Here is a 111,922-nt window from a genome sequence, read left to right on the forward strand (position 1 = left end):
AATCGTGCCCACGTTCACGTGCGGCTTGGTCCGCTCAAATTTCTCTTTTGCCATTCTTCAGCTCCAAAATCAAAATTGCCGAAAACACCAGAACACAAAAAAAACTGGTGCCCTTGGCGGGAATCGGACCCGCGACCTCTCCCTTACCAAGGGAGTGCTCTACCACTGAGCCACAAGGGCCAAGGCAGCCGCCCACATGGACGCCTCCTCAGAAACTTCTCAAACACCGTCAGGCCAACAACCCAATCGATACGCGCACCACCACAGAACATGGAGCGGGAGACGGGAATCGAACCCGCGTCATCAGCTTGGAAGGCTGGGGTTCTACCATTGAACTACTCCCGCACAGAGGCGCAACGGGAATGGCCCGGCACACCTGAAACGCTCTGATCTCAGTCGATCGCGCATCGCCTGAGCCGCTGGTGGAGGAGGCTGGATTCGAACCAGCGTACGCGTAAGCGGGCAGATTTACAGTCTGCTGCCTTTAACCACTCGGCCACCCCTCCGCAATGCAGCCCAATATTATGCCATGGTTTTGTGGATCTCCGCCAGTGGATTGGACGCTCGGACCCTCACCAACAGGGTGCATCCTGCCCCTGGGAAGCCAGCCAGCGCGCGGCTTTGCCGAAATGGCCACAACCGAGAAACGGCACGGGAGGGCGCATGGCTGACAGGGGCGATGGGTGATTGGCGCACAACACCAGGTGGCGCTCGGCATCGACCAAGGCCCGTTTTTTCTGGGCGTGGGCCCCCCACAGCATAAAGACCTTCGGCGAGGGATCATCACCGCAGCGCTGAACTATGGCGTCAGTGAGCACTTCCCAACCTTGTCCGGCGTGACTGGCGGGTGCACCGTCTTCCACGCTCAGGCAGGTGTTGAGCAGCAGCACGCCCTGCTCGGTCCAAGGCTGCAACGAGCCATTGACTGGGATGGGTCGCCCGAGGTCCCGCTGCAGCTCCTTGAACAGGTTGCGAAGGCTGGGCGGCAGCCTGACCCCAGGCGCAACCGAGAACGCCAGACCCTCGGCCTGCCCCGGCCCGTGGTAGGGATCCTGGCCCAGGATCACGACCCGCACACGATCCAGCGGCGTGAGCGCCAGAGCGCGCAGCGGCTCGGGTGGGTAGATCACCGCGCCCGCGGCCAGGCGCTGGGCCAAAAACGCCTGCAGCCGCGTCCCGGCGGCTCCACGCCAGAACTCACCGACCAGTTGCGCCCAGTCAGGTTGCACCGCCCAGCGGGCCGGGTCGGCATAGCCCCACGCAAGTTCGCGCGTCAAGTCCAAAGCCATGCCGCTCAGACTCGCCTGCACCGGTGCGCGCTCAGCCAAACAGCTCGGCCAGCGCCAGGCCTGGGTCGGGTGCGCGCATGAAGGCCTCGCCCACGAGGAATGCGTGTACGTTGGCCGTCCGCATGCGGGCCACGTCTTCGCGCAGCAGAATGCCGGACTCGGTGATGAGCAGGCGGTCGGCGGGCACCTCGGCCATCAGGTCAAGCGTGGTCTGCAGGCTGACTTCAAAAGTGCGCAGGTTGCGGTTGTTGATACCGACCAGCGGCGTTTTCAGTTGAAGTGCGCGGTGCAGCTCGGCCTTATCGTGCACCTCGACCAGCACCGCCATATCCAGCGCCTGCGCCTGCGCCTCCAGGTCGGCCATCTGCGCGTCGTTCAGACAGGCCGCAATCAGCAGAATGGCGTCCGCTCCCATGGACCGGGCCTCGTAGACCTGATAGGGGTCGACCATGAAGTCTTTGCGCAGCACCGGCAAGTCACAGCTGGCACGGGCCTGCTTGAGAAAGTCCGGGCTGCCCTGGAAAAACTGACGATCGGTGAGCACCGACAGGCAGGCCGCACTGGTGACGCCATCGCCCTCGGCGTAGCTCTGCGCAATATCGGCCGGGATGAACTCCGCGCGCAGCACGCCCTTGCTCGGGCTGGCCTTCTTGATTTCCGCAATCACCGCCGCCTGGCCGCCCGCGATCTTGGCCCGCAGCGCACCTTCGAAATCGCGCGTCAGCAACCGGCTCTCGGCGTCCTGGCGCACCAGCTCCAGCGGCTTCTTCTTGCGGGCCGCGGCGATCTCTTCGTGTTTGACGGCAACGATCTTTTGCAGGATGTCATTCATGGGGTCGGGACTCGTTCGGAGGGGCCAACGGCGAAGGAAGGTCGCCGGGCGGTTGCTTGAGGATGTTCAGGAACACGCTGTGCATCACCACCCCGGCCAGCACAAACAGAACCGAAATGCCGATGGCGATCCAGGCGCCGTCGTTCTGCAGCCAGACCGGCAGGCTCATGGCTCAGGGGCCGGTGCCCGCGGTGACGGACTGGGTGAAATTGGCGAAAGCGCGCAGCGTCTTCGCCGCTGCGCCCGACTCCAGCGCGCGCTGCGCCAGCACAATGCCCTGCGCCATGTCGTCACAGACATTGGCCGCGTAGAGGGCAACGCCGGCGTTGAATGCCACGATGTCGCGCGCCGCTCGAATGGCCGGGTCCTCCGGCTGCTCCAGCACCGCCATCAGCATGGCGCGGGACTCTTCGGGCGTCTCCACGCGCAAAGCGCGGTTGCTCGCCATGGTCAGGCCAAAGTCTTCCGGGTGGATTTCGTACTCGTTGATCTCGCCGCCCTTGAGCTCGCCCACCATGGTCGCTGCCCCCAGCGAAACCTCGTCCATGCCGTCGCGGCCGTAGACCACCACCGCGTGTTCTGCGCCCAGGCGCTGCAAGGCACGCACCTGGATGCCCACCAGGTCGGGGTGGAACACGCCCATCAGGATGTTGGGCGCCGAGGCCGGGTTGGTCAGCGGGCCCAGGATGTTGAAGATGGTCTTCATGCCCAGCTCGCGGCGGATCGGCGCCACGTTTTTCATGGCTGGGTGGTGGTTGGGCGCGAACATGAAGCCCACGCCCACTTCCTCGATGCAGCGCGCGATCGCCTCGGGCGACAGGTTGATGTTGATGCCCAGGCTCTCCAGCACATCCGCGCTGCCGCTCTTGCTGGACACGCTGCGCCCGCCGTGCTTGCTCACCTTGGCGCCGGCCGCGGCGGCGACGAACATCGAACAGGTAGAGATGTTGAAGGTGTGCGACCCGTCTCCGCCCGTGCCCACGATGTCCACCAGGTGGGTCTTGTCGGCCACGTGCACCTTGGTGGAGAACTCGCGCATCACCTGGGCTGCGGCCGTGATCTCGCCGATGGTTTCTTTCTTCACCCGCAAGCCGGTGATGAACGCCGCCATCATCACCGGCGACATTTCGCCGCTCATGATGAGCCGCATCAGGTGCAGCATCTCATCGTGAAAGATCTCGCGGTGCTCGATGGTCCGTTGCAGCGCCTCCTGCGGGGTGATCTGGTGTCGATGGGGCATGAAAGTCTCCTGCTTAAGCTTTGAGATTGTCGGACATGGCCAGGCGCAGGCCAAAGCCGATGAACATCACGCCAGCGGCGCGGTCTAGCCAGCGTCTGGCGCGCGAGGCCGCACTCATGCGGCGCGACGCCCAGCCGGCGAGCCAGGCGTAACCGAAGTTGATCGGGAGCGAGTTGATATTGAAGAGCAGGCCCAGCAGCAAAAACACCGCCACCTTGTCTGGCGCGTCGGGCGCGATGAACTGCGGCACAAACGCCAGGAAAAACAGCGCCACCTTGGGGTTGAGCACATTGGTGAGAAAGCCGCGCCGGTAAATGCGCCACAGGTTCGCGGGCAGCGGCGTGACCCATCCCGTTGAGGGCGAGACCACGCCAGCAACCGGGCGCGCCAAGAGCAGTCTCAACCCCATCCACACCAGATAGGCCGCGCCTGCCCATTTGAGCAGAAGGAACGCAGTGGCCGAGGTGGCGAGCAGTGCGCCAACCCCCAGTGCCGCAGCGAACACATGCACAAAACAGCCGCTCACAATCCCCAGAGCGGCCACGACGCCCGCGCGCACGCCGCTGCGCACAGCCTGGCTCACGATGTACAGCACGTCGGGGCCAGGCGTGAGGTTGAGCAGCCATCCTGCCGCGATGAAGATCAGCAACTGGGCGGCGTCGGGCATGCGAAGGCCAGGCCGTGTTCAGTAAGGGCCGTGGCCATGCGCACGGGTGGCGGCCACCGGTTGGCGCGCAAAGAAGCTGCGCACAGATGCGATGGCGCGGTCGATCCCGGCTGCATTCACGTCGAGATGGGTCACGAACCTCAAACCGATCAGGCCGGTGGCCAGCACGCCGTCCGCCCTCAGGTGGTCCAGGAGCGCGGGGCCTCGGCTGTCGGCCACGTCCACGAACACGATGTTGGTCTGCGCGGAGCGCACTGTCAGGCCCTCGATGCCTTGCAGTCCTTCGGCCAGGCGCTGGGCCAGTGCGTGATCGTCGGCCAGGCGGTCCACATGGTGGTCCAGCGCGTGGTGGGCGGCGGCGGCCAGCAGCCCAGCCTGGCGCAGACCACCTCCGGCCATCTTGCGGATGCGCCGGGCGCGCTCGATCAGCGCCTGCGAGCCGCACAGCGCCGATCCCACAGGCGCGCCAAGCCCCTTGCTGAAACAGACCGATAGGCTGTCGAACAGGTCGGCGATCTCGCGCACACGGTCCAGGCTGCGTTGACCTGGCGCGGCGGTGGCAACAGCGGCGTTGAACACCCGCGCACCATCGAGGTGGGTGGCCAGGCCGCGGTCTCGCGCCAGCTGGGTGGCCGGCTCCAGGTAAGCATCGGTCATCGGATGACCGTTCCAGGTGTTTTCCAGGCAAAGCAGGCGGGTGCGTGCGAAATGCATGTCGTCGGGTTTGATGGCCGCCTCGATATCGGTCAGCGCCATGCAGCCTTGCGCGTCCTGGTTCAGTGGCTGCGGCTGCACGCTGCCGAACACCGCCGCGCCCCCTCCTTCATATCGGTAGGTGTGCGCGTTCTGACCCACGATGTACTCGTCACCCCGCGCGCAATGCGCCAGGATGGCGCACAGGTTGCTCTGCGTGCCACTGGGCATGAACAGCGCCGCCTCCTTGCCGGTGATGGAAGCAATGTGCGCCTGCAAGGCGTTGACCGACGGGTCGTCGCCAAACACGTCATCGCCCACCGGCGCGCTCATCATGGCAGCACGCATGGCGGCGGTCGGCTGCGTGACGGTATCGCTGCGAAGATCAACCAACATCCAAGGGCCTTTCAGAAACGCTGTGCTCCAGGCGGTGCACCGCGGAACTGGCCTGGCCGGGCAGCAGGCACCTCTGCCTTTGGCCGAAGTCGAGCAAACGGGAAACCGCGCATTGGCGTCGAGGCAGTTTCATTTCCGCACCAAAAAGTTTCTCAACATCGCATGACCGTGCTCGGTCAGGATGCTCTCCGGGTGAAACTGCACGCCCTCAATGTCCAGCGACTTGTGCTTCACACCCATGATTTCGCCATCGTCGGTCCAGGCGGTCACTTGCAGACAGTCGGGCAGACCCTCTCGGGCGATGGACAGCGAGTGGTATCGGTTGACCAGGAACTTCGCTGGCAGCCGGGCAAAGACCCCTTCTTGCGTGGTGCTGATGACGCTGGTCTTGCCATGCATGAGCTCCTGCGCCCGCACGATCTGGCCGCCGAAGGCCGCTCCGATGGCCTGGTGCCCCAGGCAGACGCCGAGGATGGGCACATGACCCGCCAGGCGCTCGATCGCCGCCACCGACACGCCCGCCTCTTTGGGCGAGCAAGGACCGGGCGATATCACCAGGCGATCCACCTCGCCGGCCTCTACCCTGCGCTGGATTTCATCGACGGTGATCTCGTCGTTGCGCACAACGGTCACCTCTGCACCCAGTTCGCCGAAGTACTGCACGATGTTGAAAGTGAACGAGTCGTAGTTGTCGACCATCAAAACCTTGATGCCGCCAAGCTCCCCTGCTCCGCTGGGTTCGCTGCCGCCCAGCGGGGCATTGATGACTTGGGGCGAATCAGCGTCGTTCATCTGGTGAATGGCTTTGCTCATGGTGCTCACTCCAGCCCTTCTTCCACCAGCTCCGCCGCCCGCAACAGCGCGCGCGCCTTGTGTTCCGTCTCGCGCCACTCCATTTCCGGCACCGAATCGGCCACCACACCGGCGGCTGCCTGCACGTGCAGGGTCTGGTCCTTGATGATGCCGGTGCGGATGGCGATCGCCACGTCCATGTCGCCCGCGTAGCTGAGGTAGCCGCAAGCGCCTCCATAGATGCCGCGCTTGGTGGGTTCAAACTGATCGATGAGCTCCATCGCGTGCACCTTGGGTGCTCCGGTCAGCGTGCCGGCCGGGAAGGTGGCTTTGAGCACGTCCATGTTGGTCATGCCCTCGTTCAGGATGCCTTCGACGTTGCTCACGATGTGCATCACGTGGCTGTAGCGCTCCACCGCGAAGGCCTCGGTCACCTTGACCGACCCGATCTTCGCAATGCGCCCGATGTCGTTGCGCGCCAGGTCGATCAGCATCACATGTTCGGCGCGCTCTTTGGGGTCATTCACCAATTCCTGCTCGATCACCTTGTCGGCTTCGGGCGATGCGCCACGCGGGCGCGTGCCGGCCAGTGGCCGGATCGTGATCTTGGTGCCCTCAGGGGTTTTTTCCTGTCGCACCAGGATCTCGGGTGATGCCCCGACCACGTGGAAGTCACCAAAGTGGTAGTAGTACATGTAGGGCGACGGGTTCAGAGAACGCAAGGCCCGGTAGAGGGACAACGGGCTTTCGGTGAAGCGCTTGCTGATGCGCTGGCCCACTTGCACCTGCATGAACTCGCCAGCGGCGATCAGCTCCTTGGCGCGCTCCACCGCCGACAGGTAGTCGGCCTTGGCGAAGCTGCGTTCGGCGGGATGACTCTGGCTGGCCTTGACCACCGGCGCGCTCACCGAATACTTCAGCGCGTCCTTGAGTTCACGCAAGCGGCGCTTGGCGTTGGCATAAGCCTCGGGTGCCGCCGGATCGGCGTACACGATCAGGTAGAGCTTGCCCGAAAGGTTGTCGATCACCGCCAGCTCTTCGCACTGAAGCAGCAGGATGTCGGGGCAACCCAGGGTGTCGGGCGGGCAGCTGTCTTCCAGTTTCTTTTCGATGTAGCGCACCGCGTCGTAACCGAAGTAGCCAGCCAGGCCGCCACAGAACCGCGGCAGGCCTGGGCGCAGCGCGACCTGGAAGCGCTGCTGGTAAGCGGCGATGAAATCCAGCGGATTGCCCACCGCGGTTTCCACCACCACACCATCGGTGACCACCTCGGTCTTGGCGTTGGCGCCAAAGCCGCTGGCGCGAAGCAAGGTTCGCGCGGGCAGCCCGATGAAGCTGTAGCGACCGAAGCGCTCGCCGCCCACCACCGATTCCAGCAGGAACGAACGCTGGCCGTCACCCTTGCCATGTGCCAGCTTGAGGTAGAGAGAGAGCGGGGTTTCCAGGTCCGCGAAGGCCTCGGCCATCAGCGGAATGCGGTTGTAGCCCTGGCCGGCCAGGCTTTTGAATTCGAGTTCAGTGATCATGTTCAGACGCTCCGTCGGCTCCGGGCTGCGACGCAGCTCGCGGAACCGTTTGCCAAAGGGGGCCGGGCAGTCGGGCTGCCGGGCCGGGGACGGGGATCGGGCGGATGGTGGGCGCTGAAATCGCCGTTGCCGCCGCGCACCCCAGAGGAAGGCACGTTTACGCAGGCTTGCGCCAGGGCCAGGCTCCCCGGCCTGGGCGGCGCGCAAGAGCGTGTGCGGACTTCGTGCGGAGTGTGAACATGGTCCGAAAGTGTAGCAAAGCCACCCCATGCAGGCCGAAAACTGCCAGCCGGCCGGTCAACAGATTAGGGAGGAACCCCATGGCCGAGCGCCACCAAAAGCTCCACAATGCGTTTTGCGAACGGTCGTGCTTTTATGCGCAACGTGTCGCACCCCTTCTCTCGACCGTCCGTTCCTTCCTGGAGATTCACCATGTCACTCCGCGTCCCGCTGCGCCGTCCCCTTGTCACCGCCTCGCTGCTCCTGGGGCTGGCGCTCACCCCCTTGCTGTCGGCCGGAGCCACCGTGGAACTGGCCGGCGTGAAGCTGGAGGACCGCGCCACCGTGGCCGGCGCGCCGCTGGTGCTCAACGGCGCCGGCGTTCGCTACAAGGCGGTGTTCAAGGTCTACACCGCCGGCCTGTACCTGAGCACCAAGGCGGACACACCGGAAGCGGTGCTGGCCGCGCCAGGCCCCAAGCGGCTGGCCATCACCATGTTGCGTGACATCGATTCGGGCGAACTCGGCAAGCTGTTTTCGCGCGGCATGGAAGACAACATGGACCGAGCCGCCTTCTCCAAGCTGATTCCAGGCGTGATGCGCATGAGCCAGGTCTTCAGCGACCACAAGCAGCTCAAGGAAGGCGAAACGTTTGTGATCGACTGGGTGCCGGGCACCGGTACCGTGCTCACCGTCAAGGGTGCCGTACAGGGAGAGCCTTTCAAGGAGCCCGAGTTTTTCAATGCGCTGATGCGCATCTGGCTGGGCAAAAAGCCCGCCGATTTCCGGCTCAAGGAAGCGCTGCTGGGCAAAGCGCCCTGATCGCGCCGCGTCGGTCAGGTCGGCAAGCCGATCAGCAAATCGGCAAGCGAGTTCACCAGCCTGTCGTGGGGTGAACGCTCGATCGGTTCGCCGTGGTTGTAGCCGTAGGTGACGAGCGCCACCGGGCAGCCAGCCGCGCGCGCAGCCAGTGCGTCGTTCTGGGAGTCGCCCACCATCAGCGTGCGCGCTGGCTCAATGCCCATTGCCTCGCAGGTCTTGAGCAAGGGCAAGGGGTCGGGCTTGCGGCGCTCAAAACTGTCGCCGCCAAAGACCTGGAGAAAGTAGCCGGCCAGGCCTTTGGCTTGCAACAGGTCTTGTGCAAAAGCAAGCGGCTTGTTGGTGAGGCAGGCCAGCCGCAGGCCACGCGCCAACAAACCCTCCAGGCCTTCGATCACACCGGGGAAGACATCCGAGAACTGGCCGTTGATCGCGAGGTAGTGGTGCTGATAGCGTCGCCATGCTGGCTCGAACAACGCGTCGACCGTGCGAGCCGGGCAGACTTCTCCCACGCCGCTCACGGCGGGCAAGGTCAGCTGTTCGGCCAACAGACTGCGGATCAGGTGTTCCGAGCCTTTGCCCACCGTTCGCTCTACCGCTGCCCGGTTCACACCGGGCAGCGTCAGATCGGCAAAGGTGCGGTTGAGCGCAACCTCAAAATCTCCCAGGGTATCGACCATCGTGCCATCGAGATCGATGATCGCGGCACGCAAAGGCCGCAGGTCAAGGCCAGCCGAACTCAGCATGGTGTGTTACTTTCGCGCATCATCCAACCCTGAAGGAGACTTTCATGAAAAAACTCTTGCAATCCTTTTGCCTGCTGATCGCCGGCGTTGTCATCAGCACCGCGGCAATGGCCCAGGACAAGGTGGTGTATCACATCGATGATGCCGCCAGCCAGGCCACCAAGGGCTTGCGCAACATCCGCAATCACCTCGACGTGGCGCCTCAGACGCAGATCACGGTGGTGACGCACGCCAACGGTGTGGATTTTCTTTTCGCCGACGCCAAAGATCCGAAGAACCCCAACATCGACTACAACGCGCTGGTGAGCGCCCTCAAGGCCCGTGGTGTGCGTTTCGAGGTGTGCGAGATCACGCTGAAGAACCGCAACCTGAAGAAAGAGCAGTTCTCGCTCGACGCCGATTTCACCCCATCGGGCGTGGCGCGCATCGGTGCCCTGCAATTCCGCGAGCAGTTCGCCTACATCAAGCCCTGAGCGACTCACGTCAGGCGCTGAGCGCGGCGCGCATGGCGCCGATCGCGCCTTGGTAGTCCGGCTCGCCGAAAATGGCGCTGCCCGCCACAAAGGTGTCGGCGCCAGCATCTGCTGCGCGGCGGATGTTGTCGGCCTTGATGCCGCCATCCACCTCCAGGCGGATGTCGCGGCCCGACACCTCGATGCGCTTCCTCGCCGCCTCGATCTTGCGCAGCGCCGAGTCGATGAAACGCTGGCCGCCAAAGCCGGGGTTGACGCTCATGATCAGAATCAGATCGATGTCGTCGATCAACCAGTCCAGCACATCCAGCGGCTCTGCGGGGTTGAACGTGAGCCCAGCCTTGCAGCCGCGCGCCTTGATGGCCTGCACGCTGCGGTGCACGTGAGCGCTGGCGTCGGGGTGGAAGCTCACCAGGTCGGCGCCGGCATCGATAAAAGCCCCGGCGAGCGCATCCACTGGCTGGATCATGAGGTGCACATCGATCGGTACCGCGGTGCCATCCGGCTTTTTCGCATGCGGCTTGAGCGCCTGGCACACCATGGGGCCGAAGGTGAGGTTGGGCACGTAATGGTTGTCCATGACGTCGAAATGGATCCAGTCAGCACCAGCGGCAATGACATCACGAACTTCCTCACCCAGGCGGGCGAAGTCGGCAGAGAGGATGGAGGGGGCAATGCGGTAGGGGGTGGTCATGTCGAAACCGGTAGAACAGGAGACAGAAGGCCCAGGGGCGATGCCGGCATTGTCTCAGGCCAGCCGCGGGCTCTGCACACCGCTCACCGGGTACAGGTAACATGCCGGCCATGTCGACATACCAGTTCACCTGCGAGGTGGAGCCCCACTACCTGGGCGAACAGTCCGCGCCCGACGAAGATGTGTACGCCTTCGCCTACACGGTCACCATCACCAACACCGGTGAAGTGACGGCGCAGCTGATTTCACGGCACTGGATCATCGAGGAAGCCGAGGGCCACAGCGAAGAAGTCAAGGGCTTGGGCGTGGTGGGCAACCAGCCGCTGCTGCGCCCGGGGGAGTCATTTCAATACACCAGCGGCACGCGCCTGCGCTCGCCCAGCGGCCAGATGCGCGGCAGTTTTTTCTGTGTCTCCGAGGATGGTGAGCGGTTCGAGGCCACGGTGTTGCCGTTCGCACTCGTGGCTGACACGCCAGCACCCGGCCGCGTGCTTCACTGACCACCGACGTTTGCGGTGGCAGCTTTGGCGCCGCACACCAGCACCGGGTCCGAGCCCGATCCTCCATGCGCCCTGACCTGCAGACACTGCTTGATGCCTTGAACCCGAACGCGCCGCTGGCCGAACGCCACCTGTGGCTGATCGAGATGCTGCGCTGGATTCGGGGTGACGGCGTGGACCCCCAGAACAGCGTGGTCCGCGTGCGACAGCTGCTGGAAACGGTGCAAGACGATACGGCCTGGCTGGCACGCTGGCACCGCTGGTGGGCTTGTTTCACGCAGGCGGTGGACGTGACGCCACTGCTGGCTGACCACGGCTTCGCGCCCCGCACGGCCTTCCTGAGCGAGCTGGGCCATCGTCTGCGCCGCAAGCTGTTGCCCGGCACGCCCGAGACCAACGACATGAGCGACCTGTTCGGCCTGCTGCTGCCCAGTCGCTTCGACGTGCGCTGGCTGCAGGCACTGGACACACGAACACTGCAGAAAATCCAACAACTGCTGCTGCCACCAACTGCACCCGAGCCAGCGAACGAAGACGGCGCACCGCTCCAGGCACAGCCTGGCACAGCCTGGCAGAACGCCTTGCTGGACGCACTGGTGTTTTCTGTCGGCCAGGTCAGCGCCACCGGCTTTGCCAGCGAAATCCGGGTTCGAATGAGCCACGAAGAGCAGGCCCGACGCGCCTTTCATGCCTTGCCCGTGCAGGCCGAAGCTCTGCGCCGCAGCGCCCTGCGACACGGTCCCCGCAGCGGGCAGGCGCGCTACGAAGCGGAAAAGCTCAAAAACCAGCTGGGCGTCTGCCAGGTGGCCGCGGAAACCGTCTATGCCCACCTGGAAGAACACGGCGTGTCGGTCGGCATCGTGTTCCGCCTGCGCCAGCTGTCGGAGCGGGTGACGCGCATCCACCAGTTGCTCGACTGCCTGCTGTCCGAGCAACCTGACCGAGCGACCGCCGCCTTGCTGGCCGACATGGTTCAGCTGGGCCTGGACAACCGCAGCATCCGGGCGCTCGTCGCCAACAGCTCCGGTCTGACAGCAGCCAAGGTCGCCGAACGCAGCGCCGAGACCGGCGACCGGTACATCACCCGCAACGCCGCCGAATACCGGCAGATGCTGGGCATGGCGGCGGGCGGCGGCGCCCTGCTGGGCCTGACCACCTGGGCCAAATTCGGCGTGACGGCACTGGCCCTTTCCGCGTTCTGGGGCGGTTTCGCCGCCGGCCTCAACTACGCCATATCGTTCGTCCTGATCCAGCTGCTGCACTTCACCGTGGCCACCAAACAGCCCGCCGTGACGGCGCCGGCCATGGCAGCCAGACTCAAGGAAATCCGCAAACCAGGTGCTGTGCGCGCCTTCGTCGACGAGGTGGCCAACCTCTTTCGTTCCCAGATTGCGTCCATCCTGGGCAACGTGGGACTGGTGATCCCGGTGGTGCTGCTGATCAGTGTGCTGATGGCCACGGTGCAGGGGCACCACATGATCGGTCCCGAGAAGGCCGACTACGTGATCCACAGCCTGAACCTGCTGGGTCCCAGCGTCCTGTTTGCAGCCCTCACCGGCGTGCTGCTGTTTGCCTCCAGCATCATTGCCGGCTGGGTCGAGAACTGGTTTGTCTACTACCGGCTGGATTCGGCGATCCGCCACAACCCGCGCTTCACACGCACACTCGGTCGCGAGCGCGCAGCACGCTGGGCGCGCTTTTTCCGGGACAACATCTCGGGCCTGGCCGCCAACATCTCGCTGGGCCTGATGCTGGGACTGGTGCCGGCTTTTGCCCACTTCTTCGGCCTGGGGCTTGACATCCGGCATGTGACGCTGGCGGCCGGCCAGTTGGCCGCGGCCGCCGCGGCCGTTGGCCCCGAGGTGCTGAGCCGGCCAGATTTCTGGTGGGCGGTGGCCGGTGTGGCAGTGATCGGGCCCGTCAACCTGCTGGTGAGCTTCTACTTGGCTTTCCGGCTTGCCCTCAAGGCCCAGGGGGTCGGCGAGGTGAACCGCGGCCTGATCCAGATGGCCATGCGGCGGCGCCTTCGCAGCCACCCACTGAGCTTCTTCTTGCCGCCTCGCACCGGGGTGGAAGCAGAGACCGAAGACGTCAGCGACATCGAGGCCGCGTGGCAGCACAGCAGCGAGCGCGAGGTTCTGGACGAGGAGAGCCGCCGCTGGGCCGAAGCCTACCTGGAGCGCACAGACCGGGAACGTGACATGGGCCAAGAATCCTGGACCCAGGCCGGACCCCTTGAATCCGACAGTGGCGTCGGCGAGTCCCGGCCATGAGCGACGCGCGGCCGCTCCGAAAGCGCTAAGCCCCGCAATGCGCAGCACGGAAGACAGTCCAGTGAGCCCGGCCATCTCGCCGCCGCACGCCCAAGCCAAGGAGTTCTCCCAGTGAGCAGCGGCGAGTTCGACCTGATTGCCCGCCATTTCAAGCGACCGCAAACGACCGAGCTGCCGCAGCTGCTGCTGGGCATTGGCGATGACTGTGCGCTGCTGCAGCCCACCGCCGGCCGCCAGCTGGCCATCTCCAGCGATATGCTGGTCGAAGGTCGGCACTTTTTCCCCGATGCCGATACCGCCTCGCTGGGCCACAAATCCCTGGCGGTGAACCTGAGCGACCTGGCCGCCATGGGCGCGCGGCCGCTGGGTTTCACCCTCGCGCTGTCGCTTCCAAAGGCCGACGACGCCTGGCTCGCCGCCTTTGCGCGCGGCCTGTTCGCGCTGGCCGATGCGCACGCCTGCCCGCTGGTGGGCGGCGACACCACGCGCGGCCCGCTGAACATTTGCATCACCGTCTTCGGCGAGGTGTCGCCTGGCCGCGCCCTGCGACGAGACGCGGCGCAGGCGGGCGACGACATCTACCTGAGCGGCCGCACCGGCGAGGCCCGGCTGGCGCTCGAATGGCTGCTGGGCACGCCCTGGGCGCGAGATGCCATCGGCCCCGAACTGCCCACCGACCTGCGCGCGCGGCTGGAACGCCCAACGCCCCGGCTGGCACTGGCCCAGGGCCTTGCCGGCGTGGCCCACGCCGCGCTGGACCTGAGCGACGGCCTGACCGGCGACCTCGGCCACATCCTCGCGGCCAGCGGGGTGGGCGCTGATCTGCGGCTCGCAGACCTGCCGCTGGCGCCAGCCCTGGCCGCCCTTCACGAAGCCGAACGCCATACCTGCCTGCTGGCAGGCGGGGATGACTACGAACTGCTGTTCACCGCGCCGGTGTCAGCGCGCGGCGCGATGCAGGCGGCAGCGCTGGCCAGCGACACGGCCGTGACGCGCATCGGCACGGTCAGCGCCACACCGGGACTTCGCTTGCTGGATGCGGCGGGTCAGGCAGCGGCCTTCTGCGCCAAAAGCTTCGACCACTTCGGATGAGGCGATCCTGCCTGGGCAAGATGGCCAACACCGTGCCCGCAGACCAGAATTTCTGATCCGTCCGCTGTCGGCCAGATGCCGACCTTGCTGGGTGGCCGGCCAATGCCTGCTTCAGAAGGTGTTTTCAGTCAGTTCAGCCTCGTCAACTGGCGATCGCGATGCGTGCCTCGAACAGGTAGCTGGCCAGCGCTTGCTTAATCGTCGGCATGGCACTGGCTGCGGTGGCAGGCAAGGTCACGTTGACGATCAATCCCCTGGTCCCGCCGGCGCTCACCTCCACAAGCGCATTCGGCAACTGATGCTCTTCACTCAGTACGGTGCTGACCAGTCTCGCGGCGGCATGGCAGCGCAGCTCAGGTTTGAAAATCTTGCCAACCGATGTCACAGGGATGGCGTCGACAATGTAGAAGTGCTTGGGCCAAGCGGGGCGCTCGCCGATATGTTGCTGTGCGTGGGCGTGCAACTCGGCATCACTCACAAGCGCGCCAGGGCGCAAGGTGAGAAAGCATACTGGCAATTCGCCCGCATATCCGTCAGGCATGCCCACCGCAGCGGCCAGCGCTACGGCGGCGTGCTCCGCCATGGCGTTTTCGATCATCACCGGGTCGATGTTGTGGCCGCTGCGGATGATCAGGTCTTTGGAGCGCCCGGCCATGTAAAGGCGCCCCTGTTCGTCGGTGTAGCCCAGGTCACCGGTGTTGAGAACGCCGTTGTCGAAGATGCCGGCGTCGTGCGACGGGTTGCGGTAGCCCGGCGACACGTGGGGCCCGCTCACACTGACCACGCCGACCTCCCCCCTTTTGCAAACCTCACCCAGTTGCCCGTCGGTGCCGAATCGGCGAACCTCCACGCGCGTGTAGGGCAGCGCCCAGCCCACCGATCCCGCTTGGCTCGCGCCGGCAAACGGGTCGTAAGCGATCAGGCCTGATGCCTCGGTCATGCCGTAGACCTCGTACAGGTTGCAACCCGTCACCTGACGGAAACGGTTGCCGACCGCTGGCGGCAACAGGGCTGCGCCGGTGACGCCGGCACGCACCGCGCTGATGTCGGCGCCATCCAGCGGAACCTCCAGTACGGCGCCCATCGAGGTGGGCACACCCCCCACCAGCGTGGCCTTGTACTGCGCCACCAGGCGCCAGAACCCTTGCACCATCGCGGGCGTACGCAGACCACCCGGTGACATCACCAGCAGCTCCATGCCCGCCAGGAACACGCCCAACCCACAAGCGATCGTGCCGGCCACGTGGAAGAGCGGGAAGGTGCCGGTGAAAACATCATCGGACCGGTAGTTGCCCATGGCCGCACCGCCAAACGCGGCGGTGAGTTGCCCCCGGTGGGTATGGGCAACCAGCTTGGGTGTGCCGGTGGTGCCGCCGGTGTGAAAGTAGGCCGCCACGTCGTCGTCTTTGCCGGGTTCGCCGAAGACCAGATGGTCTTCCGGTTGCGCCGCCAGCGCGGTGTGAAAGTCGATCACGCGCTCAACGGCCGGTGTGCCGGGCGGCGCCACGCGGATCAGCGTGAGACCGGGCAAGCGCTCCCGCAAAGCCAAGGCCTTTTGCCAGATGTCCAACACCGGGTGTGGCCCCAGGGCCACCAGAATGCGCGAGTCAGACGCTTCAAGCAATGCGGCGATGTGCTCGATCTGCAGCAGGAAATTGATCGGTACTGCATAACCAGCCGTCTCGGCGCCCCACAGCGTGGCGTGCGTCTCGATCAGGCTGGGCAGCATGTAGGCCACGCCCGGGCGGGGTCCGCCCAGGCTGTGAAACATGTTGGCCGAGCGCCGCACCATGCCCAACAACTGGGCGTAGTTGACGCGGCGGGGCTGTTCGTCTGGGGCGCCAGTCATGATCATGGTCACGGCGGTGCGCTCGGGCTGACGCGCGACGGAGCCAATGAAAACGTCGAGCACACTGCGCTCGGGCAAACGCTGTTCCAGCGTCATGGCGGCTTCGAACTGCCTTAACTCGTCGAGTGTGCGGATTGGAAATTCGTTGAAGGTCGCCATGGCACGCTCGTGTTGGGTTGGTGTGCCATGGTGACAGGATTGATTCAGGACTCCCGACGGAATACCCTTGGTTCGTGCCCACCAAGGGGCCTCAGATCGGTGCACGGCACCCCTAAACGCCGGGTGATGTCATCACTTGTCTGGCCAGAGGGTGGCCTCCTGATCCATTGTTGTGGATTTCAATGATCACTGGTGGCCACGAGATTGAGTGCGGCGGGGTTTTCTAGTCATCGCCCCCTCCCGCCAGACAGGCATTGCCGTTTCGTGGGCGAACTTCTGCTGCGGGTCGATATGAGACCTTTGCACCAAGGTCGGACTCAATACAAAAGGTGCCCCAGGATCTGCACCGTGTTGCCCACCAGCCACCGTCGCCCGACCAACCGGTCAAACAGCGTCCGCACCGCGACATCTTGCGAGGGCCGGAGTCAACACAAGAGGCAAGGGCAATGAGGTGCGCGCCACCCCACGGAAAGGAATGCCGCCCGCAGAGGCGACTCCATAATGCGAAGCATGGTCACCGACCCCACTCTGCCCGCTGCCAGCGAACCCGCCCTGAATTCCGCCGCGATCGCGCACCCAGGCTGGGCGTTTCTGCTGGCGCACCCGGCGCACTTCATCGCCCTTGGCGCGGGTTCGGGTCTGTCGCGCCTGGCACCCGGCACCGCCGGCACGTTGTGGGCCTGGGCCGCCTTTGTGATCCTGCAGCCGGTGATGAGCGACACCGCCTGGGGGATATTGATCGCCACCGGCACCCTGGTGGGCTGGTGGGCCTGCACGGTGACCGCGCGCCACATGCGCATCGCCGACTCCGGCCACATCGTGTGGGACGAAATCATCGCCTTCTGGCTCGTGCTCTGGCTGGTGTCGCCAACCGGCTTGCTGGGTCAGGCCTTGGCGTTCGGGCTGTTCCGGTTTTTTGACGCGGTGAAGATCGGTCCCATGGCCTGGGCCGACCAGCGTTTCAAAGGCTTTGGTCCGCGCGGCGGCTTCGGCATCCTGCTCGACGACTTTGCCGCGGCGGGCTGCACACTGCTGGTGATCGCCCTCTGGAGGTATTGAACCCGCCCCCATCGCTTGCTCGCTGCGCGCAGTCGCTCCGCCCCTCAAGGGGCAACACCTGCGGCCTGGCCAAGCCAGTTGCGCGGTGTTCTGGGCCACACCCCACACTCACCGACCATCGCTTTTATGAACAAGCCATCCCTCACCGAAATCGTTGACCAGCTTGCGTCCTCACTCAAGGCACGCGGCCAGATGATGGCCTCGGCAGAGAGCTGCACCGGCGGCCTGATCGCGGGAGCGTGCACCGAGATCAGTGGGTCCAGCGACTGGTTCGAGCGCGGCTTCGTCACCTATTCCAATGCGGCCAAAACCGAGTTGCTCGACGTGCCAGCGGCCCTGATCAAGGACCAGGGAGCGGTGAGTGATGCGGTGGCTCGTGCCATGGCCGCAGGGGCGTTGGTCCATTCGCGGGCACAGTGGGCGGTCGCCGTGACGGGCGTGGCCGGCCCCACCGGAGGCAGCGTCGACAAGCCGGTCGGCACGGTGTGGCTGGCCTGGGCAACGCCCCATGGCGTGCAGGCTGAACACCACCGGTTCCCGGGCGACCGCACCGCGGTCCGTCGGGCCACGGTCCAGCGTGCGCTGGCGGGGTTGCTGCAGCGGCTGTGAGGGCTCAGGAGCGCGCGGGCAGGATGTGTGCGTCCACACCCCGGCGTGGCGCCGGGCCAATGGGTGGCGCATAGCCCAGACGGGCCCACATCTGCACTGTGAAGGCCGGTGGCGGCGCCTGCAGCAGCCGGTGGATGGCCGCATAAGGCTCCGCCTGTTCGGGGTACTCCTGCAGCGCCTGCGACAAGGGCTGCATGGCCAGCCCATGCGCCGTGGCGGCGAGCTGCGCGCGCGCGTAGGCACGGCCCGCGTTCACCTGGGTGAACCGGTCGTTGCCTTCGGTGACCATGGCCAAGAACGCCGGCGTGGTGGCCAGCTTGGCGTTGAAGTCGTCGATCTGCCCCGTCACCGCCGAGCTGTCGGGGGCGGACGCCTGCGTGCGGTCGAACAGGCCCACGGCGGTGATCAGGCGCAGCAGCGGATCGTTGACCGAGATGCCGTCGCGGTGCTGCGATATCTCCGATGGGCCGATGCGCAGCACCTTGTAAGACTCCAGCAACGTGCGCGGCGTGGTCAATTCGACGCGCCAGGCCTGCATAGCGATCGCTCGGTGCTGCTGCAGCCGCTCGCCTGCGTCGGGTCCGACGAACTCGACCCGGATCGGGTGAGGCGCCACGCTGTCGGCAATGGCTTTCAGGGCAGCTGCTTCGGGCGCACGCTCTTCGTAGGCCTCGCGGTTGGTACGGCGGCGAAAGATCTGGGCGAACAGAGGATCGGGCTGAACGCCCGCGTCGGCCAACAAGCGCACGCGCGCGGTGGGCCGGCCATCCAGCGCCGTGGGACCAAACGCACCCTCCGGAAACAAAGTGATGTCGGCCCGAAGGCCCTTCTGGCGGGCCGCGAGGTCGAGGAGTTCGAGAAAAGTGCCCTGGCTCATCAGCATCTGGCGCGACAACGGGTCGGTTTCGGGGAGCAGCCGCTCCCGGTCGATGAACAGCGTGATCTCGTCGGGCACGCTGAAATCGACTCGCCACGACTGCAGGTTGTGCGAATGCGGGGCGAGGATGGCGTGCGCCACCAGCCAGCGGCGCACATCACCCCCGTCCGCGGGCGGGCTCCAAGCCTGCAAGGCCTCGGGGGGCAGACTGGCATCGCAAGCGGCCAGGCTGGCAGTGGCGGCGAGCACCACGCCGCCGCCGGTGATGCGAATGAACTGTCTGCGTTGCATGGTGACCTCCTTGACGGTTGGGTTGAGCGCCCGGTGAGGCAATCTGGAGGTCATTGTGGAATCGGTCCGACATGAACACAATGGCATGAAACCACTTACAAGCTATACACGAATGAATACCGAGCGGTTCAACTGGAACCTCATCCCCTCTTTTCTGGCGGCACACGAACACGGCAGCTTGCTGGCCGCTGCGCGGGCCCTGGGCACCAGCCAGCCCACGGTGGGGCGCCACGTGGCCGAGCTCGAAACGCAACTGGGCAGCGTGCTGTTTGAACGCACCGGGCGCGGCCTGGCGCCGACACCGGCCGGCCAACGCCTGGCCGAGGCGGCGCGCGCCATGGAAACCGGCGCGCTGGCGCTGCTGCGCAGCGTGAATCACGCCAAGGCCACACTGGAGGGGTCGGTTCGCCTGTCGGCCAGCCAGCCGGTGGCCTGTGTGCTGTTGCCACCGGTGCTGGCGCGCATGCGCCAGGCCCTGCCCGGCATTTCAGTCGAGCTGGTCTCCAGCAATGCGGTCAGCAACCTGCTGCGCCGCGAGGCCGACATCGCCTTGCGCATGGTCCGACCCAACCAGGCCTCTCTCATCGCCAAGCGCATCGGCGTGGTGCGGCTGAGCGCCTGCGCCCACCGCGACTACGTGCGCCGGCGCGGCGCGCCGCGCACCCTGGCCGATCTGCTGCAACACGAGTTGATCGGCAACGACCGCACGCCCGACATTGAGCGTGGCTTCAGCGCCATGGGTTTGCAGATTGCCCACGAACAGTTCGAGCTTCGAACCGACGACCTGATGGCCTATTGGGGCGCGGTGCGCGCCGGGCTGGGCATCGGCTTCGTGTCTGACTACCTGATCCGCGAAGACCCGGCGGTGCAGACGGTGCTGCCCCAGTTGCGCATCCCGCCGCTGCCAATCTGGCTCACGGTGCACCGCGAAATCCGCAGCAGCGCGCGCATCCGCGCGGTGTACGATTTTCTGGCGAATGAGCTGCCTCCCCTGCTGTGAGAATCCGATGGCCGAAGCCTTCAAGCACCTGATCAACCCCCAGACAGTTCACCACGCTGGCGAGCATCTGCAGACCGCCTGGTCCAGCTTCGATCGCACCCGTTTTGAACACCTGGCGCTCCAGGGACTGGACGGCCTCGAATTCAAGGCCCGCGCCCAGCAGATCGCCAACGCCCTCGAAGCCTGCCTGCCGTCTGACTTTGACCAGGCTGCCGCCGTGCTGGAGCAGGCCCTCGCACCGCCCTTGGAGCTCGACGCGCGAGGAGAACCCATCGGCCTGGGCGCTGCACTGCACCCGGCGGGTCTGGCGGGCTGGATCTTGTGGGGTGCGGGCGAATGGGTGGCACGCCGCGGCATGGGCGACGTGCCGCGCGCGCTGACCTGCCTGCACGCGCTGACGCAGCGCTTCACCGCCGAATTTGCCATCCGGCCATTCATCGCCGCGCATCCGTCCGAGGTGTTCGAGACGCTGGCCCGCTGGACACACGATGCCAGCCCCCATGTGCGGCGCCTGGTCAGCGAAGGCAGCCGACCGCGACTGCCGTGGGGCTTGCGGCTGCAAGCGCTGGTGGCCGACCCAGAACCCACCCTGCCTTTGCTGCAAGCCCTGCAAGACGACTCCAGCGCCTACGTGCGGCGCAGTGTGGCCAACCACCTCAACGACATCGCCAAGGACCACCCTGGGCGCATCGCGCAGTGGCTGCGCGAGCACTTGCCCGGCGCCAGCGCAGAGCGCACCTCCCTGCTGCGCCACGCCAGCCGAGGCCTGATCAAACAAGGCCATGCGCCCACGCTCCAGGCCTGGGGGCTTGCGCCAGGCCTGCGCGGACACGCGACGCTGTCGCTGTCACATGGTGCGCTGTGCATCGGCGACACCCTGACGCTGTCGGTGCAGCTGCAGGGCAGTGGGCGCGAGCCCCAGGCGCTGGTGGTCGACTACGCGGTGCACCATGTGCGAGCCGGTGGCAAAACCAGCGCCAAAGTGTTCAAGGGCTGGAAGGTGAACCTCGCGCCCGGCGAGGCGCTGAGCCTGAGCAAACGCCACCCGTTTCGGGAGGTGACCACACGAAGGCTTTACCCCGGCGTGCACCGGATCGAACTGCTCGTCAACGGTGAACGGCAAGCCTGCGCAACCGTCGACCTTCACCCAGGGGCCGTCAAGGCAGCGTGACATCCCGCACATTGCCGTGGCGACAGATGCACAGCCGTGTGACGGCAGGTAACAAGTACCCGTTCTTGTGTTCAGCCGGTTGGTCGCGCGGGGCCTACAGCCTTCACACTGCGCTGCCGGTACACCCCCGTGCCTGACCTTCGATTCATGAACATCAAGAACGCGCTTTTTCAGCGGCTACTTGCCCGCTGGTCACGGCAATCCGTGACCATCAGCGATCCGTCGCCCGCGGAGCCGCCCGCGGCTGCGCCAGTGCTTTCACCTGCCCCCGCACCTCAGATTGACCGACTGGAGGTTCAAGGGGCCATCATTGAGCATCTGGAGTGGTGCGTTCGCTTCAACGAGCGCCTGAGCCGAGAGCGCCACACAGACCAGGACCTGCCCGATCTGCCGGGGGCTGACGACAGCGGTCTGGGCCAGTGGCTGAAGCGCTCGCGCGACGGTGCGCCAGGGCAGCACCCGCTGTTCGCCGATCTGGAGCGCGAACACCAGCGTTTCCATGTCCTGGCCGACAAGGCCTTGATGTTGGCCGATTCGGGCCACATGCACCTGGCCAGCACCTTGCTCAACACCGACTTTGAACGCAGCAGGGCACGCCTGCTCGACATACTGCGCACCTTGCAGCGCGGCTGAGCGGCCCGGTGTGGGCGGCAGCCTTCAGGCCGCGCCGTGGCACTTCTTGAATTTCTTGCCGCTGCCGCAAAAACAGGGGTCGTTGCGACCCGGTGTCTCGCCCCGACGCACCGGATCGACCCGAGGACCCAGGCTTTGCCAGAGCTGGCGCAGGTCGTACACAGCCCAGATCGCTTCGCCAAACTGATTCAGCCGCGCCTCGCTCACGCTGGGCGGACCATCTTCGCTGTGCATGGACAGCGTCGGGCGGGCGGTGTCGTCTTCGGTCAGCGCCACGATGGCGGAGAGCGCTCCGTCAAGCCAGTCGGCGGTCTCGGCGTCGCGCGGAGCGGCCCAGTCTTCCGGCCAGTTCTCCACCACGAACATGAAGCCCAGCGCCCAGACCTGCGCATAGGCCGGCAACGCCTGATCACCGATTTCGGCCCGCGCCTCCTCAGGCAAGCTCGCCACGGCACCGCGCACGTCCATCACTTCCGGGTGGTAGCTGCGCTCGTCCTCCAGCGTCTCGACCTCAGCGGCCAATGCGGCGGCCACTTCGTTCCAGCGCCGCGTCCAGAGCCCCAGGAAACTGGCGGCCTGATCTGCACTCCCCCACGCTTCGTCGCCTTCGGCGCCCTCCCCCAGCAGCACCGGCAGATATTCGCTGGGCATGATGAGGCGCCGGGTGCACAGCAGCGCCGCAAGCGCCCCTTCGCAGAACTCCCACTGCGGCACCTCGTCGTCGCGGGTGCGCAGATCGTCCAGGATCGCGTCGAGGGTGTCGAAATCCTCGGCTTGCAGCGGACGATCCAGGTCGGACGGCGTAACAGGGTGGTTCATGGGGACAACGGGCTGGACTTTATGATGCCCGGCAGTGTAGCCCGCGCTGCACGGAGAAAATTTGCATGCTCGATCGCCTCAATGCCCTCTACCCCGTCCGCTACACCGCACTTGCGCTGTGCGTGCTGTTCACGCTGCTCAGCCTGTTTGCCATGGTGGGGTTTGGCGTGGGCGGGCTGTGGTTTCTGCTGTTCGGCGGCCTCTCGGCGCTGGGCTGGTATGACCTGCGGCAAACCAAAAAATCGGTGCTGCGCAACTACCCCATCATTGGCCACTTTCGCTACATGCTGGAAAAGGTGCGCCCCGAACTGCGCCAGTACTTCCTCGAAAGCGATACCGAGGCCACGCCGTTTTCGCGCAGCCAGCGCAGCCTGGCCTATGCCCGCGCCAAGGGCGAGACCGACAAGCGCCCTTTCGGCACCCAGCTGGATGTGAAAGCCGATGGGTTTGAGTGGCTCAACCACTCGCTCATGCCGACCACCCTGAGTACGCCCGACTTTCGCACCACCATCGGTGGTCCGTCCTGCTCCCAGCCTTACGAGGCCAGCGTATTCAACATCTCGGCCATGAGCTTTGGTGCGCTCTCGGCCAACGCCATCCAGGCGCTCAACGCCGGTGCAGCACGCGGCCGCTTTGCGCACGATACCGGCGAGGGCTCGATCTCGGCCTGGCACCGGCTGCACGGCGGCGACCTGATCTGGGAAATCGGCTCGGGCTACTTCGGCTGCCGCGACGAAGCCGGACGTTTCAGCGAGGATCGCTTCAAGGCCAATGCGCTGGATCCACAGGTCAAGATGATCGAGCTCAAGCTGAGCCAGGGCGCCAAACCTGGCCACGGCGGCATGTTGCCCGGCGCCAAGATCACACCCGAAATCGCCGCGGCGCGCGGGGTGCCGGTGGGCGTGGACTGTATCTCGCCAGCGGCGCACAGCGCGTTTGCCACACCGATGGAGATGATGCAGTTCATCGCCCGGCTGCGCGAACTCTCGGGTGGCAAGCCCACCGGCTTCAAACTCTGCATCGGTCATCCCTGGGAGTGGTTTGCCATCGTCAAGGCGATGCAGGAAACCGGCATCACGCCCGACTTCATCGTGGTCGATGGCGCTGAGGGCGGTACCGGCGCGGCACCACTGGAGTTCACGGACCACGTGGGCGCGCCGCTGCAGGAAGGCCTGCGCCTGGTGCACAACACCCTGGTGGGCGTGAACCTGCGTGATCGCATCAAGATCGGCGCGTCGGGCAAGGTGATCAGCGCGTTTGACATCGTGCGCGCCATCGCCATCGGCGCCGACTGGTGCAACAGTGCGCGCGGCTTCATGTTTGCGCTGGGCTGCATCCAAGCCCAGACTTGCCACACCGGCCAGTGCCCCACCGGGGTGACCACGCAGGATCCGGTGCGCCAGCAGGCACTGGTGGTACCCGACAAGGCCGAACGGGTCTACAACTTCCACCGCCAGACTTTGCACGCACTGCAGGAACTGGTGCAGGCGGCTGGTCTGAACCACCCGAGCGAGATCACTGCAGACCACATCGTTCGCCGCGTCAATGAAAACGACGTGCGCCTGCTCTCGACGCTGCTGCCCACCGTGCGTCCTGGCGCCCTGCTGGGCGAACTGACCGATCAGCACAAGGTGTTCCAGTACTACTGGCCGCAGGCCCAGCCAGACCGGTTTGGCCTGGTCTGAGCGCGGGCCTGAACCGGTCTGAACCGGCCGCCACGTCTCAGATGCGCGAGCCGTCCTCCAGGAACCGCTCCTCCTTGTCCAGCGCGCCCTGGCCGTTGTAGGTCTTGCGACGCAACAGCACGCCGCGCGGGCCGTGTTCGTCCTCGCGCTGCAGCACGCCGGTTTCGCTGAAGTAGCGCTGCCAGCCAAACAGCCGCCCATTGCGCTCGGCGTTTTCAGCCGCCCGCTCGCCGTTGTCCCAATAGCTGGTGGTGTCACGCTGCTCGTTGCGGCCCTCTCGCGAAATGGTTTGCACGAACTTGCGCTGGCCATTGAGGTACCACTGTTCAATGCGCTGCTCGCGCCCTGCCACCCACACCGTCTGCTGGGTCAGCTGGCCGCTCTCGGCCCATTCCCGCACCACACCCTCGCGCACCAGCACATCCGGGTCGCGCTGCAACAGATCGGTCTCAGAGCGCAGCTGGCCTGAGGGGTAGTACACGCGCTTGATGCGCCGGTCGGGCTCGCCCGGCGAACGCTTCACCTCTTCGCTGCGCACCAGACCGCCCTGCTCGTTGACCAGGGTCTGGCGCACCAGCGCACCAGCCACAAGACTCACCGTGCCCGACACCTGCCCCGGCTCTCGGTAGAGGGTGACGTTGCTGGCGGAGCCGTCGTGTCCACACAGCAATCGGTCCTGTGGCAGCAGCGAGACCGGCGCGCAGCGCAACGCACTGACTGAGCCGTCTTCGAGGTAGGCGATGGAGAGCGCCACACGGCGGTTCACCACGTAGTCCAGCCGCTGCAGCCGGCCCGATGCAGCGTACACCCTCTGCTCCCCAATGGCCTGACCGTTGTCCAGGTTTTCCTCACGCCGCAAGGTGCCGCGAGCGTCCCATTCGCGCACCACACCGTCGCGGTTACCCCGGGCATTGACGGTGTATTCGCGCCGCTCGCCCGACGCCATGACAAAGCGCACTGGGCCCTCGAAGCGACCATCGCGCAGCGTCTGCTCGCGCAGACGCACCGGTCCGCTGTCATCGGTGCAGCGCATCACACCCGACTTGCCCGCCGTGGTGTGGCCGTTGGACGGACTCACCGACTCGCCGTTGAGCTCACACTGCGGCACGGCCAGGGCCAGCCCGCTGCTGAGTCCGAGCAAGAGAACTGGCCAGACGCGCGCGAGGGGCAGGCGAGCAAACAGACAGCGGGTGTACAGCCTCATGGGTCGAGTCCTAGCCAGTCACTCGCCCAGGTTGGCCAGCCCAGTGCCGGCACACCAGCACGTCGAGTCGCGCCAGGCGCTTGGTCATGCGCAGGATGTGCGCGTCCTTGCTGATCAGGGTGGCACGATGCGCCACCGCCAGATCGATGAATTTCTGATCGTCGACGTCATTGCAGGTCACAGGCGCCTTGGGCGCCCGGTCCACCACGTACACCTGAGCGTCGAAGGCGCTCAGCACGGTCTCGGGCGCAAGTGCCTGGCGAGTCAGTCGAGAGGCGATCTGCGGGTAGCCCAGCACACGCGACAGCTCCTCGCGCATGGCGTCGGTGGCCAGCCAGCCCACGCGCATGGCGGCCAGCGCTGCGCGCAAGGCCTCACTCGCGGGATCATCAAACACGAACAGATCGAGCGCGATGTTGGTATCGAGCACGAGAGGCGTTCGGACCGGCACCGGCAACTCCTGGGTCAAGGCTGTCCGGTGTCAGCCGGTTGCACACGGCGGGCCGTCAGGTCGAAGCGGAACAGGCGGCATTCGATCGGTCCGTTCCACAGCGGCACCCGGCGCGACTCCTTGAACCGCATCTTGCCCGGCAGCTTGAGGTCAGGCGTGAGCAGCCAGGCGGTCCAGCCAGCGTAGTGGGTTTTCCAGTGCGCCGCGAGTTGCTGGAAGAAATCGCTGCCGTCACCGCCATCGGCCATCTGGGCGCTTTCTCGGCCAACGCGCTCAGGTTCGCGTTCGCCCCGGTCCGGGCCCGCCTCCGACGCTCTGCCACCGCCCACGCTGAAGGTGCGCGGTGCTCTGGAGCCTGCGCGTGCCGCCGCGCTTTCACCCGCCACACCGGCCGCTGCGATGCGCTCACCGTACGGCGGGTTGAGCAACAGCAGACCCGGGCGATCCACTGGTGGCTGGCGCTGCAGAGCGTCGCCACCACGCAACTCGATGGCTTGGGCCACCCCCGCGCGCTCGGCGTTGCGCTGGGCGAAGTCGACCATGCGAAACGAGACGTCGCTGCCGAACACAAGGGGCACATGGCCTTTGGGCCAGTCGCGGATGTTGCGCTCGGCTTCGTCCTGGATGGCGGTCCACACGTGGGGCTGGAACGGCACCATTTTTTCAAACGCAAATCGGCGCAGCAGGCCGGGCGCGATGCGCAGAGCGATCTGTGCGGCCTCGATCACCAGCGTTCCGCTGCCGCAGCAGGGGTCGTACAGCGGGGTGATGTCGTCCAGCGCCTCGGCCTCGCCACCGTTCCAGCCGGTGGCGGCGATCATGGCGGCGGCCAGGGTTTCCTTCAGCGGCGCGTCGCCCTTGTCTTCACGCCAGCCGCGTTTGAAAAGCGGCTCACCCGAGGTGTCCAGGTACAGCGTGAGCTCGTCGGTGGTCAGGTGGGCATACAGGCGGATGTCGGGCCAGGTGGTGTTCACACTCGGGCGCTCGCCGCGCTTGGCGCGGAAGCGGTCGCACACCGCGTCCTTGATCTTGAGGGCGGCGAAGTTGAGCGACGTCAGCGGACTGTGCTGCGCGGTGATTTCGACCTTGATGGTCTCCTGCGGCGAAAACCAGATCTCCCAGGCCACATCGCTCGCTGCGTTGTAGAGGTCTTGCTCGTTGCGGTAGCCGCCATGCCAGAGCTGCACCAGCACCCGCTGCGACAACCGGCTGTGCAAATTGAGTCGCATGGCCTCGCGCCACGACGCCTGCACGCCCACACCGCCACGCGCCTTGAACGCCAGCGGCTCGCCGGTGATGCGCTGCACCTCATCGGCCAGGAAGTCTTCCACGCCGGCGGCGCAGGGAAGAAAGAGCTTGAGCTGGTTCACAGGGATTTCCGGAGATTGGCTGGCGCAATGCGCAGCGCTTCACGGTACTTGGCCACGGTGCGGCGCGCGCACTCGATGCCCTGCTCCTTGAGCAAGTCGGACAGCTGGTTGTCCGACAGCGGTTTGGAAACCTCTTCGGCGGCGATGAACTGCTTGAGCAGGGCGCGCACCGCGGTGCTGGAGGCATTGCCCCCGGTCTCGGTGCCAAGCGAGGAGCCAAAAAAATACTTCAGCTCGAAGGTGCCAAAGGGCGTGGCCATGTACTTGGCCGTGGTCACCCGGCTGATGGTGGATTCGTGCAGGCCCAGCTCATCGGCAATCTCTCGCAACACCAATGGGCGCATGGCCAGCTCGCCGTGCATGAAAAAATTGCGCTGGCGCTCGACGATGGCCGAAGACACGCGCAGGATGGTGTCAAAGCGCTGCTGGATGTTCTTGATGAACCAGCGCGCCTCTTGCAGGCGCTGCTGCATGGCGGCATGACCGGCCTCGGTGCCGTTGTCCCTGCCGCCACGGTTCTGGCGCATGGCGTTGGCGTACACATCCTGCACGCGCAAGCGGGGCATCACCTCCGGGTTGAGCTGCACCTTGAAGCCGCGCCCGGCGCGCGTGACCAGCACATCAGGCACGACGATGTTGCGCTCCACGTTGACGAAGCGGCGGCCGGGTTTGGGCTCCAGGCGCGCGATCAGCGCCAGCGCGGCGCGCACCGTTTCGTCATCGGCGCCGCACAGGCTGCACAGACGCTTGATGTCGCGCTTGGCCATGAGCTCCAGGGGCTGGGCGCAGATGGTCAGCGCCGCGCGCGCCTCGGGGCTGTTGCGCAGTTCCTCGATCTGAAGGCGCAGGCACTCGCCCAGGTCGCGCGCGCCCACTCCTGTGGGCTCCATGTGCTGCAGCAGCTGCAACGCCACACCCAGGCGCTGCGCCAGCTCTTCACGTGCCTCCAGATCTTCGCCAGCGTCGCCGACGTTGGGCGACGACATGCGCAACCAGGCCTGCGCCAGATCGCTCAGGGGGTCCTCAAGGTACCCATCTTCATTGAGCGACTCGATGAGAAAGTACAGGGCAGCGCGGTCTTCGTCGTTCAGGCGCAGGCAGCGCGCCTGGTCGTGCAAGTGGTCTTGCAGACTGGTGGCCGCACGCGCCAGCTCGGCTGCGCTGGCGGTTTCGTCGTCGCCCGCGTTGTTGAGGTTGTTGGTGCGCGCCAGCGCTTCGCCACCCCATTCACCGTCGTCGGGCGCCATGTCGACCGAGCCGTCACCGTCCCAGCTCTCTTCCAGCGGACTGTCGCCATCGACCCGGCTCTCCACACTGTGATCGCTGTCGGTGCTCTCGGCGCTGCTGATCCGGTCGGTACTGGGCGCATCGGGCGGCAGCGCGGACGCCTCGGCAATCTGTTCACCCGCGCTCACCACAGCATCGGTCTGCTCCAGACCAAAGGCCTCTCGATCGGCCTGCTCGTCGGTGCGTTCAAGAAACGGGTTCTCGTCCAGCATCTGCTCAACCTCCTGCGCCATTTCCAGCGTGGAGAGCTGCAGGAGGCGGATCGATTGCTGCAACTGCGGCGTGAGCGCCAAGTGCTGCGAGACGCGGAGAGACAGGCCTTGCTTCATACGACCTCCCCCCGCCGCGCTGCGCACGACCCCCCATGAGGGGGAAGCACCCTGAGGCCCGGCAAAGCCGGTTCCTCAAGTGCCTTGAATGGCGTGACCTCCGCTGGCCAAGCTGACATGAGCGACATGACGTTCTTCACATCCGGAAGTGCTCACCCAGGTAAACCCGGCGCACGTCGGCGTTCTCGACGATCTCGGCCGGTGTGCCGCTGGTGAGCACATGACCTTCGTTGATGATGTAGGCCCGGTCGCAGATGCCCAGGGTTTCGCGCACGTTGTGGTCGGTGATCAGCACACCGATACCGCGCGATTTGAGGAAACCGATGATGCGCTGGATCTCGATCACCGCGATCGGGTCGATGCCGGCAAACGGCTCATCGAGCAGGATGAAGCGCGGGTTGGTCGCCAGCGCGCGCGCAATCTCCACGCGGCGGCGCTCACCACCCGAGAGAGCAGGCGCCGGCGAATCCCGCAGGTGGTCCACATGCAGGTCGGCCAGCAACTGGTCTAGCCGCTTCTCGATCTCGGCCGAAGGCAGCGAACGGCCCGAGGAATCGGTTTGCAGCTCCAGCACCGCACGCACGTTCTCAGCCACTGTGAGTTTGCGAAAGATCGACGCTTCCTGAGGCAGGTAACCCAGGCCCAGGCGCGCGCGCTGGTGAATCGGCAGCTTTTCGATCGCCTGGCCGTCGAGCAGGATCTGGCCGGCGTCTGAGCGCAGCAGGCCCACCAGCATGTAGAACGAAGTCGTTTTGCCCGCGCCGTTGGGGCCGAGCAAGCCGACCACCTCACCCTTGTCGACAGCGAGCGACACGTCCTTGACCACCAGCCGGCTGCCATAGGCCTTTTTCAGGCCATTGGCCACCAGGCGGCTGATCTCCTCAGAGCGGTAGGGGCTGGCAACCTCCGCGTCGGATTCGGGCGCCCTCACGGGCGACCTTCACCCAGCTGACCGCTGGGTTTGAGCGGGGCTGGTGCCTCGGGCGGTGAAGCCGGTGCCTCGCCATCCTTGGGCACCGGCGTGAGCATGGCGCGCACCCGACCGGTGGGGTTGGCCGCGGTGCGATTGGCTGGGCCGCCGTCGACGGTGAATACGTCGGTCGCGTTGTTGTAGGCAATCACCGCGCCCGCGGTCTCGTCGTTGACCGCAGCGCCTTTGAGGCGACGCAGCACGGCGTTGCCAACAAAACGCACCGTATCGGCCCTGCTGTCGTATTCGATGCGCTGGGCGGTGCCTTCGATGAACTCGTCCACGCCGTCTCGCTTCTGGCGGAAAAAGGCCGGGTTGCCGTTGACGGTACCGAACTGGTTGCCTTGCGCGTCCTGCTTCACCTCGACCCGGGCGCCACGGATCACGATGCTGCCCTTGGTAATGACCACGTTGCCCGTGAACACGCTGGTCTGGCGCGCGTCGTCGTAGCGCAGCGCGTCCGCCTCTGCATTCATGGGCTGGTTGCGGTCGGCTTTTTCAGCCAGCGCAGCCCCCATGCCGCCCACGCTGGCGAGCAGCAGCGCGGCGAGCGCCAGCGAGGATCGGAGACAAAGGGTCAGGGGCATCATAGGTAGGGCACGAAACTTGCATTCATTGTAACGGCGTGTGAGCCGCTGCCACGATCCCTGGCGTGACTTTTGCAGGCTTGGTCCGGTCGTCAGCCCCATCAAGCAGCGGGCCCGCACTAGGCGGGCCCAAGCCGGTGTCCAACGCGAGGTCAGCCCTTGCGAACCTCAGCGATCAGCGCTTCGGCCACCACGATGGAGCGCGGGCCCTGACCTGGTACGTAATAGCGGCCCGCCACACCCAGGGCCGGCGTGCCTTCAACCTGGTACGCATCCTGCAACTGCGCCGCACGCTTGGATTTTCCAGCGACCGCAAACGAGTTGTAGAAGCCTTCGAATTTCGCCTTGTCCACCCCTTGCGCTGCCACCCAGGGAATGATGGCCTCGGGTGTGGTGAGGCGCTGTTTGTCAACATGAATGGCGCGGAATACCTTTTCGTGCAACGCCTCGACCTGGCCCATGGCCTCCAGGGCGTAGTACAGCTTTTGCATCGGCACGAAGGCATCGCTGAACGCCACGGGCGTGCGCTTGATCGCCACGCCCGCGGGCTTTTTCTTGATCCAGGCCTCCATGACCGGCTCGAAGTTGAAGCAGTGGATGCAGGTGTAGGCAAAAAACTCGACCACCTCGATCTGGCCCGCCGGGCTGTCCACCGGTGCCGGCTTGGGCAGGCGCACGAAGTCGGTACCCTCTTTCAGACCCGCCAGTTGCGCGTGGGCGGTGCCGTGGCCCAGGGCGGCGAGCCCACCAGCGGCCAGCAGGGAACGGGAAAAATCGCGACGTTGCATGGAATCAGACTCCTTGAAAGAGATATTTGGGGCGCTGGCTCGCCCCAAAGGTTCCCTGGGCGGATGCCAGGGCTGTGAACAGATCGAGCTTCAGCGCTGCACCCGGACCAGGGCAGCTTCCATGCCGTTGACCTCGAGCTGCTCGCGCGTCAGGTCGGCCAGCGCCTTCTGGTTGAACGGGCCTATGCGAACCCGGTAGACCGTGCGCCCGGACTGCTCGCGTTCGCTGACCAGCGCTTCGATGCCGAGCATGGCGAGCTTGGCACGCTGCGCCTCGGCATCGTCGGCCGTGCGGAAAGCGCCCGCCTGCACAAAATACAGGAACGGGTCAGCGCCTGGGCCAGGCGCTGGCGCGACGGGCGCCACCGTGGCACTCTCACCGGCCTTGGCCCTGGCGAGGTCACCCAGCGGGTCAGCCGATTCGGTGGGCGCCGAACCTGGCTTGGGCAGGGCAAGACCGTCGGGCGAAGGCACGCTGATCGCACCCTCTGAGGGTGTCGCTGGCGCGTTGGGGGTGACGGTGGCGGTGCCCGACCTGCCGTTGAGCACAGCGTTGGGGTTCCAGCCCTTGTTGCGCTCGGCCTCGGCCGCGTCCTGCGCGGGGTTGCGCGACACGCCGCGGTCGACAAAGGGCACGGGCACCTTGGTCACGTAGATCGCCACCCCCAGAGCGGCGCCCAGCCCCACCAGCAGGCCGACCACAAAACCCAACAGGGTGCCGCCGCGCACTGCGCGAGGTGCTTGCTTCTGCATCTTCATCAAAAATTCCCGTTCACATTTTGAGCGGGGCGCTCACGCCCAGCACGGCGAGTCCATTGTGCAATACCTGTGCGGTGGCCGCGACCAGGGCCAGGCGTGCCGTTTTGACGTGCTCGTCATCGACCAGGATGCGCTCGGCGTCGTAGTAGCTGTGGTAGCTCGCGGCCAGCTCGCGCAGGTAGAAGGTGACGTCGTGCGGCGCGAAATCGCGCGCGGCGTCGGCCAGCATCGCCGGGTATTTCGCCAGCAGCAGCATCAGTGCCTGCGCAGCCGGAGTGTCGAGCGGCGTCAGGTCGGCGTTCTTGAGTGCTGCGATCTCACCACCCCAGGCCGCGAGCACCGAGCAGATGCGCGCATGGGCGTATTGCACGTAGTACACCGGGTTGTCGTTGTTCTTCTGCACCGCCAGGTCCACATCGAAGGTGTACTCGGTATCGGGCTTGCGGCTGAGCAGGAAGAAGCGCACGGCATCCTTGCTGGTCCATTCGATCAAGTCGCGCAGCGTCACGTAGCTGCCCGCGCGCTTGCTGATCTTCACTTCCTCTCCGCCCTTCATCACGCGCACCATGGTGTGCAGCACGTAGTCGGGGTAACCGGCCGGAATGCCCACGTTGGCCGCCTGCAGGCCGGCGCGCACGCGAGCGATGGTGCCGTGGTGGTCGGTGCCCTGGATGTTGATGACCTTGGTGAAGCCGCGTTCCCATTTGGCGATGTGGTACGCCACGTCGGGTACGAAGTAGGTGTAGCTGCCGTCGCCCTTGCGCATGACGCGGTCCTTGTCGTCCCCGTAGTCGGTGGACTTGAGCCACAGCGCGCCATCCAGCTCGTAGGTCTTGCCGGCGTCGCGCAGCTTTTGCACCGTGGCATCGACTTTGCCACTGGTATACAGGCTGGACTCTAGGTAGTAGTGGTCGAACTTCACCGCGAAGGCCTGCAGGTCCAGGTCCTGCTCGTGGCGCAGGTAGGCCACGGCGAACAGGCGGATGTCGTCCAGCGCGTCCACGTCACCGCTGGCGGTGAAGGCGCGGTCGTCGGAGTGCACGGTCTTCTTTGCCAGGTAGTCGTTGGCGATGTCCTGGATGTAGTCACCGTTGTAGGCCGCCTCGGGCCATTCAGCGTCGCCCGGCTTGAAGCCCTTGGCGCGCAGCTGGGTGGAGGTGGCCAGCGTGCCGATCTGCACCCCCGCATCGTTGTAATAGAACTCGCGGTGCACCTGCCAGCCCTGGGTGGCGTAGAGATTGCAGATGGCGTCTCCAAGCGCGGCCTGACGACCGTGACCCACATGCAGCGGGCCAGTGGGATTGGCCGACACAAACTCCACCATGAGCCTCTGCCCGTTGGCTGGCGCCTCGCCAAAACACGGCCCCGCCGCCAGCACCTCGTGCACCACCCGCTGCTTGGCCTCGGGCTTGAGGCGGATATTGATGAAGCCGGGCCCGGCGATGTCGATGTCGGCCACCCACTGCTGGAATACCGGCAGCGCCAGCAAGGCCTCGCGCAGCTGCTCACCCAGCTGGCGCGGGTTGAGCTTGAGCGGTTTGGCGAGCTGCATCGCCGCGGTGATGGCGAAGTCGCCGTGGGCCGCCACCTTGGGCGACTCGAACGCCGCCTTGGCACCGGCCCCCGGGGACAGCACGTCCAGCGCCGTGGCCAGGCCGGCCAGCAGGTCTTGTTTGATCTTGAGCATAGGGGACTGATTTTAGGTTCTGGGGAAGATTGACCTGGCGCTGGTGCGCAGCGCCCGCATCGGATACCGTTCGGTGCATGACCAGCACCTCACCCCCCAACCGCCGCCGCTGGCTCGGTCGCTTGCTCGCGCTGGGCGCTGGCACGGCCGCTGCGTCCGGCGTCAGCCAGTCCGCCACTCAGCCAGCGCCCCTGCCTGGCGACGAAGCGCCGCACAAGATCGTCTACCAGCTCAACCGCCACGAGCCCGAGTACCAGGAAGCCATCTTCAACTCGATCAGCGCCATGCTGAAAAAATATGTGGACGACGTCGCGATCGCCGTGGTGGTGTGGGGCCCAGGCATCCACCTGCTGGCCAAAAAACCCCAGCGCCCCGTACCCGAGCTGCACCAGCAGCGCGCCCGCAGCATGGCCGAGGCTTACGGCGTGCGCTTCATTGCCTGCGGCAACACCATGCACACCGTGGGCTGGACCCAGGCCGACATGCTGGACTTCGCCCAGGTTGAGGAAGTGGGTGCGGCGGCGGTGATGGAACTCCAGGAGAAAGGCTACGCCTACCTGGCCTGGTGAGCCAGGCCAAGCATAGGCCAGCGGCAGAAGCCTGAGCGTCCCTCAGCGTTGAGCCACCGCCATCGGCGCCAGATGCGCCAGTGCCGCCGCCTTGACCGCCGCCGTCAACCGCTGAGCCGAAGGCGACTCGCGCGCCCAGTGTTGCCAGTAGAGCACCACATCCACCGTGGCGCCCGGCAGCAGCTCGACAAGGTCTTGGCGGTGTGCCAGCGTCTGCTCGGGCACCATACCCCAACCCATGCCCTGCGCAATGGCCACTTCAAAAGCATCCACTGCGGGCGCGAAATGGCGCGGATAGCGCGGCTGGCGCAGGCCGAAGTGTTGCTCCAGGAAATCGTCTTGCAGTGCGTCTTTGCGGTTGAAGATGATGGCGGGCTGGGCCAGCAACTTGTGTGGCGATACCGCGCCCGCCGGCGTGCGGCAGCGCTGAACCACGGCGGGCGCCGCCACACAGCGGTAGCGCATCACGCCCAGCGGTTCGGCCACGCAACCGCGCATGGGCTGGGCCAGCGTGGTCACGCAGCCCATCACCTCGCCGCTCTTGAGCGCATCGTGGGTGTGGTCCTGGTCGTCGATCACGATGTCCAGCAACAACCGATGCCGATGCAGCACCGGCGCCACGCCGGGCAGAAACCAGCTCGCCACCGAATCGGCGTTGATCGCCACACTGAGCGACTGCCAGCGCGCCCCTGCGCCCGGCGCCCCACCGCCTTGCAGACCGCTGAGCACATCGGCCTCCATCATGCGCACCTGCTTCACATGGGCCAGCAGCGCCTGACCGGCCGCGGTGGCGCGCACCGTCTTGCCACGCACCAGCAGGCGCTGGCCCATCTGGTCTTCAAGCGCTTTGATGCGCAGCGACACCGCCGCCAGCGTGAGCGACAAGGCCTTGGCGGCCGGGCCGAAGCCGCCGTGTTCGATCACGGCGGCCAAGGCATCGAGCTGGCGGGCGTCGAGCATGGTGGGTTCTGCGGTTTGGTTAATTTCTATTGAATCAAATGAATTTTAAATTAACCTGATTTAACTTAGTGCAGAAAGCGGGCACACTGCGTCATCTGCTGAGGCCAACCCGACCCGCTCAGCGCCCGAACGCTCGCCTCCCGAACCGGTATCCGCCATGTCATTCGCCCTCGCATCTTTCCCCACCTTCACCGCCGGCATGGTGCTGAGCATGTCGCTCATCATGGCCATCGGTCCCCAGAACGCGCACGTGCTGCGCATGGGCCTGCAACGGCAGCATGTGGGGCTCACGGTGGTGGTGTGCATGCTGTCCGACATGGTGCTCATCGGTATCGGCGTGCTGGGCCTGTCGCAGCTCGGCGGCCTGTCGGACAAGCTGATGGGGGCACTGGTGGGCGCTGGGGCGCTTTTCCTCACCGTCTATGGCTGGAAAGCCTTTCACCGTTTCCTGCACCCGCAGGTGCTCAATCTCGACCCCGCAACAGCTGAAGCCACCAGCCCGCCGACCACCAGCCGGCGCCAGGCGGTGCTGGCTGCGCTCGCCTTTTCCTGGCTCAACCCACACGCCTGGCTCGATACCGCAGTGCTCATCGGCACCGCCTCACTGGCTTATGGCGCCAGCGCCAACGTCTTCGGCATGGGCGCCGCCACCGGCTCGGTGGTGTGGTTTGCCGCCCTCGGCCTGGCCGCGTTCTGGCTCGGCCGCCGCCTCAACTCGCTGCATCTCTGGCGCGCACTCGATGGCGCCGTGGCACTCATGATGTGGGGCACGGCCGCTTTTCTGTTGAAAAGCCTGTTCTGACGCCTCGTTGCGCCGGACCAGCTGCGACAAGCCGCAGTGGTTAGAGGCCCTGGGTGACGACCAGATGCGAACGGGTGGTGCGCTCGCGGATCGCCCGCAGCGGCGCGTACTCGGGTGAGGTCCACCAGGCTCGAAAGCGCGCCATGTCGGGAAACTCCAGGATCACGCAGCGCTTGGGCGACCAGCTGCCTTCGAGCACTTCGGTCTCCCCGCCGCGCGCGAGGTAACGGCCGCCGTGGGCGGCGATCGTCGCCGGCACCTGCTGCCGGTACCCCTCGTAGCCTTCGCTGTCGATCACTTCCACGTCTGCAATCACGTAAGCCGCCATGGCACTTCTCCGGTGTGTGGACAAGCCGCCATGATCACACAGGCTGGGTGGACGCTGCACCGACCGTCGCGCTACAGCTGACCCTCGGTCAGCGTGTCGAGCTGAAAGCGCCCGCTCTTGTCCCAAAGCCAGGTGTCGGTGTAGGTGACCGTGCGCGGGGGCGTCGGGTAAGGCGCAGCGGCGCGCACGATTCGCTCGATCTCCACCACCACCTCAGGCGCATGGCTGGGCGCACGCAACCAGTTCATGCGCCCGATCTCGCCGCGTCGGTCGATGTCGACCTGCAACACACCGATCGCATACAGGTTGGGCTGCATCACCCCTCTGTAGATGCGATCGCGGTTCCGGGCGTAGAGGTGGCTGGCGACCGCCCTTCGATACTCACGCGAAGCAGGGGAGTCTGGAGCGCGGCCGATAGAGGAAGGGGAAGGGAATGAGCAGCCGGCGATGAATCCGGCAACACCCAGGCCGGCAGACATTCGCAAAAACTCACGTCTGAACACGCTGATGGAGATGGGTCGAGCAATCATGAGAGATCCCGAAGAAAGAAGCGTGGAGCAGTCAACCGCCTGAGCATGCGCAATTCAGGTCTGCGGTGGTGCAACAAAGTGTCTGATCCTGAGTGGACGGCTCGCCGTTCCAGCCTGGGTCCGACTTCCATCAACGCTGCGCCCCCGTCCAGAAGTCCGCCTGCCCGTAGTGGTGCTTCAGAAAGTCGATCCACAGGCGCACCCGCAAGGCCAGGTGTTTGCGTTGCGGAAACAAGGCGTAGATGCCGTTGGGCGGAGCGGCGAAGTCGTCGAGCACGGTTTCGAGTCGGCCCGCGGCGATGTCGTTTTCGACCTCCCAGGTGCTGCGCCAAGCGATGCCGACACCAGCCAGGCACCACTCATGCAAGACTTGGCCGTCGCTGCAGTCCAGCGGGCCGCCAGGCTTGAGGTGGATCACCTCCTGGCTGCCGCCTTCTTCATTCCTGATCGCAAACGCCCAGCCGCGCGTCTGTGACGCGTCGCTGCTGAGCGTGAGACAGTCGAAGCGCACCAGATCGGCTGGGGTCAAGGGTCGGCCGTGTTGCTGCAAATAGGTGGGTGTGGCCACGCAAAGGCGGCGGTTGTCGGCCAGACGCACACTGACCAGCGACGAATCGGGCAAGTCGCCCACGCGCACCGCGCAGTCGTAAGCCTCGCCGGGCACGTCGACCACGCGGTCGCTCAAATTGAGCGAAATCGTCACCTCGGGGTGCAGCTCGCGAAAGCGCGGCACCAGCGGCGCCACGTGGCGGCGACCGAAGCCGGCCGGCGCGGTGATGCGCAGGTGGCCGCTGGCCTTCACCCCGCCCGCGCTCACGCTGGCCTCGGCGTTGGCCAGATCGGTCAGCAGGCGCTGGCAGTCCTCAAGGAAGGCGCTGCCTTCATGGGTCAGGGTGATGCGCCGCGTGGTGCGCACCATGAGCTTGACGCCCAGGCGCGCTTCCAGGGCATCAAGCCGGCGCCCGATGATGGCCGGCGCCACACCTTCGGCCCTGGCCGCTGCGGTCAGGCTGCCGCGCGCGGCCACCGAGACCAGGGTTTCGAACTGCTTGAGTTTGTCCATTTCAAGGCAGATTACCCTAGAAAATAGGTGCAATCAATCGCAAAACCTACGCATTCTTCACTGAAACCGATTCAGTGGCCCCCGGCGATGGTCGGCTGGCTGGTTCCCAGACAATCCATGACCCTGCTGATCCCTCAACGGGCCGATGGCGGCCTGCAACGCCGCCAGGGACCGGGCATCGCGGTGCTGGGTCTCCAGCAGGACTTGATCCCCCTCGGCAGCGGCGGCTGCCATCAAAGCCCAATCATGGAACGGCAGCTCGGCTGGTTAACCCGCAAGAGCCACTGGTCGAGAGCATCTGCGGCGCGCAGGTACCGAAATGGCAGACATCAGCTTGCGCCAATCTGCGCGTCCTGCCAGTCGAACTCCTCGCCGTCGTACTCGGTCTGCAGCGACAGGTCCCCCTTCAGCAGACGGTTGCGGAAGGACTCGATTTCTGAGCCAAACCGGGTCTCCCAGCTGGGCGCCATCACGAGCCGCACCGCGTCGGGCGACTCGAGCCCGACTGCGCGGTGACTGCCGGGTGTCAGTCGGCCATGGACAAAGTCGTCAATCGCCGAGGTGACGCAGCGCCCGGAATCGGCGACAGCGGAGGCCACAAACACCTCGGGATCGCGCGCCACCCAATCCAGCACGTTGCCGATCTGTTTCATGGGCCCCTCGCGACAAGCCTGGCTCACGCCCGCTCGGCCACCGTCGATCATGGCGAAGACCAGGTCGGCACCGGCACGCTGCAGGGCGCTGGCCGCACGGTAGGCCAGCTCAGGGTCGTGCTGCCCACCACAGAACAGGGTGAGGAACCGGCACGGTCGGCCACTCGCACGCAGACCGTGGGCAAACGCCGCCCGACCCTTGAGCCCGGGTCGCACCTTCTCGCCAGACAAGTGGCCGACGACACCGCTGGTGGTCGCAAGACCGGCCAGCACGCCCGCCAGAAACGCCGACTGCTCTTGCAGCACTTCCACGCTCGCTGTGTTGAAACCGGTGAAGCCTCCCTGGGTGATCGCGAACTGCGTGCCTGGAAACTCGCCATGCACCGCAGCCACTGGCAGATCGCCCTGCCCTCCGTGGGCGACGAGCAGATCCGGGCTGCTGGTTGCGCAGATCGCACGCAGGGCCCGGGCCCGCTCATCAGTCGACACCGGCTCCACCCAATGCACGGCCACCTCATGACCCAGCGCACGCGCACGCTCGGCACCCGCCAGTCCAGACTCATTGAAACTGCCTTTCCCCTCTGGGCCGAACAGCACCACTGCAATCTGTGCAGCCTTCACAGGGTCGCTCCCGAGCGCTTGACCACCGGCGCCCACTGTTCGCCTTGCCGCTTGATGAAGTCGGCAAACCCGACAGGCGATTTGCTTTCCAGCTCGAAGCCCATGGCCTGAAGCTTGGCCTGCACATCGGGCTTCGCCAGAATGCCACCGAGCGCCTCGACCAGCCTCTTCGCCACCGGCGCAGGTAAGCCCGCAGGCGCGGACACTCCGACGAAGTTTTCAGCCACCAGCTCAGGCAGCCCCAGCTCCACCACGGTGGGCAGTTCGGGTGCCAGCGCGACCCGTTTGGATGACGTCACCGCGAGCAGCTTGAGCTGACCGGTCTTGAGGAACTGCAGGTTTTGCGGCAAGGCATCGATGGCGACTTTGATCTGACCACCGAGCAGGTCCGAGCGCATGGGGCCAGCGCCTTTGTACGGGATGTGCTGCAACCTCAGTCCACTTTTCTGCGCCAGGATTTCGCCGACGATGTGCCCCACCGATGCCGCGCCACCACTGCCGAACGGCACAGGATCGGGCTGCGCCTTGGCCCAGGCCAAAAAGCTTGCGAAGTCTTTCACTGGCAGCGAAGGGTGCACGACCAGGACCGTGGGCACGTCGCCCACATAGGCCAGGTGCTCAAAGCTGGCAATCGGGTCGTAGGTCGGCTTTTGCATCAGGGTGGGCGAAATCGACATGGGGGACGAGTTGGACATCAAGAGCGTGTAGCCATCGGGCGCGGCGGCGGCCACGTGGCCTGCCCCGATCGTGGAACCCGCTCCAGGTCGGTTCTCCACCACCACCGGCTGGCCCAGCGCCTCTCCCAGCAATGGACCGATCAGGCGAGCCACCAGGTCACTGGAGCCTCCCGGCGGGAAAGTGACCACCAGGCGAATCGGCTGGCTGGGCCAGGTTTGAGACAGGGCGGGCGCGGAAATGACCGGCAGGGCCAGGCAAGCGAGGGACTGGGCGAGCATGCGGCGGCGGCTTGCCATGGCGAGTTCCTTCAGGAGTCGAGGATCGGTGAATACAAACAAGAGTCTATGAGGGACGCAAGAGGTATGCCAGCCCTCGGTAACCCGCCCTTCGCCTTCGGAGTCGTCGGATCAGCCTGGCCCGCTCAGCTGCGCAACCTGCGCCTCGCTGTAACCAAGTGCCCCCAGCAGCTCCGCGTTGTGCTCACCCAGCCGTGGAGGGCTCAGGCGCACGCCGGGGCGCTGGCCGTCGAGGGTGAGCGGGAACAGCACGGTGGGCGCGGTCTGGCCGGCGCGCTCGCCGTCGGGTAGGGTGATGGGCGCCAGACCGCCGGTGGCGTTGAGGTGGGGGTCTTCCAGCAGGTCGTGCGGGCGGGTGATGGGCGCAAACGGCAGGCCTTCGCGCTCGAACACCTCGGCCAGTTCGGCGGCGCTGCGGCCGGCCAGGCGCTGGCGCAGCTCGGGCACCAGCCAGGCACGCTCGCGCACGCGGTGGTTGTTGCTGGGCAGGCGCGGGTCGGCCTTGAGATCGTCGAAGCCGAAGGCCTTGCAGAAGATGTCCCACTGGGTGTCGCTCACCACAGCCAGAAAGATCTGCTCGCCGTCCTTCACGCTGAACACGTCGTAAATGCCCCAGGACGAGATGCGCTCAGGCATGGGCGCGGCGGGCTGGCCAGTCACGGCGAACTGCATCATGTGCTGCGCGACGAGGAACACGTTGTTTTCGAACAGCGCGCTCTCCACCTTCTGGCCCAGGCCCGTGGTTTCGCGCGCTTTCAGCGCCGCCATCACGCCGATGGCGCCGAAGAGGCCGCCCATGATGTCGTTCACGCTGCTGCCCGCGCGCAGCGGGTCGCCGGGGCGCCCGGTCATGTAGGCCAGGCCACCCATCATCTGCACCACCTCGTCCAGCGCAGTGCGGTGGTCGTACGGGCCCGGCAGAAAGCCTTTGTGGCTGACGTAGATCAGGCGCGGGTTCAGCTTTTTCAGGCTCTCGTAATCGAGTCCAAGCTTCTGCATGGTCTCGGTCTTGAAGTTTTCGCTCACCACGTCGGCGGTGGCGATGAGCTTGAGCACCGCCTCCTTGCCCTCGGGCGTGTGCAGGTCCAGCGCCAGGCTCTTCTTGTTGCGGTTGAACAGCGGGAAGAAGCCGGCGCCCGAGCCGAGCAGGCGGCGCGTGTTGTCGCCTTTCAGCGGCTCGACCTTGATCACCTCGGCACCCAGGTCGCCCAGCACCATGCCACAGGTCGGGCCCATGACCATGTGGGTGAATTCGACGACGCGGATGCCGGCGTAGGGCAAGGGATTCGGTGCTGAGGTGGTCATGGGCTCACGGGTATTTCGGTGTTCGTGGAAGGCGACCATCCCTTGGGCAGACCCGCCAACGGCGTCATGCCGTGCAGGGGCTCCCTGGGCAGTCCTGCCTGCAGCGGCGCGCGTGCGGCCAGCAGGCGTTCCATATCGACGCCGGTGCGCACGCCCATGGCCTCGAACATGAAGACCAGGTCCTCGGTGACCACGTTGCCGCTGGCGCCAGGCGCGTAGGGGCAACCGCCCAGGCCGGCCAGCGAGCTGTCGAAGCTGCGCACGCCTGCCTCATAGGCCGCGAGGCAGTTGGCCAGGCCCAGGCCCCGGGTGTTGTGCAGGTGAGCGGCCCCGGCACGGTCACCAAGCTCCGAGCGCAGGCGGGTGAACAAACGGCGCACCTGGGACGGGTTGGCCATGCCGGTGGTATCGGACAAACCCACCTCGTCCACCCCCGCGGCCACGCAGTCCAGCGCCAGGCGGATCACGTCGTCTTCGCTCACCGGGCCTTGCAGGGTACAGCCGAAGGCGGTGGACAGGCCCACCTCCAGCGCAGTCCCCGGTGCGGTGTCGCGCCGCAGCGCAGCCACGTTTCGCAACTCGTCCAGCATCTGCGCGCGCGTCTTGCGCACGTTGGCCAGCGAATGCGCTTCGCTGGCCGAGAACGGCACGGTGATCTTGTGTACCCCGGCGCTGAACGCTGCCTCGGCACCGCGGGCGTTGGGCACCAGCGCCATGATCGTCAGGCCCGGGCGCTGCGCAGCAAGGGTCAGAGCGTGGCGCACCACCTCGGCGGCGTCGGCCATCTGCGGCAGCAGGCGCGCCGGCACGAACGACGCCACCTCGATCTCGCGCAAGCCGGCGGCCACCAGCGCATCGATCCAGCGGCACTTGTCGGCGGTGGCCATGGTGGTCGACACCGATTGCAGCCCGTCGCGCGGGCCGACCTCGCTGATGAGCACGTCCGGGGCGGGATTTGGCAGCATGGCCGCATGGTACCGCGCGACCCCGGCGGCCGACTGCATTCAAAAAAGTCACAGGTCCAAGGTAGTTGCTGTTTTTAATGGCGAGCAAAGGTTGGAATAAAGTCAGCATCATGAAAAAGCCCCGCGCGGTCTTGTTCGATGCCTATGGCACGCTGTTCGACGTGTACAGCATTGCCATGCTCGCCGAGCAGCTGTTTCCCGGCCAGGGACAGCGGCTGGCCCTGCTCTGGCGCGACAAGCAGATCGAGTACACGCGCCTCATCACCACCAGCAACCACGGCGCGCACTACCAGCCGTTCTGGACGCTGACCGAGGCCGCCTTGCGCTACGCCATCAAGGTGGTGGCGCCCGCCGCGCGCACCGAGTGGGCGACCGGCGGCTTTGAAGACCACCACCGCGCGCTCATGGGCCAGTACCGCCATCTCTCCGGTTTTCCGGAAACGCGCGCCGTGCTCACGGCGCTGCGCGAGCGCGGCCTAGCCACCGGCATCCTGTCCAACGGCGACCCCGAGATGCTGGGCATTTCGGTGCGCAGCGCGGGGCTGGAAGAGCTGCTCGACCATGTGATCAGCGTGCACCCGGTGCGCCTGTTCAAGACCGCGCCCGAGGCCTACGCCCTGGGCCCGGCGGCTACCGGTGTGCCAGCGGCGGAGACACTGTTCGTCAGCTCCAACAGCTGGGACGCCCTGGCCGCCACCTGGTACGGCTACCAGACACTCTGGGTCAACCGCCAGAACGCGCCTTTTGAGGAGCTGGGCACCGCGCCACACCGCATCGGCAGCAGCCTGCGCGACGTGCTTGCCTACCTCGACTGACCTTTTCACCCTCGCCTTCCTGTTTTTTTTCCCGCCTCGATGGAGCAACGCATGACCACCCGCACAACACCCCGCACCCAGATCCACGGCCTGCAAGTCGCCACCGAACTGTTTGAGTTCGTCAACGCCCAGGTGCTGCCCGGCACCGGCGTGTCCACCGACGCCTTCTGGAAGGGCTTCGATGCCATCGTGAGCGACCTGGCACCCAAGAACGCGGCCCTGCTGGCCGAGCGCGACCGCCTGCAAACCGAGCTGGACACCTGGCACAGCGCCAACCCCGGCCCGGTGCGCGACATGCTGGGTTACCGCAAGTTTCTGGAGACCATCGGCTACCTGGTACCTGAACCGAAGAAGGTCAAGGCGACTACGAAAAACGTGGACGACGAGCTGGCGGTGCAGGCCGGCCCGCAGCTGGTGGTGCCGATCCTCAACGCCCGCTACGCGCTCAACGCCGCCAACGCGCGCTGGGGCAGCCTGTACGACGCGCTGTACGGCACCGACGTGATCAGCGAAGACAAAGGCTGCGGCAAAGTGGGCCCAGGCAAGAAGGGCGGCTACAACCCCAAGCGAGGCGCCAAGGTCATCGAATACGCGCGCCACGTGCTGGACCGCTGCGCCCCGCTGAAGAAGGGTTCGCATGTCGGCTCCACCGCCTACAGGATCAACAAGGATGGCGAACTCGTGGTCGGCCTCGCCGAAGGCGGCACCAGCAAGCTGGCCGACAAGGCGCAGCTCGTGGGTTATCAGGGTGAAGCCAAGGCGCCCAGCGCCGTGCTGCTCAAACACAACGGCCTGCACCTGGAGATCCAGATCAACCGCGCCACGCCGATTGGCAAGGGCGACGCCGCTGGCGTGAGCGATCTGGTGGTGGAAGCCGCACTGTCCACCATCCTCGACCTGGAAGACTCGGTCGCCGCTGTGGATGCCGAAGACAAGGTGCTGGCCTACCGCAACTGGCTCGGCATTCTGCAGGGCACGCTGGTGGAGTCGTTCCAAAAGGGTGGCCAGACGATGACACGCGGCCTCAACGCGGACCGCGAATACACCGCACCGAACGGCAAACCCGTGCGCCTGCACGGCCGCTCACTCATGTTCCTGCGCAACGTCGGTCACCTCATGACCAACCCCGCCATTCTCTGGGGTGCCGAGGGCAAGGAAATCCCCGAAGGCATCCTGGACGCGATGGTCACCACCACCATCGCCCTGCACGATCTCAAGCGCACCAAGAAGGACGCCATCCGCAACTCGCGCAAAGGCTCGGTCTACATCGTCAAGCCCAAGATGCACGGCCCGCGCGAGGTGGCGTTTGCCGCCGAGCTGTTCGGCCGCGTCGAGCAGGTGCTCGGCCTGCCGGAGAGCACCGTCAAGCTCGGCATCATGGACGAAGAGCGCCGCACCAGCGTGAACCTCAAGGCCTGCATCGCCGCGGCCGCCAGCCGCGTGGCCTTCATCAACACCGGCTTCCTCGACCGCACTGGTGACGAGATGCACAGCGCCATGATGGCCGGCCCCATGGTCCGCAAAGGCGACATGAAGACCAGCGCCTGGATCCAGGCCTACGAGCGCAACAACGTGCTGGTCGGCCTGTCTTGTGGCCTGCGTGGCAAGGCTCAGATCGGCAAAGGCATGTGGGCCATGCCCGACCTGATGAAGGCCATGCTGGAGCAAAAGATCGCCCACCCCAAGGCAGGCGCGAACACCGCCTGGGTGCCCAGCCCCACCGGCGCCACACTGCACGCACTCCACTACCACCAGGTGCTGGTGTCCGACGTGCAGAAGGGTCTGGAGAAGATCGACGCCACCCAGGAGCGCGACAACCTGCTGACCGGCCTGCTCACCGTGCCCGTCTCCAGCAACCCCAACTGGAGCTTCGAAGAAAAGCAGCAGGAGCTGGACAACAACGCGCAAGGCATTCTGGGCTACGTGGTGCGCTGGGTCGACCAGGGCGTGGGCTGCTCCAAGGTGCCCGACATCCACAACGTGGGCCTGATGGAAGACCGCGCCACGCTGCGAATCTCCAGCCAGCACATAGCCAACTGGCTTCACCAAGGCATCGTGACCGAAGCCCAGGTGAAGAAGACCTTCGAGCGCATGGCCGCCGTGGTCGACAGCCAGAACGCGGGCGACCCGTTCTACAAACCCATGGCCGGCAACTTCAAGAAGAGCATGGCCTACCAGGCTGCCCTGGACCTGGTGTTCAAGGGCAAGGAGCAGCCCAGCGGCTACACCGAGCCGCTGCTGCACGCCTGGCGCCTCAAGGTGAAAGCCGCCGCCTGATCTGACAACGAGGAGTCGAGGAGACTGACGGCGCCCTTCGGGGCGCCGTTTTTTTGGCCAGTGCGCCCGGCCGGGTCTGGCGCAGGATGTGCTTGCAATCGAGCATGACGTCCAACGCACTGGTCTCCACCCCTTCGCCGTCGCTGCCGGAACCCAGCCTGAGCAAGCTCGACAGCGCCCTGCTCAGCATCCTCGTCAAAGACGGTCGCGCCTCTTTCGCCGATATCGCACGCCAGCTCGGAATTTCCCGCGCGCACGCCAGGGCCCGGGTGCAGGCACTGCAGGCCAGCGGCGTGATCGAGCTGTTCGGTGCCGTGATCAACCCGGAGAAGCTGGGCAAGGTGCTGTCGACCTTTCTCGATATCCAGGTGGCGCCGGTGGCACTGGAGGCAGTGGCGCAGGAGCTGGCCGACTGCAAAGAGGTGGTCAGCCTCTACATCATGAGCGACCTCAAGAGCCTGCACGTGCACGCGCTGACCGAAGGTGTTCAGGACTTCGAGGCCTTCGTGCACCGCCACCTGTTCAACCGGCCCGAGATCCTGTCGGTGGACTGCAAGACCCTGCTCACCCGCGTCAAGCACCGGCGCGGCGGCGCGCGGCTCTGAGCCGCGAGTCCAGCGTGGTGCACGCGCACCGGGCGGGTGCAGGCTGAACATTCGTCACGGGTACCGCGCCACATCGACGATCGAGATGGCCGATGCCATCCAAACGGCATCTCACAGTTGACAAACGATCACGGTCGGCTGCTGAGCTGAACATTCGGTCAAAGCGAGTGCCGCCACAAAGGCAGACTGGTGTGAATTTTGGTGCGAGCGAGACGAAGAGAAAATCGAAACTAAACCAATTAAATCAAGCATTTAGACGATTTTTTCTGGCTGGCACAGGGCTTGCGCAAAGGGTCGGGTACGTCCGTACAAACGGCATCACCCTTTTTCCACCCACCGCAGGAGTCTCACCATGTCCCTCGTTCGACGCCAATTCCTTTCCCGTGCCGCTGTCGCAGGCAGCGTGCTCGCCGCTCCCATGGTTGCCAACGCCCAGTCGGCCCGGTTCAACTGGAAGATGACCAGCGCCTACGGCAAAGGCTCCCCTTTCTACATGGACGGCCCGGGGAGCGCGACCGACCTGGCCAAACGGATTCGCGAGATGTCGGACGGCCGCCTGAACATCCAGGTGTTCGGCGCCGGCGAACTGATCCCGGCTTTCGAAGGTTTCGACGCCGTGCGCGCCGGCACGGTGGAAATGAACCATGCCAACGCCTATTTCTGGACCGGCAAGACCGCTGCGGCCCAGTACTTCACCGCGGTGCCCTTCGGCATGAATTTCCAGGGCATGAACGGTTGGTTCTACGACGGCGGCGGCATTGACCTGTGGAACGAGGTTTACGCGCCGTTCGGCATGGTGGCCATGCCGTGCGGCAACACCGGCGTGCAGATGACCGGCTGGTTCAAGAAAGAGATCAAGACCGTGGCCGACCTCAAGGGCCTGAAGATGCGTATTCCAGGTCTGGCCGGCAAGGTCTACGCCAACCTGGGCGTGGACGTGAAGGTGCTGCCGGGCGGCGAGATCTTCCCGGCGCTGGAGCGCGGTGTGATCGACGCGGCCGAGTTCGTGGGCCCGTTCCAGGACCGTCGCCTGGGCCTGCAGAAAGCCGCCAAGTACTACTACACCACCGGCTGGCACGAAGCGTCCACCGTGTCTGAATTGCTGATCAACAAGGCCGCCTGGGACAAGCTGCCCGCCGATCTGAAGGCCATCGTGAGCAACGCGAGTGCGGCCTGCAACGTGATCAGCGAGGCCTGGTGCCAGAAGGCCAACTCGGAAGCCATGGACGACCTCGTCAAGAACCAGGGTGTGATCGCACGTCCGCTGCCTGACGACGTCATCAAGGCGCTCAAAACCGAGACCAACAAGGTGCTGACCGAGGCCATCAAGGATCCGCTGACCAAGAAGGTGCACGACTCCTACTTTGCCTTCAAGTCCAAGTATGACCGCTGGACCGAAGTCAGCGAAGAGGCCTACCACCTCAAAGTTCGCGGCTGATCGGGGAACAGTTCATGCTCAAGGTATTGCGGCCACTCGCTGGCCTCATCGAGGGTTTCATCGACCGCATCGGTACGCTCACAGCGTGGATCGCGCTGGTCATGATCGGTCTGGTCGCCACGAACGTGTTGCTGCGTTACGCTTTCAGCTTCGGCTCGGTGTGGGCGCAGGAACTGGAGTGGCACCTTCTGGCCGCCCTCATCTTGCTGGGTATGAGCTATGCGCTGCAGCGCGGCGACAACGTCCGCGTGGACATCTTCTATGCGCGCTACTCGCCGCGCGTCAAGCGGGGGGTGGATGTGGTCTCGGCGCTGCTTCTGATCGCGCTGGCGCTGGCCTTCATCCACCTCTCACTGGGTTACGTCGAACAGTCGCGCTCCATCATGGAGGGCTCACCCGACCCAGGCGGGATTCCCTACCGCTGGGCGGTGAAGGCCCTGATTCCGCTGGGTTACGGGCTGCTGGTACTGCAGCAGCTGGCGCACCTGGTGCGCTTGCTGAGCACTCCGCTGCTGGCGCAGGAGTCTGCCCGTGTTTGAAATGCAGACCTACGCCTTGATGATGCTGGGCGGCTTCTTCATCATGCTGATGATCGGCATTCCGGTAGCGGTCAGCATCGCCACCGTCGGCTTCGTGTTCGGCTACCTTGGTTTCGGCGATCTGCTCTTCAACCTGCTGCCTGCTCGGCTGTACGGCATCGTCAGCGGCTACCAATGGATGGCCATTCCTCTGTTTGTCTTCATGGGTGTGATGCTGGAAAAATCGCGTCTGGCCGACGACCTGCTCGACGTGATGGGACACATCGCTGGAGGCGTGAAGGGCGGCATGGCGGTGGGCATTGTGCTGTTTGGCGTGCTGATGGGCGCCACCACCGGCATCGTGGGTGCCACCATCATCACGCTGGGCCTGCTGACCCTGCCCACGCTGCTCCGCCGTGGCTACGACAAGAGCGTGGCCTGCGGCGTGATCTGTGCCTCAGGCACCCTGGGTCAGATCATTCCGCCGAGCCTGATCCTGATCCTGCTGTCGGACATCATGCAGCTATCTGTCGGCACGCTGTTCGCCGCTGCGGTGGGTCCGGGCATGTTGCTCGCTGGCGTGTACATCGTCTACCTGCTGGTGATGGGGTGGTTGCGTCCTGCCAGCATGCCGCCCATTCCGATTGCCGAGCGAGACGCGGTTTCTCGCCGGGATCTGTGGCTGCGCTTCTTCAAGGTGTTGGTGCCCCCGGTCATGCTGGTGGTGGCGGTGCTGGGCTCCATCGTCGGTGGCGTCGCAGCCCCGACCGAAGCAGCCAGCATGGGGGCGGTGGGTGCGGTGCTGATCACGGTGCTCTCAGGTCGCTTCAGCTGGGCCACGCTGAAGGCGGTGGCGCTCGACACCAGCAAGATCACCGCCATCATGATGTTCATCCTGATGCTGGCGCAGGTGTTTGCACTGTCGTTCCGAGGTCTACAGGGCGAAGAGCTGATTGCTCACGTGTTCGATGCCCTGCCAGGCGGCGTCAACACGGCTGTCTGGTTCATGATGATGATCATCTTTGTGCTCGGATTCTTCATCGAGTGGATCGAGATCAGCTACATCGCGGTGCCGTTGTTTCTGCCGATCCTGATCAACATGGGCGTGGACCCGGTCTGGCTGGCGATGCTGATCACCATGAACCTGCAGTCGAGCTTTCTCACGCCGCCGTTCGGCTGGGCGCTGTTCTACCTGAAGGGCGTGGCGCCGCCCGGGGTGAACATCAAGGACATTTACCGAGGGGTGGTGCCCTTCATCGGCCTGCAGCTGTGTGCGCTGGTGCTGCTGTTCCTGTACCCGCAGATCGCGCTGTGGCTGCCCAAGGCCATCGGCTGGTGATCGGCGGCACCCATGGACCTCCTCAACCAACACAGTGGCCTCTGGCTGCTGGGCCTGGCGCTCGCCCTGCTGGCCACGGGTGTGATCGCCGGCATCCTGGCGGGCCTGCTCGGCGTGGGCGGCGGCATTGTCATCGTCCCGGTGCTCTACCACCTGTTCACGCTGCTGGGCATCGATGAATCGGTGCGCATGCACGTGACGGTGGGCACCTCGCTGGCCACCATCATCCCCACCTCCATCATGTCCAGTCGTGCGCACCGCAAACGCGGCAGCCTGGACCTGGCGCTCATCAAGCGGCTCATGCCCTCGGTGATCGTGGGTGTGCTGGCCGGTTCGATCGCCAGTCGCTACCTCAGCGGTTCGGTGCTCACCGCGGTGTTCGCCACGGTGGCGCTGGTGGTGGCGTTGAACATGGCATTCAAGCGCGAGGGCTTTGCACTTGCCGATGGCCTGCCGGGCCCGGTAGGCACCTCGTTGCTGGGGGGTGGTATTGGTGGCATCTCGACGCTCATGGGCATCGGGGGCGGCACCCTGAGCGTGCCCATCCTCAACGCTTTGCGCGTGCCTATGCACACCGCTGTGGGAACGGGCGCCATGCTGGGCATGGTGATCAGCTTCCCTGGCGCGCTGGCGTTTTTGATCAACGGCCTGGGTGTGGCCAACCGACCGCCCGCGAGCCTGGGCTATGTGAACCTGCTGGGCATGGCCATGATCGTTCCCGCCACCATGGCCACCACCGGCTGGGGTGCGAAGCTCGCCCATGCCATCGACGCGCGCCGCCTGCGGCAGGTGTTCGCCGCCTTTCTCGCGCTCACCTCGCTGCGCATGTTTTACGGCCTGCTGCACTGAGGGAGCCCTGCCAACTTCACAGCGAAAAGCGGAGTCCCGCCGCGGCCCGTAGCGCGGCACAAACACACGACAATCTGTGATTTGAATACCGACAACACCCCAAGGAGACTTTCCCTGTGATTCAAACCCTCAAGGCCCTGGGCGGCATGCACGTGGCGCCCCACCACCTGGCTGCGCAAGCCGGGCGCGACGTGTTGCGCGACGGCGGCAATGCGGTGGAGGCCATGGTGGCCGCTGCCGCCGCCATTGCCGTGGTCTACCCGCACATGAACGCCATCGGTGGCGACGGTTTCTGGCTGATCCATGAGCCAGGCAAGGCGCCGGTGGCGATCGACGCCTGTGGTCCCTCGGCCGCGCTCGCCACGCGCGAGTTCTACGCCGGTCTGGATTCGATTCCCTCACGTGGCCCCACCGCCGCGCTCACCGTGGCCGGCACCATCGGCGGCTGGGCCAAGGCGCTGGAGGTGGCCGCTCCGTGGGGTGCAGCGCTGCCGCTTTCGCGCCTGCTGGGCGATGCCATCCGCCATGCGCGCCAGGGCGTGGCGGTGACGACCAGCCAGTCGGCCCTGACGCGCGAGAAGTTTGACGGCCTGAAGGACGCGCCAGGATTTGCCGAGACCTACCTGGTCAACGGCCAGCCGCCTGAACCCGGCCACATCCTGCGCCAGCCCGATCTGGCCAACACGCTGGCGCAACTGGCCGAACGCGGCCTGGACGACTTCTACCGCGGCGAGCTGGCCGCGCGCCTGGGTGCCGAGCTGGAGCGCGTGGGCAGCCCCGTGCGTGCCAGCGACCTCGCGGCCTACCGCGCCCAGATCGTCGAGCCGCTGGCGGTTCGGCTGAACGACAGCACGGTCTACAACCTGCCGCCGCCCACGCAAGGCCTCTCGGCCCTCATGATCCTGGGCCTGTTCGAGCGCCTGGGCGTCACCGAGGGTGAAGGCTTTGCCCACCTGCACGGCCTGGTGGAAGCCACCAAGCGCGCGTTTCGCGTGCGCGAGCGCGTGGTGACCGACCCGCAACGCGCCCCGGCCGACCCACGCACTTTTCTCACCCCCGAAGCGCTGGACGAACTCGCAGCGCAAATTCACCCGCAGCGCGCCCTGCCCTGGCCCGACACCGCCGCGCCGGGCGACACGATCTGGATGGGCTGCGTCGACGCTCAGGGCCGCGCGGTCAGCTTCATCCAGAGCGTGTACTGGGAGTTCGGCTCGGGCACCGTGCTGCGCGGTACCGGCGTGTGCTGGCAGAACCGAGGCACCAGCTTTTCGCTGAATCCGAAGGCACTCAACGCACTCAAGCCGGGGCACAAGCCTTTCCACACGCTGAACCCGTCGCTGGCGCTGTTTGATGACGGCCGCGTCATGCCCTTCGGCACCATGGGCGGCGAAGGCCAGCCTCAGACCCAGGCCGCCGTCTTCACCCGCTATGCGCGCTTCGGCCAGACGCTGCAGCAGGCGGTCACCGCGCCGCGCTGGCTGCTCGGCCGAACCTGGGGTGACGTGAGCACCACGCTCAAGCTGGAGAGCCGCTTCGAGCCGGCACTGGTGCAACAACTGCGCGGTGCCGGCCATGTGGTGGAAGAACTGCCCGAAGCCTTCAGCGACACCATGGGCCATGCCGGCGCGCTGGTTCGCCACCCGAACGGCGTGATTGAAGGCGCGGCCGACCCGCGCAGCGACGGCCTCGTGGCCGCGCTGTGACCGTGCGCGCAGCCGCGGCACGATGGCGCTGAGCTACCTCATCTTCGACGCCAGCGACGACGGCGAAGGCACGGGCAGCTGGGAGGCGATGGCCAGCGTGCGCGCCAGCGCACTGCCCGAGGTGATGGCCGAGGTGGCCTCGGTGATGTCCGCGGCGCAAACCGATGCCCCTGGACCACGCGGCGCGCTGGACGAAGGCGGCGCGTGGGACGCCGAGCATCAGGTGCAGGGCGACGGCGACTGGACCACCGTGACGCTGACGATCACCGGGCCTTGGGAGTGGGGCGAGGCGCTGGTGGAGCGCTTCGCCGACTGACGCGCAGTCAGCAGCCCTTGAACACCGCCGCCCGCTTCTCGCGGAAGGAAGCCACGCCCTCTTTCGCATCGTCGCTCTGCGCCAGGCGTTGCTGCACCGCTTCAAACTCGCCCTGCGCCACGATGGGACCTTGTTCGACCGCGAGCACGGCGCTGCGCCGGGTTTCGATCACCGCGAGCGGCGCCTGCTCGGCAATGGTCTGTGCGATGCGAAGCGCTTCTTCCAGCTCGGTGCCGGCGGGCACGACACGCTGCACGAAGTTGAGCCTCATCGCCTCGGCGCTGCCGAACTCGTCGCCGGTGAGCAGGTGCAGCAAGGCGTTGCCCAGGCCCGCGCGCTCGGCCATGCGCAGCGTGGCGCCTCCGGTGGCCATGATGCCGCGCTTGACCTCGAGCTGGGAGAAGCGGCAGTCGTCCGCAGCCACCACGATATCGGCGGCGAGCATGAGCTCGATGCCCAGCGTGAAGGTGATGCCCTTGACCGCGACCACCAGGGGCTTGACGCGTCGGCGCCAGCGCGCGTCACCCAGGTCCACCGGGTCGACCCAGCCCTCGGGCACGGGCGATTCGCCGCGCTGCATCAGCGGCGCAAAACTGGGCAGGTCGAGCCCGGCGGTGAAGTGGTCTCCCTGGGCGTGCAGCAGGCCGACGCGCAGGCCTGGGTCGTCGTCCAGCCGGGTATACGCCTCGGCCAGGGCGCGCAGCATGGCGGGCGTGAATCCGTTGCGCTTGGAGGGCCGGTCGATACCGATCAGCAGCACACCGCCGCGTTGCTCGAAGGTGATGCGGCCCTCAGAGGGGTTGAGGTTGGCGCTGGGGTTCATGGCAGTCATCATGACAAAGCCCACCGGTTCGCACCGGTCACGCAGGCGTCAAACACCGCTCACTCGACGCGCGCAGGAGCCAAGACCTCGGCAAGGTCGGCCTGGCGCAGCAACTCGTCAAACCAGAGGCGGTAGCCAGCGTCGCTGGGGTGCAGGCCGTCGCGCGCATGCAGGTTGGGGTCTTGCACGAAGGGATCGTCTTCGGGCGCCTGGAACAGGTTGATGTAGACCGCGCCATGGCGCTGGGCCGCAGCCTGGATGAAGCCGTGCAGGCGCTCTGCGCGCGTGGTCATGAGCGAGGACAGCGGCGGAAAAAAGAAAGGGGCATTGCCCACGTTGCCTGCCGGCATGAGCAGCACGCGATCGCTGCGCGCGGCAGCCAGTGCAGTGGCGCGATCGATGTCGGCGCGCACGGCATCGTCGCTGCGCAGGCGGATCACGTCGTTGCCACCGGCCTGGATCAGCACCACGTCGTAACGTGCGCTGTCGACCTGCAGCTGCTGGACCACGCCCTCGAAGGTGGCGCCGTCGCGCGCCCGGTTGTCGATTCGCAGGCGGGGAAAAGCCTGGGCCAGCAGACCGGCCAGGCTGGTCTGGGGCGAGGTCGCGCCGGTGCCCACACCGGTGCTGTCGCCCACGATCAGCAGTCGCATGCTTGCATTGGCTGGCCTGTGCTGCAGGGGTTCGCTTTCGCGAGCGAGCTGGGCGGCCTGGCTGATGCGCGACGCGGCGCAGCCCCCCAGCCCCAGCACCGCGATGGCGGCCACCAGGCTCATGAACAGCAGTGTGGTCTTCATGCGGATCAGTCTAGGCCAGGCAGCGAGCTGGCCAGGACCAGGGGTCTTTCGCTTACCCTGCGCTCAGCTGGCTTCGGTCAGCGTGAGCAAGATGTCGGCGTACCAGGCGCAATTCAGGCCCAGCGATTCATCGAGCACCAGATCGCGGTTGCCCATGTCCATGCGCGAGGAGTGCACACCCAGGAGGCGCCAGGGCAGCGCCTCGGTGGCGGGGCTGGTGGGCGCCGGGTCGCGCATGACCACGGCGGCGCCACTGATGCCACGGTGCGTGCGCGCGTCGGTCAGGAAATAGCCCTGCCCCTGGAAGCGGATGCCCAGCGGTGAGGCGATGGCCGCCAGCCGAACCACCGGCAGGTGGTGCACCACGTCGTGAAAACCGAGCGGAAAGCCGACCACCATGAGCGACGCATCGGCCGGCACCGCCGTGAACGCGGTCTGGATGTGGGCGGGGGTGAATGCGCGGTAGACGGCCGACGGCGGAAACGCCGCCCGCTCAAGCTCGATCACTGCCACATCGATCTCGCCCGCGCTGTCGCGGCCCTGGTGCCACAGCGCCTGGCCGTCGCGGTACAGCGGGACCGAGAAGCCGGTCGACTTCGTGAGGTTGGTGGCATCCAGGTGCAGCTCGATCACCAGCCGGTCGGGTAGGTGCTCGCTGACCTCGTCGATCACCACATGGCGGCTGGTGACCAGGTAAAGCCGGTTCTCACGCTCAAAAAAGAAACCGCTGGCGTTGGTGAGCGCGAACTCGCCCAGGTAGGTCGAAACCTGAGGCGCGGCGAGAAACAGCGGATCGACAGGAACCGTGCGGTTCGCGGGACGCAGCGATTCGGGCTGGGCGATCGGGGTGGGCGAGATTTTGAGGGTCACCGCTGGAGTGTCGCACCAATGCCTGTGCAGAGGAAAAGCGCTCAACGCAGGCGCTGCACCGCCTGGGGTGGTACGGCCGAGGCCTGGTTGCCCCAGGACTGGCGCAGGTGGGTGACCACGGCGGCGATTTCGACGTCGGTCAGCAGGGTTCGGTAGGGTGGCATGCCGAAAGGCTTTGGATTGCCAGCGGTGGCAGGTGGAAAACCGCCGCCCAGCACCGCCAGCACCGGGTTCGCGGCAGACGCCTGGGTCACGGCTCGGTTGCCCGCCAGTGCCGGATAGATGCCTGCGGCGCCCTGGCCTTGTTCGCCGTGGCAATCTGCGCAGCGCTGCTCGTAGACCCGCGCACCCAGCTCGCGCTGTTCACTGCGCGCCGGCTCGAAGGCCACCGGCCTGACCGGCCGGGGATCGAGGGCTTGCAGGTACGCGGCCATGGCGCGCAGGTCGGGCTCGGACAGGTGTTGCGTGCTGCCGTAGACCACTTCGGCCATCGGCCCGACGGCCGAGGCTTCGTGCGCGATGCCGTCGCGCAGCAGGTTCACGATGCGTTGCGTGTCCCATTGGGTCACGCCTCCTTCGGACGGTGCGTGCAGCGAGGGCGCATACCAGCCTGGCTCGGGCAGCGACCCACCCGTGAGCTCGCTGCCGGCGACCACGCCTCCCAGGGCGTTGCGCGTGGCGTGGCAGGCTGCGCAGTGGCCCAGCCCGGTGACTAGGTAGGCGCCGCGGTTCCACTCGGCGCTCTGATCGGTATCGGCCACAAACGACTGAGGTTCGAAGTACAGCGCGCGCCAGGCGGCCAGCGCGAACTGGGTGCTGTAGGGCCAGCGCAGCGCGTGCGGCTGGGTGACCTGTTTCACCGCAGGCAGGCTCATCAGAAAAGCGAAGAGCGCGTCGCTGTCCTCGCGGGTGATGCGGGTGGTGCTGTCATAGGGAAAGGCGGGGACCAGCAGGCGGCCGTCTCGCGACTGGCCCCGGTGCATGGCGCGCCAGAAAGCGTCGGCACTCCAGCGCCCCAGCCCGGTGTCTTCGTCGGGCGTGAGGTTGCCGGCAAAGACGGTGCCAAAGGGCGTGACCAAGGGTCGCCCGCCCGCGTAGGGCATACCGCCGCGCGCCGTGTGGCAAGCCGCGCAGTTGCCTGTCCTGGCCAGGTAGGCACCGCGCTCTGCCAGCGCCGAGGTGGCGACCACACGGGTCGCTGGGTCCACTGGCGGCAAAGCGGGGGCGCCCAGGTCGCGTCCCAGCACCACCGCCACACCTGCCAGCAACACAGCGGCCGCCAAGGCCGCCAGCGCCAGCAGGCGCTTCACCGTGAACAGGGAGGGTCGCCCAGGCATCGAGCGCTCAGGGCACAGCACTGCCGCACCGCATGGGCATCGGCTTGTCGACCGGCGGCGCTGGCTTGCTGTTGGCGGGCACCGGGCGGGAAGATAGCCAGGCCGCCAGCGCGGCCACGTCCTCAGGCGGTAAGGCTTTGGCGATCTGCGCCATGCAGTCGGGCGCGTGGGCGTGGCGCAAGCCAGTCTGCCAGGCCCCCAGCTGACCGATCAGATAGTCGCGCGGCAGCCCCAGCAGGCCTGGCACAGCCGGGTTCACACCGGTGAGCGCCTGACCGTGGCAGGCCACGCAGGCCGGCAGTTGGCGCGCTGCGTCTCCATCGCGCACCAGGACTTCGGCGCGGTTCATCGCTGAGCCCGAAGCCTGCACCGGCTGTGGCGGCGGATAGGGCAGGTCAATGGCAGAGAAATGCGCAGCGATGTCGCGCAGGTAGGCGTCACTCAGGTGATCGAGCAGGTTGGCCATGCCCGGGTTCTGACGCCGGCCATCGCGGAAGTGGGTGAGCTGGTTGTACAGATAGCCGGCCGGCTTGCCAGCGATGCGCGGGAAGTAGCCGCTGCTGGTGGCGCGACCCTGGTTGCCGTGGCAAAGGGTGCAGGCCATCATGCGCTGGTCCATGGTGTCCAGTACCGTGTGTTGGGGTGCTGCACTGGCCCACGCGGCCGGACCGGGGAGGCACAGCGCGAAGATGGCGGCGCCCACCCAACACAAGCGAAAACGGTTCAGGAACATAAAGTGGGCGCAGCTCAGCATCAGGTCATTGAAAGTACCACACCGATACACTGCCATCTGCCATGTCCGACACACCCGCATCTCCATCCGATCCCAGCCGCTGTCCGCTCTGTGGTGGCGACAACCGCTGCGCGATGGAAATCGAGCGCGCCACCGGCCAGCCACAACCTGCGTGCTGGTGTATGTCACAGACCTTTCCACCTGCGTTGCTGGACCGCCTGCCGCCGCAAGCGCAGGGGCTGGCCTGCATTTGCGCCCGCTGCGTGGCCGTGGCTGTCGCTGGGGGCGGTGCCTGATGCGCTGGCTCGACCGCATCCCATTGCTCTGGTTGTCGCTGATCGCCGGCTGGTTGGCGGTGGCGCCAGTGGTTCCCGAGCCCCACCTGATTGAAAAGCTGCGCATGCTGACCCAGGGTCAGCTGACCCGGCCCATCGATATCTTTGACTTGTTGCTGCACAGCGTGCCGGCGCTGCTGCTGGCGCTGCGCCTTTGGCGCGACGCCAAGCGCCGCCAGTCGCGCAAGCCGTGAACACCTCGCCCGCGCGCGACGACTCGATCAGCGCCCTGCGCCAGCGCCACGGAGAGCGCTACCGCTGGCTGCTGCTGCTCTCGGTGATGGTGGGCACGATGGCGTCCATCATGTCGGCGACCATCGTCAACGTGGCGATCCCCGACATGAGCCAGCACTTTGCGCTCGGCCAGGAGCGCGCGCAGTGGGTCAGCTCGGGCTTCATGGCGGCGATGACGGTCTCCATGCTCACCACCCCCTGGCTGCTCTCACGCTATGGCTACCGGCGCACCTACGAGGGTTGCATGTGGCTGCTGCTGGCCGGCGGCGTGGCCGGCGGGCTGGCGCAGCATTTCCCGCTGGTGCTGATCGCGCGCGTCGCCGAGGGTCTGGCCGCTGGTGTCGTGCAGCCGATCCCGGCCATCATCATCCTGCGCGCGTTCGAGCCGAGCGAGCAAGGTCGCGCCAGCGGCATTTTCGGCATGGGCGTGGTGCTTGCGCCTGCCATCGGCCCCAGCATCGGTGGCCTGCTGGTCGATGGCCTGGGCTGGCGCTCGATCTTCTACATGGTGGTGCCGTTCTGTCTGGTCTCGTTGTGGCTGGCGCGGCGCTATGTGCCCACCAACGCCCCAGGCGGTGCCGCGGCCGATCCGCGCGGTGCCACGCTGGACTGGCCCGGCCTGTTGCTGGCGACGGTGAGCACACTGTGCCTGCTCAACGGTCTGGTCGAACTGCACGGCGGATCGGCAGGCCAGGCCACAGTGCTGCTGGGCAGTGCGGGGCTGGGATTGCTGGGTTTTGTGATGCTGCAGCGACGCATGTTGCGCTCACACCAGCGACAGGTCGACGGCGCGGTGGCACCGCTGATGAACCTCTCGCTGTTCGCCGACCGCCGGTTTGCCATGGGCAGCATCGTGGCCTTCATCTATGGGATTGCGCTGTTTGGCTCGACCTACCTGCTGCCGGTCTACATGCAGATGGGTCTGGGTCTGTCGGCGTCGTATGTGGGCGGCATCCTGCTGCCGGCTGGCCTGGTGCTGGCGGTCACGATCGCCATCGTCGGCCGCCTGACCGACCGGCAACCCACGCACCGGCTGGTGAGCATTGGCCTGGCGCTGCTGGCGGCCTCGTTTGCGCTCATGGTCACGATCGACCTCAACCGGCCCGGCGCCATCATTCCGCTGCTGGTGAGCTGGGCCATTCTCGGCCGCGTCGGCCTGGGCTTTATCCTGCCTTCGCTCAACATCGGCGCCATGCGGGGTCTGCAACACACGCACATCCCGCAAGGCTCCAGCGCCATCAATTTCCTGCGCATGTTGGGCGGCGCCGCCGGCGTGAGCCTGTGCGGCATCGTCCTCGAATGGCGCATCAGCGCCCACGGCTTCCGCCTCGACACCGCCAGCACCAACCCGGCCCGCCTGATCGCGTTCAACGAAACCTTTCTGATGCTCGCCGCGGTGTGCGCGCTGGCGCTGGTGGCGGCTTGGCGGTTGCGCGAACAGAAGTCTGCAGCAAACTGACAAAGACTTCTCTGCTCGGCCGACACACAATACGCAACACGACAACAACCAACCCCTTCCGCCGAAACGCAAAATCGCTGGAACGAGATGCCTCTTCCAGCACACGCCGTGGAACCGGCTCAGCCGGGCCACAGGCGTGGTCCCCCCTTCCAAGGGGGGAAGCCGCAAAGCGGCGCAGGGGGGATTTCGAAAATGTGCCAACTGCTAGGCCTCAACTGCGCTACGCCCACCGACGCCTCGTTCAGCTTCACCGGCTTTTGCCAGCGAGGCGGCGGAACCGACCACCACGCTGATGGCTGGGGCATCGCCTTCTTTGAAGGCAAAGGCATGCGGCTGTTCGTGGATCACCAGAGCGCCGCGGCCTCGCCGATCGCCCAGTTCCTGCAGCAGTACCCACTCAAAAGCCGCAACATCATTGCCCATGTGCGCAAGGCCACGATCGGGGAGGTCAGCCTGGAAAATGCGCACCCGTTCACCCGTTCGCTGTGGGGTCGGCACTGGGTGTTTGCGCACAACGGCGATCTGAAGGACTACGAACCCCAGCTGCACGGCCGCTTCCAGCCGGTGGGCACCACCGACAGCGAGCGCGCGTTTTGCTGGCTGATGCAGGAACTGACCCAGTCGCACGCCAGCCTGCCCAGCATCGAGGAGCTCACGCTCACCTTGCGCGAACTGGTGCCAAAGGTGGCGGCTTTCGGCAGCTTCAACTTCCTGCTCTCCAACGGCGACGCCATGTGGGCTCACTGCAGCACCCAGCTGCACTACCTGATCCGCCAACACCCGTTCTCCCAAGCCACGCTGATGGACCGGGACTGGACGGTGAACTTCGCTGAGCTCAACCAGCCTGGTGACCGCGCCGCCGTGATCGTCACCACGCCACTGACCTCCAACGAGGCCTGGACGGCGTTTGCACCGGGCGAACTGCGGGTGTTCGTCGACGGTCTGCACGTGGCCTGAGCAGGCACCTTCGCGACTCGGTACTAGGGATGCCCCCGGGGACGGGCGCCAGGGGTTGCCGGTTAGGATGCAACGCTCAGGCTGCGCGCGCGGCCCTTGTATCCAACCAGAAGGAGACTCTCATGCAAAGACGCCACCTGATTGCCGGCGCCATCGCCGCCACCGCCCTGCCCCGCCTGGTACTGGCGCAAGCCATCGAAAAGCCCAAGGTCACCATCGCCGTGGGTGGCAAGAACCTGTTTTATTACCTGCCTCTCACCATCGCCGAGCAGCTTGGCTATTTCAAAGACGAAGGCCTGGACCTCACCATCGTCGACTTCGCAGGCGGCTCACGCGCACTGGCCGCCGTGGTCGGCGGCAGTGCCGACGTGGTCTCGGGCGCGTTTGAGCACACGGTCAACATGCAGTTCAAGGGCCAGCCCATGCGCGCCTTCGTGCTGCAGGGCGCTTCACCTCAGATCGTGCTGGGCATCAACCCCAAGACCATGCCCAATTTCAAGTCCGTCGCCGACCTCAAAGGCAAGAAGATCGGCGTGACAGCGCCGGGCAGCTCGACCAACGTGATGGCCAACTTCGTGCTGGCCAAGGCAGGCCTCAAGCCCAGCGATGTGAGCTTCATCGGCGTGGGAGCCAGCAGCGGTGCTGTCGCCGCGATGCGCTCGGGTCAAATCGACGCCATGAGCAACCTCGATCCAGTGATCACCCTGTTGCAGCGCTCGGGTGACCTGAAGATCGTGGCCGACACCCGCATCGTGGCCGAGTCGGAAAAAATCTTCGGCGGCCCCATGCCCGGCGGCTGCCTCTACACGCCGCAGCCCTTCGTCGACAAGAACCCGAACACCGTGCAGGCCATGACCAACGCCATGGTGCGTGCCAACAAATGGATCCAGCGCGCTGGTCCGGGCGACATCATCAAGGTGGTGCCCGAGAGCTACCTGCTGGGTGACCGCGCGATCTACATCGACGGCTTCCTGGCGGCGCAAAAGGCCTTGTCGCCCGACGGCACATTCCCCACTCGCGGCCCGGACACCGCGTTCCGCGCGCTGGGCAGCGTGGACGCCAAACTGGCCGCAGCCAAGCTGGACCTGGCGGCGGTATTCACCAACGATTTTGCGAAGATCGCGAACGCAAAATACCGCTGATCCCGGCGCCGCGTCTGTGGCGCGTCACCCCCCTTTAAGGGGGCAAAACCTGCGGCCCGGCAATGCCGGTTCCGCGCTGTTCTGGGTTTTGGATACGCGCGCCGCATTCGCTTTGTTCAACGGCCCTTGTCTGGCTTTGATTCACCTTTCCCCATGACACCCGCCATCGAACTCAAAGACGTCGCCTGCACCTTCATCAGCAAGGACGCACCCGGCCAACGCTACACCGCGGTCGAACACGTGGACCTGACGGTTGGCGCTGGCGAGTTTGTGAGCGTGGTGGGGCCAACCGGCTGCGGCAAGAGCACCTTGCTCAATGTGGCGGCCGGACTTCTGGCGCCGAGCCAGGGCACGGCCCACATTTTTGGTGAGCCGCTGCGCGATGTGAACACACGCGCCGGCTACATGTTCCAGACCGAGAGCCTGATGCCCTGGCGAACTGCGTCACAAAACGTGATGGCGGGCCTGGAGTTCCGCGGCGTGGCCGATGCCGAGGCGCGCGAGCAGGCTGAAGACTGGTTGCGCCGTGTTGGCCTGGGGGGCTTTGGCGACCGCTACCCGCACCAGCTCAGCGGTGGCATGCGCAAGCGCACCAGCCTGGCGCAGACCCTGGTGCTGGACCCGGACATCATCCTCATGGATGAGCCCTTCTCCGCACTCGACATCCAGACCCGCCAGCTGATGGAAAACGAAGTGCTCGAACTCTGGAGCTCCAAGAAAAAGGCGGTGCTGTTCATCACCCACGACCTCGACGAGGCCATCGCCATGAGCGACCGCGTCGTGATCCTGAGCGCCGGACCTGCCGCGCGCCCAATCGGCGAGTTCACCATCGACATTCCGCGCCCGCGCGACGTGGCGGAGGTGAAGATGACGCCCCGTTTCCTGGAGCTGCACGCAGCCATCTGGTCTGTCCTGCGCGAAGAGGTGCTCAAGGGATACCAGCAGCAATTGCAGAAGGCGGCCTGAGCATGTGGAACCTCATCAAACCGCGCCCTGCCACGCTGCGCCTCTGGCAGATCGGCATCCTGGTGCTGCTGTTCGTGTTCTGGCATGTCATGACCAAGCCCGGTCTGGTGCCAACGTTCATGTTCGACAACGACCGCCAGGCCGCATTTTTCTTCGGTGAACCGCTGAAGATCTTTGAGCGCATCTGGGTCTGGTTCGTCACCGATGCCGACATCTACATCCACCTGTACGTGACGCTGGCCGAAACCGTGATGGCCTTTGGCATCGGCGCCGGCAGCGGCCTGGCGGCAGGCCTCTGGCTGGCGCTCAGTCCCATGGCCTCGGCCATCCTGGAGCCCTACATCAAGGCGCTGAACTCCATGCCGCGCATCATCCTGGCGCCCATCTTCGCAGTGTGGTTCGGCCTGGGCATGGCGTCCAAAGTGGCGCTGGGCGTGACCCTGGTGTTCTTCATCGTGTTCTTCAACGTTTACCAAGGCGTGAAAGAAGTGAGCCCGGTGGTGCTGGCCAATGCGCGCATGCTGGGAGCCAACAAAAAACAGCTGCTGCGCCATGTCTATCTGCCCAGCGCCACCAGCTGGGTGTTCAGCTCGCTGCACACCTCGGTCGGACTGGCTTTTGTGGGCGCGGTGGTGGGCGAATACCTGGGCTCCAGCCGCGGCGTGGGTTACCTGATCTTGCAGGCGGAAGGCCAGTTCGACATCAACACCGTGATGGCCGGCATCCTGGTGCTGACCTGCTTTGCGCTGGTGCTGGACGCGGCGGTGGGTCGCATCGAGAAACGGCTGATGAAGTGGCAGCCCAAAGCCGGTGAAACCGAGAAGCTGTGACATGAACGCCTGGCTGCTGCTTGCGCTGGCCATCGTGGCTGAGGTCATTGGCACCAGCGCGCTCAAGGCCAGTGAAGGCTTCACCCGGCTGGCCCCCTCGGGACTCGTGGTGGTGGGCTATGCGGTGTCGTTTTACTGTCTGTCGCTGGTGCTGCGCAGCATTCCGGTGGGGGTGGCGTACGCGATCTGGTCGGGCCTGGGCATCGTGCTCATCACGCTGGTGGCCTGGGTGGTGTACGACCAGACGGTGGATCTCGCCGGGATGCTGGGCATGGGCTTGATCTTGGCGGGCGTGCTGGTGCTCAACCTGTTCTCCAAGACCTCCGCCCACTGAGCGGAGCAGGGCCTGGACGGGGCCTGACGCTCAAAGTACCTTGAAAAGCTTTTCCTTGAGCTCGGGCAAGCGCTTCTTGCCTATGCCGTGGTCGGCCATGCTGGCCTCCCAGTCCCGGTACACCGCTCGCAGCGCATCGGTGGTCTTGGCGTCGGAGATGTTCTGGATCAGCGTGATGCGCATCTGTTGCCCGATGATGGCGTTGATCGAGTTGATCATGAAGTTGCGCGCCATCTCGTTGTCTTTGACCGTGCGCTTCGCTGCGGGCACCAGGCCCGGAATATCGCCAGTGGCCGCCACCTCGCCTTCCACGGGTGTCGCGGTGGCCGAAGCATCGGCGTTGCGAGAAACCGCTGCGCTGGCGGGCTTGTTGCCGGCCTGGGCTTCGAGGCAGCCGTGATTGAGCAGTTGCTGCAGCACGGACTGGATGTCGTCGGCACTGGGCAGAAAAGCCGCCAGCTCGCCGCCACTCTTTTTCCCGTCGGCGAGCACGAGAATGCGCCGCACCAGGGGCGCGAGACCCAGAGCGCGCGATTGGATTTCCTGTTGACCCAGCTCGGTCTTGGTGAAGACGGCAGAAGTCAGGTCGAGCGTGTCGGACATATGGCGGATGAAAGATTCGAAATTTGCTCCCTGAGTCCAACGTTGTACCGTAGGCACCTTTCTCAGACAAGACGGGAATGCCATGAAACGGGATGGACGTAGTCCATGGACAGGGTCAACGGAGTCCACCGCGGCAAATGACACGCTTGAGCCGTGGCGCGCTGACCGCAACCCCACTTTTCTTGTGGAGACTTTTGAACTACTTTCGAGTCGATGTGCGCCGCTGCGCGCGCAAGGTCGCGAGATAAAGCCCCTCGACCTTCTCACGCGCCCAGGGGGTCTTGCGCAAGAAGCGCAAGCTGGATGACACGCTGGGATCGATGTTGAAACAGCGCACCGGAATGCGCTCACCCAGGCCGGCCCAGCCATGGTGCTCCACCAGTGCAGCGACCATGGCTTCTAGTGTCACGCCATGAAGCGGATTGCGAGGTTGGGGGGGGTTATCGCCCCCACGCTCCACCGCTTCGCGGGTCGCTGCCCCCCAAGGGGGCTGACCTTGCTCGGGGCTGCCCTTCGCCGCGGTCGTGTCGCCCCCACGCTCCGCCGCTGCGCGGGTCGCTGCCCCCCGAGGGGGCTGGGCCTGCCTTGGGGGCGGCCCGGCGACAGGACCGTTGCCTCCACGCTCCACCCCTGCGCGGGTCGCTGCCCCCCGAGGGGGCTGGGCCTGCCTTGGGGGCGGCCCGGCGGCTGGCCCGTTGCCTCCCTCCACAGACACCTTCGAGTTCTGTGTATCTGCGCTCATGCGAGCGCCGCTTCCAGTGCATCCACAAACATCGCAGGCACATCGAAGCCAGTCTGGTCGTGGATCTCCTGGAAGCACGTCGGGCTGGTGACATTGATTTCGGTCACGCGGTTGCCAATCATGTCCAGCCCCACCAACAGCAGGCCGCGCTCGGCCAGGGTGGGTGCGATGGCTTCGGCCACCCGGCGATCGGCGTCGGTCAGCGGCTGAGCCACACCCTTGCCACCCGCAGCCAGATTGCCGCGCACTTCACCCCCTTGCGGAATGCGCGCCAGCACAAACGGCGCCACTTGCCCACCAATCAGCAGCAGGCGCTTATCGCCCGCTGCGATCTCAGGCAAGTAACGCTGCACCATCACGCTGGTGGCGCCGCCCTGGTTGAGCGTCTCGATGATGGCGCCCAAGTTCATGCCGTCTGGCCCGACGCGGAAGATGCCAGTGCCCCCCATCCCGTCCAACGGTTTGAGGATGATGTCTTGCTGCTCGGTGTGGAAATGCCGGATCGCCTCGGGCGAGCGCGTCACCAGTGTGGGGGGTGCGTACTGCGCAAATTCCATCAGCGCCAGCTTTTCCGGGTGGTCGCGCAGCGCACGCGGGCTGTTGAAAACCCGAGCCCCCTCGCGCTCGGCCTGTTCCAGCAAGTGGGTGGCGTAGAAAAACTCGCTGTCAAACGGCGGGTCTTTGCGCATGAGCACCGCGTCGAAATCGCGCAGGGCTTCGCGCCCCTGGTGCTCCACGTGGTACCAGTCGCTGGCGTCGCCCGTCAGCGTGATGCGGCGCACCAGTGCCGACACCGGCTGACCGGACTGCCACTGCATGTGTTGCGGCTCGCAGGCGGCCACCGCATGGCCGCGGCGCTGAAGCTCGCGCATCATGGCGAAGGTGGTGTCCTTGTAGATCTTGAAGGTGGCGAGAGGGTCGGCGACGAAGAGGATGTTCATGGGCTTGGCTTTCTGGACCCGTACTGTTGCACAAACAGCGCCACGGCGCCGGCGACCACGCCCCAGAAGGCCGATCCGATGCCTGCGAGCGTGAGGCCACTGAGCGTGACCAGGAAGGTGATGAGGGCGGCCTCGCGGTGGGGTTCGTCCTTGAGCGCGGCGTGCAGTCCACCGCCGATACTTCCCAGCAAAGCGATGCCAGCGATGGCCAGCACCAGCTCGCGCGGGAAAGCCAGCAGCAGCCCGGTGACCGCGGCGCCAAACAGGCCGATCAGCACATACAGCGCGCCGCAGGCCACGGCCGCGGTGTAACGCTTGTCCCGATCTGCATGGGCTTCCTCGCCCATGCAGATGGCGGCGGTGATGGCGCTGAGGTTGAGCGCAAAGGCGCCAAAAGGAGCCAGCACCAGCGTGACCACGCCGGTCAGGGTGATGATCCTGGAAATGGGCATGGGGTACCCGGCAGCACGGATCGCAGCCACACCCGGCAGGTTTTGCGACGCCATGGTGACCACAAAGAGCGGCAGGGCAAGACTGACCAGCGCCGACAGGCTGAACTCAGGCGCCGTGAAAATCGGGCGCGCCAGCTCCAGCACCACCGTGCCTTGTTTGAACTGGCCATCCAGCACCACGTAGACCACCGCCACCAACAGCGTGAGCGGTACCGCGTAGCGCGCAAGCACTCGGCGCACCAGCAGATAGCTCAGCAGCATGAGCCCCACCATCGGCAGCGCGGTCTGCGCCGCTTCAAATGCCTGCAGGCCGAAGCGCGCGAGCACGCCAGCCAGCAGCGCGGAAGCAATCGCCACCGGTATGCGGTTCATCACCCGCTCGAACCAGCCCGTGGCACCCACCAGAATAATCAGCAGCGCGCAGGCCAGGAACGCACCCACGGCCTGCGCCATGGAGAAGCCGCCAGCCAGCCCGGCGGTGGCCAGCACCGCGGCACCGGGCGTGCTCCAGGCCACCATCACCGGCTGCCTCAGGATCAGCGAAGGAATTGCGGAACACAAGCCCATGCCCAGGCCCAGCGCCCACATCCAAGAGGTGATGAGCTCGGGCGTGGCGCCAAACGCCAGCGCCGCCTGGAACACAATCGCCACCGAGCTGGTGAAACCCACCAGCACCGCCACAAAACCGGCGGTGGCCGCAGACAGGCTGAGATCGCGGAAAAAGGACATCGGGCGATTGTGCCGCCGAGCAAGCGCATCGCAGAGCACGGCGTTGAGCGGGTCCGCAGGCCGCTCAACCCCAGGGCACCGCGGATCTGGCTCCGCCAGTCCGCCAGTCCGCCCCCGAGGGTGGTGACGGCGAAACCTGCGCGGGGGGAGCCTATATCTCGATTTTTGAGCCCAGCTCGATCACCGCATTGCTCGGCAGGTTCAGGAACTCGGCCGCAGCGCCGGCGTTGTGGTGCATCTGGACAAACAGCTTTTCGCGCCAGGGGGCCATGCCCTGGTGCATAGTCGGCACCACCACGTCGCGCGAGAGAAAGTAGCTGGTGGTCATGGGCTCCAGGTCACAACCGCGTCCGCGAAGGGTCGCCAAATCCCGCGGCACGTCGGGGTCGTTCTTGAAGCCGTAATGGATCACCACCTGCCAGCAGTCGCGGCCCAGCGCCTCGATGGCCAGGCGCTTGTCCAGGCCAATCCACGGCACCTCGTGGTGGCGCACGGTGACAAACAGGTTTTGCTCGTGCAGCACCTTGTTGTGTTTGAGGTTGTGCAGCATCGCGTTGGGCACGGTACCGGTTTCGGCGGTGAGAAACACCGCCGTTCCCGCTACCCGCAACGGTGGCGAGACGAACACCGCATCGAGGAAACTGTTGAGATCCATCGCCTCGGCCTGTTGTTTGCTGGCCATCAGCTGGCGCCCCTGCTTCCAGGTCATCATCAATGTGAAGACCACCCCGCCGATCATCAGAGGGAACCAGCCACCATCCAGAAGCTTGAGCAGGTTGGAGCTGAAGAAGGCAAAGTCGATGACAAAGAAAAATCCGGTCGGCAGCAGGCTCAGCCACAGTGGGTACTTCCAGCCATAGCGCAGCACGAAGAAGGTGAGCACGGTGGTGATCAGCATGTCCAGCGTGACGGCGATGCCATAGGCCGCCGCCAGGTTGCTGGAGGATCGGAACATCACCACCGCCAGCACGATGGCCACAAACAGGCTCCAGTTGACCAGCGGCAGGTAGATCTGGCCGGTGTCGCGCACGCTGGTGTGGCGCACGTTGAGCCGAGGCAGGTAGCCCAGCTGCATGACCTGCTTGGTGACGCTGAAGGCGCCGGTGATCAGCGCCTGCGAGGCGATCACCGTGGCCATGGTCGCCAGCCCCACCAGCGGCACGAGCAACCAATCTGGCGCCATCCTGAAGAAGGGGTTTTCGACCGCCTCCGGGCTTTCGAGCAGCAAGGCGCCCTGGCCAAAGTAGTTCAGCGTCAGGCAAGGCATGACGATCGAAAACCAGGCCAGCCGGATCGGCCTTTTGCCGAAATGGCCGAGGTCGGCATAGAGCGCCTCGCCACCGGTCACGCACAGCACCACGGCCCCCAGGATGATGAAGGTTGTGCCTGGCTGCTCCCAGATGAAACGCAGCGCGTGGTGCGGGCTGATGGCGCCCAGGATCTCGGGGTGACCAACGATGTGCGACACGCCCAGAGCGGCGATCGAAACAAACCACAACAGGGTGATAGGGCCAAAGAAGCGACCGATGCCACCGGTGCCGCGTTTTTGCACCGCAAACAGGGCAAACAGCACCACCAGGGTGATGGGCACCACGTAGCGCTTGAACGCAGGCGATATCACCTCCAGGCCTTCAACCGCCGAGAGCACCGAAATCGCGGGCGTGATCACACCATCGCCATAAAAGAGCGAGGTGCCAAAGATGCCGATGACCAGCAGCACGCGGCGCAATTCGGGTTTGTGTTTAACCGCCTGCGAGGCCAGCGCCAGCATGGCGACGAGCCCGCCTTCACCCGCGTTGTCGGCGCGCAGCACCAGCGCCACGTACTTCAGCGAGACGATCAGCGTCAGCGTCCAGAAAACGATGGACAGCACACCGTAGACATTGGCGTGGGTGAACGGGACGTGGCCCGACCCGAAGATTTCCTTGATGGCGTACAGCACACTGGTGCCGATATCGCCATAAACCACTCCGATGGCGCCCAGAGTGAGCGCTGCGAGCGACGATTTGGAAGCTGCCACACAACAACCCCGGCCTGACGGCCCGAGGCTTCAATGATCCGAAGGGGTGAATTCTGCTCTCACGCCCTGATTACCAGCAACTGGGCAACCGTTCTAAATCGGCTCGCCGTGAGATATGTTGCACCGCAGCAACTGCGACCTGTCGACGCGGGAGGCGTAGGGCTACTCGTACACCTCGGCGTCCGGATCGGTGGCTTCAAGCTCGTAGCTGGCCGCCAGCATGGCCAGGCGACCGATCACGCCGTACATGTAGAAGCGGTTGGGCAGGCTGGCACCGGGCTTGACGCCCGGTTGCGGCAGTTGCGCGCTTTGCTCAAACGCCAGCGGCACAAAACGCGCGCCCGGCGCGTTGAGGTTTTCGTCCACGCCGCGCTCGGCGTGCACGCGGTAAAAACCACCGACCACGTAGCGGTCCATCATGTAGACCACCGGCTCGGCCACGGCCGCGTTGATGCGCTCGTTGGTCATCACGCCCTCCTGGATGATGACCTCGCCTGCACCCAGCCCGGTCTGAAGACCGGCCATGGCCTTGCGGTCGGCCGGCGTGAGGGCATCGATTTCCTTCGCGTCGCGCACGGTCATGATGCCCATGCCGCCGGTGCCGTTGTCGGCCTTGATCACGACAAACGGCTTCTCGTTGATGCCGTATTCCTTGTACTTGCGCCGGATCTTGCCAAGCAGGGCGTCGGTGTTGGTGCGCAGACAGTCCAGCCCGGCATCGGCGGTGAAGTCCACTTCGCCACACTGCGCAAACAGCGGGTTGATCAGCCAATGGTCCATGCCGAGCAGTTTTCCAAAGCGCTTGGCCACCTCTTCATAGGCCTTGAAGTGGCGGCTTTTGCGGCGCGTGCCCCAGCCGGCGTGCAACGGAGGCAGCAGGTACTGCTCGTGCAAGTCTTCCAGAATGCCCGGCACGCCGGCACTCAAGTCGTTGTTGAGCAGGATGGTGCAAGGGTCGAAGTCCTTTAAGCCCAGGCGGCGCTTGCTGCGCACCAGCGGCTCCAGCGTGACCGACTCGCCGCCTGGCAGTTCTATCGTCTTTGGCGCGGTGATGTCGTTGGACAGCGAGCCCAGGCGCACATTCAGCCCAGCCTGGAAAAAGATGCGCTGCAATTGCGCCAGATTGCTGAGGTAGAAGACGTCGCTCGTGTTTTCGGGCACGAGCAGCAGGTTCTTCGCTTCCGGGCAGATCTTCTCGATCGCCGCCATCGCCGCCTGCACGGCCAGCGGCATCATTTCGGGCGTGAGGTGATTCCAGCCGCCGGGGTAGAGGTTGGTGTCCACCGGCGCGAGCTTGAAGCCGGCGTTGCGCACGTCGACCGAGCAGTAAAAGGGCGGCGTGTGCTCCATCCACTCCAGTCGGAACCAGCGTTCGATCACCGGCGTGGATTCCAGGATCCGCTGCTCGAGTTCGTTGATGGGGCCGGTCAAGGCGGTGACGAGATGCGGAACCATGTAGGCCTTTTGATGAGAATTTCCCAACCCATTGTAGGGAGCGAAAATTGCATTTTCGTCATCCAAATGGGGACGAACGCGGCGACCGCAAGGCGCGCGCCGCGGATGGCCAAAATGAGCTTGGCGCTCAAGCGCAGCCTACCCCCGGGAGCCCATGCACCGGCGGTCGGACCGCCAGCGCTGCGCGGCAACGTGCCCAGGAATGGTGGTCAGCCCCGGATTTCGCCTTCGCCCAGCACCACGTATTTCAGCGAGGTCAGACCTTCCACACCCACTGGCCCGCGCGCGTGGAACTTGTCGGTGGAAATGCCGATTTCAGCGCCCAGTCCAAACTCGAAGCCGTCTGCGAAGCGGGTACTCGCATTCACCATGACGCTCGCCGAGTCGACCTCACGCAGAAAGCGCTGGGCGTGCCGGTGATCGGTGGTAAGGATGGCGTCGGTGTGGTGGCTGCTGTAGCGGTTGATGTGGTCAATGGCTTCATCCAGGCCGGACACCAGCTTGATGCTGATGATGGGAGCCAGGTATTCCTCGCTCCAGTCGGCCTCGGTCGCGGCGCTCAGGCGGGCGCCGGGCACCGTGGCCAGCAAGGCCATTGATTCGGGGCAGGCGCGCATCTCCACACCCTTGGCGGCGTAGATCGCGCCAATGCGGGGCAAGAATTCGGCCGCCACCGCCCGCGCCACCAACAGGCTTTCGGTGGCATTGCAAGGGCTGTATTTCTGGGTCTTGGCGTTGTCAGCCACGGTCACCGCCATCGCGATGTCACACGGGTCGTCCACGTACGTGTGGCAGTTGCCGTCCAGGTGCTTGATCACCGGCACTTTGGCCTCGGCACTGATGCGTTCGATGAGTCCCTTGCCGCCGCGCGGGATGATGACGTCCACATACTGCGGCATGGTGATGAGCTGGCCCACGGCGGCGCGGTCGGTGGTGGGTACCAACTGCACCGCATCGGGCGGCAAACCGGCCGAGCTCAGGGCCTGCTGCACCAGGGCGGCCAGGGCACAGTTGGAGTCGATGGCCTCAGAGCCACCGCGCAGGATGGCCGCATTGCCGCTCTTGATCGCCAGCGACGCCGCCTCGATTGTCACGTTGGGTCGGCTCTCGTAGATCATGCCGAAGACGCCAAGGGGGACACGCATCTGACCCACGCGGATGCCGCTGGGCATCTGGCGCAGGCCGATCACTTCACCGATCATGTCGGCCATGGCTGCGAGCTGTTCGCAGCCCTGCGCACAGGTCTCGATGGCGCCCGGCGCAAGTTTGAGCCGGTCGACCAGCGGCTCGGCCAGTCCGGCGGCGCGTGCACGGTCAAGATCCTTGGCGTTTTCCACCTGCAGCCCGTCCACGTTGGCGCGCAACAGGGCGGCCAGACTGAGCAGGGCATGGCGCTTGGTGGCAGCGCTGGCACGTGCCATGAGCGCCGATGCAGCCTTGGCCTGGCCGCCTAGGGCATTCATGAGTTCGGTGGTGTTACTCGCGTTCATCAGCACATTTTCGCACCGGAGCCCGTTTCGCGCGACCGCGACGGGGATGCACACCCGATACTGCCGGGTGTACAGTTGCATGACCATCGCGAGCAACCCTCGCTGGCCTGATTCACTCGACCCCACGCCACCATGCGCCGTACCCGCCTGATTCGCTCCCTGTTGCTGTTCTCCAGCGCGTTCTCTTTCCTGGCGCATGCGGTCGAAGTCCGATTCGAGCCTGTCGTTGCAGGCGTCTACGCATTCATCGGCGAGAAGGTGGGGCGCACCTACACCAACGAAGGACTGAACGCCAACATCGGCCTCGTGGTCACGCCCGCTGGTGCGCTGCTGATCGACAGTGGCGCGAGTTTTCAAGGCGCCCGGCAGATCCATGATGCGGTCAGGAAGGTCACCTCCCAACCGGTGAAATGGGTGATCAACACCGGGGGGCAGGACCACCGCTGGCTCGGCAACGGCTACTTCATCGCACAGGGCGCCGAGGTCATCGCCCATGCGAACGCCCGGGCCGACATGCAGAGCCGGGGCAACGACCACTTGCAGGCGCTGCGCAACGAGCTGAAGGAGAAGCTCGATGGCACGGTCCCGACCCTGCCCACACGCTACCTGACGGGCAGCGACGAGCGCTTGCAGCTGGGCGGCGTGAGCGTCGAAGTGAAGCACCGTGGCGGCGCCCACACCCCGGGCGATGTCATCGTCTGGCTGCCGCAACAGGACGTGGTCTTCAGTGGCGACGTGGTCTACACCGACCGATTGCTGGGCGTGCTCCCGGTCAGCCATACCGGGCGGTGGCTGGACAGCTTTGCAGTGATCGAGTCCCTCAAACCACAGCGCATCGTGCCCGGTCACGGCGCTGTGAGCGACCTGGGCCGCGCACAGCGCGACACGCAAGACTACCTGCGGGCCTTGCGGGCACACATGAAGAAAGCCGTTGAAGACGGCACAGACATCAGCGCTACGATCAAGGCGTTTGACCTCCAGCCCTACCTGCGCTTGCTCAACGCGGCCGAACTGCATCCAGGCAATGCCAGCCGCACCTACCTGGAGCTTGAGCGCGAATGAGTGCCTCGCTGCCGACATCCACCCCGACCTATTGAAGGAACCGATGATGAAAAACGCCATGGACCTGGTGAGCGCAGCCAAAGCACGTGTCGCCGAAATCCCCGTCAGCGAAGCCGACGCCGCGATCCGCGAAGCGGATGTGCTGATCGATGTGCGCGAGGAAAGCGAATTCGCGAACGGCCACCTGCCGGGCGCCATCCACGCCTCACGCGGCATGCTGGAATTCAAGCTCAGCAGCACACCGGCACTCGCCTCGCGCGACCTCAAGGTGGTGCTCTATTGCAAGACCAGTGGCCGCGCCGCCCTGGCCGCCGCCGCCATGCAGGAGATGGGCTACCTCAACGTCAAATCGATCGCTGGTGGGTTTGACGGCTGGGTGGCTGCCGGCAAGCCGGTCGCTAAACCCGAGCTGCCCAGCTTCGGCTGACGCAGCGACCCCGCAAGCAGTTCTGGCAACGCCCCAGCGGGGCACCGAGCCCGGCACACTCCGTGACACCGGCCCAGCGGGCCACAGGCGCAGTGCCTCGGGAAGAAGCCGCGTCAGCGGCGCAGGGGGGTCAACTCGCGCGCCACCTTCATCGCCAGCTGCTGCAAGGCCTGCCAGGGGTCGGCCGGCCAGCTCGGCGCTTTGAGGCCTTTGACGATGCCGTCCACCGTGTGGGCATCGTCCAGCCAGCGCACCAGGGTGGATGCCGTCAGCAGCGGCAACGCGCGCTCCATCAGCTTTTCCTTCAGGCCCCAGACGCGGTTTTCACGCAAGGCCATGGGCAGAGGGCGGCCCGCATCCATCGAAATGCGGATGCGGTGCAGGGTGCGGATGTCTTCGGACAGCGCCCAATGCACCAGCACCGCCGCTTCACCCTCGGCCTGCAAGCCGTCGAGCATGCGCTGCACCCGAGCCACCTGCCCGCCCAGCACCGCCTCGGCCAGCTTGAACGGCGTGTAGCGCGCCACATTGAACACCGCGTTCTCCACCTGCTCAAAGCTCAGCTCGCCGGCTGGGAAGAGCAGGCCCAGCTTCTGGATTTCCTGGTGCGCCGCCAGCAGGTTGCCTTCCACCCGATCGGCAAAAAACTGCAGTGTGCGCTGACCTTCTTCACCGGCGGCAACGCGCTGGCCCTGCTGCTGCAGCCTCTGGGCGATCCACTGCGGCAGGGCCTGGCGCTCCACCGGATCGACCTTGATCGTCACACCAAAGCTGTCGAGCGCGCCGAACCAGGCCCCTTTGAGCGTGGCGCTGTCCAGGCGCGGCAGCAACACCAGGGTCAGTGTGCTGTCGTTACCCTGGGCGGCCTGAGCGAGCTGCTGCAGGATCTGCGAGCCGTCCTTGCCGGGTTTGCCTGAGGGCACGCGCACCTCGATCAGCTGCTTGTCGGCAAACAGGCTGAGCGAGCCGCCACTGGCCAGCACAGCGCTCCAGTCGAAGTGCGCGCCAGCGGCGGTGTGAACGGTGCGCTCGGTGTAGCCCTGCTCGCGCGCCGCCTGCCGGATCGCATCACCCACCTCCTGCACCAGCAGCGACTCATCCCCGTGCACCGTGTACAGGCTTTTCAGCCCGCGCTGCAGGTGCTCCCGAATTTGCGCCGTACCCACCTGCATGTGGCGCTCAGGCCTGCACCGCCACCAGGCGGCGCATGACCTGCTGCACGATGTCGCTCTGCATGTCCCGGAACAGCAGCGCCTCCTCGGCCTCCTTGGCCAGCACAGCGGTCTCGGTGAAGCTGATATCTCGCTCCAGCAGCAGCTCGGTGTTGTCCAGCAACAGCTTGCCGGCGGCGTTGGCCAGGCGGAAACGAAAACGGGTGCGCAGCTGCAGCTCGCGCACCTGGCCGGCCGCGGTCTGGCCCACCACCGCGCGCTCACGCTGGTCAGTGAGCACGGTGAGCACCACCTGACCGGTATCGCCCTCGGGGCTGGGCGGGGTGCTCGACTTGAACACCAGCACGCCAGCACCCGCCAGCGCACGAGCCAGCTCCACCGACACCGGTGTGGTCTCGCTGCCCGCCAGGCGCAGCGATTCGAAGCCAAATTTGGGCGCACCCCGAAGGGCAAAACCACAACCCCCGAGGCCAGTTGCAAGCAGCAGGCCCGCGCCTCGCAGCAGCGCGCGGCGTTGGAATGGGACTGATGGCAACGCTGCGCTCAAGCTCACACCACCACGTTGACCAGACGACCTGGCACCACCACCACCTTTTTCGGTGGGACACCATCGGCCTGCTTGAGGAAAGCCTCACTGGTGAGCGCCGCAGCCTCGATGGCCGCTTTGTCGGCGCCAGCCGGCACGGTGATGCTGCCGCGCAGCTTGCCATTGATCTGCAGCACCAGCTCGATCTGGTCGCGCTTCAGCGCGTCTTCGTCCACTTGCGGCCACGGCGCGTCGAGCAACTCGCCCCAGAGCTGGGCGTAGCCGAGTTCGGTCCACAGCGCATGGGTCAGGTGCGGCGTCGCGGGATAGAGACAACGCAGCAGGATGCCGAAACCCTCACCCAGCGCGGCGGCGTCGCCTTCGCTGCCCTCGCCCTTGAAATCTTCGAGGGCGTTGAGCATCTTCATCGCACCCGAGACCACGGTGTTGTATTGCATGCGCTGGTAGTCGTAGTCCACCTGCTTGAGCACGGTGTGAAGCTCCAGACGCAAGGCCTTGGCCGCTTTGCCGAGCTTTTGCGGGCTCAGGCTTTGTGCGGACTCCACCAGACCAGCCTGCGCCGACAGCTTGGCGCCAAAACTCCAGACGCGCTTGAGGAAACGGTAGCTGCCTTCCACCGCGGCGTCGTTCCACTCCAGCGTGGCCTCGGGCGGCGCGGTGAACATGGTGTAAAGGCGGGCGGTGTCGGCGCCGTGTTTTTCGATCAGATCCTGCGGGTCGACGCCGTTGTTCTTGGACTTGGACATGGTGCCCACGCCCTCGTAGTCGATCACCGTGCCCGCTGGCAACGCTCCAACCGCCTTGTTCAGCTTCGCGCCGACGATCTTGCCGCCGTCATCGAGCACATGGTCGACATCGGCCGGCCAGAAGTAGTCCTTGCCACCTTTCTCGGTGCGGCGCGAATAGATGTGATTGAGCACCATGCCCTGCGTCAGCAGCTTGCTGAAGGGTTCGTCCACCTTCACCAGGCCGAGATCTCGCATGACCTTGGTCCAGAAGCGCGCGTAGAGCAGGTGCAGGATCGCGTGTTCGATGCCACCGATGTACTGGTCCATCGGCATCCAGTAGTCGGCGCCTTCAGCCACCATCTGCTCGCTGTCGCTTGGGTCGCAATAGCGCATGAAGTACCAGGACGAATCCACGAAGGTGTCCATGGTGTCGGTCTCGCGCCGGGCGGGCTTGCCACACACCGGGCAGACCACGCCGGCGTGAAAGCCTTCGTGTTTGTGCAGCGGGTTGCCCGAACCATCGGGAATGCAGTCCTGCGGCAGCACCACCGGCAAGTCGTTCTCCGGCACTGGCACCGCGCCATGTTCCTCGCAGTGGATCATGGGAATCGGCGTGCCCCAGTACCGCTGGCGGCTGACGCCCCAGTCGCGCAGGCGGAAGGTGGTTTTCTTCTCGGCCAGGCCTTTGGCAGCCAGCAACTCAGCAACCGTGTCTACCGCAGCCTTCTGGTTCAGGCCATCCAGCGCGCCGGAGTTGACACACACGCCGCGCTGCTTGTCGCCGTACCACTCGGCCCATGCCGAAGCAGAGAACGTCTCCCCCTCCACCGCCACCACCTGCTGGATCTTCAAGCCGTACTTCAGCGCAAAAGCAAAATCGCGCTCGTCGTGCGCGGGCACACCCATCACGGCGCCGTCCCCGTAGCTCATGAGCACGTAGTTGCCGACCCAGACCTCCACCTGCGCGCCGGTCAGTGGGTGGGTGACGAACAGGCCGGTGGCCATGCCCTTCTTTTCCTGCGTGGCGAGTTCGGCTTCGGTGGTGCCACCGGTCTTGCACTCTTCGATGAACGCCGCCAGCGCGGGGTTGCTCAACGCGGCATGGTGGGCCAGCGGGTGCTCCGCGGCCACGGCGCAGAAGGTCACACCCATGATGGTGTCAGCGCGCGTGGTGAACACGTACATCTTGCCGTCGCCGATCAATGCGCCGTCAGCGTCCTGGATGCTGTGAGGGAAGGCAAATCGCACGCCCTCGCTCTTGCCGATCCAGTTCTCCTGCATCAGGCGCACCTTGTCGGGCCAGCCGTTCAGCGTGGCCTTCGGGTTGCCCAGCTGCACATGGTCAAGCAGCTCCTCGGCGTAGGCGGTGATGTTCAGGTAGTAGCCGGGAATCTCGCGCTTCTCGACCGTGGCGCCGGTGCGCCAGCCCTTGCCGTCGATCACCTGCTCGTTGGCCAGCACGGTCTGGTCCACCGGATCCCAGTTGACGACCTGGGTCTTGCGGTAGGCGATGCCCTTCTCCAGCATCTTCAAGAACAACCACTGGTTCCACTTGTAGTACGTCGGATCGCAGGTCGCCACCTCGCGGCTCCAGTCGATGGCCAGCCCCATCGCCTGCATCTGCTGCTTCATGTAGGCGATGTTCTCGTAGGTCCACTTCGAGGGCGGGACACCATTCTTCAGCGCGGCGTTTTCCGCCGGCAGGCCAAACGCATCCCAGCCCATGGGCATGAGCACGTTGAAGCCCTTCATGCGCAGGTGGCGCGTGAGCATGTCGTTGATGGTGTAGTTGCGCACATGGCCCATGTGCAGCTTGCCGCTGGGGTAGGGCAGCATGGAGCAGGCGTAGTACTTCGGCTTGCTCGCGTCCTCGGTCACCCGGTAGGCGTCGGTGGCATTCCAGTGGGCGTGCGCAGCGCGCTCGACGGACTGGTGGGCGTATTTTTCTTGCATAGCGCGGGAAGGTCCGGGCGTCCGGGTGGGTTGGAGGCGGGCCGGTCACGCCCAGCACTGGCGCCGGGCAGCCGAAACCCTGGATTTTAGGCCGGGCGGCGCTTGCGCACCTCAGCGCGCAGGGGCGGATGGCGTGAGCGCGGCGGGATCGGCCACAAAGCCGATGCGAGTGAGCCCGGCCGCCTGGGCCAGCCCGATCACCTGCACCACCCGGCCGTAGGGAACAGCGGTGTCGGCGCGCAGCTGAACCTCGGTGGCCGGATCGCGTCGGGCGGCATCGGCCAGGCGCTGTGCCAGCTGCTCGCCATCCACCGGCTGATCGTCCCAGAACGCCTGGCCGGCTGCATCGAGCCCGATCGACACCCTGGCCGCCACGCCGGTATCGGAAGCCATGGCGGCCGGGCTGCTTTGCGGAAGCTCCAAGGCCAGACGGCTGGCCATGATCGGCGCGGCGACGATGAAGATCACCAGCAGAACCAGCAGCACGTCGACCAAGGGCGTGACGTTGATCTCACTCATGGGCCGGTGGGCGGTGGGTTTTTCAAGCCGTCCGAAAGCCATGTGCTCAGTCTTTCGTCGGGTCAGGCCCTGCCGGATGCACCAGCAGTTCGCGCAGATCGCGCGCAAAGCCTTCCAGATCGGCCTCGATGCGCACGATCTGCCGACCCAGCACGTTGTAGGCCAGCACCGCGGGAATGGCCACCGCCAGGCCGGCAGCGGTCATGACCAAGGCCTCGCCCACCGGGCCTGACACCTGTTCGATGCGGAAACTCCCGTCCATGCCGATGGCGGTGAGTGCGTGGTAGATGCCCCAGACCGTGCCAAGAAGGCCCACAAAGGGGGCGGTAGAGCCCACGGTGGCCAGCAACACCTGGCCAAACTGCAGCCGGTGCAGCACACCATGCAAGGCATCGCGCAGCACGCGCGTGAGTTGCTGCGAGCGGTCGCCTGCGGCGGCCAGGGTGTGGGGGGCAGTTTGCTCCAGTGTGCGGGCTGCGTGCACCAGCGGCACCAACAGGGCCTGGCTGTCGAAGCCTCCCAGGCGGCGCTGCGCGTCGTCCAGATCCACCGCCTGCCAGAACGCTGCAGCGCTGCGCTGCACGTCTGCCAGTGCCCGCCTGAGCATCCAGCCCTTCCAGAGAATGACCACCCAGCTCGCCACCGACATGGCCAGCAGCAGCAAGGCGACGCTTCGGCTCAGCGCATCACCACTCCAGAAAGTTTCCCAGACACCCACGTGGCCGACCTTGCAACCTTGGCTCAGCTCAAACCGAGTACGTCGAACATGTCGTACAGGCCGCGCGTCTTGCCGGCCAGGAAACGCACCGCGCGCAGGCTGCCCTGCGCATAACCCGCGCGGTTGCTGGCCTTGTGCGAGATCTCGATGCGCTCGCCAGTCCCGGCAAACAGCACCGTGTGGTCGCCCACGATGTCGCCCCCGCGGATGGTGGCAAAACCGATGCTCGACGGATCGCGCTCGCCGGTCACGCCTTCGCGGGCGTAGACGGCGCAATCCTTCAGGTCGCGCCCAAGCGCGCTGGCCACAACCTCGCCCATCTTGAGCGCGGTGCCGCTGGGCGCGTCCACCTTGTGGCGGTGGTGCGCCTCGATGATCTCGATGTCGTAACCGGTAGAGAGGGCGCGCGCAGCCATGTCCAGCAGCTTGAGTGTGACGTTCACGCCCACGCTCATGTTGGGTGCCATCACGATGGCGATGCGCTTGGCGGCCTGAGCAATCTCGGCTTTCTGTTCGTCCGAGAATCCGGTGGTGCCGATCACCAGATTCACGCCCTGCGCCTCGCAAGCCCGCAAATGGTCCATCGTGCCCTCGGGGCGAGTGAAATCGATCAGGCACTGGCTGTGGGTCAGACCAGCCGCCACATCCGCCGTGATGTGCACACCGGTGTTCAGGCCCGCGTAGGCGCCGGCATCCAGGCCGATGGCCGGGCTACCAAACACGTCCAGCGCACCCGCGATGACGCAATCTTCACTGAGTCGTACCGCATCGATCAGCATTCGACCCATGCGGCCGCTGGCGCCGGCCACACACACGCGGTGCGGAACTGCAGGCTCCACACTCATCGCGCAGACTCCAGCGGCGGGTAGCTGGTGGTCGGCGGAAGCGTTCGCGGCGCCTGCGGCGCCACGACCTTGTTGCGCTCCTGGAAAGCCTTGAGCTGCTCTTCGGTGGCCACAAGCGGAGGCACCTTCTCGAACTGACGGCGGTTGTCGAGCGAAGCGACGAACTCGATTTCGCTGGGCAGCTCGTCGGATTCGATGCGTTCCAACACCTCGCCCTTGAAGAAGATCGCGAGCTTGCGCTGCTGCAGGGGCTGACCCTGGCGGCGGAAGGTGAAGACGTAGTCCCAACGATCGGCGTGGAACACGCTGGTGAGCAATGGCGAGCCGAGGATGTCGCGCACCTGCAGCCGCGACATGCCAGGCTGCAGGGCCTGCGCCTGCTCGCGCGTGACCACATTGCCTTGCTGGATGTCGATCTTGTACGGCGTCACCAGGCTGCCGACGCTGGGCATGCTTGGCAGCCTGTCGCGCAAGCCAGCACAGCCGGACAGGCTGACCAGCGCCATGGCCACGATCAAGGCGCTGGCCAGGCGGCGCGCAGGTGGCACTTGACGCGGAAAATCACAGCCATCAGATAAGGAGTGCATGGGGTCAAACGCGTAGGGGCTGGCGCACGGCGGCAGCAGGGAAATCGGCCCGCCGGCACAGCCCGACGATATGATGCGAACATTGTAGCCCCGGGGTGCCAGCAAGGCCTATGCGGGCGCGCCCCCCCACCGCCGCCTGAGACATGTCCAATATTGAAGAACTCAAGAGCACGGGCCTGAAGGCCACGCTGCCGCGGCTGAAGATCCTTGAGGTTTTCCAGAGCGCCAAACAACGCCACATGACCGCCGAGGATGTGTACCGGGTGCTGCTCGACGAGCGCTCGGACATCGGCCTGGCCACGGTGTACCGGGTGCTGATGCAGTTCGAGCAGGCCGGTCTGCTTTCGCGCAGCAACTTTGAGTCCGGCAAGGCGGTCTACGAGCTCGACGAAGGTCAGCACCACGACCACCTGGTGTGCCTGGACTGCGGGCGGGTTGAGGAGTTCTTTGACGCCGAGATCGAAAAACGCCAGCAGATGGTGGCGCAGTCGCGGGGCTTTGTGCTGCAAGAGCACGCGCTTTCGCTCTACGCGAACTGCAGCAAGACCGACTGCCCGCACCGGGCCAAGTCGAACGGCTGAGCACCCTCTCCCGACACACTGTCAAAGCAGCCCGGTCACTCAACGGCATGCCCAGCCCCGTGAAGGGCAGCGACCCGCTCCAGCAGCGCAGCGTGGCGGGAACGACCCGCGAAGCGTAGGAACGTGGGGGTCACTCACTCCCCGCGCGACATCGCCGCCCGGTGCCGGGACACAAATTCCTGATAGGTGTCGATGCCGCGCAACTGCAGGATGGTGTTGCGCACCGCGGCCTCGACCAGCACGGCGATGTTGCGCCCAGCCACCACTTGAATCACCGCCTTGCGCACCGGCACGCCCAGCACGTCCTGGTACAGCGGCTCGTGCGGCATGCGGTCGTAGTCGCGCTCCATGGTTTCCTTGCGCACTAGGTGCACGATCAGCGCCAGACGCATCTTGCGCCGGACAGCCGTCTCGCCAAAGATGGCCTTGATGTCGAGCAGCCCAATACCCCGCACCTCCAGCAGGTTTTGCAGCAGCTCAGGGCAACGGCCTTCGATGCTGGTCTGGTTGATGCGAAAGAGGTCGACGGCGTCGTCGGCCACCAGGCCATGGCCGCGCGAGATGAGTTCCAGGCCGAGCTCGCTCTTGCCCAGACCCGACTCGCCGGTAATCATCACGCCCATGCCCAGGATGTCCATGAACACACCATGCATGGACGCCCGGTCAGCGAAGTGGCGAGACAAATAGGCGCGCAGCACATCGATCACGAAGGCCGCAGGCTGCGGCGTGGCGAACATCGGAATCTGCGCGCGCTCACACAAGGCCAGCAGGTCGTCGGGCGCTGTGCGGCCGTCGGCCACCACGAGCACAGGCGGCTCCAGCGTCACGATGCGCGCGACGCGCCGGCGGTTGTCTTCACCATCGGCGCTGGTGAGGTAGTTGACCTCGCGCTCGCCGCAAACCTGGACCCGATAGGGGTGGATGTAGTTGAGGTAGCCGACCAGATCGGCGCCAGAGCGCGCTTCGCGCACCGCCACTTCGTCAAACCGGCGCTCTGACGCGCCCAGACCAGCCACCCACTGCCACTTCAGGGCTTCCCGGTGGTCTTCAAACAGGACGTCTGAGCTGACGACGGTCGGCTTCATGCTGGAAATACCATCGGATTCACCAGGGTTGTACCGCCCCAGGCGAGCTCACCCGCGATGGCTGAAGACAGGCGGCGGGGTCGAATCAACGGATCAGGCAGCGGCGTGGGCCGACTGCCAGCCGCTGATCAGGCCGTGCAGGCTCGCCGCCTGCGGGGCCTGCTTCATCTGTTCGCGCAAAGCGCTGTCGCTCAGCAGCTCGGCGATTTCAGACAGGATTTCAAGATGCTTCTGCGTGGCGGCTTCAGGCACGAGCAGGAAGATCAGGAGTTGCACCGGTTGCTCGTCCGGCGCGTCAAAGCCGATCGGGCTGGCAAGCTGAAACACCGCAGCCAGGGGCTGCTTGAGCCCTTTGATCCGGCCATGCGGAATGGCCACGCCGTGGCCAAGACCGGTGGAGCCCAGGCGTTCACGAGCGAACAGGCTGTCCGTGATGAGGGCGCGGTTGAGGCCATGAAGGGTTTCAAACAGCAGGCCCGCCTCTTCAAAAGCGCGCTTTTTGCTCGTGGCGTCCACGCTGACGAGCACTTGCGCCGAGGGCAGAATGGCAGATAGTCGGTTCATGTGGTCCTCTTGGACCGCAAATTATGACGACTTGAGTGAGCTTGGCTAGAGCGCAGAGACAAAAAAGCCGCTTGACATGCCAAGCGGCTTGTTGCAATGCAGCAATTTTACGGACCGCAGATCAGCGGCCCGTGAAATACCTCACATCAGGCGTTTGGCCGACTCGTGGTGGTGGTCCTGGGCCTTGTCCTTGTGACGCAAAACCTGACGATCAAGCTTGTCGGCCAGCTCATCCACCGCGGCATAGAGATCGGCATGGGCGCTTTCGGCGAACAAATCCTTGCCTTTGACATGGATGTTGCACTCCGCTCGCTGGCGCAGGTCCTTCTCCTTCAGGTTGTCCACCGTCAGCAGCACCTTGACGTCGACCACCTGGTCGAAGTGTCGGGATATGCGTTCGAGCTTGCTGGTGACGTAGCCGCGCAGGGCGGGGGTGACCTCGAGGTGGTGACCGCTGATCGTCAAGTTCATACATGAGCCTCCTGTTGCTCCGGGTTGACACAAGCCGCCGGGCGTTGGGGCTTCCCGGCAGCCACGGGGAAGTCTTGAAACCACTATGCCCACGAAACACCGCAGGCGCAAGCCCGCACTGCAACAAAGGGTGCTATCCCGGCCGACCAGCGGCGGCGCCGTGCAGCACCAGCCGACGCGCCACCCAGATTGAGGCCAGGCTGGCCAGCGCGCCCACCAGACCCGAGACCCAGTAGTGCTGGACCAAGCCCGCCGCGTCGCGGCTGATGATGAGCCCGCCCAGGAACGCGGCCAGACCCATCGCTGCCGACTGCACCGCTGCGTTGAGCACCATGAAGGTTCCGCGCAGCGCGGGCTGAGCGGCCGAGGTGATGAGCGCCATGCCCGGAATCATGCGGCCGCTCAGAAACACGAACAGCAGAGTGGAGACCACCAGAACCACCGGCAGCGGCGCCGACGGCAGCAAGGTGGTGGCCATCAGCGGCAGATTGACGGCGACCGCCAGCATGCTGAAGGTGCGGACCTTGCCCAACCGGTCAGACAGACGACCAAACAAGCGTGCCGTGAACAGGGTCGCCAGGCCGCCGACCAGGTACAGCATGGGGATCTGTGCGTCGGTCAGACCGACATTCGTCTGCATGTAGATGGTGATGAAGGGAATCACCAGAAAACCGGCGAACATGAGCAGGGCGGAAAAACCGAAGGCTTCGAGGTGGTTGCGCTCGCTGAGCACCAGCGCTATGCCGCGAAAGGCTGAGGGCCGGTCAGCCACACGCAGGTGGTGGTCGAGCCTGGGCAGGGTCAGCGCCGCACCCACCGCCAGCAGCGCGCTCACCGCGGCGATGGCGAAAAAGGCCGCCTGCCAGCCCAGGTGATTGGCCAGGTAAAGACCCATGGGTACACCGGCCACGGTGGAAAAAGAAAACGACGACATGACGATGCCCATGGCACGACCGCGGCGTTCGAACGGCACCACGTCGGCCACGATGGTTTGAGAGAGCGCAGACAGCACGCCACCGAACATGCCTGCAGCCACCCGCGCGGCCATGAGAAATCCGTAGTCGGTAGCCAGGCCACAGGCCAGCGTAGCGAGGGCGAACAAGGCGTACAGCACGAGCAGAAGGCGTTTGCGGTCGAAGCGATCGACATAGGTGGCCGCGGCCAAGCCAGACACGCCAGCCGACACCGTGTACGCCGACACCAGCAAGCCAAACTGCGCGTCGCTGATGGCAAACAGGCGCGTGAACTGCGGCCCCAGCGGCATCATGATCATGAAATCCAGGATGTGCGTGAACTGGATCCCGGCAATGGTGAGCAGCAGCCAGCGCTCGCGCCGCGCAGATAGGGTGGGATGTGTCATGATTTTGAGCCGCCTTGCACTGTACCCCCGCGCTGGCAGCGCCTCTGTCACAAGGTCTCAGCCCCGTGTCTCTCGATACCCTGATCTCGCGCAACCTGCTCGACACGGGGGCACCAGCCCCGCCCGACGGCGCCTGCGCCCTGGTGCTGATGGGGGGTGGTGCGCGCACCGCCTACCAGGCTGGCGTGCTCAAGGCGCTGGCCACGATGCTCGCCGCCCAAAGCCCGGGTGTGCAGGCCCCGCCGCCGTTTCCCTTTCGCTGGCTGTTTGGCACCTCGGCCGGCGCCCTCAACGCAAGTTACCTCGCGGGCTGCAGCGCCGCGGGCCTGCAAGCCCTGCCGCAGCTCGCCACGTTCTGGTCCGCGCTGCGCTCCGAGCGGGTATACCAGCTCGACGCGCCAAGCTGGGTGCGTGCCCATCGGCTGGTCGCCGGCCTGACGCTGGCGCGCCAGGTACGCCGCCACCGCGCGCTGCTCGACACCCTGCCGCTGGTGGACACGCTGCACCGCGCAATCAACCTGCCGGCTGTGGAGCAAGCTCTGACGCAGCAGCACATCGAGGTGCTCGGGGTCACGGCGTCAAGCTACACCACGGGAGAACACTGGACCTTTTGCCAGACCCGCACGGACCATCCCGTCAAACCCTGGCAACGTCCCGGCCGCCGCGCGGCCTACCAGCCCATCACCATCGAGCACCTCATGGCCTCCAGCGCCATCCCGTTCCTGTTTCCGGCCGTGCCGCTCTGGGTCGACGGCCACAAGGAATATTTTGGCGACGGCTCGATGCGCCAGCTCTCACCGCTGTCGCCAGCCATTCATTTCGGCGCGCGGCGCATTCTGGTGATCGGCGTGGCACAGCCCCAGCGCGCCGGCATGGGCGTGCGTACCAACAACGAACCGACCGCCGGCACCATCGCTGGCCATGCCATGGCCAGCGTGTTCCACGACACCCTGCAATCCGACGTGGAGCAGGCGCAGCGTGTGAGCCAGACCCTGGCCAAGCTGCCGGCGGCCCTGGCTGCTGCCCTGCCCTACCACCCGGTGAACGTGATGGCCATCCAGCCCAGCTTCTCGCTTGACGAGCTGGCGCACAAACACATTGGCAGCTTACCCGCCGCCACCCGCAACACCCTCACCGGCCTGGGCGCGCTCGACCCGAGTCGCGGTGCCGCCGGTAGCGCCGCGTCGCTGGCCAGCTACCTGCTGTTCGAGTCCGATTTCATCCAGGCGCTGATCGAACTCGGTGAGGGTGACGCCTGGCGCCGCAAGGACGAACTGATGGCGTTTTTCGAGCCGTCCCCTCGCCTGGCCACCCACCCTGCGGTGACATAATCTTCCTCTATCTTCCCCACGGAGCCCCCATGGACAGCACGCCTCCCAGTTGCGTGCTTTCAGCCCCTGTGCCATCGGCTTGAACGCCGCCTTTGCGGCGACACCTGCACCGGTGTCATGTCCGGCTGAAAGCGCACCATTCCGCTCAACGCTGGGCCGCAGAGCCCAGCCCCTTTCAGACCACCGCCTCCGGGAGCGCTACCATGCTCAACGTGTTCACCCTGGCCAATGGCCGCCTGTTCCAGGAAGAGATCGAATCGCTGGAAGCGCTGGCACGCGTCAAGCCGATCTGGGTTGACCTCGAGTCGCCCTCGCTGGAGGAACGGCGCTGGGTGAAGCAGCATTTTGGGCTGTCCATCCCCGAAGACGCGATGGACGACGATATCGAGGAGTCGGCCCGCTTCTTCGAAGAAGACAACGGCGAGCTGCACGTGCGCAGCGACTTCCTGATCGACGACCCCGATGACCCGCGCGCCATCCGCGTGGCGTTCATCCTCAACGAGCACAACGACAAGCTCAAGAGCCAGGGCGTGCTGTTCTCTATACACGATGAAGACGTGCCGGTCTTTCGCCTGCTGCGCATGCGGGCGAGGCGCATGCCTGGCCTGATCGAAGACGCCAAAGACGTGCTGCTGATGCTTTTCGACGCCGATGCCGAGTACTGCGCCGATACGCTCGAGGACATCTACGACGACCTCGAAACCGTGAGCCGCCAGGTGCTGGCTGGTGACGTGACCGACAACAAGGCCGGCGAGGTGCTGGCCGCCATCGCGCGGCACGAGGACATGTCGGGCCGCATTCGCCGCAACGTGATGGACACGCGCCGCGCGGTCAGCTTCATGATGCGCAGCCGGCTGCTGAACACCGAGCAGTTCGAAGACGCGCGACAGATTCTTCGCGACCTCGATTCGCTCGATGGCCATACCGCCTTTCTGTTCGACAAGATCAACTTCCTGATGGACGCCACGGTGGGTTTCATCAACATCAACCAGAACAAGATCATCAAGATCTTCTCGGTGGCCAGCGTCGCACTGCTGCCCCCCACCCTGGTGGCCAGCCTGTACGGCATGAATTTCCGCTTCATGCCCGAACTCGAATGGCGGATGGGCTACCCGTTCGCGCTCGGGTTGATGGTGCTCTCCGCGCTGATCCCGGTGCTGTATTTCCGCAAGCGGGGATGGTTGAAGTAGGTTCATCCCCGCGTTGCCTGCAGCGTCACCCCCTCAAGGGAGCGATGCGTGTGGACCGGCAGAGCCGGATCCACCGCGTCCTGAACCGAAGACACTTCACACTCCCGCGCATGCGGGCCAGAGAAGCAGGATCCGCTGCGTTCTCGAATTAGCCCGTTCGCGCCGGAGCGGTCAATGGTTGAACAGTGCTTCGACGATGGCGCCGCTGTAGCGACTGGCGACTTCGCGCAGGAACTTCGGGAAGTCCACGTGCGCGGCATCATCGGCACGGTCGGAGATGGTGCGCACCACCGCCAGCGGCACGCCGAAGTCGTGACAGACCTGAGCAAACGCGGCGCCTTCCATCTCCACGGCCAGCGCGTCGGGCAGCTCGCGCTGCAGCGCCTGGCTCTCGTCAGTGGTGGCGACGAAACGGTCGCCGCTGATCAGCAGCCCCTGGTGCAGGCGGGGTGACAACAGACCAAAAGCGGCGACGGTGTCGGTGCCCAGTTGCTGCGGCAGGCGATGCAGCATGCGTTCGCAGGCCAGCTCCAGCGCATCGGTCAGGGCAGCGTCGGCCTCAAAACGGGCGCGGCCATACAGCGGCACTTCATGGCGAGGGAACAGTGGCGACGCATCCATGTCGTGCTGCAGAAAGCTGCGCGCCAGCACCACATCACCCACCTTCACGTCGGGGCTCAGGCCGCCGGCGACGCCGGTGAAGACGATGCGCTGCACCTTGAAGTGGTCGATCAGGAGCGCGGCCGTGGTGGCGGCTGCCACCTTGCCGATGCCCGAGAGCACGGCCACCACGTCTTGCCCGTGCAGATGCCCGACCCAGAACTCGCGCCCACCGACCACCTCCTTGTGCTCGTCGGGCATCAGCGCCAGCACGCTGGCGAGTTCGTCGTGCAGCGCGGCCACAACAGCGACGCGAAAGATCGTTTTCATGCCCCGCATTGGACCAGAAGCCAGCGCCTGATCGAAGCGCATGTCTGGTTCGAGAACGCGGCGGAACCGGCTCCGCCGGGCCGCATCCCGTTGTCCCCTGGCGGGGGTGATGCAGCAGGCGGCGCAGGGGCCTACTTTTTATCGCGAAGCTCTCGGCGCAAAATCTTGCCCACCGGCGTCTTGGGCAGCTCGGTGCGGAACTCGATCAGCTTGGGCTGCTTGTAACCGGTGAGGTGGCGTTTGCAATGCTCACGCACCTGTTTCTCCGACAGCGCCTCGTCTTTTTTCACGATCACCAGCTTGAGCGCTTCGCCGGATTTCTCGTCGGGCACGCCAATCACCGCGCACTCCAGCACACCAGGGAGCTGGGCCACCACGTCTTCGACCTCGTTCGGGAAGACGTTGAAGCCGCTCACCAGCACCATGTCCTTCTTGCGATCGACAACACGAAAATAACCGCGCTCGTCCTCGATCCCGATGTCGCCCGTCTTGAAGTAGCCGTCGGCCGTCATGACCTTGGCCGTCTCGTCCGGTCGCTGCCAGTAGCCTGCCATCACCTGCGGCCCGTGGATGGCGATCTCGCCCGGTTGGCCCAGCGGTACCTGCACCCCGGCATCATCCAGGCACTTGAGCCAGGTTCCAGGCAAAGGTACGCCGATGGTGCCGGTGTACTCGGCGTTGGTCACCGGGTTGCACGTGGCCGATGGGCTGGTCTCCGACAGGCCATAGCCCTCGCAAATCGGGCAGCCGGTTTTCTCCAGCCAGAGCTGGGCCACAGCGCCCTGTACCGCCATACCGCCGCCCACCGACACCTTGAGGTGGCTCCAGTCCACCGTGTGGAAATCGGGGTGATTGGCCAGCGCATTGAACAGCGTGTTGACCGCCGGGAGGCTGTGAAAGCGGTGCCGGCGCAGCTCCTTGAGCATCGCGGGAATGTCGCGCGGGTTCGGGATCAGGATCACCTGGCTGCCGGTTCGCAGGCCCAGCATCATGTTTACCGTGAACGCGAAGATATGGTACAGCGGTAAAGCGCACACACTGGTGGGCTGCTCGCCCGGCGGCACCTGCTGCATCACCGGCGCGTTCCAGGCCTCGGACTGGAGCACGTTGGCGATCACATTGCGGTGCAGGAGCACCGCACCCTTGCTCACGCCAGTGGTACCGCCGGTGTACTGCAACACAGCCACATCGTCGGGGCCTAGGCTCGGGCGCTGGAGGGTAGCGCGCGTGCCGCGCGCAATGGCCTCGTTGAACCGCACCGCCTGCGGCAGCTTGAAGGGCGGCACCAGCTTCTTCACGTTGCGCACCACGTGATTGACCAGCCCACCCTTGAACAGGCCAAGGCGGTCTCCCATGGCGGCGAGGATGACGTGGCGCACGGGGGTATTCGACAGGCACTGCTCGAGCGTGCTGGCGAAGTTCTCCATGATGACGATGGCCTTGGCGCCCGAGTCCCGCAGCTGGTGCTCCAGCTCGCTGGCGGTGTAGAGCGGGTTGACGTTCACCACCACCAACCCGGCGCGCAGGATGGCCGCCACCGCCACCGGGTACTGCGGCACGTTGGGCATCATGAGCGCCACCCGCTCGCCGCGTGCCAGCCCCACGCCCTGCAGGTAGGCCGCCAGAGCCTCGGACAGACTGTCGACTTCAGCGTAGCGCACCGCCTTGCCCATGAAGCTGTAGGCCACCTGCTGGCGGTACCGCTGGAAGCTCTCTTCCATGAGGTGCACCAGCGAACGATAGGGGCTCAAGTCCACGTCGGCGGGCACACCTGGCGGGTAAGCGCTGAGCCAGGGGCGGTGATTCATGTCAGGCACCTCCAGCCGCGCGGATCGTCACATGCTGTGCCGATTCAGGCCTTGAGCGCTGTCAGCACCTCGTCCAGCATCTTCTTGGCATCACCGAACAGCATGCGGTTGTTGTCCTTGTAGAAGAGCGGGTTGTCCACGCCCGCGTAGCCGCTGGCCATGCTGCGCTTCATCACGATGGAGGTGCGTGCCTTCCACACTTCCAGCACCGGCATGCCGGCAATCGGGCTGGTCGGGTCGTCCTGAGCAGCCGGGTTCACGATGTCGTTAGCGCCGATCACCATGGCCACGTCGGTGTCGGGAAAGTCGTCGTTGAGTTCATCCATCTCGAACACGATGTCGTACGGCACCTTGGCCTCGGCCAGCAGCACGTTCATGTGGCCGGGCATGCGGCCGGCCACCGGGTGGATGCCGAAGCGCACGTTCACGCCCTTCTCACGCAGGAAGCGCGTGATCTCGAACACCGTGTGCTGCGCCTGCGCCACCGCCATGCCATAACCAGGCACGATGATCACGTTCTTGGCTTCGCGCAGCATCTCGGCGGTCTCGGCGGCGAGGATGGGGCTCACTTCGCCAGCGGGCTCGGCAACACCGCCGGCCGGCTTGGGCGCGGCACTGGTGGTACCAAAGCCGCCTGCGATCACGCTGATGAAGCTGCGGTTCATCGCGTTGCACATGATGTAGGACAGGATGGCGCCACTCGATCCGACCAGCGCACCGACCACGATGAGCAAGTCGTTGGACAGCATGAAGCCGGTGGCCGCTGCCGCCCACCCCGAGTAGCTGTTGAGCATGGACACCACCACCGGCATGTCCGCGCCACCAATGGCCATCACCATGTGGATGCCGAACAGCAGGGCGATGACGGTCATCACGAACAGCGGGAACATGCCGTCGGCAATGGTTTCGGCCTGCAGGAACATGCGGCCAAAGAAGATCACCGCCAACAGACCCGCCAGGTTCAGCCAGTGCCGGCCGGGCAGCAGCATCGGGTTGCCACCGATGCGTGCCGACAGCTTGCCAAAGGCAATCACCGAGCCCGAGAACGTGATGGCGCCGATAAAGATGCCGACGTAGATCTCCATCGCGTGGATGGTGTGGGCAGCGCCCTCGAAGCCTTTGGTGGCCTCGGGATCGACGTAGGTGGCGTAACCCACCAGCACGGCCGCCATGCCGACCATGCTGTGCATCAGCGCCACCAGCTCGGGCATTTGCGTCATCTGCACCGTGCGCGCTGCATACAGGCCAATCACCGCGCCGATCAGCATGGCGCCGACGATCCACGGAACGCCTGCTGAGGTGACCTGGGGACCGAACACCGTGGCCAACACGGCCAGCGCCATGCCGACCATGCCGTACAGGTTGCCGCGCCGCGCGGTTTCCTGGTTGGACAAGCCCCCCAGGCTGAGGATGAAAAGAATGATGGCTCCGATGTAGGAGACCGTGGCCAGACTGGAAGACATGTTGCTCTTGCCTCTTTCTTATTTGCGGAACATCGCCAGCATGCGCTGGGTGACGGCAAAGCCGCCAAACATGTTGATGGCGGTGAGCACCAGTGCCACCGCAGCCAGCACGCCGATCAGGGTGTTGGGCCGCTCGGCGGCGTCGGCGAGCGGCGATATCTGCACCAGCGCACCGATGGCGATGATGGAACTGATGGCATTGGTCACGCTCATGAGCGGCGTGTGCAGCGCCGGCTTCACGTTCCACACCACCATGTAGCCGACGAAGCAGGCCAGCACGAACACCGTGAAGTGCGAGAGAAATTCGGCGGGCGCGTAAGCACCCACGAGCAGGAACAACACCGCAGTGATCCCCGCCACGATGGCCAACTTGCCCGCCGGCATCGGGCCCGAGGCCTCGCCGTGGCCATGGGCCTTCTTCGCAGCGGGTGCGGCAGCTGGCTTGGCCGGTGGCTTCGGAGGTGCGGCCAGCGCAGGGGCCGGCCAGGTGACTTCGCCGTCCTTCACCACTGTCAGGCCGCGGATCGCATCGTCTTCCATGTTGACATGGATGACGCCGTCTTTGGTCTTGCACAGTTCCTCGCTCAGGCGGAACAGGTTGTTCGCGTACAGCGTGGACGATTGCTGTGCCATGCGCGAGGCCAGATCGGTGTAGCCGACGATGGTCACGCCGTGCTTCACCACCGCCTGTCCCGGCTCGGTGAGCTCGCAGTTCCCGCCTTGCTCGGCCGCCATGTCAACGATCACGCTGCCCGGCTTCATGCTTTTCACCATGTCGGCGGTGATGAGCTTGGGCGCCGGCTTGCCAGGAATCAGCGCGGTGGTGATGATGATGTCGACCTCGCGCGCCTGTTGCGCGTACATCTCGCGCTGCGCGGCCTGGAAGCCTTCGCTCATCACCTTGGCGTAGCCACCGCCGCCCGAGCCTTCTTCCTCGTAGTCCACTTTGACGAATTCACCGCCCAGCGAAACCACCTGGTCGGCCACCTCGGCGCGCGTGTCGTTGGCACGCACGATGGCACCCAGGCTGGAAGCTGCGCCCACCGCAGCCAGACCCGCCACGCCCGCACCGGCGATGAACACCTTGGCCGGCGGCACCTTGCCCGCGGCCGTGATCTGGCCATTGAAAAAGCGGCCAAACGCATTCGCCGCCTCGACCACCGCGCGGTAGCCGCTGACGCCAGCCATGGAAGTGAGTGCATCCATCTTCTGCGCGCGGCTGAGCGTGCGCGGCAGCGCATCGATGGAGAGCGCCGTGACCTTCTTTTCGGCCAGCTGCTGCATGAGTTCGGGGTTCTGGGCTGGCCAGATGAATCCGATCAGCGTCTGACCTTCGTGCATCAGGGCCACCTCGTCGCGCGTGGGCGCCCGCACCTTGAAGACGATGTCGCTGCCACTCCACAGCTCAGCCGCCGAGCTGGCGATGCTGGCGCCGGCAGCCGTGTACGCCTCATCGCTGAGGTTGGCCAGTTCGCCCGCTCCGCGCTCCACCAGCACGGCAAAGCCCAGCTTCACCAACTTGGCCACGGCCTCGGGCACACTGGCCACCCGCTTCTCGCCGGGAAAAATCTCGCGCGGTATGCCGATGCGCTGCGGTGTCGGTGCGGCTGTTTCGTGAGGTGCGCCAGAAGTCATGGGAGAAGTCCTCGATGCAGAAATGGAAAAAAGGCGAAGGTCCGGACGGCGCATCGGCGCCGCGAAGATCACGACCACGCACCCACGGGGCGCTTGCACCACGGCGGGCTTGCGGGGCCAGAGCACCCTGGGATTGTGCGGGATTGTGCCGCAGCTGCTCATCAGGGTCTGCCCCGTGAGAGACCGCCCGTCTTTGCCGCTAGGGTCGAAGCGCCTGCCGGCACGCCTGGATAATGCCTGCATGCACACCCGATGGAAACCCAGCGTCACCGTGGCCGCCATCATCGAGCAAGGAGGTCGCTACCTGCTGGTGGAAGAGCACACGCCCGAAGGACTGCGCCTGAACAACCCGGCCGGTCACCTCGATCCGGGCGAGAGCCCGGTGCAGGGCGTGGCGCGCGAAGCGCTGGAGGAAACCGCCCACCTATTCACGCCCAGCGAGCTGGTGGGCGTCTACGTGTCGCGCTTTCAGCGCGAAGCCACAGGCGAAGACATCACCTACCTGCGGTTTGCGTACTCGGGCGAGCTGGGTGCCCGGGAAGAGGGGCGCGCTCTGGACGACGGCATCGTGCGCACGCTGTGGATGACGCTGGACGAGGTGCGTGCCAGCAGCGCACGCCACCGAAGCCCGCTGGTTCTGCGCTGCATTGAAGACCACGCTGCCGGCCAGCGCTACCCGATGGCGTTGGTGTTCACCGATGCATCGGTGATGGCTGGGCCGCGCTGAACCGGCTCAGTCGGTCCCCGACACTCGGGCACGCAGCGTCTTGACCTGGCCGCGGCTGACCTTGCCCTCGACTCGGCGGCGCTGAGAGCCCAACGTGGGGCGCGTGGGCTTGCGCGGCTTGGGTACGACGGCCACGCTGTCAATGAGCGCCTGCAACCGCGCCAGCGCATCGGCCTTGTTTTGCTCCAGGCTGCGACTGGTCTGGGCCTTAATCACCACCACGCCTTCGGTGGTGATGCGGTGGTCGCTCAGTGCCAGCAGGCGCTGCTGAACCGCCTCGGGCAGGGACGAGCCATGGATGGCAAAGCGCAGGTGCACCGCGTTCGACACCTTGTTCACGTTCTGCCCGCCCGCGCCCTGAGCCCGGATCGCGGTGAACTGGACCTGATCTTCGGTGATGCGGGGCAATGGCGGGGTCATGGTCACCAGTCTGGCACAAGACAAGCGTCAAAGGCCTTGCGCTCAGTAGCGCTCTTTCACACCCGTGACCATGGCCCTGACGAGCCGCGTGCGTTCGATACGCCCCATCACCAGCGCCGCTGCCGCGTGCAGCCCGGCGGAGGCGATCAGTGCATTGGCCAGGAATTCATGCAGGTCCTGCAACCATTCCTCGCCAAAGTAGGTGTCCGTACCTTGCATCCAGCCCGTCAAGCCGAGGGCGAGCACGAGAGCCATCATCAGCAGCATCATGACAGCGCCCAGCGGGTTGTGTCCCCAGTGGAGTACCGCTCGGCCTTGTCGCATTGCGCGCAGATGCTCCATCAAGCGCGAGGGTGTAGGGAAAAAATCCGAAAACCGTGCGTGGCGCGAACCGATGAACCCCCACGCGATGCGGGCCACCACCATGGCCGAGGCCAGGTAGCCGGTCCATTCGTGCGGCCACTCACCTTTCTCCAGGGCGAAGTAGTTCAACAACACGCAGCTCACCAGGGTCCAGTGAAACACGCGCACAAAGCGGTCCCACACGAGGCGACTGCAATCACCGGCTTGCGTGGGCCTCATCGGACCAACGCGATGGCTCACTTCTCGACGCGAGCGCCGGTTTCCGGATTGAACCAGTGCTCAACGTTCTTGCCATCCTTCTTGCCATAAACCTCGTAGCACTGGCCTTTGTTGACCTTGAAGGTCTTGATGGCATAGCCCTGCCCCTCGACCATCTTCTTGAAGGCTGCTTCAGGCATCCACTTGTCCTTGGGCACCTGGCACGAGGGTTCGGCAAGCGCAAAGCCGGCAACAGCGATCAGACTGGCGGCAACAATCCATTTTTACATCACACATCCTTTGAAATGACTTCCAGCACATGCTGGCGAACGTATTTCATCGGCCCAACTTGAAGTCAGCCTTAAGCGCTGGTGTCACCGCGGTAACCAGATGGGTGGTGGCGTGTCAAATTGCAGCGGCCACCCCCCCGAACACGTAGCCATCCATGGACAGCACGCCGTGGCGAATACCGCCATCGATGCGCTCGGCAGCGACCTGCTGGCCGGCTGCGCCGGCAGCCACCAGCAGCGGCCAGAGGTGTTCGGCCGTGGGATGGGCACGCTGCGCATGCGGTGCAATCGCCACGAGCTGCCGAAGACGGTCGTGGTCGCCAGCGGTCACGACCTGCTGGATCCAGCCCGCGAACTCGGCCACGTAGGTCTCACCTGGCGCGTCGGGTGCATCGAAACGCACCTCGTGCAGGTTGTGCGTCAGGCTGCCCGATCCCACGATCAGCACGCCCTCGGCGGCCAGCGGTGCCAGCGCCTGGCCGAAGGCGTAGGCGCGTTCGCCGTCCAGCCGCGCCGGCAACGACACCTGAAAGACCGGCACGTCGGCCTGGGGATACAGGTAGAGCATCGGTACCCAGGCGCCATGGTCCAGTCCCCATTCGGCGTCGGCCTCGGCGGGGTAACCCGCTTCGCGCAGCAGCGACACGGCGCGCACCGCCACGTCCGGCGCACCCGGTGCGGGGTATTGCAGCTCGTAGAGCGCGGGCGGAAAACCGCCGAAATCGTGGATGGTCTGTGGCCGCGACGTGATGGCCACGCGAGGCTCCCGCGTCATCCAGTGCGGCGATACGATCAGGATCGCCTTCGGGCGCGGCAGCGACTGGCCGAGCGCGGTGAGTGCCAGGCCCGCTTTGCCGGGATCAATGGCGAAGGTGGGGGACCCGTGGGAAATGAACAGGGTGGGCAGGCGCGACACGATGACTCCATCGTTGAGAACGAACAGACACTGTAGGCTTCACGGCAGCGCGCCGGATTCAGTCGTTTGCCACGCCGTATTCAATCCAGTTGAAGTCCACCTTTCGTGAGGTCGGGTAACCGCCGAGCAGCCAACCGGAGCAGGCGGGATAATCGCACGATGACAGGCAAACAGCGCGTGGTGGTGGGATTGAGCGGCGGAGTGGACTCTGCAGTGAGCGCGCACCTGCTCAAATCTCAGGGCTACGAGGTCATCGGCATCTTCATGAAGAACTGGGAGGATGACGACAACAGCGAGTACTGCTCGTCCAACGTCGACTTCGTGGACGCCGCGGCCGTGGCCGATGTGATCGGCATCGAGATCGAACACGTCAACTTCGCCGCCGAGTACAAGGACCGCGTATTTGCCGAATTCCTGCGTGAGTACCAGGCCGGGCGCACGCCCAACCCCGACATCCTGTGCAACGCCGAGATCAAGTTCAAGGCCTTCCTCGACCACGCGATGCGCCTGGGCGCCGAGAAGATTGCCACCGGACACTACGCCCGCGTTCGCGAACGAAATGGCGCGTTTGAGCTGCTCAAGGGACTGGACCCGCTGAAGGACCAGAGCTACTTTTTGCACCGGCTCAACCAGACGCAGCTGTCCAAGACGCTGTTTCCGGTGGGTGAACTGCCCAAGACTGAGGTGCGCCGCATCGCCGCCGAGATCGGCATGCCGAACGCGAAGAAAAAAGACAGCACCGGCATCTGCTTCATCGGCGAGCGCCCGTTCCGCGATTTCCTGAATCGTTACATCGCCAAGGAGCCGGGCCCGATCAAAGACCCCAATGGCCGCACCATTGGGCAACATGTGGGCCTGAGCTTCTACACCCTGGGTCAGCGCCAGGGCCTGGGCATCGGGGGGGTCAAAGCCAAGGGCGCGCAAAAAGGTGGCAACGAACATGCACCCTGGTTCGTCGCGCGCAAAGACATCGAACACAACACCTTGTGGGTCGTTCAAGGCCACGACCACCCCTGGCTGCTCGCAGCCGCGCTGCGCGCGCAGGACGCCAGCTGGGTGGCAGGTCACGCGCCGGCCGGCGGCGACTTGGCCGCCAAGACGCGATACCGCCAGGCCGATGCACCCTGCACGATGGAAGCGGCCGACGACCACCATTTCACCCTGAGATTCAGCGATCCGCAATGGGCTGTGACACCCGGGCAAAGCGCGGTGGTCTACGACGGCGAGGTCTGCCTAGGCGGTGGTGTGATCACCAGCGACGCGGCCAGTGTGGCCTCGCTGGGCACAGCTTCGAGCGAGTCCAGCCGCACGGCCATGGCCTGATCCCTGGCGAACCGGCCCGCAGTGCGTCAGGTCTGGTCAGGTCCGCGCAGCTTCTCGTGAATGCGCCGGGTGGTGCGCCAGGCACCCCAGAGAACCAGCGGAATGAACGATCCAGCCAGGATTTCCGGGTTGATGGGTAAGCCCGCAGCCTTGCCCGCCTTGCCCAGGTAAAGCAACAGGCTGACCACGTAGTACGAAATGGCCGCGATCGACAGGCCTTCCACCGTGGTCTGCAGGCGCAGCTGCAGTTCCTGCCCGCGGGTCAGCTTCTCCAGCAGCTGCTGGTTCTGTACTTCGGTGGCGATATCGACCCGTGTGCGCAAGAGGGCGCTGGCGCGGCTGACACGTTCAGACAGCGAGGCCAGCCGCTGCGCCGTGGCCGCCACCGTGCCCATGGCCGGCGAGAGCCGGCGCTGCATGAATTCGCCGATGGTCTGGGTGCCAGGGATCGGCTGCTCGCGCAGCTCGGCGATGCGCTGGGTCACCAGGGCATCGTAGGCGCGGGTAGCCGAGAAACGGTAGGCGTGTTCGGCTGTGGCTCGCTCCACGCCGGCGGCCAGCGACACAAGCGTGTCCAGCAGCGCCTGGTCGGTCGCGCCTTTGTTTTCCAGCTGGGCGGTGATGTCGGCCAGCTGCCGCTCGCTCTCGGCCAGCAACGGGCCCAGCTGCTTGGCCACCGGCAGGCCGCGCAAGGCCATCAGTCGGTAAGTCTCCACCTCCAGCAGGCGTTGGGAGATGCGGCCAGCACGGGTCTCGGTGGTCTCCGGCGGCGCCACCACCAGCATGCGCTCAAAGCCGGTGTCGCGCAGCATGAAATCGGTGGCCACGATGGAGTGGCCGTTGTTGCCCATCTGTGAAGCTACCACGGTGTGCTCGCCAAGCCAGGTGCGCGCCTGGGCCAGGGTCTGCTGCGGATCGCTCAGGTCGCCGTGCAACATGATGAGTTTGATGGCCACAAAGGTGCGCCCTGGGATGTTCGCCAGCCAGTCGACCGGCAACACCAGGTGCGACAGCAGCTCGGGGTCGCGGGTGCCCAGGTGGGCCTCGTCGGGCAGGGGCTGCACGAGCGAGTAGCGGCTGAATTCGGTGTGGCGCTCCCACTTGAGCGTGTAGCCCGGCAATCGCAGCCGCAGGAAGTGGCCTTGCAGATCAGCCGGCGTCAGCCCGTCCTGGCCCGGCAGGCCACGCAGGTGCTCACACTCCTGCTCGCGGCTGACACCGTCGTTGAACACCGCGACAAACACCACCAGCGCTGGCAGACGGATACGCGCCGGCGGGCGAGCGTGCACCTCGTTGTGCAGTTCGGTGCGCAGGCCGTCATCGGCCGGCAAGGGGCGGTAGGTCGTGGCGGAGGCGGACATGCGCCACATTGTGCCGCCACTTGCCCGGCCCGGGCCCATCTGCATCCGGCCGCCCACAAGAAAAGACCCGCCGGGCCGAAGCCGGGCGGGTCAAGGGCCACGTCCAGGGAGGACGGGCGTGGCCATCATGCGGATTTGTATCAGAAGGGAATGTCGTCGTCCATGTCGTCAAAGCCGCTGGACTGGCGCGCGGGCGCAGCGGCGGGGGCTTGGCGCGGCGCGGGAGCCGGTGCGCGAGCTGCCGAGGCAGGGCGCGAGTAGCCACCGCCACTTTCTTCGCCGCCACCACCACCCATGCCCTCTCGGCCACCGAGCAGCTGCATTTCGGTGGCGATGATATCCACCGTGTTCTTTTCCACCCCGGTGGCCTTGTCCACGTAGGTTCCGTACTTGAGGCGACCTTCCACGTAGATCGGGCGACCCTTTTTCACATATTCGCCAGCGATCTCGGCCAGGCGGTCGTAAAAGGTGACGCGGTGCCACTGCGTGTCTTCGATCATTTCGCCGCTGTTCTTGTCCTTGCGGCGGCTTGATGTGGCGACGGATACATTGGCCACCGCCTGACCTGAAGGCAGGTAACGGATTTCGGGATCGCGGCCGCAGTTGCCGACGAGGATGACTTTGTTGACGGAGGCCATGGAGGTTCCTTGGAGGGACTTGAATGAGAGGCAGCGGCGCCACCGCCGCCCGACTTGGCATTGTGCCGCAAGCCCGCGGCCAGAGGTCAAGTGCGCGGGATGCCACAATGGACCGCTGCGCCATGAATCGCGAACCCGATTTTTTCCAGAACCTGCAGGACGAACTGTCCGACGGTCGCGCGTGGCTGGACCGCAGCATCGTGCTCGGCTACGCGGTGCTGGCGGGCCTGTTCGTGGTGGCATTCACCTACATGAGCGAGCACGCGTTCGAGTGGTTCAAACACCTGCACGCCTCCTCGCCCTGGGTGGTGCTGATCTGGACGCCGGCCCTCACCGCCGGCATCGTCTGGTGCACTCGGCGCTACTTCCCGGGTGCCTCCGGCTCGGGCATTCCCCAGGTGATCTCGGCACTGGACCCGCAAGTGAGCTCCAGCGCACGGCGCCATTTTGTTTCGCTGCGCCTGACCCTGGCCAAGATGGTGCTGGGTGCTGCGGGCCTGCTGGCCGGGCTCTCGGCTGGGCGCGAAGGCCCATCGGTGCAGGTCGCCGCCGGTGTGATGCACGACGCGCGGCGCTGGCTGCGTCCGGGCTCGGCGATGAACGATCAGGCGCTGCTGGTGGCCGGCGGCGCGGCAGGTATCGCCGCCGCCTTCAACGCACCACTGGCCGGCGTGGTGTTCGCCATCGAGGAGCTGTCCAAGCGCATGGACTCGCGCACCAACGGCGTGATCATCTCGGCCATCGTGCTCGCCGGCCTGGTGTCCATTTCCTTTTTCGGCAACCTGACCTATTTCGGCTCCATCGCCGTGCCAGGCCTGAGCTGGCAGGTGTTTTTCCCTGGCCTGGCCGTGGTGCTGCTGTGCGGCGTGCTGGGTGGCCTCTTCTCGCGCCTGCTGGTTGCCTCCATTGAAGGCATGCCCGACCGATGGAGCCGCTACCGCCGAGCCAAGCCGGTGCGGTTTGCGGCGGGCGCCGGGCTGGCGATTGCGGTCATCGGCCTGGTCAGCGGCGGCGCCACCTTCGGCGCCGGCGCCGAAGAGGTGCGCAGCATGCTCGCTGGCGAGAGCGATGTCACGCGCCTGTATGTGCTGCTCAAGCTGGTGGCGACCTGGCTCACCGCCTGGAGCGGCGTGCCAGGTGGCATTTTTGCGCCCTCTTTGTCGATCGGTGCCGGCGTGGGCAACGACATGGCGCAGCTGTTTCTAGGCAGCGATGCGCGCATGCTCGCGCCGATCCTGATTGCCCTGGGCATGACGGCCTTTCTTGCCGCCACCACCCAGGCCCCGCTGACCTCGTTCATCATCGTGATGGAAATGATCGACGGCCGGGCCATGGTGCTCAGCCTGATGGCCGCAGCCATGCTGGCCAACCTCATCGCGCGCCTCATCAGTCGCCCGCTCTACTCCACGCTTTCCTCGCTGATGATCCAGGCCGCGATCAAGACCGGCGAGCCCGCGCAACGGATGGAGACGACCGCTGGCGACACGGCCGTGGCCGAGCCCCCTGAAGCGGGTTCAGACCCCGCGACACCCCCGTCCCCTGAAACACCTCCAGCGTCGGGCTCGCCGCGCTGACTCCGGGCGAAAAACTCAGAGCGACTTGCCCGAAGCCTTCATGGGCCAGGCGAGCAGCAGCCACAGCAGCATGAGCGCAGCGCTCAGTCCAAAAATGCCGCTGTTGCCCCAGGCCTTGAGCACCAGGCCGCCCAGGCTGCCGCCCGCGAAAATGCCGAGCGACATCAGCGTGTTGTAGACACCGAGTGCAGCGCCACGCTGGTGCGGCCTGGCAAGTCGTGACACCAGGCTGGGCTGGCTCGCCTCCTGGGTGTTGAAACCCAGGAAATACAGGCCCAGCAACAGGCCCACGCCCCAGGCCGATGGCGTGTCCAGGCTGAACAGTAGGCCGATCTGCACCAAGGCAATGAGTGCAATGGCGCCCAGATACACCGCTCGGAAATACCCCTGCCGCTCCAGACGGAACAGCAGCCCACCCATGACCAGCAACGAGCCCAGCACCGCGGGCAGGTAAATGTGCCATTGCTCGGCAGTCGCCACGCCCGCTTCGCGCAGCAGCGCGGGCACCGACATCCACATCGCGATCTGCACGGCGTGCAGCACAAACACGCCCAGGTCCACGCGCAGCAGCTCCGTGTCCCGCAGCACCTCGCGCAAGCCGCCGCGCTCGACCGCCTGGTGCTGCGCCGGCTCAGGCGGCACCACCCAGGCCACCACCGCCATGCCCACCAACGCCAACACACCGGTGAGGGCGAACAGGCCAGCCAGCCCGATGTGGGGCACGAGGGCCGGCGCCATCACCAGCGAGAGCGCGAACATCAGCGCGATGCTGATACCGATCAAGGCCATCGATTTGGTGCGCACCTGGTCGCGCGTGAGGTCCGCCAGCAGCGCCGTGACCGCGGCCGAAATGGCGCCGGCACCTTGCAAGGCCCGGCCCACGACCAGCCACATCAGGTTGGGAGCCCAGGCGGCGATGAAGCTGCCCAGCACGAACACCACCAGCCCAGCCAGGATCACCGGCTTGCGGCCAAAGCGGTCCGAGGCGATGCCCATCGGCATTTGCAGCAGCGCCTGGGTCAGGCCATAAATGCCCATGGCCAGACCCACCAGCGCGGGGTCGTCACCACCGGGATAGTTGTGGGCCTCCAGCACGAACACCGGCAGCACCAGAAAGAGGCCCAGCATGCGCAGCGCGTAGATCGACGCCAGCGACGCGCTGGCGCGCCGCTCGCCGGCCGTCATGCGCGTGGCGGTGCTGGTGTCTGCAGCGCGGGCAGAGGGGGCTGGGTTCAGGGCGGACACGTCGGCTGTAGGCAAAGCCGGTATTGTGGCCGAACCCTGGGTTGCACACGGGCGTTACGCCTGCAGCGCCAGCCCGCTCGGCTTATCATGCTCGGTTGCCTTTCTTTCGGCGGTTGCACCCGTCCTTCCCCTTGAACACCCCCCTGCCAGCCCACGCCTTCCCTGTTGATCCCGATGACGCCGGACAGCGGCGGGACCGCGCCCTGGAAGCGCGTGTGCGCGGTGCGGCCACGCTGTCGGTGCGCGGCGCCCGCACCCACAACCTCAAGAACATCGACCTCGACATCCCCAAACATGCCCTGGTGGTGATCACCGGTCTGTCGGGGTCGGGCAAGTCGAGTCTGGCGTTCGACACGCTGTATGCCGAAGGCCAGCGCCGCTACGTGGAGAGCCTGTCGGCCTACGCGCGCCAGTTCCTGCAGCTGATGGACAAACCCGACGTGGATCTGATCGAGGGCCTGTCGCCGGCGATTGCCATCGAGCAGAAGGCCACCAGCCACAATCCGCGCTCCACGGTCGGCACCGTCACCGAGATCCACGACTACCTGCGCCTGCTCTACGCCCGCGCCGGCACGCCGCATTGCCCGGAGCACGATCTGCCGCTGGCAGCGCAGAGCGTGGCGCAGATGGTGGACACGGTACTGGCCATGCCCGAAGGCACCAGGCTGCTGATCATTGCGCCCGTGGCTCGCGAAAAAAAGGGCGAATTCCACGACCTGTTCGCCGACATGCAGGCCCAGGGTTATGTGCGTTTCCGGCTCAATGGGGAAGTGGTCGAGGCCGAAGATCTGCCCGCCCTGAAAAAGACCGAAAAGCACAACATCGACGTGGTGGTCGACCGCATCAAGGTGCGTGGTCACGAAACATCTGAAACAGCGCCGGACAACGAAACCAGCCTGGACGCCGGGCCTCCCCAAGGCCAGGCGTTACCCCTCGGGGGGCAGCGACCCCTGGAAGGGCGGAGCGTGGTGGCAGACAATCCCTTGCGTCAACGGCTCGCTGAAAGCTTCGAAGCCGCCCTGCGCCTGGCCGAGGGTCGCGCCCTGGCGGTCAACATGGACACTGGCGTTGAACAAGGTTTCTCCGCCAAGTTCGCCTGCCCCGTGTGCAGCCACAGCGTGGGGGAACTGGAGCCGCGGCTGTTTTCCTTCAACTCGCCCATGGGCGCCTGCCCGAGCTGCGACGGCTTGGGCCACACCGAGGTGTTCGACGCGGCGCGCGTGGTCGCCTTCCCCACGCTCAGCCTAGCCAGCGGCGCCATCAAGGGCTGGGACCGGCGCAACGGCTACTACTTCGCCATGATCGAAAGCCTGGCGGCGCACTACAAGTTCGACGCTGAAGCCCCCTGGGAGTCGCTGCCCGAGGCGGTGCGACAGGTGTTGCTCTATGGCTCAGGCGAGGAAGACATCAAGTTCAGCTACGCGCTGGAATCAGGCGAACGCGCCGGCAAGAAGATCAGCAAGAAGCACCCGTTCGAAGGCATCATCCGCAACTTCGAGCGCCGCTACCGCGAGACAGACAGCGCCCACGTGCGCGAAGAGCTCGCGCGCTACCGCGCCACCCAGCCCTGCCCTGATTGCCACGGCACACGGCTGCGCAAGGAGGCGCGCCATGTGTTCGTAGGCGAGGGCGAGCAACGCCGCCCGATCTACAAGGTCAGCCATGTGACACTGGGCGAATCGCTGGCCTATTTCCAGAACCTGCAACTGCCGGGTGCCAAGGGCGACATCGCCGCGCGCGTGATCAATGAGATCCGCCAGCGCCTGAAGTTTTTGAACGACGTCGGTCTCAACTACCTGAGCCTGGACCGCAGCGCCGACACCCTGAGCGGCGGCGAGGCCCAGCGCATCCGGCTGGCGAGCCAGATCGGCAGTGGCCTGACCGGTGTGATGTATGTGCTCGACGAGCCCAGCATCGGCCTGCATCAGCGCGACAACGATCGCCTGATCGCCACGCTCCAGCACCTGCGCAATCTGGGCAACACGGTGCTGGTGGTCGAGCACGACGAGGACATGATCCGTTGCGCCGACCACGTGATCGACATGGGCCCGGGCGCGGGTGTGCACGGCGGCCATGTGATGGCACAGGGCAGCTGCGCCGAGGTGATGGCCACGCCCGGCTCGTTGACCGGCCAGTACCTGAGTGGCGCACGAGCCATCGCCGTACCCTCGCGACGTACGCCCTGGCTGCCGGTGAACAAAGCCGCTGCGGCGACCAAGGCCGCCCCGATCAAATCGCGTTTCCCCATGAGCCCGGCAGCCGAGCGCCGCAGTGCGCGCGAAGCACAACACATCGCCACGCTGGGCGAGCTGCAAGAGATCCGCGTGGTCAATGCCACCGGCCACAACCTGAAGGGCGTGAGCGTAGCCTTCCCGGTCGGGCTGCTCACCTGCGTGACTGGTGTCTCAGGCTCGGGCAAATCGACCCTGGTGAACGACACGCTGTACGCGGCGGTGTCGCGCACCCTCTACCGATCGCACGACGAGCCCGCCGAGCACGAAGCCATCGAAGGCATCGAGCATTTCGACAAGGTCATCAACGTCGATCAATCGCCGATTGGCCGCACGCCGCGCAGCAACCCGGCCACCTACACCGGCCTGTTCACCGGCATCCGAGAACTGATGGCCGAAATGCCCACCGCGAAAGAACGCGGCTACGGCCCGGGCCGCTTCAGCTTCAACGTCGCCGGTGGTCGCTGCGAGGCCTGCCAGGGCGATGGCGTGGTCAAGGTCGAGATGCACTTCCTGCCCGATGTGTACGTGCCCTGCGAGGTCTGCCACGGCCAGCGCTACAACCGCGAAACGCTGGACGTGCAATACAAGGGCAAGAACATCGCGCAGATCCTGGACATGACGGTCGAGCAGGCCCATGGCTTCTTCGGCGCCGTGCCCACGCTGCACCGCAAGCTGCAAACGCTGATGGACGTGGGCCTGACCTACATCCAGCTTGGCCAGAGTGCGACCACCCTCTCGGGTGGCGAGGCACAGCGCGTCAAGCTGGCGCTGGAGCTGAGCAAGCGCGACACCGGCCGAACGCTCTACATCCTGGACGAGCCCACCACCGGCCTTCACTTCGCCGACATCGAACTGCTGCTGCAAGTGCTGCACCAGCTGCGCGACGCGGGCAACACCATCGTGGTGATCGAGCACAACCTCGACGTCATCAAGACCGCCGACTGGCTCATCGACATGGGTCCGGAGGGTGGCGCAGGCGGCGGTACCGTGGTCGGCGTGGGCACACCCGAAGCCCTGTCGGCCAACCCGGCCAGCCACACCGGCCAGTACCTGGCGCGGCTGCTCCGGCGCTGAGACCGGGGCTCAGAGCCGACCAAGGTCCTCGATCGCATCCACCACCAGGCTGGTGCCGATGGCGATCAACAGGATGTCAGAGGCCACACGCACGAACTTGTGGCCCTCCGGTGGTACGCCCAGACGAACCTGCACCGCAGCGGGGACAGGGTAGTACACCACCGCCGTCGGCAAGGGCTCGCCACGGCTCCACCCCTTGGCCTGGCCAGGGGGCTGACAGCCGTTGCCCTTCTTCTTCAATCCGGGAGGACACTTGCCCGCCTTCATGCGGGGTTCGTAGTAGTCCCTCACGACAACGCGCTGCGAATCACGGAAATAGCCACCGATCTGGATGCTGACCGACACGTTTCCCTCCGCCTGGCGCACCGCGGGGGACGCCACTTCTCGGCCACCTGAACGGTCGCTTTCCCGGCGGTCGTCGCGGTCGTGCTTCTGCTGCTTGGCCGGCTTGCCGGACTTACCCTCGTCCACCCACTCAGGCTTTTCGGCGAGGCTGGGCAAACTCGACAGCGCCAGGCAGGCGGCCAGCAACAGGGATTGAGATCGAAGGCAAGACGAGTCGGCCATGGCGTGGTTTCGAAGATTGGGAACAAAGAAAAGGAAACGTGATGCTGACAGCAACGCCAGCAGTATGCCCCCACGCGCCAAAGGATTCGTTACGACATGTCCATGTGGGAGCGCCTTGCTCGGCGAGACTTTCGCTGTCCTACTGCCACGGTGGCAACCTATCGAAGTCGATGGCAGACTGCGCAATCTGTTTCGAATTGCCCGCACATGTCAGAGGAAACCGAACTCAAGCTCAGCCTGCGCCGCCAGGACGTCCGCCGGTTGCTGGCCCATCCGCTGTTGCGCCAGCAAAAGCCGGCGCGCCAGCGCCTGGTCAACACCTATTTCGACACGCCCCAGCTCACACTCATGGGTCAGCGCATCGCTGTGCGCGAACGCCGCATCGGGCGCCGCACCTTGCTCACGGTGAAAACCGCCGGCAGCACCCAGGGCGGCGTCTCGCGCCGCGGCGAATGGGAAGGCCCGACCCGACCGGGTGAGATGGACTTTGCCAAGCTGGTGGACGATACCCAGCTGGCCCGGACACTGTCCAGCCTAACTGGGCAGTTGGTGCCCCTTTTTCGCAACGACTTTGTCCGGCTGAGCTGGGAGCTGGAGTACGCAGGCGCTCACATCGAAGTCGCGCTCGACCGGGGCCAGATCACTGCCGGACACGCCTCCAGCCTGTCCCCTGACGCCGCTCAACGAGACATCCTGGAACTGGAACTGGAGCTGCAATCCGGGCCGGTGGAGGCGCTGCTGGATCTGGCCCAAGCCCTGACCCAGGGACCCGACGGCAAGGCGAAGCGCGGTCTGTGGCTGTACCCGAGTGCGCGCAGCAAGGCCGAGCGGGGAATGGCCTTGTTTCTGGGCCAGCAGCCCGTGCCGATGAAGGCCGAGCCGGTGCCTCTTTGCGATCGGCTGTCTCGTACAGAGGCTTTCCGCACCATTGCCCTGGCCTGCCTGGTGCAGTGGCAGGCTCATGTTGCGCCCTGGCTGGAAGTCGAGGGAGACGCGCCAATAGACCCCGAGTTCGTGCACCAGGCCCGCGTGGCGCTTCGTCAGCTTCGCGCTGGTCTGCACCTGTTTGCGCCGGCCCTTCCTGCCCGTTTTGCCAGCCACTGGAATGCACGCTGGCAGCACGCTGCCAGGGCGCTCGGTGAGGCGCGCAACTGGGATGTGCTGGCCACCGAGGGCTGGGTCGACTGGCTGGGACCGATGGCAGATGACCCGGCGCTGCAACCTGTGCTCGCCTGGATTCAAGCGCAACGACAGCAGGCCAACCAGCGGGCTCGCGCCTGTCTGCACGAACCTGCCCATGCGCTGGACCTGCTCGCCTTCAGCCGGGCGGTGCTCGCGTGGCCCACCGCGAAACGCCCACCGCGTTCCAAGTCGTTGTCCCGCTGGGCTTTGCGCCGGCTGCAACACCAGCATCGCCGGTTGCTGTTGAAGACCCGCAAGGCCTCCGGCAAAGGGACCAAAAGCCGCCATGCCCTGCGCGTGGCGCTCAAGAAGCAGCGTTACGCGCAAGAACTTCTCGGTGGCCTGCTGCCCAAGCGCTCTCGGCGCGACACTGCCCGCCTGGTCCAGGCGCAATCGCTGCTGGGCGAACTCAACGACCTGAGCACCGCACAGGCTTTGCTGGCCGACTGCCCGCTCGAGGAGGCAGCCGTGGTGCTCGCCAAGATCGATGCGCGACTGACGAGCCGGCTGCAGGGACTGAGAGCCGTGGAGCGGGCGCTGCTGAAGTCCCGTGCGCCAGGCGCCTGAGCGTGTCGCGTCGCATTGCGGCAACCGCTCTTTGCCAAGTCGGGTTCGGGGCGCCACAATCGCCGATATCCTGTCACCCAAGGGAAGTCGTCATGTCATCGGTCACCTTGCGTTTTTTGGTCGAATCCAGCCACCTGGGGCACGGTGAACGGGTTCACGGCGGCACCGTGCTGCAGTGGATCGGGGAGGCCGGTTATGCGTGTGCCACCCGCTGGGCGGAACGGCCATGCCAGCTGGTCTACATCAGCAGCGTGCGCTTCCGTCGCTCGGTACGGGCCCATGCCTTGGTCGAGGTCCAGGCCCGGCTGGCGTTCACTGGCGACACCAACATGAACATCGCAGTGGAGTTGCGCAGCGGCGACCTCACCGGCAGCCGCCAGGATCCGGTGGCCGAATGCCTGGCGGTCTATGTCGCGCTCGGCGACGACGGGCGACCGCTGCCCATCACCAGCTGGACACCTGAAACTCCGGGCGAAATGGCCCTGGCCAGCACGGCACGCTCACACTTCGAAAACACGGCAGCGTCACCGCTGGAATAGCGCGCCTCAGGCCGCTGCGCTGGGGCGCTGCGCCACCCGATCACGCCAGGCCTGCAGGGCGTGCAAGCCCGCATCGGCTGGCCTGAGCTTGAGCAGCCGCGCAAATTCGAGCGTGCAGAACGCGGTGATGTCGGCAATGGTGAAGCGGTCGCCGGCCACCCAGGGCTGCGCCTGCAACAACCGATCCAGCCAGGCGGCGGTGTCCAGACCCTTGGCCTGCTGGGATGCTCCGAAGTCGGGGAACTGCGGCTGCTCCAGCAACGCCAGGCCCGGGTGCTGGTGGCGAATGGCATTGGCCAGCGGCAGCATCAGGTACCACTCCACGCGGCGGTCGGCCATTTCGATGAAGGCGCGCTCCTCCGAAGTAGCGCCCATGAGATTGGGCGCTGGGTACAGGCCTTCAAGGTAGGTGCAGATGGCACGGGTTTCGCTGAGCATGCGGCCATCGTCCAGCTCCAGGACCGGAATGCGAGCCAGCGGGTTGCGCTCGCGAAACGCGGCGCTGCGGTGTTCGTGGGCATTGATGTCCACCAGCACGGAATCGATACCGGTGATCTCCTTTTCGGCGATGAACATCTGGACCCTTCGCGGGTTGGGTGCGCGCTGCGACACGTAAAGCTTCATTTCCGAGAGACCTCTCAAGCGCCCGCCACGGTCATCCATGCGTGATGCATGCTCAGACCCCGCCAGGCGACTTAGTGTTTGAGCCCACGATCTGGGCCTTAGGCCCATGGTAGCCATCAGGCCCGCGCTTGTCGCGCCAAGCCTGTCCCGCACGGAACCGGTGGACTGGCGAGCCGTCAGAGCATAAAGCCGAGGTTGGTCGGGTAAGCGCCGCCGAAGTTGCCCAGATTCGGTGCGATCGCAGACATCTCGTTGCCTTCGACACCAAACCAGGTGGCCAAGGTGGCAGCGTACTGGTCGACCGAGGTGCTGGGCAGCAAGCGGCCCTGGCCCACATGCCATTGGTCGTTGGAATCGGTGCTGCTGTTGGTCACGCTCACGGGTGGCGCACTGCCGTAAAAGGCCTTGCCGCGCACCGCGCCACCCACCATCAGGTGGTGTGAGCCCCAGCCGTGGTCGGAGCCGTCACCGTTGCTCTGCAGGGTGCGACCAAAGTCGGAGGCGGTGAAGGCCGTGACCTTGTCGGCCACACCCAAAGCCACCGTGGACTGGTAGAAAGCGGTCATACCAGCGCTCAACTGACCCATCAGATTCGTCTGGTTATTGATCAGGTTGTCGTGCAGGTCGAAGCCGCCCATGGAAACAAAAAACACCTGGCGTTTGGTACCCAACGTGTCGCGCGCCGCGATCATGCGCGCCACCAGCTTGAGCTGATCGGCCAGGCGGTTGCCCGCCGGGAAGGCGGCAAAGTCAGTCCCGCTCGCAGGGAATGCGTTCAAGGCATTGGTGACTGCGCTTTCGGTCGAGAAGGAGCGCGCGGTGACCAGGTTGTATTCCCTCTCCAGCAGCTGGCTGCGCTCTTGCAAGGCCAGCGCCGTCATGGCGGCGCGCACCTCGGCTGAGTTGTACACGTTGCCGTTGAGACTGTTGATTTTGACCGCACCACCGGTGCCGACCTGGTACGACAAGGCCTGGTCACCCGAGAGGAATACCGTGTTACCCGACACCGATATGCAGCTGAGCACGGGGTTGACGCCATTGGACGACAGCGCGAGATCGCCCATCTGGCCACCCCAGCCGGTGCGTGCGCCTTCCGCGCGGGAGCTCTGCCATACCGACTGCTGATCGTTGTGCGAAAACAGCTTGGGCGGGCGCGGCACGCTGCCGTTGCTGTATTGGGTTCGCGTCATCGGTGCGATGAGGGGGCCGACGTTCAGTTGCACCGCAGCCGAGCCGCTGTTGAACAGGCCTGCCAGGCCAGTCATGGCCGGGTGCAATGCGTATTGCACGCCACCGGGAAGTGCCGTGGTCGGGCTAAGCAGCGTCGAAGCCAGCTCGGCACGCGGGATCGCGATGCCGCCACCGCTGAAGTCGGTGCGGCCGCCGCGGATGGTGTTGTACCGCTCGTAGCTGGTGGTGTCGTAATTGACCACCGTATTGGCGTAGTCGTTGCCACCAAAAAGGAAAACGCAAACCAGCGCTTTGTAATCGTTTGCGTTGAAGGCAGCGGCCTCGCCCATGGCAACCAGGTTCAGCGCGGTGGGCAGGGCGGCGCCGGTGAAGGCGAGCTGGCCAGCGCGGCGCAGAAAGGCACGGCGGCTGTGTTGGTCAGGCTGGATGAAATGCATGATAAGGCTCCGCTTATTTCTGGACCAGATACTCTGGACAACCCATGACCATCAGGACGGCCGCCCAGACCCGTCGGTTCCTGTCGGTCGCGGAACTGTTGGCCGTGATGGCCCTGGCGTTGAGCGCGTTGACCATGATGGTCCGGCTCGCGTCCGACACCTGGCCCGCCGCCAGCGTCAGGCACAGGTGATCCACCAGCGCTCTCGCGTCCGTCACCAGGGCCAGCTCCCGGCTGTAGTTGGCCGTGACGTTGTTGGATGTGCCCAAACCCCGCTCGATCGTGCTCTGCATGAAGTTCAGGTAAGCCCCCACCGTGGTTTCGTTGACGATTTGAAACTCGGGCGCTGTGGCGCCTGCCTGAGCGAGCGAGGTGGAGGGGGGCACGTAACCCGGCCGGAAAAAATTGAACACCGACGGGGAGCGCAACGGACTTTGCCCGAGCGACCCGCTGAGGTCATCCAGAAGCCAGCGGCCGTTGGACGAACTCGCGCTGAAGGTTCGCGCCCATTGGATGAATCGAACCATGGGCTCGCGCAACTTGCCCGCTGAGGGAGCGCTCAAGTTGTCAGGGCCGCGGGCCTCGTCATCGAGCAAGATCGCGGTCCAGACCGCTTGCAGATCTCCGCGAATACCGGCTCCGTTGTCGTTGAAGCGCCTCGCCACCCGAGCCACATAGGCAGGGCTGGGGTTGCTGGTCACCAGGCGCTGGATCATCTGGCGGGCAAAGAATGGGCCTACATTGGGATGGTTGAACAGCGTATCCATCGCGATGCGCAGGGCTTCAGGAGCAGGCGTGTTGGCTGGCACCACGGCGCCGAGGAAGCGCGCTTCAAGCGTGGAGTGGTCGCTGGCCTTGAGCGACATGGGCTTGCGTGCGAAGTCCTTGGTCTCAATGGTGCCACCATTGGGCCGATTGAGGCGCACACCGTCGGAGCGGTCGAAATCGTAGCCCGTGAACACGCGCGCCAGGTTGCTCACGTCGTCCTCGGTATAGCTGGGAGTGCCCTGGCTGGTGCCATCCAGGTTGAGATTCACCAGGCCGATGGTGAACAGCTGCATGACCTCGCGCGAGTAGTTCTCGTCAGGCACGCGTCCGGTTCGCGTGTCTTCCTTGCGGTTGCCCTTGGTGTTGAGAAAGTACCCCATGGCCGGATGCAGGGTCACGTCTTCCAGCAACTGACGGTAGTTGCCAAACGCGTTGCGCACCAGCATGTCCCACCAGGACGCATAGGCGTGGCTGCGCCAGGTGAACTCGGCTGAACTCATGGAGCTCACGAAAAACTCCGACAAGGCCAGCGCCATGCGCTTGCGCATCGGGTCTGGGCCGCTGAGCAGCTGGCTCCACAACATGTTGCCCGCGGGCTGGGTCCTGAAGTACCACTCGTTGCTGTCCACGATCCCGTAGCCTTGCGACTCCAGCCAGCTCCATCCAGTGGGGCCTTGAGGTGTCTGATACTGCCGCGCCAGCCACATGGCGTAGCTGTCGCCCCGCACCGCGTTGATCTCGTCGCGGGTCGAGGAAAACTGTGCCTGCTGCAGGAATCTGGCGGCGTCTTCGTCGGAACTGGCGCGAGCAAAACGGACTGCGCCAACCTGCTCGGCGGGCAGCGGGACCACCACCAGCGGTGGCGGGTCAATGCTGCCGGTGCCGCCTCCGCATGCCGCCAGCAAAGCAGCTGCTGACGCGGCGGCGGCCACCGCAGTCGTGCCAGCGCCAGCCTGTTGCACGTCCTCGCGTGCGGTGGCCGGTGGTTGAGGCAA

The 111,922-nt window shown here is 65.6% G+C and carries 109 protein-coding genes and 3 tRNA genes (1 of these 112 cut by a window edge); 41 read left to right on the forward strand and 71 right to left on the reverse strand.

The window, feature by feature from the left end; translation table 11 throughout:
- Positions 1-105: 105 nt before the first annotated feature.
- From QUV25_RS16360 to trpE, 11 genes are all read right to left on the reverse strand, one after another.
- Positions 106-180, reverse strand: a tRNA-Thr gene (locus QUV25_RS16360).
- Positions 181-271: 91 nt separating this feature from the next.
- A tRNA-Gly gene (locus QUV25_RS16365) sits at positions 272-345 on the reverse strand.
- Between the two features lie 75 nt (positions 346-420).
- Positions 421-506 (reverse strand) — tRNA-Tyr (locus QUV25_RS16370).
- A gap of 66 nt (positions 507-572) precedes the next feature.
- Positions 573-1,289: a uracil-DNA glycosylase gene (locus tag QUV25_RS16375; protein WP_300865526.1), complete on the reverse strand. Its 717-nt coding sequence runs from the start codon at positions 1,287-1,289 to the stop codon at positions 573-575.
- Between the two features lie 31 nt (positions 1,290-1,320).
- A complete protein-coding gene (gene trpC / locus QUV25_RS16380; RefSeq protein WP_300865527.1) occupies positions 1,321-2,121 on the reverse strand; it encodes an indole-3-glycerol phosphate synthase TrpC in 801 nt (266 codons plus the stop codon).
- Positions 2,114-2,290 carry a hypothetical protein gene (locus tag QUV25_RS16385; RefSeq protein ID WP_300865528.1) on the reverse strand — a complete coding sequence of 59 codons (177 nt, stop codon included), beginning with the start codon at positions 2,288-2,290 and terminating at the stop codon, positions 2,114-2,116. The genes trpC and QUV25_RS16385 overlap by 8 nt, the downstream gene beginning before the upstream one ends.
- Before the next feature lie 3 nt (positions 2,291-2,293).
- Entirely contained in the window at positions 2,294-3,361 is a 1,068-nt protein-coding gene (gene trpD, locus QUV25_RS16390; RefSeq protein WP_300865529.1) for an anthranilate phosphoribosyltransferase, read from the reverse strand.
- A 13-nt stretch (positions 3,362-3,374) separates the two neighbouring features.
- Positions 3,375-4,028, reverse strand: coding sequence for a LysE family translocator (locus QUV25_RS16395; RefSeq protein ID WP_300865531.1), 654 nt, complete (start codon positions 4,026-4,028; stop codon positions 3,375-3,377).
- An 18-nt stretch (positions 4,029-4,046) separates the two neighbouring features.
- On the reverse strand, positions 4,047-5,117 hold the full coding sequence (gene ltaE / locus QUV25_RS16400) for a low-specificity L-threonine aldolase (RefSeq protein ID WP_300865533.1): 1,071 nt from the start codon (positions 5,115-5,117) through the stop codon (positions 4,047-4,049).
- A gap of 129 nt (positions 5,118-5,246) precedes the next feature.
- Complete coding sequence (locus QUV25_RS16405) at positions 5,247-5,828, reverse strand: aminodeoxychorismate/anthranilate synthase component II (protein ID WP_300865745.1); 582 nt, start codon at positions 5,826-5,828, stop codon at positions 5,247-5,249.
- A 107-nt stretch (positions 5,829-5,935) separates the two neighbouring features.
- Positions 5,936-7,435: an anthranilate synthase component I gene (trpE, locus tag QUV25_RS16410; RefSeq protein ID WP_300865535.1), complete on the reverse strand. Its 1,500-nt coding sequence runs from the start codon at positions 7,433-7,435 to the stop codon at positions 5,936-5,938.
- A gap of 432 nt (positions 7,436-7,867) precedes the next feature.
- Here trpE and QUV25_RS16415 point away from each other — a divergent pair, with 432 nt between their 5' ends.
- Complete coding sequence (locus QUV25_RS16415; RefSeq protein WP_300865537.1) at positions 7,868-8,476, forward strand: chalcone isomerase family protein; 609 nt, start codon at positions 7,868-7,870, stop codon at positions 8,474-8,476.
- 14 nt (positions 8,477-8,490) lie between these two features.
- On the opposite strand, the gene gph is transcribed toward QUV25_RS16415, so the two are convergent.
- Positions 8,491-9,219 (reverse strand): phosphoglycolate phosphatase, encoded by a 729-nt coding sequence (gene gph / locus QUV25_RS16420; RefSeq protein ID WP_300865538.1) that lies wholly within the window; start codon positions 9,217-9,219, stop codon positions 8,491-8,493.
- Between the two features lie 44 nt (positions 9,220-9,263).
- On the opposite strand from gph, the gene QUV25_RS16425 reads away from it, so the two are divergent.
- Positions 9,264-9,692 (forward strand): DsrE family protein, encoded by a 429-nt coding sequence (locus QUV25_RS16425; RefSeq protein ID WP_300865540.1) that lies wholly within the window; start codon positions 9,264-9,266, stop codon positions 9,690-9,692.
- Positions 9,693-9,702: 10 nt separating this feature from the next.
- Here the strand turns inward: QUV25_RS16425 and rpe are convergent, their stop codons facing one another.
- Positions 9,703-10,386 carry a ribulose-phosphate 3-epimerase gene (rpe, locus tag QUV25_RS16430; protein WP_300865541.1) on the reverse strand — a complete coding sequence of 228 codons (684 nt, stop codon included), beginning with the start codon at positions 10,384-10,386 and terminating at the stop codon, positions 9,703-9,705.
- Positions 10,387-10,496: 110 nt separating this feature from the next.
- Between rpe and apaG the strand changes: the two genes are divergently transcribed.
- The 3 genes from apaG (at position 10,497) to thiL (ending at position 14,251) form a co-directional block, all read left to right on the forward strand.
- Complete coding sequence (gene apaG, locus QUV25_RS16435) at positions 10,497-10,886, forward strand: Co2+/Mg2+ efflux protein ApaG (RefSeq protein ID WP_300865542.1); 390 nt, start codon at positions 10,497-10,499, stop codon at positions 10,884-10,886.
- Between the two features lie 65 nt (positions 10,887-10,951).
- Positions 10,952-13,159, forward strand: a complete 2,208-nt coding sequence (locus tag QUV25_RS16440) for a site-specific recombinase (RefSeq protein ID WP_300865543.1) — start codon at positions 10,952-10,954, stop codon at positions 13,157-13,159.
- A 111-nt stretch (positions 13,160-13,270) separates the two neighbouring features.
- Complete coding sequence (gene thiL / locus QUV25_RS16445) at positions 13,271-14,251, forward strand: thiamine-phosphate kinase (RefSeq protein ID WP_300865545.1); 981 nt, start codon at positions 13,271-13,273, stop codon at positions 14,249-14,251.
- 142 nt (positions 14,252-14,393) lie between these two features.
- On the opposite strand, the gene QUV25_RS16450 is transcribed toward thiL, so the two are convergent.
- Complete coding sequence (locus tag QUV25_RS16450; RefSeq protein WP_300865547.1) at positions 14,394-16,259, reverse strand: AMP-binding protein; 1,866 nt, start codon at positions 16,257-16,259, stop codon at positions 14,394-14,396.
- Positions 16,260-16,769: 510 nt separating this feature from the next.
- On the opposite strand from QUV25_RS16450, the gene QUV25_RS16455 reads away from it, so the two are divergent.
- Together QUV25_RS16455 and QUV25_RS16460 are read left to right on the forward strand one after the other, a co-directional pair.
- On the forward strand, positions 16,770-17,318 hold the full coding sequence (locus QUV25_RS16455; RefSeq protein WP_300865549.1) for a phosphatidylglycerophosphatase A: 549 nt from the start codon (positions 16,770-16,772) through the stop codon (positions 17,316-17,318).
- A 126-nt stretch (positions 17,319-17,444) separates the two neighbouring features.
- Positions 17,445-17,927: a CinA family protein gene (locus tag QUV25_RS16460; RefSeq protein ID WP_300865551.1), complete on the forward strand. Its 483-nt coding sequence runs from the start codon at positions 17,445-17,447 to the stop codon at positions 17,925-17,927.
- 4 nt (positions 17,928-17,931) lie between these two features.
- Here QUV25_RS16460 and QUV25_RS16465 read toward each other — a convergent pair whose 3' ends face one another.
- Positions 17,932-19,095, reverse strand: coding sequence for a twin-arginine translocation pathway signal protein (locus QUV25_RS16465; protein ID WP_300865552.1), 1,164 nt, complete (start codon positions 19,093-19,095; stop codon positions 17,932-17,934).
- A gap of 112 nt (positions 19,096-19,207) precedes the next feature.
- Here QUV25_RS16465 and QUV25_RS16470 point away from each other — a divergent pair, with 112 nt between their 5' ends.
- The 3 genes from QUV25_RS16470 to QUV25_RS16480 all read left to right on the forward strand — a co-directional run bounded on the left by QUV25_RS16470 (position 19,208) and on the right by QUV25_RS16480 (position 21,899).
- Positions 19,208-20,095 carry a LysR family transcriptional regulator gene (locus QUV25_RS16470; RefSeq protein WP_300865554.1) on the forward strand — a complete coding sequence of 296 codons (888 nt, stop codon included), beginning with the start codon at positions 19,208-19,210 and terminating at the stop codon, positions 20,093-20,095.
- Positions 20,096-20,102: 7 nt separating this feature from the next.
- A complete protein-coding gene (locus tag QUV25_RS16475; RefSeq protein WP_300865555.1) occupies positions 20,103-21,266 on the forward strand; it encodes a DNA alkylation repair protein in 1,164 nt (387 codons plus the stop codon).
- Positions 21,267-21,413: 147 nt separating this feature from the next.
- Positions 21,414-21,899, forward strand: a complete 486-nt coding sequence (locus QUV25_RS16480; protein WP_300865557.1) for a CZB domain-containing protein — start codon at positions 21,414-21,416, stop codon at positions 21,897-21,899.
- A 24-nt stretch (positions 21,900-21,923) separates the two neighbouring features.
- On the opposite strand, the gene QUV25_RS16485 is transcribed toward QUV25_RS16480, so the two are convergent.
- A complete protein-coding gene (locus QUV25_RS16485; protein ID WP_300865559.1) occupies positions 21,924-22,718 on the reverse strand; it encodes a YecA family protein in 795 nt (264 codons plus the stop codon).
- 65 nt (positions 22,719-22,783) lie between these two features.
- On the opposite strand from QUV25_RS16485, the gene QUV25_RS16490 reads away from it, so the two are divergent.
- Entirely contained in the window at positions 22,784-24,403 is a 1,620-nt protein-coding gene (locus tag QUV25_RS16490; protein ID WP_300865560.1) for an FMN-binding glutamate synthase family protein, read from the forward strand.
- Between the two features lie 37 nt (positions 24,404-24,440).
- Here the strand turns inward: QUV25_RS16490 and QUV25_RS16495 are convergent, their stop codons facing one another.
- From QUV25_RS16495 to argS, 9 genes are all read right to left on the reverse strand, one after another.
- Positions 24,441-25,607 carry a hypothetical protein gene (locus QUV25_RS16495; protein ID WP_300865562.1) on the reverse strand — a complete coding sequence of 389 codons (1,167 nt, stop codon included), beginning with the start codon at positions 25,605-25,607 and terminating at the stop codon, positions 24,441-24,443.
- 10 nt (positions 25,608-25,617) lie between these two features.
- Positions 25,618-26,076, reverse strand: a complete 459-nt coding sequence (locus QUV25_RS16500; protein WP_300865564.1) for a putative toxin-antitoxin system toxin component, PIN family — start codon at positions 26,074-26,076, stop codon at positions 25,618-25,620.
- Positions 26,073-27,428: a THUMP domain-containing protein gene (locus tag QUV25_RS16505; protein WP_300865565.1), complete on the reverse strand. Its 1,356-nt coding sequence runs from the start codon at positions 27,426-27,428 to the stop codon at positions 26,073-26,075. Before QUV25_RS16505 ends, QUV25_RS16500 begins: the two co-directional genes overlap by 4 nt.
- Positions 27,425-29,044, reverse strand: coding sequence for an RNA polymerase factor sigma-54 (locus QUV25_RS16510; protein WP_300865567.1), 1,620 nt, complete (start codon positions 29,042-29,044; stop codon positions 27,425-27,427). Before QUV25_RS16510 ends, QUV25_RS16505 begins: the two co-directional genes overlap by 4 nt.
- Before the next feature lie 136 nt (positions 29,045-29,180).
- Positions 29,181-29,975, reverse strand: a complete 795-nt coding sequence (gene lptB, locus QUV25_RS16515) for an LPS export ABC transporter ATP-binding protein (protein WP_300865568.1) — start codon at positions 29,973-29,975, stop codon at positions 29,181-29,183.
- The gene (lptA, locus tag QUV25_RS16520; protein ID WP_300865747.1) at positions 29,972-30,532 is read right to left on the reverse strand and encodes a lipopolysaccharide transport periplasmic protein LptA; all 561 of its coding nucleotides are present in this window, start codon (positions 30,530-30,532) and stop codon (positions 29,972-29,974) included. The genes lptB and lptA overlap by 4 nt, the downstream gene beginning before the upstream one ends.
- A gap of 221 nt (positions 30,533-30,753) precedes the next feature.
- Positions 30,754-31,389 (reverse strand): thiol:disulfide interchange protein DsbA/DsbL, encoded by a 636-nt coding sequence (locus tag QUV25_RS16525; RefSeq protein ID WP_300865569.1) that lies wholly within the window; start codon positions 31,387-31,389, stop codon positions 30,754-30,756.
- A 90-nt stretch (positions 31,390-31,479) separates the two neighbouring features.
- On the reverse strand, positions 31,480-32,142 hold the full coding sequence (locus tag QUV25_RS16530) for an SPOR domain-containing protein (RefSeq protein ID WP_300865749.1): 663 nt from the start codon (positions 32,140-32,142) through the stop codon (positions 31,480-31,482).
- A 19-nt stretch (positions 32,143-32,161) separates the two neighbouring features.
- On the reverse strand, positions 32,162-33,835 hold the full coding sequence (argS, locus tag QUV25_RS16535) for an arginine--tRNA ligase (RefSeq protein WP_300865570.1): 1,674 nt from the start codon (positions 33,833-33,835) through the stop codon (positions 32,162-32,164).
- A 77-nt stretch (positions 33,836-33,912) separates the two neighbouring features.
- On the opposite strand from argS, the gene QUV25_RS16540 reads away from it, so the two are divergent.
- Complete coding sequence (locus QUV25_RS16540; protein WP_300865571.1) at positions 33,913-34,404, forward strand: DsrE family protein; 492 nt, start codon at positions 33,913-33,915, stop codon at positions 34,402-34,404.
- Positions 34,405-34,446: 42 nt separating this feature from the next.
- On the opposite strand, the gene QUV25_RS16545 is transcribed toward QUV25_RS16540, so the two are convergent.
- Complete coding sequence (locus QUV25_RS16545; RefSeq protein WP_300865573.1) at positions 34,447-35,364, reverse strand: HTH-type transcriptional regulator ArgP; 918 nt, start codon at positions 35,362-35,364, stop codon at positions 34,447-34,449.
- A 157-nt stretch (positions 35,365-35,521) separates the two neighbouring features.
- Here QUV25_RS16545 and QUV25_RS16550 point away from each other — a divergent pair, with 157 nt between their 5' ends.
- Positions 35,522-36,166 (forward strand): LysE family transporter, encoded by a 645-nt coding sequence (locus QUV25_RS16550; RefSeq protein ID WP_300865575.1) that lies wholly within the window; start codon positions 35,522-35,524, stop codon positions 36,164-36,166.
- Between the two features lie 40 nt (positions 36,167-36,206).
- On the opposite strand, the gene QUV25_RS16555 is transcribed toward QUV25_RS16550, so the two are convergent.
- The 7 genes from QUV25_RS16555 to QUV25_RS16585 form a co-directional block, all read right to left on the reverse strand.
- Positions 36,207-36,494 carry a DUF1330 domain-containing protein gene (locus QUV25_RS16555; protein ID WP_300865577.1) on the reverse strand — a complete coding sequence of 96 codons (288 nt, stop codon included), beginning with the start codon at positions 36,492-36,494 and terminating at the stop codon, positions 36,207-36,209.
- A gap of 71 nt (positions 36,495-36,565) precedes the next feature.
- Positions 36,566-36,973 carry a hypothetical protein gene (locus QUV25_RS16560; RefSeq protein ID WP_300865750.1) on the reverse strand — a complete coding sequence of 136 codons (408 nt, stop codon included), beginning with the start codon at positions 36,971-36,973 and terminating at the stop codon, positions 36,566-36,568.
- Between the two features lie 181 nt (positions 36,974-37,154).
- Entirely contained in the window at positions 37,155-38,087 is a 933-nt protein-coding gene (locus QUV25_RS16565) for a LysR family transcriptional regulator (RefSeq protein ID WP_300865578.1), read from the reverse strand.
- 329 nt (positions 38,088-38,416) lie between these two features.
- Positions 38,417-39,361, reverse strand: a complete 945-nt coding sequence (locus tag QUV25_RS16570) for a BMP family protein (RefSeq protein ID WP_300865580.1) — start codon at positions 39,359-39,361, stop codon at positions 38,417-38,419.
- On the reverse strand, positions 39,358-40,335 hold the full coding sequence (locus tag QUV25_RS16575; RefSeq protein WP_300865582.1) for a tripartite tricarboxylate transporter substrate binding protein: 978 nt from the start codon (positions 40,333-40,335) through the stop codon (positions 39,358-39,360). The genes QUV25_RS16570 and QUV25_RS16575 overlap by 4 nt, the downstream gene beginning before the upstream one ends.
- Positions 40,336-40,446: 111 nt before the next feature.
- Positions 40,447-41,640, reverse strand: coding sequence for a CoA transferase (locus tag QUV25_RS16580; protein ID WP_300865584.1), 1,194 nt, complete (start codon positions 41,638-41,640; stop codon positions 40,447-40,449).
- Positions 41,637-42,605: a hydroxymethylglutaryl-CoA lyase gene (locus QUV25_RS16585; RefSeq protein WP_300865585.1), complete on the reverse strand. Its 969-nt coding sequence runs from the start codon at positions 42,603-42,605 to the stop codon at positions 41,637-41,639. Before QUV25_RS16585 ends, QUV25_RS16580 begins: the two co-directional genes overlap by 4 nt.
- 110 nt (positions 42,606-42,715) lie before the next feature.
- On the opposite strand from QUV25_RS16585, the gene QUV25_RS16590 reads away from it, so the two are divergent.
- The 9 genes from QUV25_RS16590 to QUV25_RS16630 all read left to right on the forward strand — a co-directional run bounded on the left by QUV25_RS16590 (position 42,716) and on the right by QUV25_RS16630 (position 52,465).
- Positions 42,716-43,420, forward strand: a complete 705-nt coding sequence (locus QUV25_RS16590) for a haloacid dehalogenase type II (protein WP_300865586.1) — start codon at positions 42,716-42,718, stop codon at positions 43,418-43,420.
- A gap of 51 nt (positions 43,421-43,471) precedes the next feature.
- Complete coding sequence (locus QUV25_RS16595) at positions 43,472-45,697, forward strand: malate synthase G (protein WP_300865587.1); 2,226 nt, start codon at positions 43,472-43,474, stop codon at positions 45,695-45,697.
- Positions 45,698-45,801: 104 nt separating this feature from the next.
- Positions 45,802-46,302, forward strand: a complete 501-nt coding sequence (locus QUV25_RS16600) for an Lrp/AsnC family transcriptional regulator (protein ID WP_300865589.1) — start codon at positions 45,802-45,804, stop codon at positions 46,300-46,302.
- 352 nt (positions 46,303-46,654) lie between these two features.
- On the forward strand, positions 46,655-47,740 hold the full coding sequence (gene dctP, locus QUV25_RS16605; protein WP_300865590.1) for a TRAP transporter substrate-binding protein: 1,086 nt from the start codon (positions 46,655-46,657) through the stop codon (positions 47,738-47,740).
- Between the two features lie 14 nt (positions 47,741-47,754).
- Positions 47,755-48,279, forward strand: a complete 525-nt coding sequence (locus QUV25_RS16610) for a TRAP transporter small permease subunit (RefSeq protein ID WP_300865592.1) — start codon at positions 47,755-47,757, stop codon at positions 48,277-48,279.
- Between the two features lies 1 nt (position 48,280).
- Positions 48,281-49,597: a TRAP transporter large permease subunit gene (locus QUV25_RS16615; protein WP_300865752.1), complete on the forward strand. Its 1,317-nt coding sequence runs from the start codon at positions 48,281-48,283 to the stop codon at positions 49,595-49,597.
- A gap of 12 nt (positions 49,598-49,609) precedes the next feature.
- Entirely contained in the window at positions 49,610-50,446 is an 837-nt protein-coding gene (locus QUV25_RS16620; RefSeq protein ID WP_300865593.1) for a sulfite exporter TauE/SafE family protein, read from the forward strand.
- 146 nt (positions 50,447-50,592) lie between these two features.
- Positions 50,593-52,149 carry a gamma-glutamyltransferase family protein gene (locus tag QUV25_RS16625; RefSeq protein ID WP_300865754.1) on the forward strand — a complete coding sequence of 519 codons (1,557 nt, stop codon included), beginning with the start codon at positions 50,593-50,595 and terminating at the stop codon, positions 52,147-52,149.
- A 22-nt stretch (positions 52,150-52,171) separates the two neighbouring features.
- Entirely contained in the window at positions 52,172-52,465 is a 294-nt protein-coding gene (locus QUV25_RS16630) for a hypothetical protein (RefSeq protein ID WP_300865594.1), read from the forward strand.
- Positions 52,466-52,472: 7 nt separating this feature from the next.
- Here QUV25_RS16630 and QUV25_RS16635 read toward each other — a convergent pair whose 3' ends face one another.
- The 5 genes from QUV25_RS16635 to QUV25_RS16655 form a co-directional block, all read right to left on the reverse strand.
- A complete protein-coding gene (locus tag QUV25_RS16635) occupies positions 52,473-53,297 on the reverse strand; it encodes a crotonase/enoyl-CoA hydratase family protein (RefSeq protein ID WP_300865755.1) in 825 nt (274 codons plus the stop codon).
- A gap of 50 nt (positions 53,298-53,347) precedes the next feature.
- The gene (locus tag QUV25_RS16640; protein WP_300865596.1) at positions 53,348-54,085 is read right to left on the reverse strand and encodes a GDSL-type esterase/lipase family protein; all 738 of its coding nucleotides are present in this window, start codon (positions 54,083-54,085) and stop codon (positions 53,348-53,350) included.
- Between the two features lie 63 nt (positions 54,086-54,148).
- A complete protein-coding gene (locus tag QUV25_RS16645) occupies positions 54,149-54,943 on the reverse strand; it encodes a trypsin-like peptidase domain-containing protein (RefSeq protein WP_300865756.1) in 795 nt (264 codons plus the stop codon).
- A 53-nt stretch (positions 54,944-54,996) separates the two neighbouring features.
- The gene (locus QUV25_RS16650; protein ID WP_300865597.1) at positions 54,997-56,292 is read right to left on the reverse strand and encodes a cytochrome c; all 1,296 of its coding nucleotides are present in this window, start codon (positions 56,290-56,292) and stop codon (positions 54,997-54,999) included.
- A gap of 7 nt (positions 56,293-56,299) precedes the next feature.
- Positions 56,300-56,911 (reverse strand): c-type cytochrome, encoded by a 612-nt coding sequence (locus tag QUV25_RS16655; protein ID WP_300865757.1) that lies wholly within the window; start codon positions 56,909-56,911, stop codon positions 56,300-56,302.
- A 176-nt stretch (positions 56,912-57,087) separates the two neighbouring features.
- Here QUV25_RS16655 and QUV25_RS16660 point away from each other — a divergent pair, with 176 nt between their 5' ends.
- The 8 genes from QUV25_RS16660 to QUV25_RS16695 all read left to right on the forward strand — a co-directional run bounded on the left by QUV25_RS16660 (position 57,088) and on the right by QUV25_RS16695 (position 63,282).
- The gene (locus tag QUV25_RS16660; RefSeq protein WP_300865598.1) at positions 57,088-57,321 is read left to right on the forward strand and encodes a cysteine-rich CWC family protein; all 234 of its coding nucleotides are present in this window, start codon (positions 57,088-57,090) and stop codon (positions 57,319-57,321) included.
- The gene (locus tag QUV25_RS16665) at positions 57,321-57,554 is read left to right on the forward strand and encodes a hypothetical protein (RefSeq protein ID WP_300865599.1); all 234 of its coding nucleotides are present in this window, start codon (positions 57,321-57,323) and stop codon (positions 57,552-57,554) included. The genes QUV25_RS16660 and QUV25_RS16665 overlap by 1 nt, the downstream gene beginning before the upstream one ends.
- 86 nt (positions 57,555-57,640) lie before the next feature.
- Positions 57,641-59,053 carry an MFS transporter gene (locus QUV25_RS16670; protein ID WP_300865758.1) on the forward strand — a complete coding sequence of 471 codons (1,413 nt, stop codon included), beginning with the start codon at positions 57,641-57,643 and terminating at the stop codon, positions 59,051-59,053.
- Positions 59,054-59,245: 192 nt separating this feature from the next.
- Entirely contained in the window at positions 59,246-60,010 is a 765-nt protein-coding gene (locus QUV25_RS16675; protein ID WP_300865601.1) for a class II glutamine amidotransferase, read from the forward strand.
- 122 nt (positions 60,011-60,132) lie between these two features.
- A complete protein-coding gene (locus QUV25_RS16680) occupies positions 60,133-61,152 on the forward strand; it encodes an ABC transporter substrate-binding protein (RefSeq protein ID WP_300865602.1) in 1,020 nt (339 codons plus the stop codon).
- Between the two features lie 153 nt (positions 61,153-61,305).
- Positions 61,306-62,118 carry an ABC transporter ATP-binding protein gene (locus QUV25_RS16685; protein WP_300865603.1) on the forward strand — a complete coding sequence of 271 codons (813 nt, stop codon included), beginning with the start codon at positions 61,306-61,308 and terminating at the stop codon, positions 62,116-62,118.
- A 2-nt stretch (positions 62,119-62,120) separates the two neighbouring features.
- A complete protein-coding gene (locus QUV25_RS16690) occupies positions 62,121-62,948 on the forward strand; it encodes an ABC transporter permease (RefSeq protein WP_300865604.1) in 828 nt (275 codons plus the stop codon).
- Between the two features lies 1 nt (position 62,949).
- Positions 62,950-63,282, forward strand: a complete 333-nt coding sequence (locus tag QUV25_RS16695) for a multidrug efflux SMR transporter (RefSeq protein WP_300865605.1) — start codon at positions 62,950-62,952, stop codon at positions 63,280-63,282.
- A 30-nt stretch (positions 63,283-63,312) separates the two neighbouring features.
- On the opposite strand, the gene QUV25_RS16700 is transcribed toward QUV25_RS16695, so the two are convergent.
- The 7 genes from QUV25_RS16700 to QUV25_RS16730 all read right to left on the reverse strand — a co-directional run bounded on the left by QUV25_RS16700 (position 63,313) and on the right by QUV25_RS16730 (position 71,714).
- Complete coding sequence (locus tag QUV25_RS16700) at positions 63,313-63,885, reverse strand: hypothetical protein (RefSeq protein WP_300865607.1); 573 nt, start codon at positions 63,883-63,885, stop codon at positions 63,313-63,315.
- Between the two features lie 199 nt (positions 63,886-64,084).
- The gene (locus QUV25_RS16705) at positions 64,085-64,345 is read right to left on the reverse strand and encodes a VF530 family protein (RefSeq protein ID WP_300865608.1); all 261 of its coding nucleotides are present in this window, start codon (positions 64,343-64,345) and stop codon (positions 64,085-64,087) included.
- A gap of 278 nt (positions 64,346-64,623) precedes the next feature.
- Positions 64,624-65,568, reverse strand: a complete 945-nt coding sequence (gene gshB, locus QUV25_RS16710; RefSeq protein ID WP_300865609.1) for a glutathione synthase — start codon at positions 65,566-65,568, stop codon at positions 64,624-64,626.
- Complete coding sequence (locus QUV25_RS16715) at positions 65,565-66,749, reverse strand: benzoate/H(+) symporter BenE family transporter (RefSeq protein ID WP_300865611.1); 1,185 nt, start codon at positions 66,747-66,749, stop codon at positions 65,565-65,567. Before QUV25_RS16715 ends, gshB begins: the two co-directional genes overlap by 4 nt.
- 151 nt (positions 66,750-66,900) lie before the next feature.
- Positions 66,901-68,769: a potassium transporter Kup gene (locus QUV25_RS16720; protein WP_300865612.1), complete on the reverse strand. Its 1,869-nt coding sequence runs from the start codon at positions 68,767-68,769 to the stop codon at positions 66,901-66,903.
- 162 nt (positions 68,770-68,931) lie between these two features.
- Positions 68,932-70,224, reverse strand: coding sequence for a glutamate--cysteine ligase (gene gshA, locus QUV25_RS16725; RefSeq protein ID WP_300865614.1), 1,293 nt, complete (start codon positions 70,222-70,224; stop codon positions 68,932-68,934).
- Between the two features lie 209 nt (positions 70,225-70,433).
- On the reverse strand, positions 70,434-71,714 hold the full coding sequence (locus tag QUV25_RS16730) for a glutamate-5-semialdehyde dehydrogenase (protein WP_300865615.1): 1,281 nt from the start codon (positions 71,712-71,714) through the stop codon (positions 70,434-70,436).
- 132 nt (positions 71,715-71,846) lie between these two features.
- On the opposite strand from QUV25_RS16730, the gene QUV25_RS16735 reads away from it, so the two are divergent.
- Both QUV25_RS16735 and QUV25_RS16740 read left to right on the forward strand, forming a co-directional pair.
- The gene (locus QUV25_RS16735) at positions 71,847-72,776 is read left to right on the forward strand and encodes an MBL fold metallo-hydrolase (protein ID WP_300865617.1); all 930 of its coding nucleotides are present in this window, start codon (positions 71,847-71,849) and stop codon (positions 72,774-72,776) included.
- Positions 72,777-72,822: 46 nt separating this feature from the next.
- Positions 72,823-73,203 (forward strand): rhodanese-like domain-containing protein, encoded by a 381-nt coding sequence (locus QUV25_RS16740; protein WP_300865618.1) that lies wholly within the window; start codon positions 72,823-72,825, stop codon positions 73,201-73,203.
- 113 nt (positions 73,204-73,316) lie between these two features.
- Here the strand turns inward: QUV25_RS16740 and holA are convergent, their stop codons facing one another.
- The 7 genes from holA to QUV25_RS16775 form a co-directional block, all read right to left on the reverse strand.
- Positions 73,317-74,375: a DNA polymerase III subunit delta gene (gene holA / locus QUV25_RS16745; protein WP_300865619.1), complete on the reverse strand. Its 1,059-nt coding sequence runs from the start codon at positions 74,373-74,375 to the stop codon at positions 73,317-73,319.
- Between the two features lie 7 nt (positions 74,376-74,382).
- On the reverse strand, positions 74,383-74,922 hold the full coding sequence (lptE, locus tag QUV25_RS16750; protein WP_366945689.1) for an LPS assembly lipoprotein LptE: 540 nt from the start codon (positions 74,920-74,922) through the stop codon (positions 74,383-74,385).
- 2 nt (positions 74,923-74,924) lie between these two features.
- Entirely contained in the window at positions 74,925-77,603 is a 2,679-nt protein-coding gene (leuS, locus tag QUV25_RS16755) for a leucine--tRNA ligase (RefSeq protein ID WP_300865620.1), read from the reverse strand.
- A gap of 111 nt (positions 77,604-77,714) precedes the next feature.
- A complete protein-coding gene (locus QUV25_RS16760) occupies positions 77,715-78,164 on the reverse strand; it encodes a biopolymer transporter ExbD (RefSeq protein ID WP_300865622.1) in 450 nt (149 codons plus the stop codon).
- 4 nt (positions 78,165-78,168) lie between these two features.
- Positions 78,169-78,840 carry a MotA/TolQ/ExbB proton channel family protein gene (locus tag QUV25_RS16765; protein WP_300865623.1) on the reverse strand — a complete coding sequence of 224 codons (672 nt, stop codon included), beginning with the start codon at positions 78,838-78,840 and terminating at the stop codon, positions 78,169-78,171.
- Between the two features lie 23 nt (positions 78,841-78,863).
- Complete coding sequence (gene dapB, locus QUV25_RS16770) at positions 78,864-79,685, reverse strand: 4-hydroxy-tetrahydrodipicolinate reductase (protein ID WP_300865624.1); 822 nt, start codon at positions 79,683-79,685, stop codon at positions 78,864-78,866.
- Positions 79,682-80,272: an outer membrane protein assembly factor BamE gene (locus tag QUV25_RS16775; protein ID WP_300865625.1), complete on the reverse strand. Its 591-nt coding sequence runs from the start codon at positions 80,270-80,272 to the stop codon at positions 79,682-79,684. Before QUV25_RS16775 ends, dapB begins: the two co-directional genes overlap by 4 nt.
- Positions 80,273-80,415: 143 nt before the next feature.
- Here QUV25_RS16775 and fur point away from each other — a divergent pair, with 143 nt between their 5' ends.
- A complete protein-coding gene (gene fur, locus QUV25_RS16780) occupies positions 80,416-80,853 on the forward strand; it encodes a ferric iron uptake transcriptional regulator (RefSeq protein ID WP_300865627.1) in 438 nt (145 codons plus the stop codon).
- A 134-nt stretch (positions 80,854-80,987) separates the two neighbouring features.
- On the opposite strand, the gene hprK is transcribed toward fur, so the two are convergent.
- From hprK to QUV25_RS16800, 4 genes are all read right to left on the reverse strand, one after another.
- Positions 80,988-81,938 (reverse strand): HPr(Ser) kinase/phosphatase, encoded by a 951-nt coding sequence (gene hprK, locus QUV25_RS16785; protein WP_300865628.1) that lies wholly within the window; start codon positions 81,936-81,938, stop codon positions 80,988-80,990.
- A gap of 93 nt (positions 81,939-82,031) precedes the next feature.
- Complete coding sequence (locus QUV25_RS16790; RefSeq protein ID WP_291012124.1) at positions 82,032-82,502, reverse strand: PTS sugar transporter subunit IIA; 471 nt, start codon at positions 82,500-82,502, stop codon at positions 82,032-82,034.
- 141 nt (positions 82,503-82,643) lie between these two features.
- Positions 82,644-82,973, reverse strand: coding sequence for a ribosome-associated translation inhibitor RaiA (gene raiA, locus QUV25_RS16795; protein WP_300865629.1), 330 nt, complete (start codon positions 82,971-82,973; stop codon positions 82,644-82,646).
- Positions 82,974-83,106: 133 nt separating this feature from the next.
- Positions 83,107-84,333: an MFS transporter gene (locus tag QUV25_RS16800; RefSeq protein ID WP_300865630.1), complete on the reverse strand. Its 1,227-nt coding sequence runs from the start codon at positions 84,331-84,333 to the stop codon at positions 83,107-83,109.
- A 65-nt stretch (positions 84,334-84,398) separates the two neighbouring features.
- Between QUV25_RS16800 and QUV25_RS16805 the strand changes: the two genes are divergently transcribed.
- Positions 84,399-85,664: a patatin-like phospholipase family protein gene (locus tag QUV25_RS16805; RefSeq protein WP_300865631.1), complete on the forward strand. Its 1,266-nt coding sequence runs from the start codon at positions 84,399-84,401 to the stop codon at positions 85,662-85,664.
- Between the two features lie 203 nt (positions 85,665-85,867).
- Positions 85,868-86,854 (forward strand): magnesium/cobalt transporter CorA, encoded by a 987-nt coding sequence (corA, locus tag QUV25_RS16810; RefSeq protein WP_300865633.1) that lies wholly within the window; start codon positions 85,868-85,870, stop codon positions 86,852-86,854.
- Between the two features lie 171 nt (positions 86,855-87,025).
- On the opposite strand, the gene QUV25_RS16815 is transcribed toward corA, so the two are convergent.
- The 4 genes from QUV25_RS16815 to QUV25_RS16830 all read right to left on the reverse strand — a co-directional run bounded on the left by QUV25_RS16815 (position 87,026) and on the right by QUV25_RS16830 (position 92,690).
- The gene (locus QUV25_RS16815) at positions 87,026-87,784 is read right to left on the reverse strand and encodes a 5'-methylthioadenosine/adenosylhomocysteine nucleosidase (protein ID WP_300865634.1); all 759 of its coding nucleotides are present in this window, start codon (positions 87,782-87,784) and stop codon (positions 87,026-87,028) included.
- Between the two features lie 131 nt (positions 87,785-87,915).
- Entirely contained in the window at positions 87,916-89,592 is a 1,677-nt protein-coding gene (locus QUV25_RS16820) for a long-chain-fatty-acid--CoA ligase (protein WP_300865635.1), read from the reverse strand.
- 44 nt (positions 89,593-89,636) lie between these two features.
- The gene (gene pntB, locus QUV25_RS16825; RefSeq protein ID WP_300865636.1) at positions 89,637-91,055 is read right to left on the reverse strand and encodes a Re/Si-specific NAD(P)(+) transhydrogenase subunit beta; all 1,419 of its coding nucleotides are present in this window, start codon (positions 91,053-91,055) and stop codon (positions 89,637-89,639) included.
- An 18-nt stretch (positions 91,056-91,073) separates the two neighbouring features.
- Positions 91,074-92,690 (reverse strand): Re/Si-specific NAD(P)(+) transhydrogenase subunit alpha, encoded by a 1,617-nt coding sequence (locus tag QUV25_RS16830; protein ID WP_300865638.1) that lies wholly within the window; start codon positions 92,688-92,690, stop codon positions 91,074-91,076.
- A gap of 241 nt (positions 92,691-92,931) precedes the next feature.
- Between QUV25_RS16830 and QUV25_RS16835 the strand changes: the two genes are divergently transcribed.
- Positions 92,932-93,417 carry an NUDIX hydrolase gene (locus tag QUV25_RS16835; protein WP_300865640.1) on the forward strand — a complete coding sequence of 162 codons (486 nt, stop codon included), beginning with the start codon at positions 92,932-92,934 and terminating at the stop codon, positions 93,415-93,417.
- A 6-nt stretch (positions 93,418-93,423) separates the two neighbouring features.
- Here QUV25_RS16835 and arfB read toward each other — a convergent pair whose 3' ends face one another.
- The 4 genes from arfB to QUV25_RS16855 form a co-directional block, all read right to left on the reverse strand.
- Positions 93,424-93,837 (reverse strand): alternative ribosome rescue aminoacyl-tRNA hydrolase ArfB, encoded by a 414-nt coding sequence (gene arfB / locus QUV25_RS16840; RefSeq protein WP_300865642.1) that lies wholly within the window; start codon positions 93,835-93,837, stop codon positions 93,424-93,426.
- Positions 93,838-93,879: 42 nt separating this feature from the next.
- Positions 93,880-94,383 (reverse strand): cytochrome b/b6 domain-containing protein, encoded by a 504-nt coding sequence (locus QUV25_RS16845; RefSeq protein WP_300865644.1) that lies wholly within the window; start codon positions 94,381-94,383, stop codon positions 93,880-93,882.
- Between the two features lie 53 nt (positions 94,384-94,436).
- Positions 94,437-94,676: a PepSY domain-containing protein gene (locus tag QUV25_RS16850; protein WP_300865760.1), complete on the reverse strand. Its 240-nt coding sequence runs from the start codon at positions 94,674-94,676 to the stop codon at positions 94,437-94,439.
- A 127-nt stretch (positions 94,677-94,803) separates the two neighbouring features.
- Positions 94,804-95,604 (reverse strand): class III extradiol ring-cleavage dioxygenase, encoded by an 801-nt coding sequence (locus QUV25_RS16855; RefSeq protein WP_366945690.1) that lies wholly within the window; start codon positions 95,602-95,604, stop codon positions 94,804-94,806.
- Positions 95,605-95,763: 159 nt separating this feature from the next.
- Between QUV25_RS16855 and mnmA the strand changes: the two genes are divergently transcribed.
- Positions 95,764-96,927: a tRNA 2-thiouridine(34) synthase MnmA gene (gene mnmA, locus QUV25_RS16860; protein ID WP_300865645.1), complete on the forward strand. Its 1,164-nt coding sequence runs from the start codon at positions 95,764-95,766 to the stop codon at positions 96,925-96,927.
- A 26-nt stretch (positions 96,928-96,953) separates the two neighbouring features.
- Here the strand turns inward: mnmA and QUV25_RS16865 are convergent, their stop codons facing one another.
- Both QUV25_RS16865 and ssb read right to left on the reverse strand, forming a co-directional pair.
- The gene (locus QUV25_RS16865) at positions 96,954-98,288 is read right to left on the reverse strand and encodes a DUF3422 family protein (RefSeq protein ID WP_300865647.1); all 1,335 of its coding nucleotides are present in this window, start codon (positions 98,286-98,288) and stop codon (positions 96,954-96,956) included.
- 140 nt (positions 98,289-98,428) lie between these two features.
- Positions 98,429-98,926: a single-stranded DNA-binding protein gene (gene ssb, locus QUV25_RS16870; protein WP_300865648.1), complete on the reverse strand. Its 498-nt coding sequence runs from the start codon at positions 98,924-98,926 to the stop codon at positions 98,429-98,431.
- 122 nt (positions 98,927-99,048) lie between these two features.
- Here ssb and QUV25_RS16875 point away from each other — a divergent pair, with 122 nt between their 5' ends.
- Positions 99,049-100,500: a chloride channel protein gene (locus QUV25_RS16875; RefSeq protein WP_300865649.1), complete on the forward strand. Its 1,452-nt coding sequence runs from the start codon at positions 99,049-99,051 to the stop codon at positions 100,498-100,500.
- A 15-nt stretch (positions 100,501-100,515) separates the two neighbouring features.
- Here QUV25_RS16875 and QUV25_RS16880 read toward each other — a convergent pair whose 3' ends face one another.
- Entirely contained in the window at positions 100,516-101,685 is a 1,170-nt protein-coding gene (locus QUV25_RS16880) for an MFS transporter (RefSeq protein WP_300865762.1), read from the reverse strand.
- Between the two features lie 263 nt (positions 101,686-101,948).
- Here QUV25_RS16880 and QUV25_RS16885 point away from each other — a divergent pair, with 263 nt between their 5' ends.
- On the forward strand, positions 101,949-105,053 hold the full coding sequence (locus QUV25_RS16885) for an excinuclease ABC subunit UvrA (protein ID WP_300865763.1): 3,105 nt from the start codon (positions 101,949-101,951) through the stop codon (positions 105,051-105,053).
- Positions 105,054-105,062: 9 nt separating this feature from the next.
- On the opposite strand, the gene QUV25_RS16890 is transcribed toward QUV25_RS16885, so the two are convergent.
- Complete coding sequence (locus QUV25_RS16890; RefSeq protein WP_300865650.1) at positions 105,063-105,620, reverse strand: hypothetical protein; 558 nt, start codon at positions 105,618-105,620, stop codon at positions 105,063-105,065.
- 207 nt (positions 105,621-105,827) lie between these two features.
- Between QUV25_RS16890 and QUV25_RS16895 the strand changes: the two genes are divergently transcribed.
- Positions 105,828-107,369 (forward strand): CYTH and CHAD domain-containing protein, encoded by a 1,542-nt coding sequence (locus QUV25_RS16895; protein ID WP_300865651.1) that lies wholly within the window; start codon positions 105,828-105,830, stop codon positions 107,367-107,369.
- Between the two features lie 92 nt (positions 107,370-107,461).
- Entirely contained in the window at positions 107,462-107,908 is a 447-nt protein-coding gene (locus tag QUV25_RS16900) for a hotdog domain-containing protein (RefSeq protein ID WP_300865652.1), read from the forward strand.
- A 6-nt stretch (positions 107,909-107,914) separates the two neighbouring features.
- Here QUV25_RS16900 and QUV25_RS16905 read toward each other — a convergent pair whose 3' ends face one another.
- The 3 genes from QUV25_RS16905 to QUV25_RS16915 all read right to left on the reverse strand — a co-directional run.
- Positions 107,915-108,532, reverse strand: coding sequence for a glutathione S-transferase (locus tag QUV25_RS16905; protein WP_300865653.1), 618 nt, complete (start codon positions 108,530-108,532; stop codon positions 107,915-107,917).
- 176 nt (positions 108,533-108,708) lie between these two features.
- Positions 108,709-110,160 (reverse strand): DUF1501 domain-containing protein, encoded by a 1,452-nt coding sequence (locus tag QUV25_RS16910; RefSeq protein WP_300865655.1) that lies wholly within the window; start codon positions 110,158-110,160, stop codon positions 108,709-108,711.
- 13 nt (positions 110,161-110,173) lie between these two features.
- Positions 110,174-111,922, reverse strand: the 3' portion of a protein-coding gene (locus QUV25_RS16915; RefSeq protein ID WP_300865657.1) for a DUF1800 domain-containing protein. 27 nt of this gene lie beyond the right edge of the window; the window shows 1,749 of its 1,776 coding nt (coding positions 28-1,776); its start codon lies off the right edge, out of view; it ends in the stop codon at positions 110,174-110,176.

The organism is Hydrogenophaga sp. (assembly GCF_030373245.1).
Lineage (GTDB): Bacteria > Pseudomonadota > Gammaproteobacteria > Burkholderiales > Burkholderiaceae_C > Hydrogenophaga.

Excerpts from the sequence above, each read along its gene's own strand:
- QUV25_RS16650 (WP_300865597.1), bottom strand. The coding sequence starts at position 56,292 with ATGCCTGGGCGACCCTCCCTGTTCACGGTGAAGCGCCTGCTGGCGCTG.
- QUV25_RS16530 (WP_300865749.1), bottom strand. The coding sequence starts at position 32,142 with ATGCAGAAGCAAGCACCTCGCGCAGTGCGCGGCGGCACCCTGTTGGGT.
- QUV25_RS16510 (WP_300865567.1), bottom strand. The coding sequence starts at position 29,044 with ATGAAGCAAGGCCTGTCTCTCCGCGTCTCGCAGCACTTGGCGCTCACG.
- argS (WP_300865570.1), bottom strand. The coding sequence starts at position 33,835 with ATGCTCAAGATCAAACAAGACCTGCTGGCCGGCCTGGCCACGGCGCTG.
- QUV25_RS16800 (WP_300865630.1), bottom strand. The coding sequence starts at position 84,333 with ATGACACATCCCACCCTATCTGCGCGGCGCGAGCGCTGGCTGCTGCTC.
- raiA (WP_300865629.1), bottom strand. The coding sequence starts at position 82,973 with ATGAACTTGACGATCAGCGGTCACCACCTCGAGGTCACCCCCGCCCTG.
- fur (WP_300865627.1), top strand. The coding sequence starts at position 80,416 with ATGTCCAATATTGAAGAACTCAAGAGCACGGGCCTGAAGGCCACGCTG.
- QUV25_RS16865 (WP_300865647.1), bottom strand. The coding sequence starts at position 98,288 with ATGTCCGCCTCCGCCACGACCTACCGCCCCTTGCCGGCCGATGACGGC.
- QUV25_RS16560 (WP_300865750.1), bottom strand. The coding sequence starts at position 36,973 with ATGTCTGCCGGCCTGGGTGTTGCCGGATTCATCGCCGGCTGCTCATTC.
- QUV25_RS16455 (WP_300865549.1), top strand. The coding sequence starts at position 16,770 with ATGGTCACCGACCCCACTCTGCCCGCTGCCAGCGAACCCGCCCTGAAT.
- QUV25_RS16895 (WP_300865651.1), top strand. The coding sequence starts at position 105,828 with ATGTCAGAGGAAACCGAACTCAAGCTCAGCCTGCGCCGCCAGGACGTC.
- QUV25_RS16595 (WP_300865587.1), top strand. The coding sequence starts at position 43,472 with ATGACCACCCGCACAACACCCCGCACCCAGATCCACGGCCTGCAAGTC.
- holA (WP_300865619.1), bottom strand. The coding sequence starts at position 74,375 with ATGCAGGTGGGTACGGCGCAAATTCGGGAGCACCTGCAGCGCGGGCTG.
- QUV25_RS16480 (WP_300865557.1), top strand. The coding sequence starts at position 21,414 with ATGAACATCAAGAACGCGCTTTTTCAGCGGCTACTTGCCCGCTGGTCA.
- QUV25_RS16425 (WP_300865540.1), top strand. The coding sequence starts at position 9,264 with ATGAAAAAACTCTTGCAATCCTTTTGCCTGCTGATCGCCGGCGTTGTC.
- QUV25_RS16910 (WP_300865655.1), bottom strand. The coding sequence starts at position 110,160 with ATGCATTTCATCCAGCCTGACCAACACAGCCGCCGTGCCTTTCTGCGC.
- QUV25_RS16395 (WP_300865531.1), bottom strand. The coding sequence starts at position 4,028 with ATGCCCGACGCCGCCCAGTTGCTGATCTTCATCGCGGCAGGATGGCTG.
- apaG (WP_300865542.1), top strand. The coding sequence starts at position 10,497 with ATGTCGACATACCAGTTCACCTGCGAGGTGGAGCCCCACTACCTGGGC.
- QUV25_RS16470 (WP_300865554.1), top strand. The coding sequence starts at position 19,208 with ATGAATACCGAGCGGTTCAACTGGAACCTCATCCCCTCTTTTCTGGCG.
- gshA (WP_300865614.1), bottom strand. The coding sequence starts at position 70,224 with ATGGTTCCGCATCTCGTCACCGCCTTGACCGGCCCCATCAACGAACTC.
- trpE (WP_300865535.1), bottom strand. The coding sequence starts at position 7,435 with ATGATCACTGAACTCGAATTCAAAAGCCTGGCCGGCCAGGGCTACAAC.
- QUV25_RS16715 (WP_300865611.1), bottom strand. The coding sequence starts at position 66,749 with ATGTCCTTTTTCCGCGATCTCAGCCTGTCTGCGGCCACCGCCGGTTTT.
- QUV25_RS16640 (WP_300865596.1), bottom strand. The coding sequence starts at position 54,085 with ATGAAGACCACACTGCTGTTCATGAGCCTGGTGGCCGCCATCGCGGTG.
- QUV25_RS16580 (WP_300865584.1), bottom strand. The coding sequence starts at position 41,640 with ATGACCACCTCAGCACCGAATCCCTTGCCCTACGCCGGCATCCGCGTC.
- lptA (WP_300865747.1), bottom strand. The coding sequence starts at position 30,532 with ATGGGGGCTGCGCTGGCTGAAAAAGCCGACCGCAACCAGCCCATGAAT.
- QUV25_RS16545 (WP_300865573.1), bottom strand. The coding sequence starts at position 35,364 with ATGCTCGACGCCCGCCAGCTCGATGCCTTGGCCGCCGTGATCGAACAC.
- QUV25_RS16700 (WP_300865607.1), bottom strand. The coding sequence starts at position 63,885 with ATGTCCGACACGCTCGACCTGACTTCTGCCGTCTTCACCAAGACCGAG.
- QUV25_RS16670 (WP_300865758.1), top strand. The coding sequence starts at position 57,641 with ATGGTGGGCACGATGGCGTCCATCATGTCGGCGACCATCGTCAACGTG.
- ltaE (WP_300865533.1), bottom strand. The coding sequence starts at position 5,117 with ATGTTGGTTGATCTTCGCAGCGATACCGTCACGCAGCCGACCGCCGCC.
- QUV25_RS16690 (WP_300865604.1), top strand. The coding sequence starts at position 62,121 with ATGTGGAACCTCATCAAACCGCGCCCTGCCACGCTGCGCCTCTGGCAG.
- QUV25_RS16665 (WP_300865599.1), top strand. The coding sequence starts at position 57,321 with ATGCGCTGGCTCGACCGCATCCCATTGCTCTGGTTGTCGCTGATCGCC.
- QUV25_RS16495 (WP_300865562.1), bottom strand. The coding sequence starts at position 25,607 with ATGAGGCTGTACACCCGCTGTCTGTTTGCTCGCCTGCCCCTCGCGCGC.
- QUV25_RS16540 (WP_300865571.1), top strand. The coding sequence starts at position 33,913 with ATGACCAGCACCTCACCCCCCAACCGCCGCCGCTGGCTCGGTCGCTTG.
- QUV25_RS16775 (WP_300865625.1), bottom strand. The coding sequence starts at position 80,272 with ATGCACTCCTTATCTGATGGCTGTGATTTTCCGCGTCAAGTGCCACCT.
- QUV25_RS16830 (WP_300865638.1), bottom strand. The coding sequence starts at position 92,690 with ATGACTTCTGGCGCACCTCACGAAACAGCCGCACCGACACCGCAGCGC.
- QUV25_RS16460 (WP_300865551.1), top strand. The coding sequence starts at position 17,445 with ATGAACAAGCCATCCCTCACCGAAATCGTTGACCAGCTTGCGTCCTCA.
- trpC (WP_300865527.1), bottom strand. The coding sequence starts at position 2,121 with ATGAATGACATCCTGCAAAAGATCGTTGCCGTCAAACACGAAGAGATC.
- QUV25_RS16630 (WP_300865594.1), top strand. The coding sequence starts at position 52,172 with ATGGCGCTGAGCTACCTCATCTTCGACGCCAGCGACGACGGCGAAGGC.
- QUV25_RS16615 (WP_300865752.1), top strand. The coding sequence starts at position 48,281 with ATGCAGACCTACGCCTTGATGATGCTGGGCGGCTTCTTCATCATGCTG.
- QUV25_RS16875 (WP_300865649.1), top strand. The coding sequence starts at position 99,049 with ATGAATCGCGAACCCGATTTTTTCCAGAACCTGCAGGACGAACTGTCC.
- QUV25_RS16565 (WP_300865578.1), bottom strand. The coding sequence starts at position 38,087 with ATGGACAAACTCAAGCAGTTCGAAACCCTGGTCTCGGTGGCCGCGCGC.
- QUV25_RS16440 (WP_300865543.1), top strand. The coding sequence starts at position 10,952 with ATGCGCCCTGACCTGCAGACACTGCTTGATGCCTTGAACCCGAACGCG.
- QUV25_RS16415 (WP_300865537.1), top strand. The coding sequence starts at position 7,868 with ATGTCACTCCGCGTCCCGCTGCGCCGTCCCCTTGTCACCGCCTCGCTG.
- QUV25_RS16760 (WP_300865622.1), bottom strand. The coding sequence starts at position 78,164 with ATGGCTTTCGGACGGCTTGAAAAACCCACCGCCCACCGGCCCATGAGT.
- QUV25_RS16525 (WP_300865569.1), bottom strand. The coding sequence starts at position 31,389 with ATGCAACGTCGCGATTTTTCCCGTTCCCTGCTGGCCGCTGGTGGGCTC.
- arfB (WP_300865642.1), bottom strand. The coding sequence starts at position 93,837 with ATGACCCCGCCATTGCCCCGCATCACCGAAGATCAGGTCCAGTTCACC.
- QUV25_RS16740 (WP_300865618.1), top strand. The coding sequence starts at position 72,823 with ATGAAAAACGCCATGGACCTGGTGAGCGCAGCCAAAGCACGTGTCGCC.
- QUV25_RS16660 (WP_300865598.1), top strand. The coding sequence starts at position 57,088 with ATGTCCGACACACCCGCATCTCCATCCGATCCCAGCCGCTGTCCGCTC.
- dctP (WP_300865590.1), top strand. The coding sequence starts at position 46,655 with ATGTCCCTCGTTCGACGCCAATTCCTTTCCCGTGCCGCTGTCGCAGGC.
- mnmA (WP_300865645.1), top strand. The coding sequence starts at position 95,764 with ATGACAGGCAAACAGCGCGTGGTGGTGGGATTGAGCGGCGGAGTGGAC.
- QUV25_RS16635 (WP_300865755.1), bottom strand. The coding sequence starts at position 53,297 with ATGACTGCCATGAACCCCAGCGCCAACCTCAACCCCTCTGAGGGCCGC.
- dapB (WP_300865624.1), bottom strand. The coding sequence starts at position 79,685 with ATGAGTGTGGAGCCTGCAGTTCCGCACCGCGTGTGTGTGGCCGGCGCC.
- QUV25_RS16585 (WP_300865585.1), bottom strand. The coding sequence starts at position 42,605 with ATGCTGCCAAATCCCGCCCCGGACGTGCTCATCAGCGAGGTCGGCCCG.
- QUV25_RS16375 (WP_300865526.1), bottom strand. The coding sequence starts at position 1,289 with ATGGCTTTGGACTTGACGCGCGAACTTGCGTGGGGCTATGCCGACCCG.
- gph (WP_300865538.1), bottom strand. The coding sequence starts at position 9,219 with ATGCTGAGTTCGGCTGGCCTTGACCTGCGGCCTTTGCGTGCCGCGATC.
- QUV25_RS16905 (WP_300865653.1), bottom strand. The coding sequence starts at position 108,532 with ATGAAGCTTTACGTGTCGCAGCGCGCACCCAACCCGCGAAGGGTCCAG.
- QUV25_RS16900 (WP_300865652.1), top strand. The coding sequence starts at position 107,462 with ATGTCATCGGTCACCTTGCGTTTTTTGGTCGAATCCAGCCACCTGGGG.
- QUV25_RS16655 (WP_300865757.1), bottom strand. The coding sequence starts at position 56,911 with ATGGACCAGCGCATGATGGCCTGCACCCTTTGCCACGGCAACCAGGGT.
- QUV25_RS16385 (WP_300865528.1), bottom strand. The coding sequence starts at position 2,290 with ATGAGCCTGCCGGTCTGGCTGCAGAACGACGGCGCCTGGATCGCCATC.
- hprK (WP_300865628.1), bottom strand. The coding sequence starts at position 81,938 with ATGAAGCCGACCGTCGTCAGCTCAGACGTCCTGTTTGAAGACCACCGG.
- QUV25_RS16790 (WP_291012124.1), bottom strand. The coding sequence starts at position 82,502 with ATGAACCGACTATCTGCCATTCTGCCCTCGGCGCAAGTGCTCGTCAGC.
- leuS (WP_300865620.1), bottom strand. The coding sequence starts at position 77,603 with ATGCAAGAAAAATACGCCCACCAGTCCGTCGAGCGCGCTGCGCACGCC.
- QUV25_RS16465 (WP_300865552.1), bottom strand. The coding sequence starts at position 19,095 with ATGCAACGCAGACAGTTCATTCGCATCACCGGCGGCGGCGTGGTGCTC.
- corA (WP_300865633.1), top strand. The coding sequence starts at position 85,868 with ATGCTCAACGTGTTCACCCTGGCCAATGGCCGCCTGTTCCAGGAAGAG.
- QUV25_RS16730 (WP_300865615.1), bottom strand. The coding sequence starts at position 71,714 with ATGAACGCGAGTAACACCACCGAACTCATGAATGCCCTAGGCGGCCAG.
- QUV25_RS16835 (WP_300865640.1), top strand. The coding sequence starts at position 92,932 with ATGCACACCCGATGGAAACCCAGCGTCACCGTGGCCGCCATCATCGAG.
- trpD (WP_300865529.1), bottom strand. The coding sequence starts at position 3,361 with ATGCCCCATCGACACCAGATCACCCCGCAGGAGGCGCTGCAACGGACC.
- QUV25_RS16485 (WP_300865559.1), bottom strand. The coding sequence starts at position 22,718 with ATGAACCACCCTGTTACGCCGTCCGACCTGGATCGTCCGCTGCAAGCC.
- QUV25_RS16610 (WP_300865592.1), top strand. The coding sequence starts at position 47,755 with ATGCTCAAGGTATTGCGGCCACTCGCTGGCCTCATCGAGGGTTTCATC.
- QUV25_RS16450 (WP_300865547.1), bottom strand. The coding sequence starts at position 16,259 with ATGGCGACCTTCAACGAATTTCCAATCCGCACACTCGACGAGTTAAGG.
- QUV25_RS16815 (WP_300865634.1), bottom strand. The coding sequence starts at position 87,784 with ATGAAAACGATCTTTCGCGTCGCTGTTGTGGCCGCGCTGCACGACGAA.
- QUV25_RS16555 (WP_300865577.1), bottom strand. The coding sequence starts at position 36,494 with ATGGCGGCTTACGTGATTGCAGACGTGGAAGTGATCGACAGCGAAGGC.
- QUV25_RS16735 (WP_300865617.1), top strand. The coding sequence starts at position 71,847 with ATGCGCCGTACCCGCCTGATTCGCTCCCTGTTGCTGTTCTCCAGCGCG.
- QUV25_RS16575 (WP_300865582.1), bottom strand. The coding sequence starts at position 40,335 with ATGGCAAGCCGCCGCCGCATGCTCGCCCAGTCCCTCGCTTGCCTGGCC.
- QUV25_RS16890 (WP_300865650.1), bottom strand. The coding sequence starts at position 105,620 with ATGGCCGACTCGTCTTGCCTTCGATCTCAATCCCTGTTGCTGGCCGCC.
- QUV25_RS16685 (WP_300865603.1), top strand. The coding sequence starts at position 61,306 with ATGACACCCGCCATCGAACTCAAAGACGTCGCCTGCACCTTCATCAGC.
- QUV25_RS16550 (WP_300865575.1), top strand. The coding sequence starts at position 35,522 with ATGTCATTCGCCCTCGCATCTTTCCCCACCTTCACCGCCGGCATGGTG.
- ssb (WP_300865648.1), bottom strand. The coding sequence starts at position 98,926 with ATGGCCTCCGTCAACAAAGTCATCCTCGTCGGCAACTGCGGCCGCGAT.
- QUV25_RS16590 (WP_300865586.1), top strand. The coding sequence starts at position 42,716 with ATGAAAAAGCCCCGCGCGGTCTTGTTCGATGCCTATGGCACGCTGTTC.
- QUV25_RS16490 (WP_300865560.1), top strand. The coding sequence starts at position 22,784 with ATGCTCGATCGCCTCAATGCCCTCTACCCCGTCCGCTACACCGCACTT.
- QUV25_RS16820 (WP_300865635.1), bottom strand. The coding sequence starts at position 89,592 with ATGAATCACCGCCCCTGGCTCAGCGCTTACCCGCCAGGTGTGCCCGCC.
- gshB (WP_300865609.1), bottom strand. The coding sequence starts at position 65,568 with ATGAACATCCTCTTCGTCGCCGACCCTCTCGCCACCTTCAAGATCTAC.
- QUV25_RS16695 (WP_300865605.1), top strand. The coding sequence starts at position 62,950 with ATGAACGCCTGGCTGCTGCTTGCGCTGGCCATCGTGGCTGAGGTCATT.
- QUV25_RS16880 (WP_300865762.1), bottom strand. The coding sequence starts at position 101,685 with ATGACGGCCGGCGAGCGGCGCGCCAGCGCGTCGCTGGCGTCGATCTAC.
- QUV25_RS16600 (WP_300865589.1), top strand. The coding sequence starts at position 45,802 with ATGACGTCCAACGCACTGGTCTCCACCCCTTCGCCGTCGCTGCCGGAA.
- QUV25_RS16475 (WP_300865555.1), top strand. The coding sequence starts at position 20,103 with ATGGCCGAAGCCTTCAAGCACCTGATCAACCCCCAGACAGTTCACCAC.
- QUV25_RS16620 (WP_300865593.1), top strand. The coding sequence starts at position 49,610 with ATGGACCTCCTCAACCAACACAGTGGCCTCTGGCTGCTGGGCCTGGCG.
- QUV25_RS16625 (WP_300865754.1), top strand. The coding sequence starts at position 50,593 with ATGCACGTGGCGCCCCACCACCTGGCTGCGCAAGCCGGGCGCGACGTG.
- rpe (WP_300865541.1), bottom strand. The coding sequence starts at position 10,386 with ATGACCACCCCCTACCGCATTGCCCCCTCCATCCTCTCTGCCGACTTC.
- QUV25_RS16675 (WP_300865601.1), top strand. The coding sequence starts at position 59,246 with ATGTGCCAACTGCTAGGCCTCAACTGCGCTACGCCCACCGACGCCTCG.
- QUV25_RS16680 (WP_300865602.1), top strand. The coding sequence starts at position 60,133 with ATGCAAAGACGCCACCTGATTGCCGGCGCCATCGCCGCCACCGCCCTG.
- pntB (WP_300865636.1), bottom strand. The coding sequence starts at position 91,055 with ATGTCTTCCAGTCTGGCCACGGTCTCCTACATCGGAGCCATCATTCTT.